The organism is Paenibacillus sp. Marseille-Q7038, assembly GCF_965111595.1.
The window spans coordinates 1,343,186-1,458,528 of record NZ_CBCOOM010000001.1; the positions used below are offsets into that span (position 1 = coordinate 1,343,186).

The following is a 115,343-nucleotide window of genomic DNA, read 5'->3' on the forward strand; positions in this document are numbered from 1 at the left end:
TTCAGACCGATTCGGCGAAAAAATTGTCCTTTTTATTTCAATTATTGGTTTTTCCATATTTACAGGTTTAACGGCCATAGCCTGGTCTTTCTCCTCACTACTTGTGATCCGTTTTCTTTTTGGTTTGGCAGAAGGGAGCTTCTTCCCGGCAGGTTCCAAGTTGATCTCTACTAGTATCGAAGAAAATAAACGTTCACGAGCCATGTCAGTGTTTTTGTCCGCGCTAACCGTAGCCGGTGTAATTGCGCCGATCCTTACGACGACGATGTTAGTGCAGTTTGGATGGCGAACTATGTTTTTCATTATCGGGATGATTGGTCTCTTTATTGCTTTATTGTATTGGGTTTTCTTGAAACCAAACATCTTGAAACAACGAGTTGAGAACAATGACGTTATCACCAAACAAGGGGAACTTCCTGCTAAGGGAAATATCAAGGTATTATTACGAACGCACATGATTTGGAGCCTAATGATTGCTTCTTTTGGTTATGGCTTTATCAGTTGGGGCATATCTTCGTGGATGCCAACTTATTTGGTTAATGAACGTGGTATCAGTTTGTCTTCACTAGGAATTTTGCAAATGATACCGGCAGTTACGGGAATCATTTTTTTCCTGATCGCGGGAGCTGTTATGGATAAAGTGAAAAGTGGACAGGAAAAGTGGTTCGGTGCGTTTAGCGGAATTGCTCTCGCCATTACGGTTTATTTGATGTTCCACGCTTCGTCCATTACAGGAGTTATCATTTTCCAATCTATTATTCCCGTATTTTCCGCCTTCTTGTCCGTCATTATCTATAGTCTTCCCATCAAACGTTTACCTGAAGAGACAAGTGGTTCGGCTGTGGGGCTGGTTAATCTTGGTGCACAAATCGCGGGCTTTGCAGCACCTGTAGGAATGGGCCTGATCATTGATTTCTTTAACGGATCATATAACGGCGTCGTCTGGTTATTAAGTGCATTTGGTATTCTTATTTTCTTGGCTTTCTTGAGTCTCCAATCTAGTAAAAAACGATTGGTAATTCCAGAATTAGCGAGAGGAGTGAGTGATAGTTGATCGATAACAAAAGTAAACTCCCTTATTATACGCAATTAAAAGAATGGATCTTACAGCAGGTGGAAAGTGAAATTTTAAAAAAAGGGGAGAAAATCCCCTCGGAAATGGATTTGGCGCAACAGCATGGTATAAGTCGGCCTACGGTGCGTCAAGCCATTGGAGAACTCGTACAGGAAGGTTATTTAATCAAAAAAAGAGGTTTGGGAACATTCGTTTCTTCGCCAATCATCACAGGGAATGCGAATGTGTTTACGACGTTTGCTGAAGGGATGAGAGCAAGTGGTTTAGCAGATCAAGCGAAATTAATACATGGGCAGATTATCCAGGCATCAGACAAGCTGGCTGAGGATCTTTCGATATCAACAGGAAGCGATGTTTTCAAAATCGTGCGCCTTCGACTGGCCAATGATGAACCACTTGCCATTCGAACCTCTTTCATTCCATGTAAGCTATATCCAGGATTGTTAGAAGAAGATCTAGAAGGTGTACCTTTATATGATTTATTGCAGCAAAAAGGCCATACGGCTATGGGTTCATCTCAATCTTTTCAGGCTGTTGGAGCTTTAACTGAGGAGGCTGAGCTTTTGCAGGTGGATCCAGGAACTCCAATGATTCTGTGGAATGGTGTAGCATATAACGAGAAAAATATCCCAATAGAGAAGTATAAAGCCCTGTATTTAGGCTCAAGATTCCGGTTTACGATTGAGCAAGTAAAGAAAAACCAGGTTGGATCGATGCATGAGGAATTGATGCCCATCGGACCTATCCATTTTTAGACAAAACAGTGAGGAGGGTCTCTACTCTTCACTGTTTTATTTCCATTAAAAAAAGTGTGTCAGATAATCTGACGTAAATAAACAAAAGTTAATCTACATGTCTTATGATTGCTTCATGAAGTAGTTGTAAATACATCCTTACAAGTAGGAGAGATGACATGACGAGTACATTCACTCAACAGGAAAAACTAGTTTCGATTAATCCATCAACCAAACAAGTGTTAGCTGAATTTCCAATGATGAGCAAGTTAGAAATTGAGGAATCGATTTCAGAGGCTTCAGTAGCACAAAAAAGTTGGAATAAAGTACCCGCACCCGTGCGAGGAGAGCTTTTACTAAAAATAGCTCAACTGATGGAAGAGCGGGCAGAAGAGTGGGGCCGATTGGTAACCACAGAAGTGGGCAAATGCTTGAGGGATGGCATAGCCGAGATTCATCGCAGTGTTTCGTTTCTCCGTTTCTTCGCTGGAGAAGGCTACCGCATGACAGGAGAAACCATCCCTTCCAGACAAGCCGGTGTATTCGCTTATACCAAACAACAACCTCTCGGGACCGTGGGCGTCATTACACCTTGGAATGTCCCGCTGGCCATTCCAATTTGGAAAATCGCTCCGGCATTGGTTGCAGGTAATAGTGTTGTATGGAAACCAGCCCCGCAATCTCTACTGATTTCACAAAAATTCATGTCCTTGTTAGAAGAAGCAGGTATGCCGAAAAATGTAGTCACCATGCTGATTGCAGATGGTCCCTTAGTCAGTGAAGTGTTTGCAGCTCATGAACAGATCAAAGCGGTTACGTTTACAGGCTCGACGAAGACGGGACAAACGATTCATCAGGTATTGGCGCCCCGAGGCATCCGTTTTCAGGCGGAGATGGGTGGTAAGAATCCGTTTATCATCATGCCCGATGCTGATCTTGTACAGGCTTGTCAGGATATTGTGTCCGGTGGTTTGTTGGATGCGGGACAGCGCTGTACTGCAACTAGTCGGATTTTTGTCCATGACTCCATTTATGAAACATTTCGGGATCACATGGTTGCTACGTTGAACAAGGTCACCCTGGGTCTGCCGACAGATGAAACTGCGATGATTGGACCTGTGGTGGATCAACGTCAATATGATACCATTTGCTCGTATATTGAACTAGCCAAATCAGAAGGAGCAACTTTGATATACGGTGATGATGAGCCTGAAGAAGAGTGGGCTCAAGGCGGTTATTTCATCAAACCCAAGGTGTTTGATCATGTGACACAACAGATGACGATTGCGAGTGAAGAAATCTTCGGGCCGGTATTAGCACTGATTCAATTCTCTAATTTTGAAGAATGCCTGAAGCAGTCTAATGCCACTCAATACGGTTTGTCGTCGACAATATACACAAAAGACATTGCTGCTGCCATGAAGTATGCAGAGGAGATTGAGTCTGGGCTTGTGCATATCAATATGCCCTCGACTTATAGTGAACCGCACATGCCTTTCGGCGGTATTAAAGCAACAGGCATTGGAGGATTTCGTGAACAAGGAAGTCATGCCATCAAGTTTTTTACAGAATGGAAAACCGTATATGTCCGTACTTGATTTGAAGGAACGATTAAGGAGCTGAGGAGGAATGGGCGTAGGATTAGCGGGAATTCTCATTCTCTTCGCGGTACTTAGCGGTCTTGCCAAAGTAGGCTTTGGGTTTGGAGCCGGCATGATTTTAAATCCGATTCTTACCCTATTCGTTTCTTCCGCCACAGCGACGACATTACTAGCCCCTATACTTTGGTTTAGCAATTTTGCGGGAGCTAGAGTACACCGTGCATCGATTCAGTGGGGCCTGATTGCCAGAATGCTGCCTATGGCATTAACAGGCACAATCTTCGGAAGTGTAATACTCGCCTACGTAGATGATCATATTCTGAAACCGGCCATTGGCATCAGTGCCATCGTCATGGGGATCATGCTCATTGCAACCCGTAAAAAGAAGGTTGCTGTAACAGACGGAGAGCCCGTCAACCAGAGCAGGAAAAAAGGTGTTCTTTATCAGCTGGGCGCATTTGCATCCGGATTTGTTGGGGCAGCGGCGAACTCAGGCGGTTTACCCTTAATCGTACTATTTTTGCATGATTCATCCTTCTCCAAAAAACAGTTTACAGCGAATATTGCCATGCTGCTGGCTGTTATGGACTCGATTAAAATTGTAACTTACTTAATTCTCGGAACGCTGTCGATTCAAAATCTGCTGGTTGTGCTGTTGTTCATTCCGTTTGTTTATGCAGGTGGTTTTGTAGGTAAACGGCTTAATGAAAATATATCTGAAAAGTCATTTTTGATCGTCGTTCATTCCATCATTTTTATTACAGGTATTCTATTGTTGAATTAAATACAAATCAGATCGGGAGTGTGTGAGGCATGATGATAGGTGTACCCAAAGAAATCAAAAACAACGAGAACCGTGTAGCGATAACTCCGGCAGGTGTTTTGTCATTTGTTAATGCTGGGCACGAGGTATTGATTGAAAATGGCGCTGGCCTGGGTAGCGGGATTAGCAATGACGCATATATTCAGGCGGGAGCAACGATTGTTTCTAGAGCAGAGGAAGCTTGGTCTGCAGAGATGGTCATGAAGGTGAAAGAACCTCAACAGGAGGAATTCATTTACTTTCGAGAAAATTTGATTTTATTCACGTATTTACATCTTGCTGCGGAACCGGAATTGACTCATGAGCTCATGAAGAAAAACGTAACGTCCATCGCTTATGAAACGATTCAGCTAGACAATGGATCTCTGCCACTCTTAACACCAATGAGTGAAGTCGCTGGAAGAATGTCGGTTCAAGTTGGCGTTCATTTTCTGGAGAAGTTCCAAGGGGGAAAAGGAGTGCTGATTAGCGGCGTTCCCGGAGTAAAACCAGCAAGTGTAGTCATCATTGGCGGCGGTGTTGTAGGAACGAATGCAGCGAAGATGGCGGTTGGGCTGGGCGCTAACGTAACGATTCTTGATGTCAATCCGGAGCGTCTCAGACAGCTCGACGATCTGTTCGAAGGGCGTGTGCAAACCGTCATTTCAGATCGATTCCACATTGCCGAGGAAGTAAAGAAAGCCGATCTGCTTATAGGTGCTGTATTGATTCCAGGCGCCAGAGCCCCTCAGCTCGTAACGGAAAGTATGATTAAGGAGATGGAACCCGGTTCTGTCGTCGTCGATGTAGCCATTGATCAGGGCGGTTCTATTGAAACCGTTGACCATACAACTACCCACGATCAACCAACCTATGTGAAACATGGAGTCATTCATTATTCGGTCGCCAACATGCCGGGAGCTGTCGCAAGAACGGCCACATACGCTTTAACGAATGCAACAAGCCAATATGGAATTTTTATTGCCAATCATGGATTTGAACAAGCAGTATTGAACAATCCCGCGGTAGCCAAAGGGGTTAACACGTTTAAAGGCGAGGTTACATTCAAAGCGGTAGCACAAGCCATGAATTTACCATTCACACCACTTGAAACGTTAATCACAAAGGAAGTCATTACAGTATCTTAATCTATCTAGCGGGAGGAAATGACTTGAGAAAAAAAGAAGAGACTCGTACACTGATCGAAAAAGATCAACAATATTTATGGCATGCGCTTTACAAAGACCTAGAAGGATCGAGTCCAATGATTGCAGCATCCGGCGAAGGTTCCTGGTTTAATGATATGGATGGCAATCGCTATTTCGATGGTGTCTCCGGATTATGGTGCTTAAATCTGGGACATGGACGTAAGGAAATTGCGGATGCTGCAGCAACGCAAATGATGAAATTATCGTATTCTCCTCTAACGATAAGTCACGAGCCCGCGATCGAGCTTGCATCTAAGATCAGTGAATTATTGGGTGGGGGAGATTATAAAACATTCTTCTCCAATAGTGGATCAGAAGCGAATGAGACTGCGTTCAAAATCGCACGCCAATACCATGCGCAAAACGGTAACCCTGGAAAATATAAATTCATTTCCAGATACCGGGCATATCATGGCAATACCTTAGGCGCGTTAAGTGCAACTGCTCAGGCCAATCGTCGTCATCGTTACGACCCTCCTGCACCTGGCTTCCTACATGTACAGCCACCTTATCGCTATCGGTCACCGTTCGGAGATACACCGGAAGCGGATATCATTGCTGCAAACATGCTGGAGGAAATGATTGTCTGGGAAGGAGCAGATAGCGTCGCAGGCGTCATCATGGAGCCATTCATTTCTGGCGGCGGGGTCATTATTCCGTCCGATGGTTATTTGCAACGCGTAGCCGAAATTTGTGAAAAATATGATGTACTGCTCATCATGGATGAGGTGGTCTCCGGGTATGGACGCACAGGCAAAATGTTTGGCTTCATGCATTACGACGGCGTGCAACCGGACATCGTTACGATGGCGAAAGGGCTAACGAGCGGTTATTTACCTCTCGGCGCCACGGCAGTGAAAGCGAAAATCTATGAGAGTTTCAAAGGTACGGGGCATAACAATCAGTTTCGTCACGTTTCCACTTATGGTGGACATCCGGCTTCCTGTGCAGTAGCGCTCAAAAATATAGAAATTATCGAACGGGAGAATATTGTAGCTAAGGTCGAATATCAGAGTAAGGAAATTTTGAGTGAATTGCATGAACTTATTGCTCATCCCCATGTGGGTGAAGTTCGCGGGGTAGGCTTCCTGTATGGTATCGAACTTGTAGAAGACAAGGAAACAAAAGATCCGGTCTCGGATGCTTTTATCGGTTCAATCATTACGGCTTGCAAACAAAAAGGAGTGATCATCGGTAGAAATGGAGACACCATTCCCGGCTTCAGTAATGTTCTGATTATTGCTCCACCACTCTCCTCAACAGAAACTGATCTGACATTTTTAGTAGATACGGTGAAAGAAGCGTTTGAGATTTATTGATTCATAGATTTGTTCAATGAGGTAGAATCCTGAGAGATAATCAAAAAACTGGAACTGGAGATATTAGGGGATCAAAGTCCGGGTATAACATATTTAAAAATCTTCAGCGAGAGCATCTATGTTCTTTTCCAATAGAGATAGGTGCTCTTGGTACTGAAGAATGAGCGAGACTCCAATTCTCTGACCATTGTCTTGAGAAAAGGAGTTCTTTAAATTTGAACTCAAGCATTTCTTCGTCCGATTGTAATATCAAATATGAAGCTTTAAACTCATTTGAAAATTGAAGTGAAAAGTGAGAGTAGATGTCCCCCAAAACACATTTATGTACGTTGGGAAAACTTGATCAAGAACAGCTTGTAACTGCAGTTTGATATGTACATACTTCTTTGAAAGAGACTCATATTGTCGTTGAACATGGATATACGTGTAATTTATTATTTCAATAATAGACAAGGAGGTACCCGTAAACGATATCGGCTATCTCTGTTTATGTATCAAACAGTTGATCGCAATCGCAATACCGCCATTAAACGTGTTTTTGTAATGTTATGGTATAATTGCACAGTATTATCTAACGAAATTGATAGTATCATAAAAGACTTTTTGAGCTAACAAGCAGGTTAGTTTACTGCTAATGCCTAGTTAGAAGACAGAGTGAATGGAGGAAGTATGAAAAAAACAGACTGGATTAAAATCATTTTAGTCGTATCGCTAATCGGGAATGTTACCTTTTTTATGAATCAAGAAGGTGATAACAGAAAACAAGAATTGAAGTATGAGTTGTTAAACTCAGCCATTTACCGAGATATAGGTCAACTTGAAGCAACAATACAGTACCAGCTAGATAATAATTGGGAAAATGAAGCTCTTGTTACACAGAAACTAGATGATGCCATCGATTCCATTATTCTAAATCACGCAATGGAAGGAGATAATAATAAGGAAATTCTCCTTTGGAGATTGTATGAATACTTAAATGAGTTTAAGTATGATGAAGAAAGTTTAGATGTTAGCCTGAACGATGAGCAGCGTGCAGATTACATCCATTTGGGTGAGAGGCTGCGTTCTAGTGGATGGATCTATAATGTAGGATATGATACAAGCTGGGACAATTTTGCATCAAAAATAAAGGATTTAGTGACGGAAACATAGATATACATATCATTCAATAATTCTCCTTCATTTAGATTATGATCGAGGTGAACTTTTGGAAGAGGGGGAACGTATTTTGAAAATCGTTAAAGAGGCTGCAATGTATGCTGTCGTCATTTTTGTCTTTAATTTAATTCTGGAACTGCTATTTGATCAGCGTGAGTTTTTTGAGCATTTTGAAAAAAAATTATATTGGAAGTGGGGTATTACTTGTTTCTTCTTATATCCTCATTTTTAATAGTATTGATCATAATGGTTATATCCAGGGTTATTATCAAACTAAAGAGTGGTACTAAATGATGAGTTATAAGTACGCTAGTCTACAGTCCGAAGCTCTAAAATAGCTACCTCTTTTTATTTTTCCAAATAACGGTACATAAAAATGTAATAAGAAATATACACGCCAAAACTAGATTTAAGAATGAAAATTCTCTGTTTATTAGGTAACGAAATAGAAAAATTCCTCCAAATATTACAATTCCGGTAATGCTAACATGCATTAAATTATCGGTTTTTTTCATTCCTCAACACTCTCCCAGAATTAATTGATTAAATCATCCATTTAGCACAGAAGACGCCTTATATTTTATAATAGTGTATATTTAAATCATGTATAGGAAGTTAATGTAACCATAAAATGATTCTCTTTTAAAGATATCTTAGTATGGAAAGTTAATCTTCCTTAGGATGAATAGGGACCGTGTATCGTTACAATCTAAGAAACAAAGATCAGTCGTCGGTAATTATATACAGGTTAAAAGGAGTTTTGTGATGAGAGCTTTTGTAATAGAAGCATACAAGAAAGAGCCTACTTTTATTGATCTCCCCGTACCCAAAATAGGAAATAATGAAGTATTAGTCAAAATACATGCAGCGAGTGTAAACCCACTGGATACAAAAATACGTAAGGGCGAATTGAAGATACTGCTGCATTACGATATGCCATTGACATTAGGAAACGATTTTGCAGGAACAATTATTAAAGTAGGAAAAGGTGTAACAAAATTCAGTGTAGGCGATGAAGTGTATGGTCGTCCACGCTCTAACAAAATCGGCACATTTGCAGAGTATCTTTCAGTTCACGAAAAAGACATTGCGTTAAAACCTAAAAATCTTAGCTTTGAAGAAGCAGCATCGATCCCTTTGGTTGGTCTAACTTCTTACCAGGCACTTCACGATATTTTGAAAGTCAAAAACGGCCAAAAAATCTTAATTCATGCGGGCTCTGGTGGTGTAGGAACATTTGCTATACAACTTGCAAAAGCAATGGGGGCCTATGTTGCAACTACAGCTAATGAGGGTAGCGATTTAGCAAAATCGCTGGGTGCAGATGAAGTCATTAATTATAAAACAGAAAACTTTGAAGACATGATAAAGAATTATGATGCAGTGATTGATAGTATTGGGGGAGCAACATTAGAGAAGTCATTTTAACTGTAAAAAAAGGCGGTAAGATTGTTTCTATCTCTGGTATCCCAAACAGCCGTTTTGCAAAGGAAATGGGACTGGGACTGTTTAAAAGAATGTTATTCTCACTAGCTAGTGCTAAGTTAACTAGTCTAGAAAAAAAGTATGATGTGGAATACACTTTTCTTTTTATGAAGCATAGCGGACAACAATTACGAGTATTAACGGAACTCTTGGAATCAAGGAAGATTAAACCAACGATTGATAAGATATTTACGTTTGAAGAAGCAACAAAAGCAATGGATTATGTGGAAACTGGAAAATCTAAAGGGAAAGTCATCTTATCTATCGTTGGTCAGCAGAGTAATGGTAAGGACGAAGATTTAAAGAAAAGTAAATAAGTTAATCATAGCCACGCCAAACAGGTCGAATACCTTAGTACTTAAGGAATTGGACCTGTTTTTGTTTGGAATTCTTTATACGCCCAAAACTCATAAAGAAGATTTATAAAAGGTACTGATTACTTTATTTCAACACATGAAAAATTCATAATAGATCTATCTATACCTAGTAACTTTCCCACATATTCAAAATTCATCGTTATATTGATGTGTATTAAAACAACTTCGAGGAAACCAAATATTGTAAAAAAACTAAACTGTAGTAAAATATTTATCAGTCCTAGTGACATAAATGTTCCCGTTCCCAAGATTCGAGTGATTCTGTCGTACAACCGGGTTACCATAATAAGTCATGAAAAGAGGAAAAGAAAATTATGAATACAGTACCTAAGATTATTGCTATAGAAGCAGTGTCTGGAGGTGGTAAAACTTCAGTTACCTCAAGGTTGAAACAAGAGTTAAACCATTCCAGAGCTATTTATTTCGATGATTATGATCTGGAAGGACCTGAAGATGTTATAGCTTGGGTTGAACGCGGAGCCGACTGTAACGAGTGGAATCTCGAACCCATAATAAATGATGTAAACAATCTACTAAACTCAAACCCCGTTGATGTGAAATACATATTATTAGACTATCCCTTTTCAAGACTGCACCATGATTTAAAAAACATTGATTTGACTGTTTTTATAGATACACCTCTAGATATAGCAATGGCAAGAAGGTTATTAAGAGATTTTAGGAATACAAATACAGAAGTAATAATAGATGAATTAAATATTTACTTATCCGGTGGGAGAATCGGGTATGAAAGTATGTTAAAGAAGACAAAACCTAATTCGGACTTGATTATTGATGGCTCGTTACACATAGACGATATTATCAGAATTATCCAGCAAAACACAAATTAAATATGAAATAGAAAACTCAAATTCATAGAGTGTTAGTAATTCAACACGGCTCTGCCTGAGAGCATATCATGCATGGAGTTATTTGGCCCTTCTCCGGCAGTGACTGATATTGATTTTATAGGGAAGACATTGTTAAATCGTTGGATAATTAAGAGGGAAAAAGGAGAAATAAATAATGTTTAAATACACAATTGATGATTCTTGTTTTTTGACCTTATTAGAGATTAAAGATGCAGAAAAATTATATGATTTAATTAATAGAAATAGGGATCATATTGGTGAGTGGTTGAAGTTTCCCAGTATTACTTTGAAAGCGGATGATTCAAAAACCTTTATTGAAAGAACACGTATAAGATATGCAAAGGATGAAGGTTACTGGTTAGGGATTTGGGTAGGAGACGAATTAGTAGGTTCTATTGGTTACTTATATTTAGATCAAGAAAACAAAAAAACGGAAATTGGATATTGGCTAGGTAAAGAGTATGAGGGTAAAGGAATCATTACTAAATCTATTAAAGTACTAATAAATTATGCTTTTGAGGAACTACAATTACATAAAATTGAAATAGGAGTGGCTAGAGAGAATACAAGAAGTCGTGCTATTCCTGAAAAATTAGGATTTATACGTGAAGGTGAACTAAGAGATTACGAATATATCAATGGGAAATTTCTCGATAGAGTAATGTATGGATTGAAAGCAGATGAATGGAGAAATGACTGAAACCTCTCGAGGAGACGCGTGCTTTTCTGAAGATGAGATAAGGCATCTCAACGATATGATTTTTACCTTACGCCTTTTATCCGCAGGGGTTGTTTTCGTAGGAACGAGAAGTAAAGTCAAATATATTTATATATTACCTTTGCACAGAATCATTGTCATAGTACCATATGTTTACTGATTCCTATAACAATGAATAAACGATTTTAACTGTCTTTATTGAAACTCTTTTCAAAACTTTGAGAAAGATGTGAAAAAATGAGCAGAGAAATATCGGCAAGCAGAGATTTGGTGATTATACTTCACGAGATTTATGGAGTTAACGATCATATTCATTTTTTTAGTGAGATGTTAATAAAAGAAGGTTTTGATGTATTGGTTCCTAATTTAAGTCACAGAGATTCATTTTCTTATGAACAAGAGGAATTTGCTTATCAATATTTTATGAACGAGGTTGGATTCGAAAAATCATTAAGAGAAGTTGAGGAAATAGTAAAAACAAATAAAGCGGAGTATGATCAGATATTTATCATTGGCTTTAGTATTGGGGCAACAATTGCTTGGATGTGTAGTGAATATGATATTAACGGGGTAATCGGATATTACGGATCGAGAATTAGAAATCATAAAGAGATAGAGCCTAGATGTCCTACCTTATTGTTCTTTGCCGATAGAGAAAAGTCATGTAATGTATTGGATTTAGAAACGGATCTTAAGCAAAAGAGGAATACGTTGATAAAGACTATTGAAGCCGAACATGGTTTTATGAATCCATTCTACAAAACTTATAACTTCAAAGAATTTAAGAATTGTGTTGAACTCAGTATAGAATTTCTTAAGCAAATATAAGTAGGAGAATTAAATATGGCAGAAATAATAAAATTATTCGCTGCTTGCATGATCGTGAATGATAATAAAATTTTATTTCAACCCAGATGAATAGATTTGAAAAAGGAATGAATCATGAATTCATTATCAAGATATAGTTGTCTGATTACACGCAATTATAAAGCAGACAGAAGGAAGGTAACATCATTATTAAATTATATGAACTCGAAAGAGCGATAAAGAAAGATAAAATAGAGAGTTGCATTGTATACAAAGAGAATTCAACTGTATTTGAATACTTCAGAAATCGAAAAACGAAAGAAAAACAACACAAAGTAAATTCAATTACAAAAAGTGTTATGTCTGCATTGTATGGAATTGCAATTCAACAGGGGTATATAGAGAATGAGGACGTTTCGATTTCTCATTATTTCAGCGAGATCGATGATATAAAAAAAGGAATTTCAATTAGACATCTGTTAACGATGTCCTCGGGTTTGAGTTGGCCAGGAAATGAAGCTATGATTCCAACAAAAAATTGGGTGAAGTTCATTCTTGAACAGCCTGTTGAATCAGAACCTGGTAAACAAATGAAATATAGTTGTGGTAATTCACATTTACTTAGCGCTATATTGCAGAAGGCTACCCAAATGAACACTGTCGATTTTGCAAAAAAGAACTTATTTTCACCCTTAGGTATTCATGATTTCAATTGGTATGAAGATGCTCAGGGAATTGCAAAAGGCGGATTTGGTTTGACGATGAAAATAGAAGATATGTTGAAATTTGGAGTCTTATATTTACAAAATGGCCAATGGAATTCGAAACAACTGATTCCTGCTGAATGGATAAAAAAATCAACAAATCATAATTTTGTTGCAGAATCCTTGTATGGATATCATTGGTGGATAATGAATAGTAAGGATGTAGATTGTGAAGAAGATAAGACATTCTATGCTATGGGAATGGGAGGGCAGTATATATTTGTTAATCAAAAAAGAAGAATAGTTACTGTATTTACAAGTAACTTATCTGATCATACCTCAAGTCCAATACAGTATTTTGAAAATTATGTTTTGAATAAATAGAGGTTAATAAGTTAGTTAAGGAAGGCATCTTCATTAGATAAACGTTATGATATTTTCATAGTTTTAGTTTATAACTTTTTTAATTAAGGAGTTGTTGTATTGTCATATATAGATAAATTAGTTTCTCAAGCTTTATTGGTTGTTAAAACTATTGGATTAGCGGAAATTACACCTACTATTCTGAGTAATGGCGGTAATCTGATTATTCATTTGGCTCCCCATCCCATTGTTATCCGATTAGCCAATGTCATTACACAGGAAGAAGCAGATACCGCATATAAGAGACTCAATCGGGAATTACAGATAGCAAGGCACCTTCAAATCAAGAATATTCCCGTGTTACTACCTACTGATCTTGTTGATGCAGGACCCCATAATATTAATGATACATGGATGACGCTTTGGAACTATGTACCTCCTGTAGAGTTACAACGACCATCACCGTGTGAAAGCGTTGAACTTGTAAGTAACCTCTCCATAGCAATGAAGGACTTTTCTGACGAACTTCCCGTACTTGGTGTTTGGGAACGGACTAGTCGATCCGCTGCAAGATTAATGAAAAACTCAGACCAGCGTATACAAGCCTTACTTGAAATGTTTCATGATATAGATAAACAGATGCGATTAGAAACAAGTGTTTTAATACCATCCCATGGAGATGCCCATGCTGGAAATTTAATTCCAAGTAAGGAAGGCTGGATTTGGACGGATTTTGAGGATGTATCATTGATGCCCGCTTACTGGGATTTAGCATCATATATTGGCAATCTTGCCTTGTTTAATGGACTTAAAGATCCGACTTTTCGTTACATGTTGAGCAATAAAGAGATCATCGTGGATCCAAAAGCGTTTAGTTTTGCCCTGACCGCCCGGATATTGATGTCTACACTTGGTAATTTAGATTACGCTATCGAAGGTTATGGTAATTTGGAATTTGCTACTAGGCAACTAGAGCTCGCGGGAGATTTCATTAGACAAATAGACCAAGTTACTTGAATAACCTTGTAAGTTAGTGGACTAATAAATGATTAACCTTTTTTATTAATATATGAGAAGTAATAGTTGCCAATATCCTATAACATTGTTTTTCATATGAGGAGGAACAACAATATGTATAGTTCGTACGGAGAACTTTGTACTGAAGTTTATGATCTTAGTAAACCATTGGGCTACTCTGTTGGAGATGTTGCGTTCTATTTAGAACGTTTATCTAATATGAAAGGAAAAGTCCTTGAAGTTGGTTGCGGATCTGGCAGAGTTTTAATCCCGTTACTCCAAGCAGGAATTGACATAGAGGGGTTGGATAATTCTGCTGCAATGCTCACTTCCTGTAGAAGAAGATGTGATGAATTAAACCTTACTGCTGCACTGTATAACAACGAAATGCGTAATTTTTCTTTGGCGAATAAATATGATGCTATTATCATCCCTGGCGGTTCTTTTCAATTAATTGAAGGCCGGGAACAAGCGATCTCCACTTTAAATCATCTATATTCCTATTTGACGCCTAGAGGCAGGTTGATAATGGATCTGTTCATACCCACCGATTTCAATGCAAATTTCACCTCAACAAAGACTTGGAATACCCCTCAGAATGAAGTGATTATCTTAGAAGAGAGACGAACTGAAGTTAATATTTTAGAACAAAGAATCGTGTCGTTATTGAAATATGAAAAATGGAAAGACGGTAATCTAATTCAAACCGAATTACAACGATTACCTTTAAGTTGGTATGGAAACTACGAATTTGACGATTTACTTAATAGACTCGGTTATGAAGAGATTATAAAGTCTGCTAACTATAAGTTTCTAAATAGACCTGTAATTGATGGACAGATGATAACGTATGAAGCTAGAAAAGCCTTAGTATAAATGATGGAAGTCTAAAACTTCATCTAACAATGAATTCGAAATTTCCGTATTCGTTCTTGATCGCTAAAAAGGATTTCTAAGGAGCCTATTCGAGCATCCATTCTATCGGTAAACTGACCACTCAGACCTAAAATCGATAATACGCCGGAAAATAGGAAATGTCAGAGGGAATTGCGTACTCATATTATTTGAGGATGAAGTATTGAATCTTAACGTCATATTTACGCGGCAGGCACCAGGCGAAAAACCCTAGTGAGGTGAGATGAATGAAAAGATGGACCATATTTATATTATTTGTATCATTGTGTATGTTGATGGGATGTAAGTCTTCTACCCTAGAATCGGATAACATTACCGAAAAAGAAGTGGACCAAATATCGATTGAATATATTAATTTTGACAATGAAGAGTACTCTATTATGAAGGCAGCAGGTACAGATCATGTAATGATATTTTCAATAGAGTATAGGAATGTAGACGTAGAGAATATCAATTATTGGATTGATCATTATAAAGATGGAGAGTTTTCCGGAACAATGTTAGATATGGGTTCTCAAATATCAACGGATACGAAAAGTAAGTTATATTTTTCAACTATAAACATGGATACAAAACAAGAATTATGGACCATGGCATTAAGACAAAATGGAAACATCAGTAGCGGAAAGCAGATGAATACCAATATGGATTTTGATAGCACGATAACGGAACCAACAACCCAGAATACTTCAGCGGATTTAAATCAAGTCATTGACTTAGGAATGATGATCAGAAATAAAGATAGGGATTCCTTTGGTTCATACGACGATATGGAGAAAACAATCGAACAGAACAAAGACGTTTACATACTAAGGTGTAAGATTAGCTAGAAAGAGAAGGTGATGATTTTACGTATGAAGAAATTAGTTGTTACTTTTTTATTAGTACCACTAATATTAAGTGGATGTTCATTAAATAAGGGATCCAGTAGTGAAAGCGGTTCAGGCTCAACCAATGAGGAGGCTACTAACCCTACAAATGATACTATTATAACAGGATATATTATTGACAAGGAAAAAGATCGTTTACTGATTGTTGAAGGATTAGATGAGTCAGAATTTAATATCACTCTACAGTCAGTTGATAAAATATTAAAAATCGCTGAACCAAATGCAACTTGGGTTTCCATCGGAGGTATTAAAAACAATGATTTTAACGTTGGTGAACAAGTCAAGGTCACAGTAGATGGAGGAGTAAACACATCGTTTCCTGCGCAAGCATCTGCTAAGAAAGTTGAATTAATTAAATGAACATTATATATGAGAGGTGATCATAATGGTTACCTCTCATATTTTTCAATAAAAAAGTTTTCCTGATGAGAACAGACTCTTGTTGCTAAGTGCAAAGTGTCCCGTAACCCATTAGGGAAGAAATCTATACATAAAGGTATGTTTGAGAGATTAATGAATCATCTAACATCGTATAAACGATAAACGCATTTGACTTTCTCTGCAAGAAGGATAGCGAATTACTTATATAGAAGAAAACCTACAATATCTAAAAAAAGCTCCATGTAATGTTTATATACCTCAGTAACTATTCCCGCGCTGACTTGGGCAATCTTTCCGTCGGACACATCCGTGGGACCAGTTTAACGAAACGATTAAGAACTGTACCACCGTTTTTACATGGAATGGCTACCGACGGCGGGCTATGAGCAAGTGGACGGGGTGGAGTTTCAAATATACGGCGAAAAAAATAGCCTTAACTATATCGAACTTTGGTTTGCGGTTCGCAAGGTGTAATTGAGGAGTAGATGGAATGAGAAGGATATTTTGCCGAGAGAGTTTCGAGCAGCTGTCTATTGGTAGTCACTAAATTCTCCGTTAATGGATTGGATCTGCAGAATGGACAACAAAGAGGGATTAAGGATATGCCTCTTCGGGGTCCTCAAATATTGAAATAATAGGTGAAATCAGCAGTGAACTTAAATGAATGAGGTGCATAATGGATCACAAGATTATTCAAAGTGCGAAAGAATTGTCAGAAAGAGTAATTCGCCAAGCGGGCCTGATTTCGAAAGAGAAATTCAATAATTTTGTAGAGCTAAGATCTAAAGGTGAATTTGGAGATGTGGTTACTGAAGTAGACTACATAACGGAAGAAATTATAATTAAACAAATTCTTGCTGAATTTCCAAAACATCAGATTCGCAGTGAAGAAGCAGGGATCATTGGTTTGGAAAGTGATTGGTTATGGTCAATTGATCCATTAGATGGAACTAATAATTTTGCAATAGGACTGCCAGTCTTTACAACATCAATTACGTTGATGTATAGAAGAGAGCCTGTTCTTGGAGTGGTTTATGAACCATTGACAGATCGATTGTTTGTATCCGTCATAGGTAAAGGAACATCTTGTAACAATCGACCGATACAAATGAGTCCTAGCTCAAATATATCTAAAGGAAATATAGGCTGGATTCAAGGTCATAAAGTGCAAAACGATCGTAGGGCAGTTCATTTAAGACAATTCATTGATGTCAGGTTTAAGAGAATGATGAGGTTGTGGGCACCCACACTTCAATGGTGCATGCTTGCAAAGGGAGACATAGATGGAATCGTTCTGTACAATTCAGAAGGAGACGATCTGTATTCCGGAATCTTAATGGTAAAGGAAGCTGGAGGAATCGTCATAGACTTTGAAGGCAATCCATTTAGCGGAATGAATGAAGAACCTTATATCATTGCTTGTCACCCGGACCATAAACAAGAACTATTAAGAATAGTAAGGGATGGGTTAAATTCATTCGAAAAAGGAACTGGTATCGTTATTGGATAATAGAGCTTAATCAAAAGGATTAAGAAAGAACATAAAAGTCATATTAATCTAAAAAGATGAGGCTTCATATAGTATGGGATATGTTGAATCGTTGAGAGAAATCGTTGGTAATACACCGTTAATTTTGGTTAGACCGAGTATACTGATTCTGAATAAGACGGGTGAGATTTTACTTGTCCGGTATCAAGATAACACATGGGGTGTGCCGGGAGGTTTAATGGAACTAGGGGAATCAGTGGAGGAGTGCGCAAAGAGAGAAGTGGAAGAAGAAATTGGATTACAAATAAAGAATCTTACATTATTCGGTGTATTTTCAGGGAAGGAATTATATACAAAACTAAGAAATGGACATGAATATTATAATATTATTATTGGATATATCTGAACGGACTATGAAGGAGAAATCAAACCCGACGGAGCTGAAGTATTAGAAGCGAAATTCTATAACCTAGCCGCATTGCCTGAAAGAATAGACCCATTTATAAAGAGCAAGATGAGTGAGTATGTAGGAGGAATTCAAAATATATTGAAAGCTTTAGACAATGTCCAATACTTTCGTATGAATAGATGGTGACTTTATACATTTGTTATTCTCGTATATAGCCTTGGTTACTGATACTTCAACGATAATAGCACTTATGCTTTCGATTCTTTTCGTGCAGTAAGACATCGCTTCTTTTAAATTCTCATCGTTTAATCTGTTTGCTATTGTACAGTGAGGAACCCAGTTATTAGGAAGATATGGAGACTCAGCATTCATTCGATATTTTTCAAAGAAACGGTGATGATTAGCATGGAACGTTAAAAGTTCTTCGGAAGGAACAGGGGCAAGGAATAAAATCCCTATATTCAAAAAGGTCCCTATTGAGTTCATAGTGATTGAAAGCTGTTTCTTAGATTCATAAAAGCAGTCAAAATCGCTTATGAACTGATCGATATCTACGTCAGAGTCATAACCTGCTATCGTAATATGAGGTCGTCTATTTTGTACTTCTTCTGCATATTTGGAAACGGCATGATACACAACTCTTTCCAACCTGCTTTATATAGAGCTCTGTATTCTGGTCAAAATGAGCAACTACTCCATACATCTCTATACCCCCCTCAATAACTATAACTCCTGCAATAAAGAAGTATTCAACGGCTCCAATTAGCAATCCTGCCCGTTTAACAACTATAAGCAGAAAATCGAAGTTTGGCGTTCATGTCGGTCTCATTACCGGGTGAATAAAATCAAACTAAATTGAAAAACCAACCGTTAATCCTAATAAGAACGAAAACTTTCCTTAAGCATCCAATATATTTGAAATACAGAAAGATATAGTGAAATTACAAGAGAACAATATAAATTGAAAATCCAGACGGGAGACATTAATCAATGACTGAAGAATTAAACCAGAACATCAATAAGAAATATCAAATCAAAATACTTAAAGCGGAGTACATACAAGTAACTTATTGTATTTATTTAACTATTATGGTCGTGTTCACTTTTGGAATAGATAGTCTGTTAAATGCTTTTTTTGTTATTTTCGTACCTTTATATACCTTACTAAATATAGTGATGCTGTTAATGAAGATTTCAAGGAAAAATAATGTGCTGCAAATCAAAGAAAATGGAATTCAGATCAATCATATTGAATTACCAAAACAGAAAATCGAAAAGATTATTATCCAAGGCTATTTTGTACAGAGTGTCGGCATTAAGTTGTATGGCAGAAAATTTGTTTCAATGAAGTTACATTTTAGATTCAAGGATAATGAAGAAGTTAGCATAGAAGAATTAAAACAGTGGGCGAATATGAACAAGATAAAAGTAACTAATGGAAAAATCTATAGATTGATATAAATATCACTGCTATCAGATAACACAGCATTTCTACATTGGGAATTCGCCCTTGATCGCTAACAGTAGAGTAGAATGACTTTCTAACCAATTTAAACGCCGAGAATACGGAAATGCAATAGGAAATCTTCGTAAGCAATTATGTAAAGGAGAAATTTGATGTTGAATCCAAAACCAGTAATTATTGAAGAATACAATGAAGAATGGCCAAAAGCATTTAAAGTTATAGAATCAGGTTTATCTAACGAGCTTAATCGTCTAGCAATACGAATCGAACATGTTGGAAGTACTTCAGTACCCGGTCTAGCAGCTAAGCCAATTATTGATATTGACGTAGTAATTAAATCTATGGATTACCTGCCAAAAGTAATCCAAAAGTTAGATGTACTAGGATATCTACATGAAGGTGATCTAGGTATTAAGAATAGAGAAGCATTTGCAAGAAGAGACATTTATGTACCCTACAGTAGTGAAGGTAATGAGAAGTATGAACATAATTTATATGTATGCGATGAAGAAAGTGAAGAACTAAATAGGCATATTATATTTCGAGATATATTAAAAAATAATTCTCTACTAGTATCTGAGTATGCAAATTTAAAGATCGAACTGTCCAATAAATTTACAAATAATCGCAAAGCTTATACCGAAGGTAAGACAGAGTTTGTTACGAAGGTAATGAATGAATATATTACGCCATATACCAAAGGATGACTAAATGATTAAAGGAATCTTATTTGATTTAGATGGAACTTTGCGATCGGGATACGTCTTTACTTATTTTTCTTGAAAACCAGTACGATCGTATACATGCTTTTCATAAAGTTGAAAACGCGTTTTTATAGTAGATTTGTTCAATTGGATCAAAAAGGGTTTATCAATAACTTATAGAAGTGATAGGAATAGATTTAAGCTGGCAAGAATTATTAGAGGATTACGTAGATTCATTTCAAAATCATTGCTTTGGTTTTCCAGGGCTATTTGAAATGCTCGGTTGGTATCCATACGCTTATCCTTATCTGGTTTAGTAGGAGTCACACGCAGAGCATGAATGTCCTTTCATGTTTAGGCATGTTAGAATAGGAAGGATAATGAGTACATAAGGCATGGAGAAAAGGCAGGGAGCAATCTATGAAACCTAAACTTAATGATGTTGCAAAATTAGCTGGAGTTTCACCGACAACGGTTTCTCGGGTGCTTAATAATCGGGGCTATATTAGTCAGGAAACGAAAGATCGAGTTCAGGAAGCGATGCAGCAACTGAATTATTTTCCTAATGACGTTGCCAGATCACTATTTAGTAAACGAACGAATTTAATTGGTTTAATCATACCAACAACAAGTAACCCTTTCTTTGGAGAGCTAACTTTTCATATTGAGAATATTTGTGCGTCCCTTGGCTATAAACTGCTGATCTGTAACAGCTTGAATCAGCTAGATAAAGAAGAAGCTTATGTAGATATGCTGATGCGCAATCAAGTGGATGGTATTATCGTAGGAACTCATAACCGAGGTATTGTAAATTATGATCAGAAAAATATAGCGGTCGTTGCGATTGATCGCTTCTTATCGGATACTATTCCTGTTGTTGGATCAGATAATTACATGGGTGGGAAAATGGCCTCAGAGCTGCTAATTGATAAGGGATGCAAGCATATCTTGCACATTAATGGACCTGTGGAGTTGGAAACACCGGCAAGCTTACGAAGAAAAGCTTATGAAGATGTGATGGAGCAGCATGGCCGAGAGGCAATTACCTATGAAGTGCATGACCCTTTCCATCAACAAAACCATTATGAACCCATTCAACGCCTACTGGGTGAGCACCCTGAAGTAGATGGACTGTTTGCGAGTAATGATTTGGTGGCAGCGTCATTTATTGCTCAAGCAAGAAAACGTGGCAAACGTGTTCCTGAGGATATTCGGGTAATTGGCTATGACGGTACGGAAACGACACGTAACTTACTCCCTGAACTAACAACGATTCAGCAGCCTATTCAGGAGATTGCAAGATCTGCAGTCGAGTTGCTGATCAAAGAAATTGAAGGGGAATTCAGTGATCTGCCGCGAGAAACCTATCTACCTGTGAAGCTTATTGAAGCTAGTACAGTATAGAACAAAGTCCATACCTAATAGTAAGGTGTTATAAGAAGACGATATCGTCAATAAAAAAGTGATAAAAGGAGTTCACTCCTTTTTCTTTTTAAATAGTATGTCAATCGGTTGACATATGAAAGCGGTTGACATATAATCATTTTGTAAGCGTTAACGTGTTTACATTCACATTAAATGTTCAACTTAGAGGAGCGTTCGATATGAGACATTCAAAGAGCATGTACTGGAAACTAAGCGCCTATTTCTTCTTTTTCTTCTTCACATGGTCAGCAAGTTATTCATTGTTTTCGATTTGGCTCGGGCAAGAAATCAATCTGAATGGTACTGAAACAGGTATTATCTTTACTGTAAACGCTATCTTTGCTTTATGCATGCAACCGCTTTATGGCTTTATCTCTGATAAAATTGGACTTAAAAAGCATATTCTATTTTTAATTAGTGGTTTGCTCTTAATCGTTGGTCCTTTCTATATTTTTGTTTATGGGCCATTACTACAGTACAATGTATTTCTTGGCGCCATTGTAGGCGGATTATACTTAGGTGTAGCTTTCTTGGCAGGGATCGGAGCTATCGAATCTTATGTTGAGAAAGTCAGTCGCAAATATGACTTTGAATATGGCAAATCTCGTATGTGGGGCTCACTAGGTTGGGCAGCAGCAACCTTCTTTGCTGGACAGTTCTTTAATATCAACCCAAACATTAACTTCTGGATTGCATCGGTATCAGCTGTCATTTTGTTTATCATCATGATGTCCATTAAAGTTGAGATGACAGAATCCGAGATGGAACAGGCTGAGTCTATAAACTTTAGGGAAGTCGGCAATTTGTTTACAGACAAGCATTTCTGGTTCTTCATTATATATGTCTTTGGTGTTACGTGTATCTACAGTGTGTATGATCAGCAGTTTCCGATTTTCTTTTCATCAGCATTCGCAAGCGTTGCATTAGGCAATCAGGTGTACGGTTATTTAAATTCCTTCCAAGTGTTCTTGGAAGCAGGGATGATGTTCTTAGCTCCGTTTGTTGTCAACAAAATTGGCGCGAAGAGAGGTCTGATATTGGCAGGGTTTTTAATGTCATTCCGTATCGTGGGCTCCGGCTTAGTTATTGGTCCTTACGGTATCTCCGCTATGAAATTGATTCACGCATTGGAACTGCCAATCATGCTGATCTCCGTGTTCAAGTATTTGGCCGCTAATTTTGATACGCGTCTGTCATCGATTTTGTATCTGGTAGGCTTTCAGTTTACGAGTCAGGTAGGAGCTTCGATCCTTTCCCCAATTGCGGGTGCGCTTTATGATAGTAGAGGGTTTGAGAACACTTACTTGATTATGGGTATAATGGTATTTGCCTTTACGACAATCTCAATCTTCACCTTAAAAAAAGATCCGAAAAAGCCGAATAATCTGGATCCACAGACTCAATCTAGTTCAAATATGGAAATAGCATAGGAGGAAGACATATGAACACATATCAGAACAATACGAAGCAAGCAGAGGAAGCCTTGAAACAGGCAGAAGCGAAAATGAACAAGCGTTATCGATTAGGTTATCATATTATGGCGCCAGCAAATTGGGTTAACGATCCGAATGGATTAGTTCAATATAAAGGAGAATATCACGCTTTTTATCAGCATCATCCGTACGACGAGAACTGGGGACCCATGCACTGGGGCCATGTTAAGAGTAAAGACCTTGTACATTGGGAGCATTGCCCAATTGCATTAGCGCCTGGAGATGCATGTGATCTTGATGGCTGCTTCTCCGGAAGTGCGGTAGATAATAACGGCGAACTGACACTCATCTATACCGGGCATCACTATATTGATCAACCAAACGACATCTTTTTTCAAAATCAAAATGTGGCCGTGAGCACAGATGGCATTCATTTTACAAAAATAGAACAGAATCCTGTTATCGCTGAGCCTCCGGCTGACAGCTCTCAACATTTCCGTGATCCAAAGGTATGGAAACATGAGGATACATGGTACATGATCTTAGGCAACAGTACAAAAGAAGGGGAGCCGCGTGTTATTTTGTATACTTCTTCTGATCTTAGAAAGTGGACCTATCATGGTGTGCTTCTGCAGGGAGACAAGGATATGGGCTTCATGTGGGAGTGCCCGGACTTCTTTGAACTGGGCGGCAAACATGTATTTATATTCTCCCCGCAAGGTATTGATGCTGACGGAGATAAGTACAATAACTTATTCCAAACGGGGTACTATGTCGGTGAATATGATTATGATACGAATGATTATAAACATGGCGAGTTTATAGAACTTGATAACGGTCATGACTTTTATGCAGTTCAAACCTTCCTAGATGAGCAAGGTCGGCGTATTGCGATCGGTTGGATGGATATGTGGGAATCGGATATGCCGACAAAAGCAGATGGTTGGTGCGGTGCGCTGACGATTCCACGTGTACTTACACTCGGTGAGAATAACAAAGTCCTCATGAACCCGGTTGATGAAATGAAGCTGCTTCGTCAAAGTGAACATGCCGCCCTTCAAGATCAAGTTGTTTCTGGAAGCTCACTGACGGAAGTTGAAGCCGATCTGCTAGAAGTGAAAGTTGTGTTCGACTTGATGAAGACAAGTGCGGATCTCGTAGGTTTGAAGCTTCGTGGTACGGATCATGAGGAAACAGTGATCACTTATTCAATCCCGGATCAGAAGCTTATGCTTGATTGTACTAACTCAGGCAAGAAGACAGATGGCGTTCGTCGTACAGCCTTAAGTGCTGATGGTCAGCTGACATTGCATGTATATGTGGATCGCTCATCGATTGAATTGTTTGCGAATGAAGGACAAGCTACGATGACAAGTCGTATTTATCCGAGTGACAAGCTATTAGGCATTGAACTTGTAACTGAAGGCGGAGAGGCCAAGGTGAATGGATTAACCTATTGGAAATTGAAAGATATTTGGCAAGCTGAATAACGTTAAAAAGACTGCTTTTGAGCCATTACAATGACTCGGAAGTGGTCTTTTTTCTATGCGAACATGCAGATTTCTGCCTATTATTTTATAGAGTTAAACCATATTTTATTCATTCTGAAGGCAAAATTCTAAAACATTTATCGAAGGGATACGTTTAAAGCTATGTAAGGATAAATAATAATAGAGGGATTGAAACAGACATGGACAGAAAGTAGTGATCAAATGAAATCTTACGCCATTATTACAGACATCCACGGAAACGCCTCTGCTTTAGCAGCATACAAATTCCATATGATAATACGGATTTTTTGAATTCATACGAAAAGCTTAAAGTTCCAGACAGGGAATTCATATTGAAGATATTTCATGGAGTTCAATCATTCTGAAACAAATTTCTCGAACATAGAATTGACGATGACCTTATAAGTAATTCAGACGTGAAAGTGAAGATATCATGGGGGGTGTTCCATATGAATTGGGTAAAACATCAAGATCCAAATAATAAATACGGTGCCAGGTTTACTTTTGGAGATAAAGATATACCCCTTCCAGAGACAGCCATTATATCCGTAACACGCGGAGAGAAATTTAACATTTTCAGAACCATTATTAATGGGATTGTGAATGAGTTTATAAAGAAACAGCTGATTAAGAATGACAATTTATTATATGCAGAACTTTCCGGACAACTTCAGGGGGGAATTGGTCAGACCGTTACGGTATGGAAAGATGGAAAATCAATGAATAGTTTTAGAACTAGAGGTTCTCACAAATTTGCGGAGAGATTTTTCTCATGGGTTTTTTATAGTGGAAAGGTGCAAGCTTATTTTCTAACCTGGAGAATCAATCATATTCCTGCTGATCATGAAATCGAAGAAAACATAAAGAAATATGGAAAATATTTTAACGGAGGGAAATTGGTTAGACAAGCTCAAAAACCGCCCAAAACACCTAATGAGTAATGAACATCCATTTTGTGTTTCAGTTAAGTACTGGCCCTATAAAAAGGGGGGAGAGATTTTGTATCACGTAAAACGACTCCTGTATGTTGTTATTGTATTAACTTTGACTTTATTAAATACAGGAGAAGCATTCGCCGAAAGCTATCCTCGTGCAATCGCTTTGAATAACTCCTTGTACTTAGTTTCTGATGTAGAGATAGATATAAACAACATTGGCAAGGAGATTCGGAAGATTGAACACCAAAGAGTTCCCATGCCAAAGAACAACGGTGAAGCAAATGATACACCTGTCGGAAGTCTGATTTTTGAAATTAAGGATACTAATACTCGAGATGCGGTAGCGGTTAGGCTGAATGATAAGTTTTACATCGCATCTCAAAAAAGTTCAATACAAGGTGCTATTATTAACGGAAAGACGTTACTAACGCTTTCTATTATCAGTTTTACGGTTCTTATAGTTGTTGTGATTAGGATGAGAAGTAGAAAGCATTAATTTGAGGTTGTAACAATAATACTGCTGATAAGAGAGGGATATTCTATGATAAGAAAAATACTCATTAGTATAACGACGTTTCTATACTTATCCATTCTCATAGCATGTCAATCAAGTCAAAGTGCCGAGCCAAATGATATAGGTAATCAAATAGAGAGCAACTTGGTAACGTTCATGGATAACAATAGTGATCTTCCATTAAGTAACCCAGCTACCTATATCCAGGACAATCAAGATTTATATGATGAGATACTAGCATCCGGAGATAAGGGTTTGGAATATTTGCTTAACGAGCTTAAGGATAGTAAGGAAAATGGATTGAAGGAATGGATCATGGCGAAAGCATGTGAAGATATATTAAAGGATGAAAGGCAGATAGAAGGCTGGAGTACAGGAAAAGAATGGCTTAACAAATACGAAAGTCAGGATGAGGGAGAAGAACATTGATTAGAAACAAAATTCAATTAATTCTAGATAGTCTACAGGATGAGGAATTAGAAAGAGTTTATTATTCTCTTCAATTTGTTCAAAAGAAATATCTATTCAGAAAACGTATGAATGAAAAAGGTGTGGAAATATCTGAATTGTTTCTAGAAGAAGCAGAATTAATTATTGATCTTTGGGATAAAACATTTACTCAAAACATCCCTGATGAATTAAAAGAAGTTATACATTATAGTCAATATAAGTGGCATATTTTCAGTTATGAACAACAAGATTGTATGAAAGATGTTGCCGCAAGAAGAGCTTTTAATCATGAAGTGAAAGATGAATTATACGTGATGTATCAAAATAAGCCTGATGTACTGGTTTACAGTAATGCAGGAAGTGTAATCGCAGAGGATTTTGACCAAGAGCAGGATATATATATTTTTGATAGAAGTTTGTCTTGGACATATGTAAATACCCACGAATCTATGTGTGGACCATACTTTTATAAATTGAAATGATCATATCATGTTGAAATCAGGATATGAATGCTACTTTTCGCTTGTGATAATAATGAAAAAGCGCACTTAATAAGTGTGTTTTTTTAATTTTAGAGAAGATGAAAAATAGTAAACTCTACATCGGCTACATGATATGCAGTTAAGAGTGAAGTTCTGTTTAACTTCGGTTATCGTCATGGTTCTCTCTGTTTCACTTCAAAAAAGGAAACTAATTACATTTGTTAGACGTCTATACTGATGCAACATAAATAAAAATCACCCAAGGGGGTTATCTATTGAAACGCAAATCATTTTTCCTCACTTTCTTCGCTTTATTTTTTGTAGTGTCATCGGTACAAGTATCAGCCGCACCTAATCAATCGTTGTAAATGATAAGACCGTTAAGACGGACGTTGCTCCTTATGTTCAAAATGGCACTACTTATGTTCCGCTTAGAAGTATTGAACAGATTGAAGGACTGTCCATAAAAAGCTGGAACAACAAAACAAAAACACTTGTAATCGCTGATCCTAGTCAACAAATAACGTTTCGTGTAAATAAGCAAAATCAATCAGATTCACCGCAAATTAGAAATAATCGCGTCATGGTTCCCATTCGATTTATAGCTGAAAATTTTAATAGTGATGTAGCTTGGAATCCAAATTCAAAAACGGTTCAAATAGCAAAGATAAATGACAAGATAAAAGCGAATTTGAAATCGGAGGACTTAACTAAAGCCCGTGTTGCAGCCATTCAAATTCCGAAACTCTCTACTCTTAAAGAACTTATTTCAGAAGAAAGTAGCGCAGGCTCTTTACAATTGTTTTTTCCTGAAGGAGAATCGAATTCATTTATTATGATCGAAAATGGTGTTATCGATCATTACCTGGTTAAAACAAATGCAGCTTGGCATACATGGAGTGGGAAAACGGGTGGAAAGCAAAATGAAATTTGGTTTCTAACAAATACCGGCATATCAAGTGAAGTAGGGCAACGGCCTAAAATCAAGGATCGCTTATTTTTTTATAACATCTCTACACATTCAGGGCAGTCTCAATATGGATACATCTCCCCCAATGGTGAAGAGACGATACTTGGCAGCAAAGATATGGCTAGCTTAAACGATTTATATCCAATTGAGGCTGAAGGCAAAGCAGACTAAATGAAAGAGGCAGTATGGAGCTTAATCGTTCTATACTGTCTCTTCATGTTGCGCTGAACTAAAATTTTAGAAGTGGGATGGTAGAATTGACCCGTAAAATTATCGTCCCCATTTGGAGCAAGGTACATCTATTTACAGTGTAAGCTCGTTGAAAGGCTATCGCCTTTTAGCAGAAAAATGTATAATATTGGAATGGGGATGCCGATTGAATGTCACCTTGTGAATCTCAAACATGTATCAGAAATATTCCATACAAAAGGTGGCCAGCGTGAAGAAACTGACTGTTATAGGTATCCTCATCGTTCTAACAACCATAGCAATTGTTCTTGTGCTCCATTTGTATCCTAAGGAAGTAAATATAAACATACAAGGTATAAAATACAGATTAGGAAAGGAACAGGCAGGATCTGAGAAACTGGTAGATGTAAAGATTGAAGGGAAGTTATACAAGCATATCTCTGGTGAAAGAAGATTTGAAGGAACGATAGACATTGAGGGTGAGGAAATTCCAGTTCCACCGGATCAGAGAAAGTTGGATATATTAATAGCAAACGATGGGTGGGGTGCAATTACTTATCCCTATTTTACATCCAGTAAGAAGAATGATGTGGTAGACAGTACAAATATTCATCCCTATGGGTCACTCTTTATAAATAGCGATTTCAGTAAGGTAACTATTTTATTATCAGATCAAAATGGAAATGAGTCAGATGGAAATATAGGCGAGTCATGGAATAATGAAAGTGGGTACATGATTACGGCCCCAGCAAGTAACCGGGTAGATGCTATTCGTCTATCAAATGAGCTAATGAAACCGTTTTTAAAAGGATTAATATTAAAGTGAGCTACATCGGTATGAGGTATAACATGAACACAAACATCAAATAACAACAGTTTGACTATCAAAACAATACTTGGAGGTCACATTATGAAAGAACTAGCTAAAGAAATTTATGAAGTATCGCATTTGACTGGAGAATTTCTATTAAGATCAGGGAAAGTCTCTAACGAATATTTCGATAAGTATTTATTTGAGGCAAAACCTGAGTTGTTATCCAAAATTGCATCAGAGCTTGAAAAATTGATTCCTCAAGGAACTGAAGTGCTTGCAGGACTTGAACTAGGTGGTGTACCGGTAGCAACGGCTCTCTCCTTGAAATCAGGTATTCCCGCAGCGTTTGTAAGAAAAAAGGCTAAAGCCTATGGTACCTGTAAATTAGCTGAAGGTGTCGATGTGAAGGGAAAGCGAATTTGTATTGTGGAAGATGTGGTAACCACAGGTGGCCAAGTGATATTAAGTGCTAAGGACTTAAGAGAAGCCGGGGCAATTGTCACTGATGTTGTGATTGTCATAGAAAGAGACATAGAAGGTAGAAAGAGATTAGAAGCAGAAGGACTTACATTACATTCCTTATTTAAGATGGAAGAGTTAATGGAGGCAGCTCAAGTTAGTAGTAACTCTAATTGAAAAGGAGAAGGAATGAATGTATGTATGTCTACAGAAGTCTTGAAGATAAAGACTTGAAAACAATTTCTGCATTTCCACAATCGGAAGAAGAATTGAAATATATTAGCCCACGGTTTAATTACCCTTTAACACCGAATCAAATCGTAGATTTATTGAAGGATAGGTTAGAAGCAACTGTCATCATAGAGCAAGCAACAGATGAGGTGATTGGTTACGCGAATATATATGGATATGACGTAGAAAAAAGGATCTGTTGGCTCGGTAATGTGATTGTGTCCCCTAAGTATAGGGGACAAGGTGCATCTGCATATCTACTTAATGTCATGCTTGAAAAAGCTAAACATGATTTAGGAGTGAGAACGATACGATTAGCTTGTCATCATACGAATTCAAGAGGGTTAGCATTTTATTCAAAGTATGGATTCAAACCCTATGATATGAAAATTACCAATATAGACGATAAGAGAATAATCTCAATCCATATGAGTAAGGAACTTATTTGAAAGCAAATCCTAGTAAAGGGTGATTCCAATAGAAGTAGTACAGATAAAACCTATAAATAAATACACAGTTGAAGAACAGAAGAAACTTGGGGAATTTGGATATGTTACAGACTCTAAATATAGAGTAAGTAAAATTGAAACGGAAGCAAAAACAGTGATCGAGATCGAATTAGTTGAACTTGAGAACAAACTTTATAAAACATATATAAATAGTGAAGAAGATTATGAGCGTTATAGTAAGCTCGCTTCAATGGGATATTCATTAGGGGCATACATAGGTAGTGGTTTGGTTGGGGTAGTAATAGCTGAGGAGATGCAATGGAATAATACATTATTGATTTGGCACTTCCAAGTCGCAGAAGACTATAGAAGGAAGTCTATTGGAAAGCAGCTAATAAATGAATTAACGAGTCTTGCTAAGGCGAACAGAATTAGAGCAATCAATTTGGAAACACAAAATACCAATGTGGATGCTATAAGCTTTTATAGAAAATGCGGATTTGAGATAGAAGGAGTTGATCTGTCTTATTATACAAACAATGACGCTCTAGATGGAGAAGTCGCCATATTCATGAAGTGTAAGATAGGGTGAACAGAAGAAAACATCTTTTGTATTCATACAATAATAGCATTTTAGATTATCGATTAAACAGTCTGCTTTCGAGGAGGATACAAGATGTTGAACCATAAAGGGACTCTGCCACTAGAAACGAAACATTTATTGTTACGGCGATTTGCAGCGGATGACTTGGAATCAGTATATAAGAACATGACCAGCGATCCTGACATGACAAAATATTTAGCATGGGATGTACATCATTCATCTGACGAAACAGAAATATTACTACAGAAATGGGTATCTGGATATACCAATCCTGAATTCTATCGATGGGCTATAGTGTTTGATAATGAAGTGATTGGATCCATCCATTTCCCTGAGTTATCTAATAAACATTCGAAGTGTGAGATTGGCTATTATATCGGCTCAAAGTGGTGGGGGAAAGGATTTACTACTGAAGCTGCTCAAGAGATCGCAAGGTATGCTTTCGAAGATATAAATGCTCATAAGTTAAAGGCATGGCATCATTCGGATAATATTGCGTCAGGTCTTGTGCTGCAGAAGCTTGGAATGGTTCTAGAGGGAGAATGTAAACAAGAGATGATACTAAAAGACGGTACGTATAGTGATATCAAAGAATATGGGTTGCTGAAAGATACTTGGAATGATCTTCATCGATAACAATCACTAGGGTATATTAAGCTCTTAAATGTTATGGGCGGGATTGGAATCTACTTATCTCTTCTAACAACCTGTATTCGTTATAAGATTGTTGTATGTTCTAGGGGTGACTATTGATGATAAGAACTGCTAATAAGGAAGATATTGATCAACTCATTCGGTTGAGATGGGATTTCACAATGGAATATGATGTTGACGGCAAACTTAAAAATGAAAAATATGATGATTTTTACAATGAATGCAGAGCATTTTTATTAGATGTATTTCAAAGTCGTCAATGGTACGTTTGGATTGCTGAAGAAGACGGAATTATTGTATCAAATATATACATAGCGCTTATACACAAAGTCCCAAGACCAGGAAGAATCACGTATCCCTTTGCTTATATGACGAATGTCTATACAAAACCAGATTATCGGGGGAAAGGCATCGGTAGTAACTTAATATCGCATATCAATGATTGGGCAAAAGAGAGCAAATATGAATTTATTATCGTATGGCCAAGTGATGAAGGTGTGGATTTTTATAAAAGGCATGGATACCAGCATTGTAAGGAACCAATGGAACACATGTTTTCTGAATAACGCTTGGAGGGGCATTAGAATAAAATCGAGCTCCAGCCCACATTGAATCTATACTAAATCTTTCCTACAAAGAAAGGAGTAAAGTATGATACGCTTTTGGATCACCTCCTTACTTTTATTGATAAATATCGGATGTTCAAATACTACACCTGCTGAGGAATTGACTTGAATTGAACCTGAGCAAGCTTCTGATATTTTATTTCACGATCATTCTGGCCGGGCCACAGTAATTTATATTCTACTATAGGCATTGATGTTGTTATATGGATGAATGATCTTGACCCAGATAAAGAATATGAAATTTCACTTGTTCATACCGATGAGCACGATGGAGTATTATTTGGTCCTAGAGAAAAACTAGATATGAAACTAGGAAGTATAGAAGAGGAAACTAAACTCAGACCGAACAGTAATGGTGAGCTTTATGTATCGATGTTAAACCCTAAGAGATTATTTGAAGGTGCGGAGACAATGCGAATTGAAGTCATGACTTTCGGCCAAAAAGAAGTACTGAAATCGTATCCTTTTCAATTATCAGACATGAATTAAGCAATAAGGGGGGAAGTTGCAGAGTGATCTATGATTTACAAGGGCAAGCCAATATGTCACCTGTTGTGGGCTTGTTATATTCCGCTGTAAAAGAGAACAGCCAACGACTTATGTCCATTACTGACGGCATGTCACAGATTACATAGGACCTGACCATAAAACAAATAGCACTTCTCAGCTTATCAAACATATTACCTATGTTGATCTAAATTGGATTTATAGAATAAAGAAACAAGCACTCCCTCCGTCATTATCAGAACAATATGGTCCCATGATCGATAAAAATAATAAGCTTCCTATGGTTAAGGGGGTGTCGTTGAACACACTAATGTATAACTATGAAAACGTACTACATATGTTGGAAGATGCATGTACACAATTAATCGATGCGGATCTAGACAAAGTTGTTAATTTTGGTCATGAAAAAGAGAAGCAAGCAACAATACGATGGGGTATATGGCATATAGCTGACCATAGCCGCTATCACAGGCTCATATTAATCAGCTTCGAAAATGGTTCATACCCAAATCATTTGAACTAGGAAGGAGAATGGTAAGAGAATGAAGCAGAATAGTGATAAAGAACGAAAAATTGCCATTGTAACGGGTGCTTCTCGTCTTCAGGGAATTGGTGCATCGGTATGCTTAGCCTTAGCGAGCAAAGGAATGGATGTGTTTTTCACCTATTGGTCCGATTATGATCGGGATATGCCATGGGGCATTAAATCAAATGAACCTCAATTACTACATAATCAGATTATAGAATACGGTGTGCGCTGTGAGAAACTAGAAATCAACCTAGCAGATCCATTAGCATCTGCTAAACTCTTAGATGCTGTTGAGGACAAATTAGGGAAGCCGCATATTCTAATTAACAATGCTACCTATTCCGTTGATGTTGGTCACGATGCTTTAACTGCTGAAATAATAGATAAGCATTATGAAGTGAATATACGTGGAACCATGTTACTAAGTGCGACATTTGCTAATCGTTTTAGCTATTCAAGTGGAGGGCGAATTATTAATTTAACTTCTGGTCAATCGCTGGGGCCGATGGTTGGGAATATAGCGTATGCTACCACAAAAGGAGCAATAGATACATTTACTTTAACTTTATCAGCGGAAGTGGCTTCGAAAGGGATTACAGTAAACGCGGTAAATCCGGGTCCGACAGATACAGGATGGATGACGGATGAGGTAAAAGAAATGATTTTGTTAAAATCTCCAACGGGCAGAATCGGCATGCCGTTATATACGGCAAGATTAATCACTTTTCTCGCAAGTGACGAAGCGGAATGGATTACCGGACAAATCATTCACTCCGAAGGTGGATTCCAACGAGGTTGAAGAGGAAAGACATAGCTTTTAATTTCACACAAAACTTTTTTCGGAAATCGAGGGTTAATGATACGGGAGGGTTTAGATGAAGGACATTCAAGCTGTGTTTATCGACCGTGATGGGACAATAGGTGGTACAGGTCATTTTGTACATCCAAGTAACTTTAAACAGTATGAAGGTGCTCAGGAAGCGATCAACCGGTTGAAGCAAGCAGGGTACAAGGTGTTTGCTTTTACTAATCAGCATAGAATCTCACGCAGTGAAGCAACAATAGAAGAATTCAGACTTGAATTCGAAAATTACGGATTTGATGATTCTTATATCTGTCCTCATAGTGAACAGGATCAGTGTAATTGTAGGAAACCTAAACCTGGTATGTTGCAAGATGCGGCCTTAAAGCATCAATTAGACTTATCTAGGTGTGTAGTGATTGGTGATGTAGGGGAAACAGATATGCTAGCAGCTCATGCAGTGGGGGCAACTAAAATTCTGGTGAAAACGGGTTGGGGTGAATCATCTCTGTCAGATTACAGACATAAATGGCAAGAAGCCGAACCAGATTATATAGCGGAGCATATGAATGATGCAGTGGAATGGATACTAAATATGCGTAACTAATAAACTCTTGAAGGAGTTATATCTTTGAAGAAATATACCGAAATCGGAATCGGGAATACTTGGTTTGTTAGAACAGAGATTGAACACGACGATGGATCGGAGAGTGAAGTGAAAGGATTCATAAAACCGTTCAAAATGAAATCGGTATATCTTCGGGTTTGGATGGGTACGAACGTCTTGATCCTAGATACCAAGGAAGGCATGAAGTTAGCTAAGAAGGATAGAAGAAAATTCAAATTAATGATTGGATTCTCTGGATTATAGGAATGCTCCATCACACAAAAATCGTAATATATAGAAACCGATAAAACTAGGAGCCGAAATGGATGAGGAAAATTTTTATCGTAGGAATTGTTGCTAGCGGTAAAACAACGCTAGCAAAGCAATTATCAAAGGACATGAATATATCTTGGTATGAACTGGATTCTATCGTTTATCACCAGACAGCAGATCTTAGGGTTAAACGAACACCCGATGAGCAGCTTGAGGTAATTATGGATATTGACCGAAGAGGACCCTGGATATTAGAAGGTATAGATAGAGAATCATATCGTAGTGTATTTGACATGGCTGATACTATTATTTTTCTTGATCCTCCATTATGGAAGCGTAAGATCAGGATTTTTACTAGGTTCCTAAAACAGAAACTACATATTGAACAGTGCCATTACAAAGCAGATCTAGCCATGTTAAAGATGATGTATAAATGGACAAGAGATTTCGAGAAAAATAGAGATGTTTTTGAAGCAAATGTAAGCTTATATAATCATAAACTTATCAGATTAACGGATACTAAAGATTATAAACAGCTTATAACAATGGATTTGTGCTAGGCAATCTTGCTATATGGGAGTTGGCTTATGAATATCGTTCTGATAGGTATGTCTGGAGCTGGTAAAAGTACCTTAGGAGTATTACTCGCAAAAGCGTTAGGAATGAATTATATAGACACGGATATTGTCATACAAAATCAGGATGGCAGGTTATTACAAGATATCCTTGCTGAGGATGGTATCTCTACCTTTATGGAGATCGAAGAGTTGGTTGTGTCTGAGTTAGAACTAGAAAATTGCATCATATCTACCGGTGGAAGTGTTATATATTCCGAAAAAGCCATGAATGTCCTTAAACAAGGTGGACAGATTATTTATTTACAACTTCCCTATGAAGAAGTGGAAAGAAGACTAAGTGATATAACAAATAGAGGAATTGTGATAAAGGAAGGGAAATGTCTGAAGGATGTTTTTGAAGAAAGGGTTCCTTTGTATATCAGGTATAGTGATACAATTCTGGATTGCTCAAATAAAAGTATAGAAGATTGTGTAAGTGAATTAATTGGGATCATTCATGAATAACGCTGTGACCTAAATAAGGGTTTAACTTTGAATCAATTGACCGGGGGAATAACGAATGAAGCATTTTTTAACATTAAGGGATTTAAATCAAGAAGAAATATTAGAACTATTTAATATGACAGACCAAATAAAAAACGGGGATTCCAAAAGGGTTTTAGAAGGGAAGACGTTCGCTTTATTCTTTCCGAATACGAGTATAAGGACCAGGATAACATTTGAAAAAGGAATCAAAGAGCTTGGCGGGGAATGTATTCTTTTCCCTCCAGAGTCACTGGACAAAAAGGAGAAACTCTCGGATGTAATAAGATATCTGAATCAGTGGATCGATGGAGTGATCATCCGTCACCCTAGTTTTGTGGTTATGAATGATTTAGCGGAACATGCAAGAATCCCTATTATTAATGCAATGTCATCAGAAAATCATCCATGTGAAATTGTTGCTGATCTATATTCCATCCGAAATATGAAGCCTAACTTTCAAGAGCTTACCTTCACCTTTGTCGGTCCGCAGGGGAATATTCTAAATTCATGGATCGAGATAGCAAGCGTATTTGATCTTACGTTACAGCACGTTTGCAGCCCAGAAAATAGGGTCCGTATGGACGAACAGAATTATCAGTTTTCAGTGGAGCTTGAAGATAAACTCGTGGGTAGTGATGTTGTTCTTACTGATTCGCTTCCTCCCGAATTCCAAACCGATGATTATATTGAAAAATATCAAATAAATCTAGAAAGAATGCTACTTACGAATCAAGGTGCGCTTCTCAATCCTTGTCCCCCCTTCGATCGAAATCAAGAAGTGAGTGAAGATGTAATGCAGTCTGATTACTTTGTCGGGCATTCTTTTAAGAAAAATTTGTTATATGTTCAACAAGCCATTATCATTCGTTCTTTGGGTTTACCCGTAGAAAACAATAAATGATTGTTATAAGGAAGGACAACGCCAATTTAAGAAAGAAGTGAGATCATATGAATATTTTATTTTTATGTACTGACAACTATACTCGCAGCGTTATTGCAGAGTTTTTCGCAAAGAATTATCTGAATACGAATCACATTACTGATATCACCGTTGCTTCGGCTGGGGTTAGGGCCAGTAGTGATATCAGCAGCTATTCAGACCTTCATTTTCAGGTGATGAGAGATATGGACATTGATGTTTCGCAGTGTAAGAGAACACAATTCGGAGAAAAGTCATTCGAGGATTATGATTTTATTATTGGGATGAGTGAATTACATAGAGACTTTGTAAGAAATGAGTACAATCGAGACATTTATCTGTTTAATGAAGTTTATAAAAGTCAAAATACTCCTGTAAACATAGGGGCTCCTGATGAGGAAGGTTTTGAAGAGAAGATGAGGGAATTAATCCAATATTTCAATAACGCTGTACCTGTTGTGATAAAAAATTTAAAGAATTATCAGAATTAGGGGCAAAAGCAAAGGAAGTCAGATAAGCAATTGTTAGCTTGCACGTCATTGAACCTCTAACTCAGGAGAAAAAGAAAGGTGGTTGCTGCTTGAGTAAACGCTCAGAAAGTATTGTTTTATCCATTCTCGCGTTTCTCATCCTTAGTGGACTTATCATATCAGAGATAAATTCACGCACATCATTTAAAGAACTAGTTATAGATCAGATTGGTGACTCACATGGTTCACAAGAAATCTTTTCGATATATATTACAGAGGGGGAAGGTATTTTACATAATACATCAATTGAGATAACGGACCTGGAAACCATAAATAAGGTAATGAATGTTTTTGCGGAGCTCAAATTGAAGAGAACCAACAGCGAAAATCCTATTTTTCAGGATAAATATTACAGAGTAAGGATTCAACCAGATAACGGCCCAACGCTTAGTGTGATATTTGCGGATGATAAAATAATGAATATAAGTAGTAGTTTCAATTCTAAAAAGAAACACCATTGGACTTATGAAGCGGTGGGTGGTTTTGACATATCGACCATACAAGCAATGTTAAAATAAATAACAATACCTCAGAAATTTGATAAAAATGTTTACCCATGAAATGGTTTTATATATAATGATCATAATCATAATAAATGCGATGAAGAGAAGAGTAGATAAATGAATTCTTGTACAGAGAACTCCGGCAGCTGAAAAGGAGAGAAGAATTCCTTATTGAACAAAGACTCAGAGCAGCTCATCGGAAACTTTACTTTGTAGTGGATGGTGTGCCAGGAGCTCCTGTTATAGAGCTAGAGTATACGTATTTTTAATACCGTACTCGATGAGGCTAATATGGCGACATATTAGCAAATTTGGGGTGGTACCGCGAGTATAATAATCTCGTCCCTAAGACTTGCCGTCTTGGGGGTGGGATTTTTTTATTGTTATACACTGTTATATAGAGATAAAATGTGAGAAACACACACCAAATCGTATGGTTTGAATAGTTAACTAGAAGACCATTTGAAAGGATTGAATAACGTATGTCAGAGAAACTTAAAGTAGGTATTGTTGGTGGAACAGGTATGGTGGGTCAGCGTTTTGTTCAATTGCTGGACGGTCATCCTTGGTTTGAAGTAACTTCGATTGCAGCAAGCAGCAACTCTGCAGGGAAAACCTATGAGGAATCTGTAAACGGAAGATGGAAGCTTGCAACACCCATTCCGGAGAACGTAAAACAAATTGTCGTTCAAGATGCATCGAAAGTGGAGCAGGTTGCTCAGGATGTAGACTTTATTTTCTGCGCAGTAGACATGAAGAAAGACGAAATTAAGGCATTAGAAGAAGCTTACGCAAAAACAGGTACGCCTGTCATTTCGAATAATTCAGCTCATCGCTGGACGCCTGACATTCCTATGGTTATTCCTGAGCTCAATCCAGAGCATATTGAAGTAATCGAAGCACAAAGAAAACGCCTAGGAACTTCGACAGGATTTATTGCTGTGAAACCAAACTGCTCTATTCAAAGTTATGTTCCTGCACTCCATGCTTTGCTTGATTTCAAACCAACGAATGTGGTTGCTTCTACTTATCAAGCGATTTCGGGAGCAGGCAAAAACTTTACGGATTGGCCGGATATGCTGGATAACGTAATCCCGTATATCGGTGGTGAAGAAGAAAAAAGTGAACAAGAACCGCTTCGGATATGGGGCAGTGTTCAAAATGGAGAGATTGTAAAAGCAAGCTCGCCATTGATTACAACACAGTGTATCCGCGTTCCTGTAACAGACGGTCATTTAGCTACTGTATTTGCTTCGTTCGAGAATAAGCCATCAAAAGAGGAAATTCTGAACCGCTGGAAACAGTTTAAAGGTCGTCCGCAAGAGCTGGGTCTTCCAAGCGCGCCAAAACAGTTCATTACTTATTTTGAAGAAGAAAATAGACCGCAGACGAAGCTCGATCGTGATATTGAACGTGGTATGGGTGTCTCCGTGGGAAGATTACGCGAAGACTCGATTTATGACTTTAAATTTGTCGGACTATCACATAACACATTACGCGGTGCTGCCGGTGGCGCTGTTCTGATCGCGGAACTGTTGAAAGCAGAAGGATACATTCAAGCAAAATAGGAATCATCTTAAGCTATGCTTTTAATCCATGTATAAAGTAATAGAGAAAAGAAGCCCGAGGTCATTGGGCTTCTTTTTTTTGTAACATTTTTATGATGCTTACTTCAATTTTAATTTAATGCTTTTAGCGGTGTAGACTACTTGCACTTTGCTCTTACTAGGCAAGCCTTTGATTTCTACGGAAGAGAATGAACCCTTTCGTTTGTCAAAAGTAATAATAGCGTCCCCATTTTTAGGAACATAATTGTTTGTGAAGGTAAGGCTCAATTTCCCGCCAAGCACAGCTTCTTTCTTTATTTTGAGTAAATCTTTCTTACTGCCAATCGTTAGTTTCGTGGTACTTTTGTCAGATTGTCTATAATTACCACCAATCTTCCATTGTCCATCTACATTTTCGCTAAGGATACCGCCGTTATTGGTTACACTTGCTGTACCAAATGCGGTCTTGGATGCACCTTCAAGCGTGCCCTGTTCAATAAGAGTCCCGCCGGAATATGTATTGTTGCCTTTGAGTTGTAATGTTCCAGTCCCTTTTTTAGTGAGTTTCCCTTTGCCGGAAATATTGTTGCTCCAGCTGTCTTCTGCATAAAACCCACCTTTTTTTGCATCCATCGTAACGGTTACATCTGTATCAAATGCACCATATCCGTCCGCAGCAGCAAAGAGGTTAAGTCGTCCCCAACCCTCTGGATCGTCCAGTACGGGGTATCCAGAAGCAAGTCCTGTTGTTGCTAGTACCCAGCGGCGCTGCGTATCATTTAGATAGGGAAGTCTCGTTTCGAGCAGTACTTCAGCACCTTTTGGAACTACGACTGGTGAAGTAGTCTTATTCGCTTTTTTAAATCCATAGGTTAGACGTTCTGTGTATTCTTTCTTATTTGTAGCAGGATTGCTATCATTTTCTGTTCCTATTGCTTCTTTTGTTAACAACAGATCATGTGATTCCTTATACGCTGCTTTTTTGAGCTCACGGTTGGCTGGATCTGATAAGATTGCCGCCGCGGTTGCTGTGGCCATAACACGCCCTCCCATTACATCCAGTGGTGAATGCATTCCTGCAACGATACGGTTATTCCCAAGCTCTGATGCACGGGTAAGCAGCTCCTGATAACGTTCTGGTACCGCATAGGCTAGAGCAAAGGCACTAAGATAGGCAGCGTTGGTATGACCACTAGGGAAACCGCCGTCTTTCGTGGGATCTGCATTTTGCACAGGGATCAGTGTTGGAAGGACGACTGAATTATTAACCCAGCGGAAGGGACGAGGATAACTAAAATAGCTTTTCGCCGGATTGGTCGATGAATATTGGCCCCGAAGCGTATTCACCAAGTTCACCATATTACCGAGTTCGGACTCAGGATCTCCTGCATTATTTCCTTCATCACTATACTTTTTAGTCGTGGCATCTGCGGCTACATCTTGAATGGTTGTCGTTGCCTTTGCCTTAGAACGGTAGATATCAGCTAGTGACCCAAGACCATCGATTACACTGTAGCTCTGATTCCTGCGATCATCTAAATAGGCCTCTTTTTCCTCATTTGCGGTGCGTCGAAGCGACGTATTGACCACCTTTTGAATATTCAGACCCAGCACGCTATGATCCAGTATGGTCCCTGTGTTCCAAGAATCACCGGGAGTCCAAAGTTTATTGAATTCTGAAAGGAGACCTATCGTTGGATTGGTAGTCACGGTATTGTTATCCGCCACGTTATTTTTATATTGATCCACAAAATGGCCCCAAGCAGGAGCTGCCGGGGGATTAACATTTGTAATCGCTGCACTAGCGCTGGCGTAACTACCACCAAGAGAACTTAAAAGTATGCTCATAGATAATACTGCGACAGATACAGGTGTCTTTTTCTTGTTCATTTTATAAACCGATCCTCTCTTCATTCCATTTTATTGTAATATCATCCTTTTATCATGGTATCTTTGGTTTGTTAACTAAAGTAAGCATGTATGTAATTTTATTGTTAGGAAAAGAAACCATGTTTTTAAGTAGAAAAAGAAACTATCTCTTTAAATAGAAAAAAGTGCTGAAGTAGGCAGAGTTGTTTTGCTTACATTCAGCACTTATGGTTTTTAAGATATCACTTCGATATGAGTGATAATTATATTAAAAAATAGACATGAACTTATCTAGTATTCCTGTAATATCAAGAAAGACGATGATGATTACGATAGGAATGATATACCTCATAATAAAGAACCAAATTTGAAATGCTTTTCCGCCTAAGCGTGAATGCTGTAATAATTCTTCGCGCAGCGTGCTTTTCTTAATCTTTTGGGTCACAAAAATGGAGATTAAAAATACACCAAGTGGCATTAAGATATTACTAACTAGATAGTCCGCAGAATCAAATATCGTTTTTGAGAAGATCAAGAGATCTGACAGTACACTGTAAGATAAAGCCGAAGGAACCCCTACGATTAAGATGAGAGCACCGACAAGATACGCATACTTTGTTCTGTTTTCTTCCTTCCCTTTCACAACGGAGGCGACGATAATTTCTAACATGGAAAAGGCCGAAGTTAGGGTAGCGAATAGAAATAATGCTAAGAAACCAATTAAGAAAGCTTCTCCAAAAATAATCTGATCAAAAACTGCCGGTAAGACGACAAATAGCAGCCCTGGTCCCTCAGCCGGTTCTAATCCTAGAGAAAATACCACTGGGAAAATAGCTAACCCTGCCAATAGCGCTATCAGTAAATTCATCGATACAATGGAAATGGCAGGCTGAATTAAGCTTTCTTTTTTAGACAGATATGAACTGTAGGTAACCATTACCGATACACCGACACTTAAAGAGAAGAAGGCCTGTCCCATCGCGAATAGAATACTTTCAGAAGTGATATTCGAGAAGTCGGGTGCTAGAAAGAATTTCACACCTTCAACCGCGTTAGGCAGGGTAAGCGAGCGAATGATCAGGATCAAGAATAATACAAATAAAGCAGGCATCAATATTTTGCTGACTTTTTCGATTCCATTTTGAATTCCTTTTGCGACGACGAGAACAGTAAACGCGAGGAATATGAATTGAGCAGCAATCACGAGAGTAGAGTTTCCAATCGTTTGATTAAAAACAGAAGTATAATCTGCACCCTCACTTATAATTCCGCCAAACAACCCTTTAACAAAATAGATCACGATCCAGCCGCCAATCACACTATAAAAAGATAGTAATAAGAAACAAGTGAATACCCCTAATTTCCCAATCCAATGCCATTTCGTGTGGGGAGCGATACTACGGTAGGCACTGATAGCTTCTTTTTGTGTGCTGCGTCCAATCACAAACTCTGCTAACAATAAGGGGAAACCCATGAATAACGAAAATAGAATGAATAGTAGAAAAAATGCGCCTCCTCCGCTTATGCCCGTGACATAAGGAAGTTTCCATATCGCGCCTACGCCAATGGCTGACCCTGCTGCTGATAAAATAAATCCGATCTTCGATGACCACTGCTCCGATGTTTGCATGTTAATCAATCCAATCTATTATTATTAGGTCTTCTACAGATGAAAGTAGAAAACAAAAAAGCCACGTCTCTATCTATAATAGATAGGGACGTGGCTAATCACGCGGTACCACCCTAATTGGAAGCAAATAATTGCTTCCCACTTGAGAAAATAACGGTTTCCTCCGTCTTTATACTGCGATTTAAAATGCAGCATAAAAAAGCTCCAAGAATGAAATTCACCAAATCTATGTATCAGTTTCCACCAACCACTGATTCTCTGTAAACAGGGAGACCGGCTTAATAAAGTTCTCTTCGTTGCTTATGTCGTATTTATAATAATAGTCGAAATTATATTATGGGAATTCCCAGCGGTCAAGTATTTTTTGGTCCGCCTTGTGAGATGAACGTTTGTTTACTGTTTTAACTTAATGGGTAAATTGATGGTACAAGCAAGAAAATACAAAAGAATGAGGTATCAAAACAATGAAAAAACAACTAGCATTATTGAGTGCAGCAGCAATTATTGTCTTAGGTGGATGTGGAAGTGAGTCAGCTGAATCATCTGATCCAAACACAAATCAGACCCCAACGGAGCAAAATCAAACGGGTCAAACGGGGACGGAACAAAATGATACGCATCAAGGGGATATGAATCACTCAAGTTCGGGAGAAGTTCCTAATGGTTTAGAAGAAGCCGAAAACCCAACCTATCCGGTTGGTAGTGAAGTGATCTTGAAAACCGACCACATGGAAGGTATGAATGGAGCAGAAGCAACCATTGTAGGTGCTTATGAAACAACTGCTTACGAAGTTTCTTATACCCCAACCACAGGTGGAGAATCTGTGAATAATCATAAATGGGTCATTCATGAAGAAATTAAAGACCTGACAAACGAAACGTTGAAAGATGGAACAGAAGTTACTTTAGAAGCAGATCACATGCCTGGAATGAAAGACGCACCTGCAGTCATTGATTCTTCAGAGATGACTACCGTGTATATGGTGGATTATACTCCAACAACGGGTGGAGAACCGGTAAAAAACCATAAATGGGTAACAGAAGAGGAACTTTCCGCAAAATAAATATGAATAATTCATTATATGATATTAAAATAAGCAACCTCTTATTGGTTTCCAAATGCCAAATAGGAGGTTGCTTTTTGTATAGTTCTATAAACGAATAGAAAAATGAAAAACATTACTAATACAAATGCGTATATACTAGAGATTGATATTAATGACATTTATTAACTAGTCATCGAAATGAAGAGTTATTTTTAGGAAAGAGGGGAATTACGAATGGGTTATAAGAATATTTTATTCGATCTAGATGGAACGCTTACCGATCCGAAGATTGGAATTACAAAATCAGTTAGCTATGCTCTAGACAAAATGGGAATAACAGTAGAAAGTTTGGATGAACTTGAGATATTTATTGGTCCCCCGTTAGCTGTTTCTTTTCAAGACTTTTACGGGTTTGATGAAGCGAAGACGAATACCGCGATTGAATACTATCGGGAATATTTTAAAGTAACGGGTCTTTACGAAAACGAAGTGTATACAGGAATAAAAGAGCTATTGGAGCTGCTGACTAAGGATACGAGCAATCGTCTTTTTGTAGCTACTTCGAAGCCGCAGGTTTTTGCCCAGCAGATCATAGATCACTTTGAACTCAGCTCGTATTTTGAATATGTTTGCGGCAGTGAGCTTAATGGAACGAGATCAGCCAAGGCGGAAATTATCGGTTATCTTCTAGAAAATTTTAATCTGAATCCTGGAGAAACCGTCATGATGGGAGACCGTAAACATGACATCATAGGAGCACAGCATCATGGTATTGCCTCCATAGCGGTTGGCTATGGGTTTGGTAGCAGAGAGGAACTTATCGATATTCAGCCTACGTATCTAGTACAAAGCATTCAAGAATTAGCTAAACTTCTTAATGCAGATCAGATCGTACACAGCTAAAAGGAAGTTCGAGCATACCTATATTAAGGAGGATACCTTTATGATTACCTATCAAAGATTGAAGGCAGAACAGGTCCAGAAATTAAAAGAGATTGATCGTTCTGAACATATTGACCTGATATACGAGATGGACCGTAATCATTTAATTGAGATTTCTGCGAATCATGAGTGTCCAAACTGGGATAAAGTACTTCTTCAAGAGATTGAACAACGGTACTTATTCGAGCTACATAACGGGGGAGCAGCAATCGGAGCTTTTGATGGGGATCGGTTAATTGGATTCGGAGTTCTTGCACACACGTTTAGAGGAAAGAACCTGGATCAACTTCAGGTGGACTTAATGTATGTTTCTAGGAAATACCGCAGACAGGGTGTTGGTACACGAATATTACAGGATTTAGCGGATGAAGCTAGAGCTAGAGGAGCCAAGACGTTATATATTTCCTCAACGGAAACAAGATCTGCGGTTTCTTTTTATAAAAGCAATGGCAGTATCCTAACTGACAAGTTGGATCAGGAGCTTTTTGATAAAGAACCTAAAGATATACATATGGTGATACAGCTGTAGTTTAAGAATTATAACTTACCTAATGACAAAAAAACCTCGAAATTTGAGGTTTTTTGTTGTAAAAAGATTCAAAATCTTGAGAAAACATCCTAGAAAATAAGTTAGAAAACGCTTACAATTACTTTTGAAACCAAGTGTGGATGATACAAGGTCCACCGAATAGGAGGATGAAAGATGTTGAAAGAGAAGAGATTAGGGAGGAAATTAATGACCGTATTACTCAGTGTATCTATGCTGCTATTGACGTTAGGTTCCGTAGGCAACTCGCCTGTTGAAGCTGCGCCTAGTTTTGCCAAGGGAGCAGATATAAGCTGGGTGGCAGGGATGGAAGCACAAGGGTATAAATGGAAAGACAAGAACGGAGTCACTAGAGATGTACTGGAAATTTTGAAAAATGATTATCAAATGAACTCTGTTCGTTTGCGTGTGTGGGTGAATCCCAATATGAGTGATTACGCAAGCGGTTACATGAATGCAGAGAAAGCATCTGAACTAGCCTTACGTGCAAAAAAACTAGGTATGAGTGTTATGCTTACCCTGCATTACAGTGATTCTTGGGCAGACCCAGGACAACAGAACAAACCTTATGCATGGCGTAATTATACATTTGAACAGTTAATGGATGCGGTGTGGTCCCATACGGTATATGTGATGAATACGATGAAGAGCAAAGGTGTTACACCGGATTGGGTGCAGATTGGTAACGAGACGAATGATGGGATGCTGTGGGATGACGGAAAAGCATCGGTGAACATGAAAAATTACGCATGGCTCGTAAATTCAGGGCATAATGCGGTTAAATCGGTTAGTAGCAGTACGAAGACCATCGTACATATAGCGAATGGCGATAACGGAACTGTACTGGATTGGAATATTGGAGGACTTGTTGCGAACGGAGCGAATTTCGATGCGGTTGGTTTATCCTTGTACCCGTCATCCACAGACTGGTCTAGCGCAGTAACAAAGACAGTAACAAATGCGAAACTGATGGTATCGAAATATGGGAAAGAGGTTCTCATGTCCGAAATTGGTATGGACTACAATCAACCTACGGAGGCCAAAAATTTCATTAGCAAAATAAAAACCGAGTTCCGTAATATCTCTGGAGGCAAAGGTTTAGGCGTATTTTATTGGGAGCCGCAAGCTACACCGGGATATAATGGGGGATACAATAAAGGAGCTTGGCAAGCGGATGGTAAACCAACCATTGCTTTAGATGGATTCTTGAATTAATAGTACACTTTATGTTTCTCAAACCGTTAGAACAGAGAGAAAGAGCCGCGATGAAACGCGGTTCTTTTTTGTTATCAAGCAATGAAACTGGCTATCACCCGATAGATCGTATAAAGTATAAGAATTACATAGATATGGCGATAAATCATAGGCTATAATTAGCTATAGGGATTATTCCTCTTACTACATATCAATAATAGGCCGAATCGCTTAAGAGAAAGGCTGATCGAACAAGAGAAGAGAGGGGGAATAATCGTTGGTTGAGATTGTAAGAGGCGATATTGCTTATGCTGCGGAGGATATCATTGGTCATCTAGTAAATTGTAAGGGAATTATGGGAGGCAGTATTGCAAAACAAATTAAAATAGAATATCCAGAAGCTTATTCTTCCTATATTACACTGACCAATAGTGAGATTTCACTATTAGGACAAGTCCAATTATTCAGACCAAAGGAAAGTTCATCGCAAATCTCTTTGGACAGAAATATTATAAAAGAGGTATATTACGCAAGAAGCAATCTTGTAATAAGAAAGCACTAGAAAAAGCATTAGTGGAACTTCGCCACTTTGCTGAGTCACATGAGTATTCTATTGCGTTACCTTATCGTATGAGCTTTAATCGAACGGGTACGGAGTACCGAGATATCCTCAAAATAATTCACCGGGTGTTCGCTGATTATCCGGTCACTCTATATTCTATTATTGATCTAGAAAATCACAGTGAAGAAGAGTGAATTACATACGCTCTCAGCAAGCTGCCATACATACATATAGCTTATTTCATCGTATGTTCCTTCATGAAGCCGTCATTTTGACGGCTTTTTGTTATTTTATATCGATGAGATGAAAGCAGAGGTTTGAATAGTTGATGGTACGATTTCGATATATCGATTTGTTACATCTTTTGCACAGGGGATTAATGGTAAAATAGATCCATCTAATATATTGGTTAGGATAGAGAGCAAATCATGAGCTTTTCCCTTAAACCAGCTAACTTGGAGACATATTACATAGTGATAGACAAGAAGACATCTTACAAGCTTGTCAGCAGCTGACAAAAGGAACATTTGAAATCTTTCTAGTAAAAAAAGAAGTACGTACTTCGCTGAAAAGGGTCACTGGCCAACGAACCTGACCTTACACTCGGACTATATGGATGCATATATAAGAGCGCGTCTTCCAGAACTGATTCCACTATTAGATGTTAACCGCCTATCTGTATTACAATCAGCCGTAGAACGTCTGAGTACCCTACTAGAACGTCACCTTCAAGCGAATGGTGTTGTAATCAATCGATTTCATGATGTTGAACACTTTGCCGCGTTTCTTAGAGAGTCATAAGTATAGAGGAATATTTTAGTCCTTTTCTTGCTGAAGAAGTGCATTAAGATACATAAAATAAGACCCTACTGGCTGAGTGTTAGTAGGGTCTTTTCTTTGCTTCTAAGATATCTCGTTTTTATTGTTACCTTTAACCAATAATGCCGTGAATATAAATGTTAATAAGACGATGATACCCGAACTTGCTATTTGTAAAAAGGCGTTAAGTGGTTCAGGGAATGTGATATATCGAAATATGATATCTTTAAAAATAAAAAATAAAACTTTGAAGATTCCCCAAAATACCAAAACACTAATTGTCCATTTTCTTATGTTGTTGATAATATCACCTATCTTTATTAACTTATTAAGTATTTAGCTATACTTTCTGCGACTTCTCCATTATCTTGGAAGTTTTTAATTAAATCAATATTTTCGGTCATCTTTTCCCTCTTTGATAGCTCACCTTGAGCAGGCGCTATGACGCTTGCTTTTGTTTTTTGACTGTATATGCAAACATCTATAATATAAAAACATGAATTACATAGGAGAGGAATTATACCATGACAAAAAAGATGTACTACGATTCTGCTTATCAGACGGAGTGGAAGACAAATATAGTTGAAACCATCGAGAGAGAAGATGGCTATGATGTTGTATTAGAAGAGACTGCTTTCTATCCGCACGGTGGTGGTCAACCATGTGACACAGGCTACATTCAGGGCATTCCGGTTCTTGATGTCGTAACTGATGGGGATCGTGTCTTACATAAGCTTGAACGTGTTCCGGAGGATCGTGCGGTATCATGTAAGATTGATTGGGACCGGCGATTTGATCATATGCAGCAGCATAGTGGACAGCATTTACTCTCTGCAGTATGTCTGGACTTGTATGAAATAAAGACCCTAAGCTTCCATTTAGGTGTTGATTATTGCACGATTGACGTGGAGATACCTGAACTGAAGGCTGATCAGCTTGAGACTATTGAGCACGAGGTGAACCGTCACATCTATCTAAATCATCCGATTCTCTCTTATTGGGTGGATGAGACAGAAGTGAAATCAATCAATCTAGTGAAACAACCTACCGTGAAGGATGATATTCGAATTGTAGAAATCAAAGATGTGGAATACAATGCATGCGGTGGAACACATGTCTCGTCAACAGGCGAAATCGGTATCATTAAGCTGATCAAAATGGAAAAACAGAAGGGTAACACTCGTATCTATTTTAAATGTGGATATAGGGCGCTAGAAGAGTTTAATGAATCACAGCGGATCCTAGGAGCCTTGTCCTCCCGATTCAAAACAGCGAAGGATGAGATTCTTCACCGTATAGAAAAATGGGAACAAGAGCAAAAACAACTACAAACGGAGCTTGCTCTGCTTAAAGAACAAAATAACGCGTATCTTGCAGCGCAATTGCTAAATAATGAAGACGGAAACCTTATTGCCGAAGTTTTTGAAGATAAAACAGTTAAGGACCTGCAAAGCTTGGCAAGCACACTGTCCACGCGCAGTCATGCTGCGATATTGCTGGCAACCAAGGCAGAGAATAAAGTGGTCTTATCACAGAGTAAGGAAGCAGGTCATTCCTGCGGTGCATTTTTCAAAGCTCACTTAGGAGCTTATAACGGAAAAGGCGGAGGCAGCGACATACTGGCTCAGGCAGGATTTTCAACTTGGGAGGATGCTCAAGCATTTTATGAATATTCCTCACAGGCCCTTAAAGGACAATAGAAAAAGAGTAAAGCAGGACAAGCCTAGAAGGGCTTGTCCTTTTTTGTGAGAGGATACTGCCACATGTTATCGAATTAGGAGAATAACACACTTTTGGAGGAGATAACTTGATTTCTGAACTGGCCTTACAAATTCGACTAGCGGAGGTGAGTCATGTTTGGGTATATGAAAGAATTCGCCGAGCACTACACTATGTTACTACAAAACACTAACTTTACCTCAGCCGATCAGTCCGTATCTCCATCCTATGAATTTACATATCAACATTCAAATGATCCTCATCTTAGTAGGCTACGCGAGCAATACCATTTGAACGAAGTTGCAGGTACAGGCGATGAAATATCACAGATTATCAATTTAATGAAATGGGTGAATCAACGTCTGATGCATGGAAATGAACCTCCATCTAAACTTGTTCATGCCCTTTCTGTGTTAGAGCTGACGGAACACACAGATATGAAAGTAAATTGTTACGTAATAGCAACGGTATTGACTGAGGTATATCTCAGTTTAGGTTATCCTGCGCGCCGTATTCACTGCGGTTCGTATGATGCGTACGATCTGGACAGTTATGTGGTTACTGCCGTGTACTCGTATCAGCTTGGGAAGTGGTTATATATGGACGCTTCATGGGGCGTATATGTTACTGATCTCGAAGGAATCTTGCTGAGTCCAGAGGAATTCCGTAATCATATGGCGTCGAATGTCCCCCTCATCATTTATAGCAGAGAGAAGAACGAGGGATGGAGTGATTTCTATAAAGGGTATATGGCCAAAGAGAAGAAAGAGTTCTGTGCCTTAGTCCCGGAACACTATGATCCCTTTGAACTTACGACCGAATCTCCATATCGATTCAGTGTTAATGTTACATCAGAGAACGCCATATTCTGGCGAGCGCCCAGAGTTTAACATCATTAATAGAATAAGAAAAAGCCGTAGTCATATGACTTCGGCTTGTCTCCTTATGTTCTTTACAAGTTATGTTGTTAATAAATGAGTTCAATCTCATGTTCTTGAAACAGTTGTTTCCATGTGTCAGAAGGTTCTTGGTCTGTAATAATAACATGAATGTTTTCAAAATGAGACAAATGAACAAAAGCGGTTCGATCAAACTTAGTATGATCAGCTAAAAGAATAACTTGTTCAGCTTGTTGAATCATTTTCCGTTTAAGCTCACATTCTGCTTCATTAGAATCCATAATACCATGATCAAGAGATAAGGCTTTACAGCTCATAATAAACTTGTCTACATGATATTTGCGGGCTGTCTCATGCGCCACGGTTCCCACTAACGACATAGAAGGAGCTCTTAGCGTACCTCCCGTAGAGATAATCTGGTGACCTGAAGCAGCAAATTCTTGGAGTATAATTGAACTTGTAATTACGGTAAGACCTTGGCGCATATTTAGTATTTTCAGTAATTCGATAGAACTTGTACTTGGATCCATCATTAGAGTGTCACCATTATGAATATAGGAAAGCGCTTTCTGTGCAATATCTTGTTTAATGTGCAAATTGGTAGCATGACGCGTGTAGAAGGGGAGATCTTCATTGGAATGTCGGTTCATAATAGCTCCGCCATAGGTCCGGGTTAACACCCCTTCCTTCTCCAGTTTCTCTAAATCTCGCCGTATAGTCTCTTCGGTGACTTGGAATTTTTGGCTAAGTTCGGATACGAGTACTCGTTTATCCTTGTTGGCAATATCGATGATCATCTGGCGTCTTTCGGCTGCGAGCATACGAACTCCTTTCTGAAACGAGGCAATATTTGTATGATTATTATAATTTGAAATCAAGAAAAAGTATAGAAATCACCTGATATTAGACTGATAAGTGTTGATTTCATAAATAAATCTGGTTGTTTTACTCTATATCAGATATATCGGTAATAAGATTCAGAAGGTTTGAAATGGTTTATAAGCTCTATATGCTTTTCAAATCAGAAATTTTCATGTACATTAAAGAGGAATACTTGAAAATAAGGAAATAAGAGGAAAATAAAATGAATGATAATGTAGATATCTTAACGAAGGAACATGTGACGATGGCTAACTTAGAAGAGTACGATCATCCTGCTCTATATGACGCGGAGAATGAAGGATTTGATAGTGATTTTTCTTTTGTTGAGAAATGGGCATCACTCATGGGAGGCACGGTCATAGACTTGGCTTGCGGGACCGGAAGAACAACAATCCCTTTAGCAGAGCGCGGATACCCTATGATAGGGATCGATCTTCACGAAGGTATGCTTGAGCGTGCAAGACATAAGTCTGCACAAGAGCATTCTGATATTCGTTGGGAATTACAGAATTGTGAAGAACTGAACCTTGATGTGAAAAGTTCACTTATATTTATGGTAGGTAATGCTTTTCAACATTTTCTAACGAACGAAGCGCAAGATAAACTGCTTCACTCCGTGTGTAAGCACTTAAAGGAAAGCGGTATCTTTATATTTAACACACGCTTCCCTAACAAAGAGGAGTTGTTTGCACCCGCTGAAGAGAATTACTGGAAGACTTATAAGGACGAGCAAGGTAAAGAAATAGATGTGTATACGAAAAGTGATTACGATGCGTTGACGCAAGTGCAAGAGTATGAAATATCCCGCAGAACAAAACTAGAAGATGGAACGGTTCAGTCTGTCCATCAAAGCAGAATTAAACTCCGCTACACGTATCCGATGGAAATGGAGAGAACGCTCGCGAAACATGGTCTAAAAGTTATTGAATTGTATGGAGACTGGGAAGAGAATCCTCCTGCGGATTTAAAACCGGAACTCATCTATGTCTGTCAGAAAGAAAAAGAATGTATCTAATCTAATATGGAGCGGACCGAGAACCTTCTCAAAAGAGATATTTCTCGGTCTTTTTTATAAAAACCTTCTATAAGAAAGGATGAATGGTTTGAAACAGAGGACTTTCTTCGTGATTTTTCTCTTTATTATCGTAAGCCTTATTGGAGTGACAATGGGGGTGGAATATGCTCGTACCTTTACCTCTTTCCAGAATCTTGTCACAAAAAGTATAAATGATACAGACGAATTGACATCGCTCCGAATCAGTTATTCATCACAGGAAGAAGAACGGATTGAAGTTACGGATCAGAAACAAATTCAAAAAATAATGGATGATTTAGCTGACGTTCGGCTGGTGAGAACAAAGGATTTCATAGCATTCGATTCATTGATTTACAATATGGACATTGTAGTGAACAAATATGACTATAGATTTACTATTGTCTATGGAGCAGATAATTATCTATATATCCATACTAGTGGTAAGTTAAAAAATCACAAATCATATGCTCAGGGATATAGAATCATAAGCGATTATAATCCAACAGCAGTTTTATCTCTTCAGGAATAAACACTAAGATTACATATTAAATATTATGTAAACTAATAAAGAGAAACGAGGGAGAGATTTTGGATAATGAGTTAATAGAAATAAAGAAGATTAGAAAAAAGACACTTCGCGTAATCATAATGGTTGGTTTAGCCTGTATCAGTATCCTAGGTTATGTCGTCTATTGGGCCTTGTTCGATACAAATAGATTACCGAGAGGAGAGTATCTTACAGAAGTAGACTCACCAGACGGAACATATACATTAAAAGCTTACCGTATCAATGGAGGAGCCATCACGTCCAATGCGATACGAGGGGAGCTAGTATTGAACGAGCGAAAAGGTAAGTCTAAAACGATCTATTGGAATTACCGCGAAGAGAACGCAGCTGTGAAATGGATTGACAGCGACACGGTACATATTAATGGGCATACTCTAAACGTGCCTAATGAGAAATTTGATTTCAGAACCCAATAATTAGATACAAAAAAGGCACTGTTCTAAATGAACAATGCCTTTTTAAATTAAATAAATAGATCCATAACAAGGACACCAGCAAGGCCTACCAACGAGATAATGGTTACCATTACAGACCAGGTTTTAATGGTTTTACCGATACTTAGGTTAAAATACTCTTTGTAAATCCAGAAACCCGCATCATTTACATGAGAGAAGGTAACGCTTCCCGCACCAGCAGCAAGTACCATAAGCTCTGGACTCACACCGGTTGCAGCAACAAGAGGGGCAGCAATACCAGCGGCTGTCATTCCTGCTACGGTAGCAGAACCTACCGCAATTCTTAGAATGGCTGCGATGAGCCATGTAAGAAGCAACGGGGAGAGGCTTGAACCCGACATAAGTTCGGATATATACTGATCAATGTGGCTGTCAACCAGCACTTGTTTGAACGCACCGCCACCTGCAATAATGAGAAGAATCATTCCGATACCGCTTACAGATTCACTAAGAGATTGCATAACTTCCGGCATTTTTTTACCCAAATTCAAACCGAAGGTGAAGATCGCAACAAGAACGGAAATTAATAGAGCCACATTCGCGTTACCAATAAAGTTAGTGATGGGTGCAATCACTGAATCGGGTGCAACAAGTTCAACCACAGTTTGCAGTGCAATTAAAATTACAGGTAATAGAGCAGTGAATAGGCTGATTCCGAACTTAGGAAGTTCTTCTTCTTTAAATTCTTTTGGATTAAAAAGACCTTTTGGAATATCAATTTCTAAAAATTCTTTTTTGAAGAACTTAGTATACACAGGACCTGCAAGAACAAAGGCAGGAATAGCAATAATAATTCCAAGGATCATGGTGAGCCCGATATTAGCTTCAAATACATTGGCAACTGCTGTTGGGCCAGGGTGCGGAGGTACAAAACCATGCATCGTAATTAGAGCCGCGATTACAGGCATACCTAGATAAAGCACCGGAACTCTAGCTGCAATAGCAATCGTAAATACTAATGGAATCAAGACAACAACGCCAGTTTCAAAGAATAAAGCGATTCCAACAATAGCAGCTGTAAAGACAGCCGCAAGCTGCGTTCTCTTTTCTCCGAAGGCACTAATCATCGTTGTCGCAATACGCTGCGCACCGCCTGAGTCGGTCATTAACTTCCCAAGGATCCCCCCAAAGATAATAATCATGGTGAGATGCCCAAGTGTTCCTCCCAGACCAGATTCAATAGATCCTATGGCCTCGGTGGGTGTCATTCCTTCCAGCATAGCAACCGCTAGAGAAACAATAATCAAAGATAAGAAAGCGTTTAACTTACAAACCATCATTAATACTAATAATAGAATAACCCCAATAGTAACAGATATAATCGGCATTCGTTTTTCCTCTTTTCCTTTATCACTTCAATAAAGAAGCCCGCTTCCGTAAGGAGTGTACTCACATATTAACTTTTTAGATGAATAAAGATTCACGAAAGAGTAATTTTCTAAGTACACTCCTTACTTCCAGGCTCAATCCAAAATAAAATAGATTACTTTTTGCTTAACATTTCAACAACATCTCTTAAATCCGTTTTCGTCCCTACATTACCAGGGAAGATAACATAGGAGATTCCAGGGAATTTGCTCTCAGGGTCTGTGGTCCATACAGGAATTCCTGGGCGAATCTGACCTGCTACTGTTGCTCTTTTTACTTCAAGACCGTTTGTACCAATGTCACTTGAGGTTATGCCACCTTTAGCAATAATGTAGGAAGGTCTTACTTCTAAACGTTTTACGATACTAGTAACTGCATCTGAAATTTTTACGGAAAGTTTTAATTCTTCTTCTTGTTTACCTTCACCAAGATCTAACCGTTCTCTTCTTGTGTATACGGCAACATTTGATCCATTTAAAATAAGCTTATTAGTTTCTTCAACGACTCGATCCAGTTCTTTTTCGAATTTCTCAGGTTCTAACACAAGATGAACGTTAAACTCAATGAATTCAATGTCATTTGATTTTTTTAGTTCCTCAAATTGTTCTGTTGTTTTTTTTACATGGGATCCAATAATGACGAGTCCGCCGTGGTTCGTAGATTCACTCATGATCTCATCACGAGAGAGCAGGTCTTTATCGCTCACGCCTCCGATTACCTTCGTAAGTGCCGCAGCACTTCTGAACAGGAAGTTCTTTCCTTTATTCATCGCTCGAATTAGCGCAATGGTAAAGACTTTCACATCAGCATAGTCAACCGCATTCACAATGACTTTATTAAAATCTTCAACTTTCAGCAGCTGCTGTTCAATCGTTTCAATATCCAACGCGCGCAGGCTTTCTAGTGAAATATAAGTCATATCTTCAGCTTTATATTCACCGTTAGATTTTTCTTCCGCCCATTCGCCTAAATGTGATTTGGTATAACCAAAGGTGCGGTCTTTCGCAAATTCAGTCTCACCGGCTGGAACGAGCTCCGGATCATATTGAACATAATGAATATTATCAATGGTGAAGCGGCCGCCTTCTTTAAAGAAAGGAAGTATGATCTCACCATCAAATTTCATATCCGAATTCGCTTCAACGGTTTCTTTTAACACTTGTGTTTCCAGTGGATAATGTCCGCGTAATGTAGAATCACCACGGCTGATAATGGTGAACTCGCGATGGTTTCTCTTCGCAGCTTCCACGATATTCGCAGCAATTTCTTGATGCGCTTTTGTTGATTCTGCAGCTGTAAATCCACGTGAATTCGTTAAGATAAAGAACATTGAACTCTCTTCCTGAAAACCTTTTTCGATACTGTCCAAAGACCAATCTGTATAAACAGAAATACCATGAACGGTTTGAACGCCGGTTGGATCATCATCGAGAACAATGATTTTTTTATTGAAAGTGGATAGTTCTTTTTCGATCGTTTCATTCACAAGTGTTGTATCAATAGAAGGGATGTTGCTGAAGACTTCCTCCACAGATCTTTTATTTGTGCTCATTGCTAGAACCCCCAACTTCGACATTTGCTAGTTTTTCGTAATACTGTACGATACCGCCGTGGTCATCCATTAATTTGCCGTCAACTTTCAAGGCATGGAAGATTTCTAAGAGGTGACTCGATAGAGGGAGAGGTACGCCAATCTCATGAGCCGTATCCATTACGTTTGTAATATCTTTCATATTAATAGCGATCGTTCCACCTGGAGCAAAGTTTCTGTCCAAGATTAAAGGAACTTTAGCATCTAGTACGGCACTTCCTGCTAGTCCGCCTCTGATGGCTTGATACATCTTTTCAATATCAATTCCTGCTTTTGCAGCGAGGACAAGAGCTTCTGACATAGCAGCAATGTTAAGGTTTACAATAATTTGATTTGCTAATTTTGCAGTAACGCCGCAGCCACTATCTCCGACTAGTGTCACTGCACTACCCATATCGAATAGAACCGATTTTGCAGCTTCGTATACGCTTTCTTTTCCACCAACCATAATAGCTAATGTGCCGTCAATTGCTTTAGGTTCACCGCCGCTAACGGGTGCATCCAGGAAACCGACGCCTTTTTTAGCTGCTTCTTCAGCAAGTGCGATGGAAACGGCAGGGGTAATCGAACTCATATCAATAATAATGGAACCTTCTTTTGCTCCAGCTAAAATCCCGTTTTCACCGAGCACAACCGATTGTACATGCTTGGATGCGGGAAGCATAGTGATGATGATTTCGCTGTTTTCCGCAACTTCTTTTGGTGTAAGAGCTGTGATTGCACCCGCTTCCAATAATGTTTGAACTGCTTCTTGATTCAGGTCATTAACGGTTAGTGTGTGTCCGGCTTTTCTGAGGTTTAAAGCCATGGGTTTCCCCATAATACCTAGTCCGATGAATCCTACTTTTTTCGCCATGATTTCTTCCTCCTAATAGTATCTTTTTATGTAAGGCCTGGTTCGACCTTCAGTTGATTTTTGCCCATGTACTTCACTATAATCAGTCATTCGCTTATTATCTTCAGATCCGTGATTTTGTGGAAAGTAAATAGGCAACCGCTTACATTCGTGTTTTCGTCCTTATTGTATACTATGACAATGATTTTGTATACATTTTAATTGAAAATTGTATACAAAAAGTTTGATTGTTGTACACAATTAAAGAATTATCGTATGCTGTTATTTCTCTTACCATTTATATTCAAAAGATTTTTTCGTGATATTTTGGTAATATGAGTAATAACTAGTAATGAAAACGGAGGTGAAGTTAGTGCTTGAAGGTAACAACTCACGACCGGCGTATCATCAATGTTACGAAATTCTCCGTGATAAAATATTAACCGGTGAGCTTCCTAGCGGGACGAAGATCGTCGAAGAAAAACTTGCTTCAGAACTTGGCGTCAGCAGAACACCCATAAGGGACTCCATACGCAAATTAGAAAATGAAGGACTAATTGTACAAAAGAAAGTAGTAAAACCAACGGAGAAGGACTTGCGAAATATATTTAGTGTCAGAATCTTGCTAGAGGGATACTCAGCTCGGTGTGCGGCAAACTTTTTAAAAGAAAATGAAATTGAAAAACTGTACGAATATGTGGAGATTGGGAGAAAGGGAACGCAAGAAGAGGTAATGTCTGCCAATGAAGATTTCCATAATGATATTGTGAGAGCAAGCAATAATCCGATGATGATTGATATCATTGATCGAATGCAAGCTATCATTTATTTACTTAGAAAAACCGTTGTCATCTATAATCGGCCTCATCTAATTGATGAACATGAAGAAATCTATGAAGCGATTAAAACAAGAGATGGTGAAAAAGCGGAATCTTTGATGAAAAAACACTTAGAAAATGACTTAAACTTTTATCTGCATGTAATGAGTAATGACTAGTGTGTTTCGTGTTTTTAAGATTATTTCGTAACGGATTCATATCACATGTCGTTATTACCTACATATGATTTCAGATAACTGATTACGAATAGGTGGTGACGGTATGGTAAGTGAACCAGCTGGTTTTTGGTCACGGTTTTTGGCGGGGCTGCTTGATGGAATCATCGTGGGTCTCCCTTTGTACATTTTGTCTAATATCTTGACCGGATCTACTGAGGACAATTGGGTAATGGAACTGATTCTTTTCCTATATTCGCTGCTTCTCCCGGTCTTCTGGGGTGGATGTACCATCGGGAAACGGATATGCGGTATCAAAATACAAAAGGTATCAGATGAAGGACCTCCAGGGATCGGAACGATGCTGCTGCGCAATCTGGTAGCGGGTTTTGTATATGCAATAACGCTCGGCATAGGCTATATTATCAGCTTGTTTATGGTCGTGTTCAGAGAAGATAAACGTTCTATTCACGATTTTATTGCTGGGACCGAAGTAGTTCAATTTAAATGATGACCACGGAATCAGGACGATGAGGATTTCTCAATGTCCTGATTTTTGCTCTATTCAATCCATAGCATTTATGGTGAGAAAGATAATCAGAAGGAAAACAAATATAGTTTACATAATAATTATTATGTAAACTATATTTACTGATACACTAAAGTAGATTATTACGTACAGAAAAATATCACGGTATATTGTTAGAAAAAACTTATTTTTAGAAAAGTATAAAAGAAAGAGATGACACATAATGACTACATATAAGACGTTATTTTTTGATGTAGATGACACGCTTGATTTTGGTGCGGCAGAGAACAATGCCCTTCAGCTGTTATGTAAAGATATGGAGCTTCCTTTCACATCTGAAATCGAAGCCAGCTACAGAACGATCAACAAACAATTATGGAGAGCTTTTGAAGAAGGAGCACTCAGTAGAGATGAAGTGTTAAGCACTCGATTTTCTCTCTTCTTCAAAGAATGGGGACTTGAAGCGGACGGTATACAATTAGAACAAATCTATCGAAGCTACCTTGAACAAGGGCATATGCTCATTGATGGAGCTATGGAATTAGTAACGGAGCCGCAACAGCGTTATGATATTTATATCGTAACCAATGGAGTTTCAAGGACTCAAGATATCCGATTGCGCGATTCAGGTCTTTATCCGCATATGAAGCAAATTTCGTATCTGAAGATACCGGTTATCAGAAGCCGATGAAAGAGTTTTTTGATTATGTATTTGCCCGAATTCCTGATTTTCATCCTTCCTCAGCACTGATCATTGGCGATTCGCTAAGTGCAGATATTAAAGGGGGAGAGCTTGCCGGTCTTGATACCTGCTGGTTTAATCCAAAGGGACTCGTTAATTCTACAGATATCATCCCAACGTATGAAATTTCAGATTTACATCAGTTACACACTATATTATAGAAACATACGAGCTTAACTAGAAACCGCATTGTTTATATACAATGCGGTTTCTTCTTGTTTTATGAAGTCGCTTAACCCCATCCTCAGGTTAAAAACTCACCATTTGATGTTTATTAGAATACTAACTATTATCAATTATATTAACAAAATGTTCGGAAATAAAACAAAAATCGACATAAAAATCCCTAAATTATTGACAATGTTCTGCATTTTACTTATGATGAGGATGTTCTTTTGATATGTATATGTAATGAATTGACTATAAATCATCCTAACTGGGGGCCACATCATGAGTACTTTCACAAAACAGTATGAAGAGATCAGACAGATCGCAAATCGTATTTTTGATAATCCTGAATTAGGTTACAAGGAACAAAAAACACACCAAACCGTTCTTGAATTTTTACTCGAAGTGAATCCTGAGCTTACTTATGAGGTTTTCTGCGGCACAGGAATTAAAACGACACTCGGTTCAGGTAAATCACTCAACCTCGGATTTATTGCTGAACTCGATGCAGTTTATGCACCGTCCCATTTCCACGCAGATCAGGAAACCGGGGCAGCACATAACTGTGGACATTACACGCAAGTAGCGATTGCCCTCGCATTATATAAGCACTATTTTACAACGAAGGCCTTCGAATCCTTAGATTTTGCAATTACTTTTATTTTTGTCCCTGCGGAAGAATATCTTGATTTACCTTATCGTGATGCGCTGAAAGCTAAGGGAGAAATAACCTACTATGGCGGTAAACCTGAGGCAATGAAACGTGGCATATTTGACGATATTGACCTAGCAGTATGTGTTCATTCCATGGGTGGAGAGTATCCGAAACGGACCATTGAAATCAACTGTGATCTAGCAGGATTTTTGTATAAAAAGTATACATTTAAAGGCCGTGCGTCTCATGCCGGTTTTGATCCATCCTCAGGTACTAATGCATATAGCATGTCGACTTTATTCAATGTAGCACTGGGTATGCAGAGACAGCATTTCAAAGATGCAGAAAAGGTGAGAATGAACCCCATTGTGATGCAGTCGGATATGTCTACGAATGTAATCCCTAATCAAATCACAGTAGGAACGGACCTACGTACACAGTCTGTCGAATATATGAAGGAAGTGGCTAAGCAGATGGATCAGGCTGCAAAAGGCAGTGCTATGGCCATGGGCGGAGAGGTCGAAGCTTCCACACAGATGGGCTATCTGCCATTTGTACAAGATCGTTATCTTTCTGAATTTGCACTTGCTGCATATAAAGAGAACGAAGCGATTGAAGAAATACTGGAAAATAACGCAATCAGTGCAGCAGGGGATATTGGAGATTTATCTTTCATGATGCCTTGCATTCAAATTGGTTACAGTGGCTTTACAGGTACGATTCATGGTGATGATTTCAAAGATATTGATCCTGAATTCATTTATGAAATTTTCCCTAGGTATCTGACAGAAGTTTTTAACAAAATGAGCGGTCAGCTCGACAAATCTAGAATCTATCGCCGTTCATTCGCTGAGTATGAAGCACTTCTATCATCCATTACGGAGTAATGATATCTAATAAATAGATTAATGAGACAACAAAGAAAATACAGAAATGAGGATTCTGGTTCATGAAATCAAAAGGACATCTTGTGTATCTTATCTTATTTGCTTTATTTCTCATTACGGCGGCAGAATGGATTGGAACCCAGTCCATACCGATCGGCAGCATTACCATTAACTTGCTTCCACTAGTGTTTGCTATTCTGATTGCCATGATTCTAGGGACTGCTATTTTCAGACGCGGCATTATGAGAAAGGTATACAGTAAAGAAAATGTAAACTTCGCAAGTAAATATCTGATCTACATCATGCTGCCTCTTATGGCACGTTACGGAGCGGATGTTGCTCCTAAATTAAGAGAAATTCTTGATGTTGGCTGGGTCTTCTTGCTGCAAGAGATCGGTAACCTCGGAACCGTACTTCTTGGTCTTCCTATAGCGATTCTACTGGGTCTTCGCAGAGAAGCGATTGGAGCCACTCTGGGGCTTGGACGTGAAGGTGAACTTGCTTACATCTCTGAGAAATATACACTCGATTCTAGTGAAGGACGCGGAGTATTATCACTGTATATTATAGGTACGCTGTTTGGAACCTTGTTCTTTAGTATTATTGCTCCTGTTCTTCACGCTTTGGGTTTCTCTATAGAAGCACTAGCTATGTCTTCCGGAGTGGGTTCCTCTAGTATGATGGTTGGAGCTTCTTCATCCCTGATCGCCTTAGCTCCAGATCAAGCGGAAGTCATCAACAGTTATGCTGCAGCGAGTCAATTGCTTACAAGCTTCCTTGGAACATATACCATGGTATTTTTGGCTGTTCCGCTGCAACGTTTTATGTATAATCTGTTTACTGGAGGCGTGAGATAATGGTACTGGATAAAAAACATTGGATGAAAGCTGGACTTGTACTTTTGCTAAGTGTCTCGCTTATTCTATTTACGGATATTATGAAACAACTTCGGATCGGTGAGGGTGTTACCGTATCATGGCATACGATTGGTGGACTGGCTGTATTATGGTTGTTCTCGATGATTGGCATTTTGATTTCTTCTTTAATGAAGAAAGTACCTGTTAAAGTACTGCAAGAGTTTCCTGTCCTTGGCTGGGTTTCCATTACGTCTCTCGTATTCTGCCTTAGTTCTGATGTGTTTGTAGAAGCTATTCAAGCTGTTAATTTCTTATCGATTACTACACCCATTTTGGCTTTCGCTGGGATCTCCGTAGTAGACCGCCTGTCAGATCTTCGTAAAACATCTTGGCGCGTTGCTATTGTTGCATTATTCGTATTTACCGGCACATACCTAGGCAGTGCCATTTTATCTGAAATTGGTCTTTCGTTAACTCGCTAGTAAATATATTTTCACTTATGCAAGAAATATACAGAATATTGAGAAACCATCTGTTCATAGGAACATATGGTTTCTTTTATTTCGGGTAAAAAGACAATCTGAATCTGTTATACTAATATTTTCAGGTATAAAAAAACAGCAGAATGCATATACTTGCAAGATGCTCTGTTTGTAATATATCTTGACATGAAAAAATCGTTTTTATACTATAAAATTAATATAGCGTAAATTAATAAAAATAAGTATAATACAAAAATGCGTTATTAAATTTCAATGTTAATAATACTAACAAGAGATCGTTAAGGACATCGTTCCCTTAAACGAATATACAACAAGATGGAGGTTTGAGATGCAAGACTTTTTACAAAAAGGAATCAGCTTGATTAACGATGTGCTTTGGTCTTACGTTCTAATCGTCTTATTGGTTGCGGTCGGACTTTACTTCACATGGAAATCTGGTTTTATGCAGTTCACTTACATAAAAGATATGTTCCGTGAACTTAAAGGATCGAATAAGAAACAAAAAGGTGAAATTACCGCTTTCCAAGCATTTTGTATCAGTATGGCTGCTCGTGTAGGAACAGGAAATATTACGGGTATTGCTCTTGCGATCGGGATCGGGGGTCCGGGTGCTGTATTCTGGATGTGGATTATCGCGATTATCGGATCTGCATCTAGCTTTGTGGAGAGTACACTGGCGCAAATTTACAAGATCAAGGACAAACAAGGTTTCCGCGGGGGACCTGCCTATTATATGGAACAAGGGCTTAACAAGCGTTGGATGGGAATACTGTTTGCTGTCTTGATTACAATATCCTTCGGACTCGTATTTAATGCAGTTCAAGCGAATACAGTAGCTACCGCTTTCCAAAACTCTTTCGGAATTGACCCATTATGGCTTGGTATTGCCTTGGTTATAGCGTTTGGGATTATTATTTTTGGTGGTATTAAACGGATTGCTAAAATCTCTGAATACATTGTCGTTGTTATGGCTGTTATTTATATCTGTATTGCTCTAATTGCAGTATTAATGAATATCACTGAAGTTCCTGCAATGATTGCTACCATCGTTAAGCATGCATTTGGTTTTGAACAATTTGCGGGTGGTACACTTGGCGGAGCTCTTATGCAAGGGGTTAAAAGAGGACTTTTCTCCAATGAAGCAGGTATGGGTAGTGCGCCGAATGCGGCTGCTACAGCAACAACAAGTCATCCAGCTAAACAAGGTCTAATTCAAGCTTTAGCCGTTTTGATTGATACGCTGATTATTTGTACAAGTACTGCTTTCTTGGTACTGCTCTCAGGAGCATACACAGATCCATCTGTTAATACAGAAGGGATTGTACTTACACAAACTGCACTCAGTATCCATTTTGGTGATTGGGCATCAGGTATGCTTGCCTTAATGATTTTCCTATTTGCATTTAGTACACTGATTGGTAACTACTACTATGGTGAAACAAATATTGAATTCATTAAATCAAGCAAGACAACGCTTGTGGTTTACCGTATTGCGGTTCTCGCGATGATCATGTTTGGTTCTATTGCTAGCGTGAAGCTGGTCTGGGATATGGCCGACCTGTTTATGGGCTTCATGGTTATTGTTAACTTAATAGCCATTACGCTCTTATCAAAGACAGCATTCGCTGCGTTAAGGGACTATTCAAAACAAAGAAAAGAAGGCAAAGATCCTGTATTCTACAAAGATTCCATTCCAGGAATCGAGAATGTAACAGGCTGGGAAGAATCACCTAAAGTGAAATCCTAATGTAAATTATTAAAAACTGCAGACAGACTAGTTTAAGCTAGTTTGTCTGCAGTCTGGCTCCTACCATTCGGTAGGAGCTTTTTTTATATGACGGATTGTAACATGAAGTGCGACACCTAGTTCAAAATAAAAAATGGCCCATGGCCGGATTCGTGTAAAATGAAGGTTCCTACACCACATTCACACAAGGAGAATCCGCCCATGAGCTACACACATCTTAGCATAATTGAACGCAGTAAACTAGAAGCATTACATCAACTGGGGCTGTCTGCCCGAGTCATTGCTCTCAAATTGAAACGACATCACTCCACGATCAGTCGGGAGCTCAAGAAAAATCAGAGCCCGGATGGTTACCTGGCGGCAGCATCAGAGAAACGGTACCGACGTCTTCGTCAGGATCAAACCTCTGGAGGAAAGTGGACAGAGGCGCTTGGGAAAGAAATTGAGCAGCGCCTTCATGAAACCTGGTCTCCCGAGCAAATCTCTATGCGTTATTATCTGAAAGGCCAGCCCATGATTTCGTTCAAAACGATATATCGCTGGCTTTATGAAGGTCGTTTGATTCGCATGACAGTTCAGCAGTTAAGGCACAAAGGAAAGAGACAGAAGCCACAAGAAAAGCGTGGTCGCTTCCTCGTTGGCACCTCTATTAAACAACGACCTAAAGAGATTCGTTTCCGAGAAACCTTTGGGCACTGGGAGCTAGACACAGTCGTCTCCAGCCGAGGAAAAAGCAAGGCTTGTGTCGCTACATGTATCGAGCGAAAAACAAGGCTGTACACTGCTATTAAAATGCCAGATCGCACTTCATTATCTATGGAAATCGCTATTGGTGTAGTTGCTGCACAGTACCCTGCCCAAACCTTCCAAACAGCTACCGTTGACCGTGGTAAGGAGTTCGCATGCTTTCGTGAACTGGAAGAGTCACACGGGATGAAGGTGTATTTTGCAGATCCTTATTCTTCATGGCAACGAGGCTCCAATGAGAATGGAAACGGGCTCCTTCGAGAGTTCTTCCCAAAAGGGAAGGACTTTGCAGAGGTGACCGAGGAAGAATTAGAACATGCCCTCCAACTCATTAACAACAGACCAAGGAAATGTTTAGGTTGGAAGACAGCTCACGAATCATTTGAAGAAGAAGTGTCGCACTTGGATTGACAATCCGTCATATCATTAATTGAATGACGTAGTTAAATTCATTATAATAAACAAATACCCATAATTTACTATTAATTATTCTAATTAGGGAATTTGTCGTTTGATAAAAAAAGGGGGGAGTAGGGCTGAGGCAGCTGAAAGATATCATTCATGAGATGGAAGACCAAGATGTCAGGCAGGCTCTTCTAGCATATCTATATACAGTCAAGCAGTATAAGGAGGAGTCTGATCAAAAGGATGTTTTCATATCAGACATGGTCCATATATACAATGAACTAGTCGTTACCGCAAAAGAAGCAGCAAAACAAAGACTGGTTCCTAATCGAAAGAAGAAAACAGTCCATATCGTATTTGGTTACTCTACGGCAGGAAGTGTAAGACAGGTCATCAAACACCTGGGTTTACAGGAGTCCGATGGGTTAATCTGTTTCCCCGATTTATTTTCGGTGGGCCCCATATGGAAACTTCATGATCCAGAGGGAAGAATATATCGTGAAGAATGGATTGTAACTCACCTTGATCCAGAATATACAGATAATAATTTAGCTTATTATGGTGAATTGAATCCTATCCAAATCCTTCAGCAGATACCCGAACAAGCTCGAATTATAATCTGGGGTGGAGATTCAGCTCATGAAAGAATAGGATCAAGATACGTTCAATACTTATTAAAAGAGTATATAAATGAAATGATTGAAATCAATGCTGTTCAAATATGTGAAAGAAAGTACAATATACCGAAGGATCAACGATATTATCGTCATACAGATGAGATTGTGGTGGAAAAACTTACTGAGGTATTTTATGAAATGGACCGAATCCATCCTTTAACTACAGAACAAAGATGGGAGTATGAACAAGAATGGATGGGATATGCCGAGACGAAGCAGGTGCTTAGGCTTTGGAATGATGGGGAAGTAAATATGGTAGAAGAAAATGATTTAGATGAATACTTATTTCATACTGTCTACAAGTTACAGAGTCACTCTAATCCAAGTGGATTTATAAAAGCGGCGCGGGTCATAGGAGAAGCGATGGGGTATTTGGAGCAGTATATCGGCGATTCGTTCTTTGAGTACCGTTTACGAAATTTAGTCTATGAGGGTAAACTTGAGATTCGAGGAGTACCCAGTGCGATGAGATATTATTCGGTTCGTATAAAATCTTAGCGAATGAGGTGAGCTTTATGGGGAAGGTTGTGCTAGCCGGCGGTACGGGGTTTATCGGGCAATTTTTTGAGAAGAAATTCAAGGAAAAAGGCGACAACGTATATATTATATCAAGACAAGAGGGCCATATCTCTTGGGATGATAGACAGTCCATCGTTCAAGTTCTAGAAGGAGCAGAGCTACTCATTAATCTTGCCGGAAAATCGGTCAATTGCCGCTATAATGAGCGCAATAAGCGTGAAATCATGGAATCTAGGAAACGCACTACTCGGATCTTAGGAGAAGCGATAGAAGCCTGTACTGAACCGCCCAAGCTATGGATCAACTCAAGCACGGCCACGATCTACAGACATGCAGAAGATCGGCCTATGACAGAAGAAGAGGGTGAGATTGGTACTGGGTTTTCAGTAGATGTAGCAAAAGCGTGGGAAAAAGTCTTTTTCTCATTCCCATTAGATCGAACCCGGCAGGTTGCGCTTCGAATTGCCATTGTGCTGGGTAAAGACGGGGGAGTGATGACTCCTTATCTCTACCTAACTCGATTTGGGCTCGGGGGTAAGCAAGGACCCGGAACACAAAAATTCAGTTTTATTCATGTGGAAGATTTATACCGGATTGTACAGTTTATTCGGCAGCGCGAAGATCTTAGCGGTGTGTTTAATGCGGTATCCCCTTATCCTGTATCTAATGAAAAGTTAATGGCTGAAATGCGTAAGAAGATGCATGTTCCAATAGGCATCCCTACTCCAGGTTGGATGTTAGAAATGGGAGCTGTATTCATACGGACGGAAACGGAACTGATCTTAAAAAGCAGATGGGTAGTACCTGAAAGGTTATTACGGGATGGTTTTGAATTTCGTTATCCAACAATAGAAGATACATTAGAAGCTGTACTGAAATAGATCACTTCTTTATTTTAAAGCTCGATGTTCATACGGTTAACGATAAGATGTCGAATTGCAATATTTTCATCAAAATCGCATTGTAAAGAAAGGTGTCTGATTCCTAGGAATCAGACACCTTTTTTATGCTTATAGAGGGAATAGAAGAGAAGAAACGCAGTTAGCGTATTTCGGCATTTATTTTGTTATGTCTAATTATGTAGCGGTTTTAGCGTGTTTAGTGGCTATTTTAAGGCATGGTATTACATAAAACGTCGTTATTTTGCTAGCAAATAAGGAACATTTCGAAACTTCGTATAACAACGATATATCATGAAAAAATACAGCTTTCATTACATCAAAAAACTGCGTATAATATAAATTATACGCAGTTTCTGTTTATATACGATTTATTTAAGAGAGTCGACCACTTACCTCAGTTCGTAGACGAAGATCGACACGTTTTTTACGTATAAACTCTAATCTTGAAGAATAGCAGGTGATGATGTTGAATGATGAAATAATAGAAACTTATGCTGAAGAACTAGAAGCATTTGATATTTGGTTAAAAGATGCAGGGTACACCAGTCACACAATTAAATCGTATAAAAGTGATGTATTCGAGTTTTTATTTTCACTAAGTGGGAAGTCACTAGATAAAGTGAAGAAGCTACATCTCTCTTTTCTATCCAGGGCTCGTGATCGGGGGATCAGTGATTCGACTCGGAATCGTAAACATGCTTCGGTACATTGTTTCTTTAAAGCGCTGATTGAACTCGAACTTCTCGAAGTGAATCCGGCAACCGGAATTAAGAAATCGAGAACAGAGAAAAATAAAGCACCCGTATTTTTAGATGAAGTAGATCTGCCGAAATTCATGAAATCGGTGGAGGGGAAATATCGGAATCGGAATCTAGCGATTTTTCTGCTCATGGCATATATGGGTCTGCGGGAGGAGAAGTTCATTCCTTAAACATTGGGGATTATAATTCGCGCCGAAGTACAATTGATGTATTTGGTAAAGGAAGAAAGTGGCGGACCTTACCTGTTCCTACTGCAGTAAGAGATGTACTTGATGAAGTGCTAGCCGAGAGAATTGAACCTCGTAAATCAAAAGAAGAAGCTTTCTTCATCTCCCAACAAGGAAGAAGACTGTCTATTCGAACAATTCAGCTGATCGCAAAGAGAGACATTTGATCGTTTTCAGGAGAATGAAGGAGTCACCCGTAAAAAAGCGTACTCCAGTCATAAGTGCGACATTCTTTTGCAACGATGATGCTTCGTAAAGGTGCTGACCTCAGAACCGTGCAAGAGTTGTTGGGTCATTCATCGATTGAGACTACAACGGTTTATACCCATGTTACCAATCGGGAGAAGGAACAAGCCATGGCCATGCTTGAGATCGACCTATCTTAATCGGCGATTTTGCTACATCTTTTGATGGCTTAATACCTTATCAGTCTTGAGTGAATGCCGATGGAACACAGATTGTATTCATTGCATCAAGCATTGGTTAACATAATAAATATTATGTTAACCAATGCTTAAACCAACGATTCATTAGATTTTTTGATTAGCAATTTTAAAAAGACAGTTCAAGAACATATCAAATAAACATGGTGCAATAATACAAATCAAATAACATAGATAAATAGAAAAAGGGACTGCTTTATAGGCGACCCTTTCTTCATTATCAAAAGTGTTTTCACATTCATGTCTATAAGAGTATTTTAAGCTATAGATAGATAATAGTTTGAGTGTCACACTGGAGATAACTATCCTTAACGAGCAGGCGGAATACTTTGGGGATTATTAAATACATTTTTAGGATCATACTTCGCTTTTACTTTACGTAATCTAGCATAGTTTGTTCCATAGTATACCGGTCCTGAATTTTTGATGCCTTGGTCTGGTACGTTAATATAAGACCCTACGATATAAGGTTGTAACTTACGGCGTGTATTACGAGTTAAGGCGATATTTTTAGCAGCATCGGCTGGATTAATCCAGGAGGTATTCCATTCTACATAAAATTTGGCATTACGCCAGAAGAAAGCAGTCGCTTTTGGTGAAACGCGGCTTACCGCACCGCCCCAGTTGAGGAAAAAGAAACCGGCTGTTGAATCTGCCTCTGCATTCTCTAGAAATTCTCGCATTACTTTTATGGCTTTGTCAGGAAAAATAGATTTTCCGAACCCTGAGGAGAACTGGTTGCTGTATTTTTGGGTAAGTACCGGATCTGGTGCTAATAAGAAGTTCACTACTTCTGTGTAAGGTAATAACCGGATAATACTCCCCGTTGGAGTTCCGACGGATGTAATAGGCTTAAGTAGGCGGAGTGCCTCTGTTTTTGATCCGAGGAACAAGCCTTCCATGGTGACGTTGCCGCCTTTTTTAGGGCCAATATTCAGTTCACTTCCAAGTCTTGTATCGACAGAAGGAGCCCACCGTTGCCATACTTTCAATACCTTTTCGAATTGATTCCATGGCCACGTAATCTTAAATACGGTAGCCTTCGCAGGAGCTTTGCGCACTTTGAATTTGTATTTTGTGCATATTCCAAAGTTACCGCCGCCGCCCCCACGGGAGGCCCATAGAAGATCAGCATTTTTCTTATGATTAGCTATAATTACTTTTCCATTTGCATCGACCATTTCTAGTCCAATCAGATTATCGCTGATAAGCCCAATTGTTCGCTGTAACGGTCCGATTCCTCCACCGAGTGTGATTCCGCCGATTCCCACGGTTGGACTGTCACCAAATGGTGCTATAAATCCTTGCGCAGCAAGGGTTTTCGCAATTCTTCCGACTTGATTCCCTGTCTCAACAATGACCGTTCCGTTCTTTTTATCCAGCTTAATGTTTTGCATCTTGCTCACATCTATTACGATGCCACCGTTAACTTGCGAGAGGTTGTTCTCGAGCGCATGTCGTCCACTTCTGGCCCGAATGGGGATCTGATGATGACGAGCCCATTTTATAGCATTAGCCACATCTTGCGTTTTTAGAGCAAAAACAAATACTTTCGGATATCTGTCTGTATGAGGATCCCAATTTCTACGTGCTGCCTCATATCCCGGATCTCCTCGGAAAATCACTTTACCAGTCAGTTTCACTTTTGAATTCACCATAACAACTCCCTAGTGCAAAGATGATTACACCGTTATCCTTACAAACACGGTATCGTCCATTATATGGAGGACAGCAGACTATGGTGTAGGCGAATACTCATAATGTAACCCTGATAGAAGGAAACTTCGGAGAGTAAGATCGTATCTAATTGACGTATTAAAAAATCGAACATCGTACATTCCAAGAAATGAATTATTAGTTTACATAATAAATATTAAGTTAACCAAACGATTCATCTACAAAATAAAAATCCGTAAAGATAAAAGTCACCATCAACTTTTTTCTTTACGGAGATCCTAAATATTAATTAAGCCATTTAAAAATATCTTCTTGAGCTATAGTCGCTACGCTATACAACAGAAGCATATCATCAAAATGATGTTCCTCCAGATACTCGTCTACATCCATCCGGAAGTAACGCATGTCAATCATATGAATGGTGGAGTAATGCTGGGCTAGAAACGGCACCATTGCATTAGCATAGGAGTCTTTAAACACGATAATACTGCGATCTTTATTAGCTTCCTCATGAGGAATGTTGATCGTGACAAGCGGGAAGTTCCCGCCAAAGAACACCTTATATTTATCCCGCTCATTCTGTGCATCCATATCGTAAAAAGAATTCTCACATGTGTTCTGTCCCTCAATGCATACTTCGTATTCAGGAAGAGAAGACTCCAGCAATTCCAGACGATCAGGAGTAATATCACGCTGGTTTGCTTTTGTATAAAACGTACCGTAGAACGAATCGCTGAACTGCTTTGCCTCAAGTTCGGCTTCAGGAGTAGGAGAGAGGCCAATCGTATCCGCAAAGGCTTGATATCCATAGTACGCGCCGCGTGTCGTCCAGTGATGATCGGTACGATAATAGATTTGTGCGGTACTTTTCTTCTGCTGTAGTACTTCTCTGATATCAACGGGCGCAACCCGTCCACTCAGTTCGCTAAAGATTTGATCCATCAGTGGTGACTGGGGAGCGTCCGTTGCTTCCGCATATTTGGGTAAATACTCGCCATTCAGCGTTTGGGAGTTGGGAACAAGCAGAAGAGATAACGAATCTACATCCTTCTGATGACGCTCAGCAAAACGAGCAATCTGTTTTATATTCTGGCCCAACTGTTCCTCTTCGTAAATAAACCGTTCAAACAGATATCCTGAACTACCGAAGAATACTTGATTATTCTCCGTCTTACCTGACATTCGCTCCATATCTGATTTAAGTCCGACCCAGTTGTCACGACCTACAAACTGATCCACTAGATAATCGTCCAATTGATCTGTATATCGTCCACTCCAGAGTTTATCCCAGGAGAAGGAGGGGAACTTAGCTAAGACGCGATTTTCAAATTCGGATAAGGTCCGGTCCGGTTCCCATAAGCTCCACATACCAAAACAGCTGATAAATAGAAGAAAGCCGCTGGTTACGATAACTGCTCTTTTGTGATCCAACGATCATCACCTCCTAAAAACGGAAATACAGAAATGGATTATACGAGTCATCAATAATGTACGCTGTGGATGCAAGGAGAAGGATGGTTAAGACAATCACTTCCAAGATCGCCATGACTGTACGATTCATTCTGTTATTTAGTATTGATGTGAAACGAGCAGCAATAGGTGTTGAAGCGAACGTTAATACCACGAGCAGTGCTCCATACGATTGTAGATAATAAAGATTCGTTCCACTTATCCGTGCCGCTTGGCTAAATCCAAGCATCACATGAAGATAGTGAGGAAGTAGAGTAAGATCCTCAATAGCGAATAAGGTCCAGCCGATCAGGATGACAGCTATAAAATACAGGTGCCGGAAAGGACGCCAAATCTTTTCGAGCCATTTTCCAAGCCATAACTTCTCGGACGCAATAAGGAAACCAAAATACAAGCCCCACAGCACAAAGTTCCAGCTGGCTCCATGCCATAATCCAGTTAAAAACCACACTATAAATAGGTTTACGAGGAGCCGCCATTTACGAACCCTGCTTCCCCCGAGCGGGAAATATACATAATCTCGAAACCACGAGCCGAGCGTAATATGCCATCTTCGCCAGAACTCGGATGCATTTTCAGATATATAGGGATAACGAAAGTTTTCAGGAAATTCAAAGCCGAGCATTCTACCCAGTCCAATGGCCATATCTGAATACCCGCTAAAGTCAAAATAAATTTGAAAAGCAAATGCTATAATCCCAATCCACGCACCTGTGAAGGTTAGTTCACTGCTTCCAGATAACGTGGTGTCCCACAGCATACCAATGTTATTGGCAAGCAGTACTTTCTTGGCTAGACCGATGATAAAGCGCCGCACACCACTTGCAAAAAGCTCTATGGATACGTGACGTTTAGCAAGCTGTTTATTAATATCCTCATACCTGACAATAGGTCCTGCTACTAATTGCGGGAACATGGATACAAATGCTGCAAAGTTGATAAAACTCCGCTGAGCAGGGACATTACGGCGGTAAACATCAATGATATAAGACATCGTTTGGAATGTATAAAAAGAGATTCCGATCGGAAGCGGTAGATCCAGAGCCGCAAAGTTAGTACCCAGCAGGTCGTTCGCCGAATGAATAAGAAAATCAGCATATTTGAAAAAACACAATACACCAATGTTTACGATTAGGGAAAATACAAGGATAAGTCGGCGTATTTTCTCACGCTGTTCATATCGATCCATTAGGAGACCATTCATGTAATCTATGACGGAGGAAAACAGGAGAAGAAGAATATATACCGGTTCTCCCCAAGCGTAGAAGAGCAAACTAATAAGAAGAAGCGCCGCATTCTTCCATCGCTGCGGCGCTACATAATAGACAAGTAAAGCTATGGGTAAAAAGTAAAACAAAAAGGCTACAGAGCTAAAAACCAAGGATATTCCCTCCAGTCATCCTTCAAAGGGTTCGCGATTTATTTACTCTCGGAAGTCAAAGCATTAGTAAAGGCTTGTTCCATTTTTTCAGCATCGTTTGAAATAAGGAGGATTAAATAGTTGCCTTGTTGCTTAATAATGTGGTTTTTCACCTTTTCATATTGTTCTGGTAAATAAGTGCTCCAAAGTTGTTCTTGATTTGCGACTTCTTTCTCCAATGCGGATTTTAGTTCTTCTATTTTAGAAGAATCAGAGGCTTTTAAAATAATGAATTCATCGGCATGTACACTCATCATCGCTTTCATGTACTGTCCTTCTTCAATTGTAGCCGGATCGATACCTAGGTTTTTTGCCGTCTCCGTATCCTCTTTAAGATTTATGTTATAGAACTGAGCAGTGTTCATCTCCGTTTGCTCCGAAACAACCTGCATTAATTCACTTACGGGTACGTTAACTTCATTAACTTCCTCCGCTTTTTGTGTTCCACAACCAGCGATCACCATCGTAAACGTCATCAACATTAAAATCATTTTCTTCATTTTCTTAGCAACTCCTTCTAAATTCTCATGATGTGAAATATTTTTTCCAAAGATATAGACAAACTTATCATTTAAAAAGTTCCCTTTTTCAAAAAAAACTTTTCTTTTTCTCATAAAAAAACAATTGAGCGAGATATAGAAAGCTACGAAGAGGTTTTTAAGCTGAGGTACATAATTCCTGTATGAATTCGGCTTCGTTTGATTTCTTTCGACCTTCGTGCTCCTTTACCATCTAAAGGCAATGGGAGTATGATTCATCTGCTGAGAAGATATATACATAAACAATAAAAACTCAGCACTAGATACGGGGTAAAGAGGGAGATCATTATGGTTAGAAAAATGAAGCGATTATTGATTGGACGCCCTATGAAAAATAGCGAATTAGAAGGAGAGAAACTAAGTAAATTAAAAGCACTCGCCGTACTTTCTTCGGATGCGTTATCGTCAGTAGCTTATGGTACAGAACAAATTCTCATTGTTTTGATGGTAGTGGGTGCTGCAGCTGCCTGGTATTCCATACCAATTTCACTTGCAGTACTCGGACTACTCGTTATTCTAATATTCTCATATAGACAAACGATTTATTCATATCCCTCAGGCGGAGGCGCCTATATCGTAGCAAAAGATAATATCGGGTTATCAAGCGGTCTGCTCGCAGGAGGTTCCTTGCTTGTCGATTACATCTTGACTGTTGCCGTAAGTTCTTCCGCAGGAACGGACGCGATTACATCAGCTTTTCCAGTGCTTCATGATCATCGGGTTCTTATTGCACTCACCATGATTCTACTGCTTACGATTCTAAATCTGCGGGGGATTACGGAATCTGCCTCGGTCCTTGCATTACCGGTTTACTTATTTGTCTTTGCCATTGTTGTTCTGATTATTACCGGATTTATTAAATACGCTATGGGTGGAGCAGAACCGGCCATTCCGGTGGAATGGGGAAGCGCCGCAAACAATGTAAGTCTCTTTCTCTTGCTAAAAGCTTTCAGTTCCGGCTGTTCTGCGCTGACGGGTGTAGAAGCGGTATCCAATGCCATTCCTAACTTCCGGGCTCCAGCAGAGAAGAACGCTGCAAAAACATTAGTTATGATGGGCTCTATACTTGGATTTATGTTTTTAGGTATCAGTTTACTCGCCTACTGGTATGGGATTGTACCCAGTGAAAAAGAAACGGTTGTATCGCAAATTGCGAATTCCGTTTTTGGCAGAGGAACGATTTATTACATTATCCAAGGGGTTACGGCACTGATTTTATTTTTAGCAGCGAATACTGCTTATTCTGCTTTTCCATTACTTGCATTTATGTTAGCAAAAGATAAATTTATGCCACATATGTTTCTCGTTCGTGGTGATCGGCTCGGTTATTCCAACGGTATCATTTTCCTTGGCGTCTTATCTGCTGTACTCGTAATTGCTTTCCATGGAAATACAGAAGGGTTGATCCCGCTGTATGCGGTGGGGGTATTTATCCCATTTACCTTGTCCCAACTTGGTATGATGATCCGCTGGATTAAGCTAAAACCATCTGGCTGGTATGTTAAGCTACTTATTAATACGATTGGGATGCTGACTACTCTAAGTATCACACTGATCTTTATCTTCACCAAATTCAGTCAAGTATGGGCCGTCTTTATTTTCTTACCGCTGGTTATTTGGATCTTTATGCGGATTCACCGTCACTACATCCAAGTAGCAAATCAGCTTCGAATTAATATTCAGGAAGACAAACTACAAATTAAAGGAAGTACGATCGTCGTTCCCATTGGGGGAATTACAAGTGTTGTTCGCAATTCACTCAGTTATGCCAAGTCTTTAACCGATAATGTGGTTGCCGTATATGTAGGCTTTGATGATGACAGCATTCATAAGATGGAAGAGAAGTGGGAGGGATGGAATCCAGGCGTTAGACTCATTACCCTGAGATCCAGTTACCGAAGTATTGTAAAGCCGCTCATTAAATTCATAGATACGGTGGAATGGAAGAAAAATGAGACGGACCATATCACGATTTTGATTCCACAGTTTATTACAAAACACTGGTGGCAATATGTTCTTCATAATCAAACCAGTCTGCTGCTTCGAGCTTATCTTTTCCGTCATAAGGACGTCGTCATTTCTACAGTAACTTATCATCTTGATAAATAACACGAAAGAAAGAAACCGTCTCCTTAGTGAACTGCACCCCAAATGTTAGACATTAACTAACATTGGAGGTGCAGTTTTTATATGGCTAAGTTTAGTTCAGATAAAAAATTACAAGCAGTTATGCGTTATCAAAATGGATCGGAAGGAATAAAATCGATTGCGAAATCGATAGGAATCCATCATTCTGTCTTATTAAATTGGATTAAGCAATATGAGCACCATGGTGAAGAAGTTTTTAAAAAGCGCTATACACCGTATTCCATACAGGATAAACTAGACGTACTTAATTATATGAACGAATTCGGGACGTCTGCTAGAGAAACGGCCGCAATATTTAATATTGCAAGTCATAGCACCATTTTAAGCTGGCAAGAGAGCTTAAAATCACATGGAATGGACGCCCTAAGACCAAAGAAAAAGGGGCGTCCATCCGTGAAAAAAGAATCGATCAAACGAAAGAATCAAACGTTAGTAGAAGGGTCCGTAGAGGCCTTACAGGCAGAAGTGGAACGTTTACGAATGGAAAATGAGTATTTAAAAAAGTTAAATGCCTTAGTTCAAAACAAGAAAAAATCACCAAGGAAGACAAAGTAAAGGTCATCTATGAATTAAGGCATAAATACTCGGTGAAGGCGCTTGTGGCATTTTCGCTATTCCACGAAGCACATATTACGATGTAGTGAAGAAGCTAGATCGTCCAGATCCAGATGCTGACTTGAAGGCTGAAATCAAAGCGATTTACGAGGAACATGAAGGTCGATATGGCTATCGTCGCATTCGAGATGAACTAGCCAATCGTGAGCAAAAGGTGAACCATAAGAAAGTGCGCGTATCATGAAAGAATTAGGCTTAAAAAGCGTAGTTCGCATGAAAAAATATAAATCGTACAAAGGAACGGTGGGCAAAATTGCGCCAAATATTCTAAACCGTAACTTTACGGCAGAAGCTCCGAATGAAAAGTGGGTTACGGATATTACAGAATTTAAATTATTTGGTGAGAAGCTCTATTTATCAACTGTGTTAGACTTGTTTAACGGAGAAGTTATTACCTATACAATCGGCTCTAGACCAACGTATTCACTTGTTTCAGAGATGTTAGAAAAGGCTTTAGAACGTCTCCCGAAAAAACATAAACTATTGATACATTCAGATCAGGGATGGCACTATCAAATGAAGCAATATCGTCATGCCCTTGAATCAAGAAGAATTATTCAAAGTATGTCACGTAAAGGAAACTGTTACGACAACTCTGTAATGGAGAACTTCTTTGGCATTATGAAGTCAGAGTTCCTCTATTTAAAGGAATTTGAAAGTAAGAACATTTTAAATCAGAATTAGAAAAATATATCAATTACTATAATATGAAACGGATCAAGGCAAAATTCAAAATGAGTCCAGTGCAATACCGAACTCATTTTGAAAAAGTTGCCTAATGAAATAACCGTGTCTAACTTTAAGGGGTCACTTCATAGGAGGCGGTTTTCTAATTGATCCTGGTAAACATCTTTGAGCATATATTAATGAAGTAAAAATAAAACTCGCTTATCTTTAATAAGGGGGATTCGATAATCACAGCTAAATATGTTACTCTTGAAGTAGCGTTTGATTACTAAGTAACTAAAGGTGGATTAGCACTTGAAACGAGAGAAAAACAAAAAAAATATACTCACTTTTGGAAAAGAAAATAAGGAACTTGAAGTACCGATCAAAGCATCAGGCTCTTTGAACTGGGTTGGCTCTTTTCGCCTATTTAACGTATACCGAAAAGTAAAACCAACGCGTATGATTTTGCCTGCGCTCATTATATTGTATTTTATTTTAGCTCAGATGATCATCATGTTCTTCTCCATCCTGGTGTCCACGTCATTTCTTCCCGCCTTTCTGGTAGGTTTTGCGGTATGGGCGCTCTTGAACAAATATTTAATCTGGGTACTAAAAGAAACTACGGTCAGAACATTGATCAAAGAAGGATATACACCTCTTGAAAATGCAGACAAACAGTATGTAGATTCTTTGTATCTATAACTCTGATGTGTCACATAGCCGTTACTCAAAAAACCGTCATGTACGGTTTTTTTCTGTTTTTATAAACCAAGATAAGCAAAATAACCCATTTTACTGTAGATTTATAGTAGAATAGTAGTGGTAGTTGCTAGATTAATAGTTAATTACCACTATTACAGAAGAATGGGGAAAACATATGAAACCATGGGGAAAATTAATATTAAGCTGTGCGATACTACTAGGAGGTACGGTTGGTAGTACCGGTATTCCTTCCACTTATGCAGCAACGAATCAAGTGAAAATAGTGCTGGACGGTTACTCGCTACCGTTTCCCGTAGCACCTGTCGTAATTAGCGGAACAACTATGGTTCCTTTCCGGGCGATTTCTGAAGCACTTGGCATTGAAGTGCAGTGGAATCAGAAACTTAAAAAAATAACGGCTACCAAGCGGACAGATGAAGGAAGTAAAGTGGTGGAACTTACGATGGGAAGTAAGACAGCTAAGGTAAATGGACAAAATGTACCTCTTACTCTCGCACCAAGGACCATCAGTAATACGACAATGATCCCGCTAAGCTTCTTCAGTCAGCAGTTTGGAGCAGCCGTTGGTTGGAATCAAGCCGCAAAAACGGTATCGATCACTTCTCCAAGAGAAGAAATGTATACACTGGGATTCTACGCTCTTCGTTCTTATGATGAAATTAAGTATCTGCCAAGCCTAGATGCTGCAGCTTTCGGTTGGGGACGAATTGACCGGGACGGAAACTTTACAACCACAGGTGATGAATACAAATGGCCTTCTTCACTAGGGGACATCACAGGAGAGACGATAGTACAAGAAGCACAGAGTGTGGGTACAGCACCTTCTTTCATGGTATATGCGTTAGATGGACAACTTGAGCTTACGAAGAATCTAGAAGATAAGCAGCTTCAAGCTAAGACAATTGAGGGTATAGTGACTACTGCTGTAGAAAAAGGTTTTAAAGGAATTACACTTGATTTTGAAGGACTTGGACTCACTGGTGATTCTGCCAAGGTGAAGAGTGATTACAATGCTTTTGTCAAAGCGATGGCTACGCGCGCTCACTCGGAAGGACTTACCTTAACTCTTGCTCTCCATCCGATCAACAGTTCCTACAAAGGCTACGACTATAAAACGCTAGGAAATCTTGCGGATGAACTCATCATCATGGCATATGCTTTCGAAAATGAAAAAGGACCAGAACCTCTTGCCAAGGTAGACGAAGCGATTCGCCTTGCACTGAAAGAGACAAGTAAAGAAAAATTGCTCCTGGGTATATCCAGAGGTAGTGAAGATGCAGCGAGCATTAACAGTAAGATTGGTCTTGCCAAACGGTACGATCTCAAAGGAATAGCTCTGTGGAGACTAGGCATTATTGGTCCTGCGGCTTGGGCTGAGATGAATAAATCCATTGTACTTGACTAATTAAATTCATCCTTCATATAAGTAAGCTAAAGAACACAACCTCACTAAAAGGAGGCTGTGTTCTTTTTATTGTTATGAAGTGAATTAATTCATAATATCTTTTAATAAGTTATAAAATTGTTTGGTTGAGTAAATATTGGGGTTTGTTTTTCCTGAATTTCACTGCTCATTTCTATAAATATCCTATATAATATGGGAACAAACGATTTTTAGAAAGAGGGATTAGACATGGGTTTTTTTGATGGATTGTTAGGAAATGCTTCTCAAGTCAATTTAAATGAAATACAGAAGGAGTTTGCTCCTTTGCTTGCACCAAGCGAACAGATTGAGCGTGCGTACAAATTAATAAGGGATATGTTTATTTTTACGAATAAGCGTCTGATTATTGTCGATAAACAAGGGTTAACTGGGAGAAAAGTGGAGTATCATTCGGTTCCATATAAAAGTATCTCACATTATTCCATTGAGACGGCAGGACATTTCGATATGGAAGCTGAGCTGAAAATCTTTATCTCCAGCAGTACGGTACCGATTCAGAAAAACTTTAATAAAAGTACAAATATTTATGAAGTACAAAGTGTATTATCTCATTACATCTTGAACTAATGAAACGAGCAGGTTTTGATCACCTAGTACAGTCATCAGAGGAGCTTTAATTGTGATCGAAACTTGGAATGTTATTGCCTTGGCAGCGGTAGCCGTAGTACTTAGCTGTGGTGTCATTTTAATCTGTATCTGGATGATTAGAGCCGTGAGTAGAATAACAAGAAGGGGTAGAAACCGCTTAGTTCATCATGAGAAGATCAAACGAGTGGACTGGATCGTCCTTTTCTTGATAGGAACAGCTCTATTATCATTTTTATTGCTAACGACTTACCGGATTATAATATTGTTTATAAGTCCTGAAGATGTGGAAATATATACTATCCCCGAGAGTCTAACATATAAAGAAATCCTATCAAATATATTTAATGGACGTAGAAATGAACTTATGTGGAACCATTATCTCGGGGGGTTATTCTATTCTTTAGGTTTTATCTCTTTAGTGACCGGCGTGATGATCTTACTAGTGGTTATGTTGCGTAGATGGAAAGTCGAGCGAACCTTTAATAATGGAAAAGGGATGACTTTGTTAGGTAAAAACAATAATAAATTCAAAGACATGCGATTCACAGGTTATTTTCTTGCTATATTTTTATCTAAATTGTTTCATATTCTATGGGAATTATTTCGCGATTGGTATTTGTAGGTGATACAGCGGACCCTATAAGCTTTTTAGTCAGTCATCAAAGGAAGATGGAATGGGAATGGTTATGGATAATGACGTAGAGAATGGGTTTATAGTAACGATGCGCCGTATCATAAGCGGAGATTTGAGCGAAGTCATGTGGAATGATTATATAGCACTAGTCTTATACTTGGTGGGCGCGATCTGGCTTATTTCTTCTCTATATGTAGATATCAAACGGTACATCAAGCGGAGAATGAAAAAGCGTCAAGGGATGAGTGAAAGGGACATCTCCTCAAGTAGATGGGAACAACATGCACGGGGGCGTAAGTCACGTGAATACATAGATCCTGGGATACTCATCGCAGTTGCCTTTTTGTTTAGAGATTGGTATACCTTTTTCTAAAAAGGATTGATAGAGACGTTCTATAATTTGTGTGAAATCTTTTTGTTATGGGGCTTACATATTGGCTATAGCATTTATAGTAGTTAGATATTATACTGTAAAAAATATACATACATATGTGATGATGGGTCTCGTTTTTCGGAAGCGAATCTACAGAGAACTGCTGGTATGCTGAGAGGCAGGATGATGGCCGAAGAACTGCTCACCCCGGAGCAAGAGTGGATCATGATGATTGATACTCCGTCTAACCAGCGTTAACAGGTCTTTAAGATGTGGTGAGAATATAAGATGTAGGATTGTCTATATTTCATCACAAAGAAGAGTGGTACCGCGTCAGACGTCAGCCTGTCGCCTCTTTTGAGGCGGCGGGCTTTTTATTTTCTATAAGGGAGGCAGTTACCATGAATCATATTATTGATTACTATTCCCGTTTTGACGAATGGGGAAGGCTTGACCGCGAACCATTGGAGTTTATCGTGAACATGCATTTTATAAATAAGTATTTACCGCAGCAGGGACATCTGCTGGATAACGGGGCCGGACCCGGAAAATATGCCATGAAGCTCGCACAAGAAGGATACCAAATCAGTTTATCTGATGTAACGCCTGCCCTTGTTGATATTGCGAAAGAGCAAGCAAAAAAGCAGCAATTAGAGTCTGCGTTTAGTGGTTTTTATGTTCAGAATGCGACAGATTTACATGAGCTAACAGATAACTCATTTGATGCAAGTCTGATGCTTGGGCCTATGTACCATCTTCAAAGAGAAGATGAAAGAATGACAGCAGTCCAGGAACTATATAGAGTGACGAGAGAGGAAGGAATCGTCTTTGTCGCATTCCAATCCCGCACGAGAATGCTGTTCAATTCACTTCAGAATCCTAATCATTGGAAGCCGAATCATACGATGGAAGGGATCGAAGCATTTTTATCCAGTAGCAGCTTTACACATGATGAACCAGGCAGATTTACGGGTGCTTATTACTATGGAGTGGAAGAAATTCAGCCTTTTATGGAAAGTAACGGATTCAGTATGATCGAGCTGATTGGTTCAACGAGTATCGGAGGATTGCTGGACACAAAAGCACAAGAATACTGGAAAGAGCAGGGGGAAGAAGCTTATCAGAAGTTTATTTCTCTTATGATTCAAACGGCAACTGACCCTTCGATCCTCGGCGTATCTTCTCACTTGTTGTATATAGGACGTAAAAGCAAAAGAAAATAGGAGTTCTCCTGATTCATATTTATTCGTGTGCAGCACGCTGAGCAGGAGAAACACACATCATAAAAAAGACAATAAGAAGAAGACCGCTTGCAACCCATACCGCTTGATCTTCTAGATGATACGTGGCAAATGTTCCGATAAAAGCCCCACCTAGAAATGAACTGATGATCGTGGCAAACTTTTTAAATTGAACGGATGCAGATTGATCTTTACGAAACAAAGAAATATAGAGGGCTCTAGATGCTGTATATAAATTCCCTGTTGTCACGGTCGTATTATAAGTCCAACCCTCTAGAGAACGAAAGGTCGAGATTTGCAGGGAGCCGACAAATACAATTAAAATCGTTACAATCATGTTAGGAACGGCAGCAGGAAGAAACCCAACGCCGAAAAGAACAAGAATCTCTAGCAAAAGTACAGCTCTCGAAGGATCTAATAATTTTCGTATGATCCAGGGATGATTGAGCATTTGCGCGACGAATACTCCGGTTATGAAGGCTGCAATAGGTGGGATGCGTACAAGAGCTTCATGCACGTTCCCCTTGGCAGCCTCAATACCGAGAAGAACCATATTCCCTGTTTGGGCGGTAGAGAACACTCCATCCCTGCCAATGTAAGTATAAGCATCGAGGTAACCTGCAACGAGTGATAGTAGGGCGCCTATATAAACCGATTCTGGAGTTAAATTCTTTGGGATTCGTTTACGGAACATATCAGACTTCCTTTGTTATTTACTTCTCTTCAAGATGCCTAATCTGTCCTTATTTTATTCACTTTAGAAGGGCTCAAATTTGATATCTCGTAAGGTCAATTTGCTTCGAAAGATCGAGCTCAATCCCTTCGCTTTCAAGCAAACTTTGCTGCAATGAACGGTCCCATTCATCACTCATCGAGATTTCCCCTTGCTTATTTACTACCCGGTGCCAAGGTAGATTATATTTTTCGCTCATTGAATGCAGGATTCGTACGACTTGCCTTGCTGCCCGAGGACTGCCTGCCAAGGCAGCTACTTGGCCATAGGTCATCACTTTTCCTTCTGGAATCGATTGTATGATATCTATAACTCTTGCTGTAAAAGGCTGCATAAATACAAACTCTCCTCTTCTTAATCACATGTATTTTAGTATAACAGAAGATATAGAAGTTGAATAAAGTACGAGTTCCCTACCATTAATTATTTTCAAAATCCTGATTTAAAGGAACACACGAAAACTCTCCGCTTCGTTGAAGCAGGGAGTTTTTTGAGTCGAATACAAAATTACAAATTTATGGGTTGACTGGATGTAAAAACAAACGGTAATATATTAGTGCAAACGGTTTCATTGTGGAGTGAGGCAGAAATATAGATATAGAAGTGATAACCAATACTATTCTTAGTAAAAGTAGAGAAACGAGGTGGTATCCTTCTTTCTGAGGCGTTAGATCATTCTGAAACTCGACAAAAAAGAGCAAAGATCGCTGTTTTGTGCAAACGTTTCCACAAAAGAGATATGCTTTTTGATAACTGAATAAATCAAACGAAGGAGGACTTTTTATGATGTATTCTGTCAGGCTAATGGCTATGTTATTGTTCGTTTTTATGCTCGTGATTACAGGATCAGGCTGGCATGCACTCACTGCTTCGGCCGCGGACAATGGGGTTCCTGAACATCATCTACGCATTCATTACGAAGGAGACGGTGAGGGATACGGGGTATGGATATGGGAAGATGTGGTTTCTCCACCCCAAACCTGGCCTACAGATGCAATTCCCTTTTCTGCAGAACAACAGGATACATATGGAGCCTACATCGATATACAGCTAAAAGAAGCTGCACAAAAAGTAGGGTTTCTAATCGTAAACCGGGAGACTGGACAAAAAGACGGAGGAGACAAAATGGTCTACGTAGACAACTTGTCTGTGAATGAAGTATGGGTGAAGAAAGGATCTGATAAAGTATATCCTCAGGAACCAGAGATTACTACCGAATTATTATCGGCAAAAGTAACTTCCGAAAGTCAGATTCGGCTCCACTTTTCAGGAACAAAAGGACTGTCAGATGAACAGCTCTTAAACGAAATCATCGTCAAAGACCGTAATGATGAATTGGTTCAAGTGAATAAGGCGGAGATCGTGAGTGACAGGATCGTTAATCTCGCAGCAGAAGTGACAATGGACAAATTGCCCGTAACCATCACTTATGCAGAGATCGCAGTCACGTCTGTAACCGACTATAAAATGATCGATGCTGAGTATTCGTATGATGGTAACGATCTTGGGGCTAGCTATGCACCCGAAAAAGTGACGTTTAAAATCTGGTCTCCAACGGCTTCGAGCGTAACCTTGAACGTCTACGACAAGGATGACTCAACGAATAGGATTGGAAGCAAGCCGCTTACGTTGGGTGAGAAAGGCGTATGGGAAGCAGAAGTTCAGCCATCTGAGATGAATACAACTGATTTGAAAGGTTACTTTTATCAGTATGAGGTAGTGAATAACGGAGAAAGCCGTAAAGTATTAGATCCTTACGCGAAATCAATGGCTGTGTTTCAAGTCGGTACGAACGGAAACGCAGGTCCAGATGGTGATACCGTTGGGAAAGCAGCCATAGTAAATCTAGAGGGTACGAACCCGCAAGGATACGATTATGCAACGATTGATGGATATAAGAAGAGGGAAGATGCGGTAATCTACGAACTGCATGTGAGAGATTTTACATCGGATCCTTCTATAGAAGGTGAGTTAGGTGATACGCGATGGGGATCGTATGCAGCAGTTAAACAAAAACTTAACTACATTAAATCGTTAGGAGTAACTCACGTACAGCTTCTTCCTATTATGGCTTGGTATTATGGCGATGAGACGAAGATGGACGAACGGGAACTAACGTATTCTGCTAAAAATAATGAGTACAACTGGGGTTATGATCCGCATCATTACTTCTCCCCCGATGGTGCATATTCCGAAGACCCAACTAATCCGGAGCTGCGGATCCGTGAAACGAAAGAAATGATCGATGCGATTCATGATGCCGGTATGGGAGTCGTTCTAGATGTTGTATATACCCATATGGCAAAAGCAGAATTTTTGAATGATATTGTGCCTAATTATTACGCATGGCAGGAAGAAACAGGGAGTTTCGTCGGGGGATTCGGTAACAACCTCGCTACGAATCATGCAATGGCTGAAAAATTAATGATCGATTCCGTAAAATACTGGTTTGAAGAATACAAAATTGATGGTATGCGCTTTGATATGATGGGCGATGCCACGTACCGCTCCATTCAAAAAGCGTACGATGCAGCAGCAGCGCTTAATCCAAATGCTCTATTCATCGGAGAAGGATGGAGAACTTTTAGCGGTGCATTAGCAGAACCTTCTCTTGCCGGACAGGGTGCAGATCAAGACTGGATGGACCAGACGGATGATGTGGGTGTGTTCTCTGATGAGATCCGAAATGAACTCAAATCTGGATTTGGTTCCGAAGGAGAGCCGCGTTTTCTTACCGGAGGAGCTCGTGATATAGAGCTCATTCTGAGCAATATTAAAGGACAGCCAAGCAATACACCAGCAGACGACCCCGGAGATATGGTTCAGTATATCGAAGCCCACGACAATCTGCCTTTATATGATGTCATTGCGCAGTCCATTAAGAAGAACCCTGCCATTCCGGAAAATGATGTGGAAATTCATCAGCGTATCCGGCTAGGGAATCTCATGATTCTTACATCACAAGGTACGGCATTCCTTCATGCTGGTCAAGAATATGGACGAACGAAACAGTGGTTCGGAACAGGAGTTCCGGAGCAGAAGTATCATGCTTTTGAAGATGAGGAAGGTGAAGTCTTTGGATATTTTATTCATGATTCCTACGATTCTTCTGATGCAATTAATAAATTTGATTGGTCCAAGGCTACGGATAGCAATCAATATCCCGTAAATAACGTAACACGAAAGTATACAGAGGGACTTATTCAACTACGTAAATCAACCAATGCATTTCGTCTGGGAGATAAAGAACTGGTTGACCGTAATATCAGTTTAATTGCGGCCCCAGAGATAAATAAGAACGATTTAATCATTGCCTACAAAAATCAATCAACGGATCAAACAGGTGATTTCTATGTCTTCTTAAACGCAGACCTTTCAGAGAGAACATTAACACTTCCTGTTGATTTAACAAAAGGAAAAGTTGTCGTGGATCAAGATGAAGCCGGGATATCACAGATCCAGAACCCTACCGGTTATGTTCTGAAGAAAGATTCCATCACTTTGGAGCCACTTACCGCTGTCATTATCCAAATGAATTCATCTGCTGAAAACCCAGCGGTGCCAGAGCCTTCAGAACCTTCTGTACCGTCAAAACCAACACACCCTACAACTCCTGCCGTGCCTTCCGTTTCAGGTCAAGAAGAGAAGTGGGAGCAAGAGTTAACTGCTTTGCTTACTAATATTCCTACGGATTCGAAGACAGCTGCAAAAGAAATCATGAATATAGTCAAACCGCTGCTCATTGTGACCAAATTCAGTACCACCATAGATCAGACCGGAACTACAATCGTAACACCTGACTCCTCCGCATTGAATCAATCCTATAAACGTCTTCATAGGGCATGGGATCAGATTTCAAAACTAGATAAAACACAGCATAAAGATCTCCTGCTTACATTGCAGCAAGAGCTTCAGGTAGTAATCGATACGAAATCAGTTCAAGGGGAGAAGATATCCGTCTACCTGCCGACTTCTTTTGTAGAACAAGTCCATCTATTATCATCAGGCGTTCAGTTTATATCAAACTCAGGAAGTGTCACAATCCCAGCAGGGGCGATAGAGGCGAAACAATTGATTCCTAATGGATCTTTTGTAATCACCTTATCTAAAGCATCGGATGCCTCAACTATTCATGCTGCTTCTATGAAAGCAGTGGGAGATGGACTGAATTTCTCAATGAAGGTCATCCAAAATGGAAATGGTGGTGCCACGAGTGAAATTCATCATTTCATAAAACCTATATTGCTAGAGGGATTGTACTCATCAGAACAAGTGCTAAACCTGAACAAAATAGGATGGTATAAGAAATCTAGTGATCAAAAGCTTCATTACGTAAGTGATGTATATGAGGAACAGGTCAATCTATTAGAAACAAAACAAACGGGAACCTACTTCTTGCTTGAATCTACTCATACCTTCAGTGATATTCATCTAAGCTATGCGAAAAATGATATCGAATATCTAAGTACAAGACAGATCGTAAACGGAATAACAGACGATAAATTTGCGCCTAAGCTGAAGGTGACTAGGGGACAAATTGCAGTCATTCTTGGCCGGATGTTAGATCTATCTGAGGAGACAACAGTAAATCGTAAATTCACAGATGTTGAGCCTCGGAAGTTTTACAGCGGTTATATAAATGCCCTGACATCCGCTGGAATTGTAGAAGGAGATCCTAATCATACGTTCCGCCCAGAACAAAACATCACCCGTGAAGAAATGATAACTGCGCTGATGAAAGCGTATGAATACAAAACAGGTCAGAAATTAACCGATATTCCAGGGTATAAGGAAGCTGAATTCCGTGATATTTCCAAGGTAAGTGCTTATGCAAAATCAGCTGTGAATGCAGCTAAAGCGCTTGGTATTATGGAAGGGAATGGGGGCCAATTTCAGCCAAAAGATATAGCTACTAGGGAACAACTCGCAAAAATGGCAGTACAGTTCCTAAAATCTACGGATGCAGTAACAGAAGAATAAAACAAAAGAATAACAAGGTCTTCTTAGGGAAATCTTCTTATATTAGAATGAAAGAAGGGACAGCGAGCATGCTGTCCCTTCTTTTTATTTTGCTAAAAATGTTCGAGTACTAATTTCCCAATCATATCCCCTTGTTCGACGATCGAATGGGCTTTTCGAAGATTGGCCGCATGAATAGGTTCAAGTCTCTCCGTAAGGGTTGTATGGATCTTCTTCTGATCCGCAAGTGTACTTAGTTTATTAAGGATGTCGTGCTGTCTAATCATATCTTCAGTCGCATACATGGCCCGAGTAAACATATACTCCCATACAAATCCTGCACTTTTACTTTTTAGCGGAGAAAGGTCGAGAGGATAATCGGATTCAACGATGGTACCTATTGTCCCTTGGGGGGCAACCAGTTCACACATCGCTTCATAATGCTCTCCCGTACTATTTAGACAGAAGATATAGTTAATATAAGTGTAACCTAGTTCTCTAACTTGGGAGACCAGATCTTCTCTATGATTCACCACATGATCTGCTCCTTGTTTCTTAACCCAGTTGATAGATTCTGGGCGAGAAGCCGTTGCAATGACCGTAAGACCAGCATGTTTAGCAAGCTGCGTTGCTACCGAGCCAACACCACCGGCTCCGCTAATAATGAGAATTGTTTTATTATGATTATCCGCTGCATTCTCAGAAATACCAATTCGATCAAACATCCCTTCCCATGCAGTTAAGCCTGTTAAAGGCAGGGCTGCCGCTTCAGCAAAGGTTAATGTAGCAGGTTTATGGCCGACAATTCGCTCATCCACGAGATGAAACTCACTATTTCCCCCTTGGCGAGTGATCGTTCCTGCGTAGAATACTTCATCTCCTGGTTTAAATATGGTACAGGACTCGCCTACTTCTTCCACAATACCCGCCACATCATAACCAAGTATTTTGGGCTGTTCTTCTTTTTTATCCTTAGGTGCTCGGACCTTTGTATCTACAGGATTTACAGATACCGCTTTTACTTTTACTAGCAAATCTCGACCGGACGGAGTTGGTTTTTCTATGGAAAGGTCTATGAGACTTTCTGGATCTTCGATGGGTAAATATCGATATAACCCTACCGCTTTCATTAGATTATCTGTCATGATAAATCCTCTCCTTTTTTACATATGTTCTTTCATTCTCTCATCATACACTCCCTATATTACTAACCATGTTTTTGAAGAGCTATGCAGTGATGAGGTTCACGCAGAATCAATTAAGAACGTATTTTTTGATTAATGATCCTTATAAAAAGGGTATGAAGAGGAAGGAGGGATGTACAGATGATCGCCATTACACATATTGGATTATCCGTTCCAGATTTAGATCAAGCGATACGTTGGTATGAAGAAGTGCTCGGTTTTGAAAAAATAGCAGGTCCATACTCTTTCGATCAAGATAAAGAGAAACAACACAATATGACGAACGATCTGCAGGGACAAGAAGTACGAAAGATGCGAAATGCTCATTTAACTTGTGGAAATCAAGTGGGACTTGAATTATTTGAATTCGAGGAGCCGAGAAGAACACAGGTGCCAAAGGGAAAATATGATGGATTCTTTCATCTATGTTTGCTGGTAGACGATATTGAAGCGGTGGCTAACCGGATTGAAGCTACAGGCGGTAAAAAAACAAGTGAAATGTGGAATACGAGGAATGGTAAACCTTATTACCTGCAGTATTGCGAAGATCCGTTCGGAAATATTCTAGAATTGTATAATAAAAGTACGGAACTAATGTATGGAAATAAAGAAAACTAACGTTTTAATAAGTTATGAAATTAATTCATCTATAGAAATAAGGAGAACTTCCACTTGGGTCATGGACCTGATCTTGTGGAAGTTTTTTCATTTTGGATGCAAATAGGGGTTCCTAATAAGGTTTATCAGCTTAACTAATAAGTACTATAAGATGATTCTAATTGACCAGGTATTAACAGCTGTGGTAGTTTCAGTATAGATAAATAATTCTGATGAACTTACTGAGAATTAAATTCAATCATCCGAGGTGGATCTTATTGGAACTTCAGGCGAATAACAGCCCATTTACTCAGGAACAGACGGAACTACTTAATCGTTTATTACCTACTCTATCACAAACACAGCTCATTTGGCTAAGTGGATATTTTACTGCCAAACAATCTGCGGGAACTCAAGTTGTCTCTAGTGAGGGAACAAGTAGTCTAGCTTCCACAATCCATGAGACTTCAGCTCCTGTAGCTGTAGTTAGTAAGGACATTACCGTACTGTTTGGTTCTCAAACAGGTAACAGCAGCAGTCTAGCTAAAAAAATGACAAAAAAATTGGAGGAGCAAGGATTCCAGGTGAATCTGAGCTCGATGAGTGACTTTAAGACAAATCAACTTAAAAAGCTTCAAAACCTCCTCATTGTAGTCAGTACTCATGGAGAAGGAGAACCGCCGGATAGTGCGATTGCATTTCATGAGTTTTTGAATAGTAAACGTGCACCGAAGCTTGAACAGCTGAAATATTCCGTTCTTGCGCTCGGGGATACATCATATGAGTTCTTCTGTCAAACAGGTAAAGACTTTGATACACGCCTTGAAGAATTGGGGGCAAATCGTCTGACACCCCGTATGGATTGTGATGTTGATTTTGACGAATCTGCTACGGATTGGATGAGTCAGGTACTAGAATCTCTTGGTGAGAAGTCAGCAGCGAATCTAGTAAGTGTAAGCAGTGTAGGGGCAGCAGCCTCGGTAGCAGCAGAGTCAGTATATAGCCGCTCCAATCCATTCCAAGCTGAAGTACTTGAGAATCTGAATTTGAACGGACGAGGTTCAGACCGGGAAACAAGGCATTTGGAATTATCTCTGGAAGGTTCGGGGCTCACTTATCAAGCAGGAGACAGTCTCGGAATTTATCCGCAGAATCACCCGCAACTGGTTGAAGATATCATCTCAGCTTCAGGATGGAATGCAGAAGAGCTCGTACCGTTATCCAAAAATAAAGGCGAAGTTTCATTAAGAGAAGCTCTTCGATCCCATTATGAAATCACTGTTCTCACTAAACCGCTGCTTGAGCAAATTGTGAAGATTACAGCAAATGCAGAACTGAGAAAACTGCTTGAACCAGGTAATGAACAACAGCTCCGCAGTTATATTTCAGAACACGATTTACTTGATCTTATACTGGATTACAAGCTTGAAGGGGTATCTGCTAAGGACTTTGTATCTGTGCTTCGTAAAGTTCCAGCTAGACTCTATTCTATAGCAAGCAGTCCAAGTGCTTATCCAGATGAAGTGCATCTGACTGTGCGTACAGTTCGCTACGAACACAAAGGGCGTAATCGGTATGGAGTATGCTCCACACAGCTGGCAGAACGCATTCAGCCTGGAGAGACACTGCCTGTTTTTATCCAAGAAAATGATGGATTTAAACTTCCTGATAACCCTGACGCACCGATCATCATGGTTGGCCCAGGCACAGGGGTTGCACCTTTCAGAGCATTTCTCGGTGAAAGAGAAGAGAACGGCAGCGAGGGTAAGAACTGGCTCATCTACGGAGATCAGCATTTTGCAACCGACTTTCTCTATCAAGTGGAATGGCAGCGCTGGCTTGCGGACGGAATCCTTACTAATATGGACGTTGCCTTCTCACGTGACACGGATCAGAAAGTTTATGTTCAGCACCGGATGCAGGAAAGAAGCCGTGAGATTTACGAGTGGCTGCAAGAAGGAGCATACATATATGTGTGTGGGGATGAGAAAAAAATGGCACACGACGTTCATTCCACGCTTGCTGCAATCCTTGTACAAGAAGGCGGCATGACGATGGAACAAGCAACCGATTATTTGATAGATCTTCAACAGCAAAAACGATACCAGCGTGATGTCTATTAAGCCGGCGGCTTTATATAGATACGAGAGGAGATACCAGCATGGCTATAAATGAACTTTATCCACCTCAAAATGCGCCTCACAGTGATGTCGAGGAGATTAAACGACGCAGTGATTTTTTAAGAGGGAGTCTTGTTCAAACTTTAAAGGATCCGATCACAGGATCGATTCCGGAAGATGATAACCGGTTGATGAAGCACCACGGAAGTTATATGCAGGATGATCGTGACTTGCGTAATGAGCGTGCCAAACAAAAGCTTGAGCCGGCATATCAGTTCATGCTTCGTGTTCGCGCCTCAGGTGGAGTGGTCACGCCAGAACAATGGCTTATGATGGACCGTATCTCACATAAGTATGGTAATGACACGATCCGATTAACCACTCGCCAATCTTTTCAGCTGCATGGAGTACTAAAGTGGAATCTTAAAAATACGATTCGTGAAGTAAACGATGCACTGCTTAGCACCCTAGCTGCATGTGGAGATGTAAACCGGAATGTCATGTGTAATCCGAACCCTTATCAGTCTGAAGTGCATGAAGAAGTCTATGAGTGGGCTCGTAAAGTAAGTGATCATCTCGATCCGAGAACGCGTGCTTACCACGAGATCTGGCTTGATGAAGAGAAGATTATTGATAGCCGTGACAACGAATGGGAACAAGAACCTATCTATGGAGCGGTATACTTACCACGTAAGTTTAAGATCGGGATTGCGGTACCTCCATCGAATGATGTCGATGTATTTTCACAGGATTTAGGACTTATTGCCATCGTTGAAGACGGGAAACTGAAGGGCTTTAACATTTCTGCCGGCGGCGGGATGGGAATGTCTCACGGGGATACCAAAACGTATCCGCAAGTCGGAAAAGTCATTGGCTTCTGTAAGCCTGAACAAATGGTGGATATTGCTGAGAAGATTGTAACCATTCAGCGGGACTATGGAGATCGTGCTGTTCGGAAGCATGCTCGTTTTAAATATACGGTTGATGATCGTGGGATAGACTGGCTTAAAAATGAATTAACTGCTCGTCTTGGATATCCATTGGAAGAAGCAAGACCATACGCATTTGATCACAACGGAGATCGTTACGGCTGGATTCAAGGAAGTAATGGGAAGTGGCATTTTACACTGTTTATTCAGAATGGCCGTATCGTAGATCTTGAGGATTACCCGCTCATGACAGGACTTCGCGAGATTGCCAAGATTCACAAAGGTGATTTCCGCTTAACGGCGAATCAGAACCTGATCATTGGAAATGTAGGGAACAAGAGCAAGAAGAAGATTGAAAAATTGATTCAGGAATACAAACTCACAGATGGTCTTCATTATTCTGCTCTTCGCAGAAGTTCAATGGCTTGTGTCGCGCTTCCTACCTGCGGACTCGCTATGGCGGAATCAGAACGTTATTTACCTTCCTTAATGGATAAACTTGAACCCATGCTTGAACGTAATGGCCTTCGTGATAAAGAGATTGTGATTCGGATGACCGGTTGTCCTAACGGATGTGCTCGTCCTATGCTCGCCGAACTTTCGTTTATTGGAAAAGGTCCTGGCAAATACAATATGTATTTAGGCGGAGCCCATAACGGTTCTCGTCTAAACAAGCTTTATAAGGAAAACATCGGGGAAACAGAGATTTTGGAATCTCTTGAACCTATCATTTCAAGATATGCTGTAGAACGTAATGACGGTGAACATTTTGGTGATTTTGTGATCCGTGCGGAGTACGTTGATGCGGTACATGATGGTCAGCAATTCCATGCATAGCATTTCATTTAGCACGAATTAGCTAAAAAGCAGTTTCTCGGTATTTATCCGGGGGGCTGCTTTTTTTATGTGGAACTTCTCAATGTAGGGTCAGAACCGTCCGATCTTCTTCTCATCGGATTAGGACTTTGGCAAGAAGCATTCTTCACGTATAATGGGATAGCATGGGTCTGAAAAGGTCTACCGTATGATTCAGCATGATTAATCTTATAAGGACGTGTTACCGTGGCAGAGCCGCTTAAAAATGTATATAATGAAGCTTTTTTGTTACAGTTAGGTCGAAAAATATCGGCTGCCTATTCTCCTTTTCAAGTAGATTCATTCATTCAGCAAGTAATGGATGAGAGCTTTGAAGCGAAAGCTTTAAAAGAACGGATACGTACCATCACGATTGCGATGGGAACCTTTTTACCTGAGCGTTATGAGGATGCGATCCAGATCTTATTTACCGTGGGCGAATCTTGTTCCGGTTTTCCATACCTGATCATGCCGGATTTTGTGGAGGTCTTTGGTCAAGAGGAGCAGCACTGGGACCTCTCCATGCAGGCGTTAGAGAAATTCACCCAGCACTCCTCTGCGGAGTTTGCTGTAAGACCGTTCATTATTCATCACCCCGAGAAAATGATGGTTCAAATGAGGAAATGGTCTTTACATCCTGTAGACCATGTAAGACGTTTAGCCAGTGAAGGGTGTAGACCCAGACTACCTTGGGGACAGGCCCTCACCCTGTTTAAACAAGATCCTGCTCCGATTCTCCCCATACTGGAACAATTAAAGGCAGATCCTTCTTTATATGTACGTAAGAGTGTTGCCAATAACTTAAATGATATAGCCAAGGATCATCCGAATATCGTAATAGAAACGGCGCGTAGATGGATTGGGCACGACCCCTATACGGACTGGATTGTAAGACATGGCTGCAGAACACTGATACGTAAAGCTGAACCTGAGGTGATGGCTCTCTTCGGATATGCGGAATCAGCGGAAGGGACAGAATTAGTATCTGAGGCAGAGATTACGGCGAGTCCAATCGCCTTACACATCGGAGAAAGCTGTGATCTTAGTTATAATTTAGTTGTGAGGGAAGGCGATCCTGCGCGGCTGCGTATTGAGTATGGAATTGATTTTGTGAAGTCCAGCGGACAAGTTTCACGTAAGAAGTTTCTATTGTCCGATAAAACGGTAGCGGGAGGGACACGTATCAGCGGATCTAGAAAACATCGCTGGGCTGATCTGACGACCCGCAAGCATTATGTCGGTGTACACCGAATCGCACTCCTCATTAATGGGCAGGAATCCGCTTTTACGGAAATTGATTTGAAGCCTGCTATCTTCATAGATTAATTACTTTGAATTTATAAACTTACGGCCGAGACTGCTCAACTTTATTGAGCAGTCTTTTTTTACGTCAATTGAGTAAGGTTCCTTTGTATTCTCCATGCATAGGGGAAGTAGCTAGAGACAATCGTAGACCGATTGTTTAGAATATCACTAAATAATGTAAAACAACGAACATCTGCTTTTATTAGCTAACAAGCTGTCTTCACAAAGCACAAAAGAACAGGATCTAACTACATAAGGATCGTAAGATGGATCTAAGGGAGTGATTAATCAGTGAACTACGTAGAATCGCTTCAAAAAGCGATCTCCTATATGGAGAGTCATTTGAATGAAGTGATTCGAATTCAGGACATCGCCAAAGAAGCGAATATGTCAGCTTATCATTTTCAGCGACTGTTCATGCTTTTAACAGACACTTCAGTGGCAGAGTATATCCGGCGCAGACGTCTGACCTTAGCTGCACAAGAATTAAGTACTTCGTCTGTAAAGATCATTGATGTAGCTCTTCGTTACGGTTATGAAACTCCTGAATCATTCACGAAAGCATTTCGAAAACAGCATGGAATGACACCAAGTGTAGCAAGAAAAGAAAACAGCAACATTACATCTTATAACCGCCTGGTCATCCAGGTGAGTCTGAAAGGAGCAGATCCTATGAAATATCGAATCGTCGAAAAAGAAGCCTTTGAGGTAATTGGTGTGCATCGCACTTTTTCAATGGTGACTGCCGAGAAGTTTAAAGAGATTCCTAAAATGTGGCATGAGGTTCATCAGAATGGAATTAATGAGCGACTGTTTACTCTAAACAATGGAGACATCAAAGGGGTTCTCGGTGTATGCACACCATCAGAAGCTGGAGAAAAATCGATGGAATACTGGATAGCGGCTGATTATAAAGGTGAAGAACAAGAGGGTTTAGAAAAATTAGAAATCCCTTCCGCGACGTGGGCTGAATTTGAAGTCATCGGTCCGATGCCACATGCGATACAAAACGCTTGGACACGCATCTATTCAGAGTGGTTTCCTTCGAGCGGATATAAGCAATCATTAAATATTGAATTTGAATATTATACGGATGAAGATCCATCAATAGAAGATCTTTATACCGAAATCGAGAGCGTAAAATATCTTGTGTAAATAGATAAATACAAAAAGGAAGACCTTTTATTGTAGAATTGAGCTACCAGACTACAATCCATAGAAAAGAGGTCTTCCCTATGAATCATTTTACATCAGATTTGGTCCAAGCTCTAGTCACAAAACAGGATATAACCGAAGTTTTTCGTTGTCACTTAGAAATAGCTATGAATCGCTTGTTAGAAACCGAATTAACGGCATTCCTAGACTATGAAAAGTACGACCGGCTGGGAGTGAATTCTGGGAATTCTCGTAATGGAGTTTACACGCGTACACTTCGCACCGAGTATGGTGAGCTGCAGCTTAATATCCCACGAGATCGCAACGGAGAGTTTAAGCAGCAGACGGTAGCTCCGTACAAGCGTTCCAATGATACGCTTGAATCCTTCGTCATTCACATGTTCCAAAAGGGTGTGACAATGACGGAAATTGCTGAGCTTATCGAGAAAATGTACGGTCATCATTACACTCCTCAAACGATATCTAACATGACTAAGGTTATGGTGGAGCATGTAGAAGCCTTCATGAAGCGTACGCTAACAAAACGTTATGTTTGCGTCTATTTAGATGCGACTTACATTGCGGTTAAACGCGAAACGGTGTCTAAGGAAGCTGTATATCTTGCGGTGGGGATTCGTGAAGATGGCTCAAAAGAAGTCTTAACGTACGCCATTGCACCCACCGAATCGGCCTATGTATGGAAAGAACTCCTGCAAGACATTCGCGAACGTGGTGTGCAAGAAGTACTCCTCTTTATCTCGGATGGATTGAAGGGTATTGTAGATGCCACTCAGCAAGTCTATCCACAGGCCAAGTACCAAACGTGTTGTGTTCATTTGGCACGTAATATCGCTCATAAAGTACGTGTGTCTGACCGTGCAGAGATCTGTGGAGACTTTAAATCGGTGTACAGAGCTGACCATGAACAAGCTGGCAAAGCCGCTTTAGAATCGTTCTGTGACAAATGGAAACCCATCTATCCCAAGGTCGTTACATCGCTACGAGAAAATCCATATATCTTCACATTCTACCGTTTTCCAAAGTCCATATGGAGAAGCATTTATTCGACCAATTTAATTGAATCTTTCAATAAACAAATTAAGAGATATACTAAGCGCAAAGAGCAATTTCCACATGAAGAGGCTCTTGAGAAGTTCCTGGTTTCACAGTTTGAAATCTATAACCAACGCTTCGCTACACGTTGCCATATTGGCTTTGATCAAGCTCGATCTGAACTACTGGCGATGTTCTCCACCAAAGACTAGTACTACTTTCTATAAGAAGAGGATATTTTCATTTACACAAAATTCTTGACGCTACCCCGAAATCTGGATTCCTATTAAACGTTAAAACATATTTATTAGATGGATGGATAAATGTGAAAGCAAAAGCACATGGATGTGATTACACCCGTGTTGCTTTTGCTTTTGATGTTCTAACTTTTCTTCTTAAGGTGAAGATGAGCAAAAGGACACTTGGACTCTGTTGTCGAAGTATTATCATCGTTTAGGAAATACTGTTTCCATTCATAATTATCCTGACTTCCGTAAGATTGAAGATCGGGATGAATACCAACCTCATCATAAGCTTCAATTCGTTCTCTGATTTTCGATTTGATCTGTACAGATGTTTGAGCATTAGTATTAAAATCATTAAGTACCCAGCGCGGTGTTATTGCATATATAAAATACGGGAAATATCGGCTTTGTCTGCGATCATGTGCCGGGGTAGCGCAGTACATAAAATACTGTTCACCCGCATAACAATATTCCCATACATGATGGTGCGGATCGGTTGGGATATGAGAGGGCCATTCATTTGGATCCCTGCTGCTAACTTTACTTAGGACGTCCCAGAACAATTGACGATAATCAGATACCTGGTAGTTCTTCTGTAAGTCTACTGGAGTATCGAAAAAAGCAATTAATGAAGTGTATTTACCAAATGCCTGAGACTGCTCTCCATACATACTCAGCAGTTCAGCAAGTTCATCAGCTGCCTGATCTGATCTTGGGTCACTAAGAAAACCATATCTGAAGTGATTTAGTTTAAATCCAATCGTAGCAGGTATACAAGGAAACTTATGTGCCTTATCTGTCATTTTAGATTCAAAAAGTTGAAAGGCATCTTGTTGCCATTTCCCTAGTGACAAAGTGCTTAGTTTTTCTTTCTCAAACAAGAGCATGTATGACTTCCTCCTTTGTTGTTAACGTATTAATGGAGGTCATTATGTGTGTTTGTCCCATCTATTTAGTTTTAGAATAAAAGGAGCAAATGGATGATTATATCTTTTATCATAGCTTGTGAAATTGGATTTTGGATATTCGTAATGGGCGGTCTCTACAGCAGGTATGTATTACATAAGAAAAGACTGGGAAATATACTTCTCCTCTGTACTCCATTCATTGATCTTGCTCTGCTTGTTGCTACTGTAATTAGTCTGCAAAATGGAGCACCAGCAACAGTTGCTCACGCACTAGCTGCTGTATATATTGGTGTGTCGATTGGGCTTGGACATCGGATGATTAGATGGATGGACCAGAGGTTTGCTTATTGGTTCGCCAATGGGCCAAAACCGCAGAAAAGGTACGGAAAAGAACATGCTAGAGAAGAAATCCGGGGCTTTGCCGGCCACTTGGTATCATGGATGATTGGCTGCTCGCTGCTATACGGTATGACCATCTGGATAAATAACGAGGTGAATTCGGAGCCTTTCCGAGAAACGATAAGGATCTGGTCTATTATCCTGGTTATCGATCTATTCATCAGTGCTAGCTATACGCTGTGGCCCCGCCTTGAAAAGCAGAGTAAAACAAATAATTAGAATAAAGTAGTGATGAAAATTTAGAAGGATGCCAAGAGGCATTCTTTTTTTATTGTAAAACGTAAGTGGGGTATGATCTATCCTTATGAATGAAATTACATATATAAATTAATGGGCTTTTAGAAATAAGCGTTACTGTTCTTGTCTGGGAGGGTAAAGATAATCAGATGCAAGATCGGGTTCAGATTCCTATTTGCCTCAAGATTATACTAGAAAAGGATGAGGATACATGAAAAAGACAATTGCAGATGCGGTAGTAGATTCTCTTATTAACGCAGGAGTGAAGCGGATTTACGGAATCGTTGGCGATTCATTGAATGCGGTACTCGACTCCGTTCGAAGATCAGGAAAAATTGAATGGATCCATGTAAGACATGAAGAAGTAGCTGCATTTGCAGCTGGAGCGGATGCAGAACTAGAAGGAAGTATTGCTGTATGTGCAGGGAGCAGCGGACCAGGGAATCTCCATTTAATTAATGGACTCTATGATTGTTACCGAAATCGTGTACCGGTACTTGCTTTGGCAGCCCAAATTCCAAGTGATGAGATCGGCAGCGGGTATTTTCAGGAGACTCATCCAGAGCAGATATTCCAGGAATGTAGTGATTTCTGTGAAGTGATTATGACAAAAAAACAAATGCCTCGGACCTTATCTATGGCTATTCAGACAGCAGTTGCGAACTCCACGGTATCTGTTGTAATTCTGCCGGGAGATATCGCGGCTCTAGAAGCGGGAGAGGATGAGGTTCCTGACCAAATTTCGTATCATACGAAACCGGTAATTCATCCTTCTGAAGAGGAACTAGTGACTCTAGCTGGGTATTTGAATGCAGGTAAAAAAGTAACTTTGCTCTGCGGGGCAGGGACAAAAGATGCTCGAAAAGAGCTCATGGAGCTCTGTAGTATTTTGAAATCTCCGATGGTTACTGCTCTGCGCGGTAAAGAGTATCTGGAACACGATAATCCGTATTTTGTCGGTCTGACGGGACTCCTTGGATACTCTTCTGGATACAAAGCAGTTATGGACTGCGATGTTCTGTTCATGCTCGGTACCGATTTCCCTTATCGGCAGTTTTATCCGGAGAAAGCAACTATACTACAGGTGGATATCGAGGCATCCCATTTGGGTAGACGCACTCCCCTTACGTACGGACTATGTGGAACGGTAAAGGATACGCTGCAGAAACTTCAGCCTTATCTCACGATTAAAGACGATACAAAACATCTGGAGACGTCCGTAGAAAATTACGTAATGGATCGGAAAGAACTTGATGGATACGCAGAGTTTAAACCAGGGCATACACCTATTCACCCTCAATATTTGACGCGGCTAGTCAATGAAATGGCATCAGAGGATGCTATATTTACTTGTGACGTCGGAACGCCTACCGTTTGGGCAGCACGTTATTTAGAGCTACACGGCGAGCGCCGTCTGCTCGGTTCGTTAATTCATGGTACCATGGCGAATGCCCTGCCTCAAGCAATTGGTGCACAAGTAGCTGCCCCAGATCGTCAAGTGATTTCACTCTCCGGGGATGGCGGACTTTCGATGCTTCTTGGTGATCTGCTTACGCTTAAACAGCATCAGCTCCCTATCAAAGTGATTGTATATAACAATGATGCACTTGGTTTTGTTGAACTAGAGATGAAAGCTGCCGGATATTTAGAAACAGGGACAGATCTTGCCAATCCCAACTTTGCAGCCGTAGCGAATGGTCTTGGGATTGAAGGGATCAGAGTAGATAAGCCAGAAGATCTTCCAGCAGCCTTAGAACGAGCTTTTATGCATAATGGACCTGTTATTGTAGATGTGGCAGTGAATCGCCAAGAGCTGTCTATGCCGCCGAAGATTAGTCTAGAGCAAGCGCAAGGCTTCACGATATGGGCTGCCAAAGCGTTACTGAATGGAGAAGGCAATAAAATCATTGATCTCGCAAAAAGTAACCTATTAAGATAACTATTTAAGAACACTATTTAAAGGAAATGGTAAGTTTCTTAATACTTACTTGACTACTGGGAATAATTGGTTTAATCTATTCTCCATAGCGAAGCCGATTGGACAGCCAAAGGCTCAGAGCTCCTCTTTTCTTATGATTAGAGACGCTCTGAGCCTTTTTGTATATCTGCAGAGCTCAAATACGCTGTTACATAGGATCGAGAGGAGATACATAATATGGGACACCCTACGATTTATCCGACAGGAACCACCGTTTATTTACCTAATAAAGCATGGAGTGGTTATACTATCTTTCAAGCTGCAGATACGGGAGCGCTGCTCATTGATATGAATGGGAGAGAAGTGCGCTTATGGAAAGGGCTTAGAGGTTTTCCGAATAAACTATTCCCAGGCGGGTATGTTCTTGGTAGCACTGCTGAACGTGATCCGAAGTATGGATTTCAAGATGAAGCGAATTTGGTACAAGTCGACTGGGATGGTAATGTAGTCTGGAAATTCGACCATTATGAATGGATTGAAGATCCTGGACACAGCGGTGAATGGATGGCCCGTCAGCACCATGATTATCAGCGGGAAGGGAGCTCTGTTGGATACTACGCTCCTAATCAAGAGCCGAAGACTCACTCGGGTAATACTCTTATTTTGGCTCATAAAAATGTGAACCGTCCTGAAATATCTAATATCGAACTGCTTGATGATACGATTATTGAAGTGGATTATGAAGGCAATATCGTGTGGGAATGGTCTGTAAGTGATCATTTTGATGAACTTGGATTTGATGAGGAAGCAAAACAAGCGATTTTCAATGACCCGAATACTCGCGGATTTGGTGAACATGCGGGGGACTGGATGCATATTAATTCTGTTTCAGTTCTGGGACCTAATCAACATTATGATGCGGGTGACCAGCGTTTCCATCCAGATAACATCATATGGGATGCAAGAGAATCGAATATAATCGCCATTATTGATAAAACATCCGGAAAAATCGTGTGGCAGCTGGGACCAAACTATGATACGGAAGAAACGAAGCACATTGGCTGGATTATCGGTCAACATCATGCTCACCTCGTACCTAAAGGACTTCCTGGGGAAGGAAATATCCTTATTTTTGATAATGGGGGTTGGGGTGGTTATGGCCGGCCTGGTAACGTATCCGCTGATGGGCTAAAAGTGGCACGCCGTGACTACTCACGCGTACTTGAGATTAATCCCGTTACTCTTGAGATTGAATGGCAATACACGCCTACAGAAGCAGGCTTTGTTGCTCCGCTGGATTCGTATCGATTCTATAGTCCGTATATCAGCTCTGCGCAGCGTTTACCGAATGGAAATACGCTTATCACAGAGGGAGCAGATGGACGAATATTTGAGGTAACAAGAGATCATGAACTAGTATGGGAATATATTTCTCCTTATAAAAACAAACGAAATGCGAACATGGTATACCGAGCTTACCGGGTCCCTTACGAATGGGTACCACAGCTGGAACTTCCGGTTCAGACGGAAATTGCACCGATTAGCGTTGCTGATTTTCGTCTGCCTGGGGCTGCGCCAAGAGGGGCTGCCGTTACCGTAGTGATTGAAGGAGCTGTCTCTTATGATGATGGAGCTTTTTGTGTAGCTACTACAGATGAGTCGCTGCTAAATGATTCCGATGTACCGGGGTGATCGAACAAAAAAACCTCTTTCTCTAATCAATGAGAAAGAGGTTTTTGCTATGGCTATTTACTCTAAACTTATAAAGCTCATCAACGTCAAACCAATTTCAGAACAATTTCAAAGCAATGTCAAAATAACGTTAGTTCTTTACTGACAACAGTTTAGCAATAAAGACGGCAGCTTCTGCGCGGGTGGTTAGCTGCTCAGGAGCAAACCTATTATGACTCACACCGCTCACAAGGTCTGCTTTAACGCCTGCTGCAACATAAGGAACAGCCCATGCTGGAATAGATTCTTTATCCGTAAAGGAGAGGGAGGCATCGTTACTTACCGTAAGCCCTGCTGCACGTACCATCCATGTCGTTATTTCTGTACGATTCAGCTCGTTGCCTGGTTTAAATGTACCATCTGCATAGCCGCTGACTATCTCTGCTTCTACCGCTTGAGAGATATATGAGGACGCATACGATGGTATTTGCTTTGAATCCGTAAAGGTAAGTGAACTTGTTGTTTCTTTCATTTGTAGAGCACGGCCCAGCATCGTAATGAATTCTGCACGGCTGATGTACGCATTTGGTTTAAATGTCTGATCAGTGTATCCCGTGATATATCCTGCTGTGATACCAGAATGAATGGCACTTTCTGCCCAGTGACCTGAAACATCTTGTAAAGATACGACTGGATCCGTGTTCGTTGCTGTGTCTTTCTTGATGATTCCGAATTGATCTACAATAAAGGGTTTCGCTTCATTTTTATTTTGGTCGATTTCATAGGTCACCGCAGTGAATTTGTCACCATCGATGGTGATGCCGACAAAATTCTGTACTTGGCTTCGCTTCGGTCGATCATTTTTATCTGGATCGGGTCCATATATGGCAGCATGATGCTCTTCAGCCTTTTCGAAAAGATGGTAGTAGTTATCTCCAAGTTCTTCGCTCTTATTTTTGTAATAAACCTTCGGTCCCGCTGTCGCCGGAATAACGTAGATACTTCCATCTGGATTCACACTATATTCAATCGATTCTCCATTTAATGTTTCCGTAATTTTCTCTGGAGAGGTTGCTTTTCCTTCAGAGGTAATCGGTTTAGTACGGGCATAGATATGATCATGTCCTTGCATAACAAAATCAATATCAAGCTGTGCCATGAGCGGTGCGATTTGGTTACGGACACCATTAGCACCTATGATATCATCATCTGTTGCATGGTTAGAGGTTGTGTAAGGACCTTTATGAATATTTACAATAATCCATTTAGCCCCCGCTTCTTTCGCAGCTGCAGCATCTTTCTTCAACCATTCGACTTGAGCTTCGGAAAAGTTAGCGTATTTTTCTGAGTCCTCATTTGAGTTAAGGACGATAAAATGTGCATTACTGTAATCAAAAGAGTAATAAGCTCCTGTTTCTGTAGCAGATCCCGCAGGTTCATTAATATGAAAGTGTTCGTAAAAAGCAAAGTTCTCATCTTCATGATTCCCCGCAGATGGAACAATGGTCGTATGTAGCAGACTTTCTTGAGAATGACCAAGAAGCCAGTTCCATTGATCTTCTGTCGTTCCTGTATCCACAATATCCCCGTTATGAACGACAAACTGAGCATCAGTAACGGTTTGAAGTGCTTTATCTAGCGTTTCTGAAGATAAAATCGCTTCTTCTTCCGTTTTGGCTTGTGTATCGGCGATATCAATAAAAGTAAATGCACCACTATCCGGAGCCGTCTGGAATGTACCTGCTTTACCCCATACTCCCCTTACTTTGTCACCTACACGGTAATGATAAACTGTATTTGCTTCAAGACCCGTAGCCTCTGTTTTATGTAAAAGCTCTTCTGGAGAATTAGTGGATAGGGAAGAAGTGCCTGTAAACGTGAGGGCATTGTTAAAATCGGGTACTGTGTTTGTTTTCTTCGTTACTTGAACTGTACTGTCCGTAAGCTGCTTAGATGTATACCATGTAAACCCCTTTGAACTTGTTGTATCCCCATAAAAAGTCGTTGTTATTTTACTGATACCCTGATTCTGTCGTAGATCTGCTTGTTCTGCTGATTCCGCGTTAACCGGCACGGCGAAAGGAATAATGACCAGACCAAGCACCAGAATAAATGATAAGATCGATGCCATTCCTTTTTTAAACATGTTAATCATAAGTACACTCCTCATTGTGATATATATGTAATATTCGACATGCCAAGCATAGCAATCGTTTGTTAACTTCATGGTTTGAATCCTAGTGTATTATGTAAAATATAAAACAAATGTAAAAATACATATATGGATGTGTTACTCCTTTATAAGCTGTGTACTTCGATAAACTTCAATGAACTATGTAATGAATCATTTTTTTTATCATCTATTGTTAGAGGGAGAAATATGGATCATGCATCATATCATTATGTTATAGGCTTTCATAACGTAAACAGGAGAGGGTGGACCAGAATGGGAGAACCTACTTTTCTTGAGACAGGTCATATGGTGGCAGGAATTCCTATACGCGTGATTCATACGAGTGAACAATTCAATTACGCTTCACACTGGCACGAAGAAGTTGAAATGGTTTTTGTTAGGGGAAAGAATGCAAGGATTAGAGTGTATAACCGTCATTATGAACTTGAGCAAGGAGAGATACTGATCATTAAGCCGGGGGATGTACATAGTTTCTTACCAGGTACAGATCAGCTCACTATTCTTTTATTTCGTCTCGAACTGATCACGGGGAGTTTCGTAGTTACAGAAGATATAAAAGAAATGATAGATCTTTTCAATCAAACGACCTTAATCCCTTCAAACATCTCTCGCGAACATAATCTAAGCTCCTACCTAGATACCTTATCCGATGAAAGCACCAAACAGCAGGCGGGATACCGCTGGTCTATGATTGCAAGGTTGTATGATCTCATCGTTCATTTATTACGTATAAAAACACCCACATCCCAAAAACCGAACTCTGGGCGAGTATGTTCATCATCTAAGAAGTTTGAATTCATCCAGTCAATCTGTGAGTACTTAGAAGAGCATTATGCAGAAAATATTACGCTCGATCAGGTAGCGGAGCATATTAAATTCAGTAAGTTTTACGTGTGTACTCTGTTTAAAGAGAGCAAGGGAGTCACACTAATGGAGTATTTAAATCATTTTCGCATTATCAAATCGGAATGGGCATTATTATTCAGTAAAGACTCTATATTGGATATCTCCATAAGGCACGGATTTAACAATATCAACTCCTACAATCGGCTATTTAAGAAATATAACAATTGCACTCCCTCCGAGTTCCGAAAGAAGCATCAAACAAAGATCACAAATTATGAAGGATAATTCGCAATATCTGAAGAGAAAGCCCTCCGCAGAATCACTATACTCTAATAAATTGTAAGCGTTTACTTTTTTTGGAGGAGGGGGAAAATGAAGAAGAAGTTTAATCGAAAATATGTCTCGTTCATTGCTATTCTTACGGCGGCAATGATGTTATCTGGATGTAGAGCGACAGGAACGACCCATTCCAAACAAGAGGAGATCACCATCTGGAGCTTTACCGATGAAGCCGGTTATGCAATTGAGAAATTCGAAGAAAAATATCCGGACATTAAAGTGAACTTCGTCAATATCCCTGGGAGTTTCTATATCACAAAATTGAAATCGGCATTACAGACGGCATCCAAAGCGCCCGATGTCTTTATGATCGAGAATGCCAACATAAGAGAGCTGATCGATGTTCCCTATTTAGAGAATTTATCTACACCGCCATATGATGCCAATGAGCTTATTAAGGAACAATACCCTTTTGTTCAGTCTAATGAAAAGGATAGCGAAGGAAACGTCAGGGCTATTGGCTATCAAGGTACACCCGGGGGAATTTATTATCGCAGGGATTTGGCAAAACAATATTTGGGGACGGATGATCCTGAGAAAGTTAGCCAGATGATTAGCACCTGGGAGGATATTTTCAAGATAGGGGAGCGGGTACAGCAGGAAAGCGGCAATAAGGTTCATGCGCTTGCGAACTGGAATGCGATATCGAATTCATATGACGGTATTCCTTGGGTGAAAGACGGAAAATTCATCATTGATGATACTTACATGAAGGTTCTGGATCTTGTGCGTGAAGCTCGTCAGCGCCGTGTACTAGGGGAGTATGATGACGGAAGTGCCGGGTATGCTGCATCGATGCAAAAAGGGCAGGTGATGTTCTATCCGGGAGCAACCTGGGCGCTGCAATATACGTTTAAGGCAAACGCCCCGGATACAAAGGGACTGTGGGGACTCGCTCAGGGACCGTCTGCTTTTAGTTCAGGAGGTACGTACATTGCGATGTACAGCAAAAGTGATAAAAAGGATCTTGCCTGGAAGTTTATTGAGTTCTATAACTTTGATCATGATTTCTTATCCGAACTTGCAAAGGAACAAGATTATTTTACTAGCAATATGGTTGTAAACGATGAGCTTGCAAAAACGGTTACTTCTGATTATTTAGGTGGACAGAAACATTTTGAGTTCTTCTCAGAGGCAGCAAAGCAGGTACCTGTGTATGAGCGAACTAAATTTGATACGACTATAAATGCGGATATTTTCAAAATTGTACTCCAGTTGTATCTCAATAACGACATTCAGACCAAAGAAGAAGTAGTGCAGAGAATGAAAAGGGATGTGAAATTGAGATTTCCGGAGCTAGAAGTCGAATAGCTTTAGATTTGTGCTATAGGTAACGGCTATAAATTTCTGATGACGGGGGGTACAATTCATGTTTGCTAAGTCGATCCGCAAAGACCACTATGGTTACTATTTCATTGCGCCATTCTTTCTTATTTTCCTCATATTCGGACTCTATCCTATTCTCTACTCTCTATATCTTAGTTTTACGAATTGGGACGGAATCACTTCCCCCGAGTTCGTCGGACTCGGTAACTATATCGCGGTTCTACAAGATCCTTTGTTCTATAAAACACTCTTCAACACGCTTTTTATCTGGGGAGTCTCCGTTGTTCCGCAGCTTACTGTTTCTCTTGTGCTCGCCTTTATTCTCAACGACAAACTACTCAAGGGGCGAGATATCTTCCGGGCTGTCTATTTCTTCCCGAACATCGTTACCGCTGCATCGCTGGGTCTGCTCGTGAGTCTAATCTTTGACTGGCAGTCAGGGGGGCTGAATCACTTTCTAGTTCAAGTTGGACTCATTGATGATCCTATCAATTGGAAGAATGATCCTTGGTTTATGCGCCTTATCGTTTCTTCGATTCTTTTCTTTCAATACTTTGGGTACTCGATGGTGATCTATCTTGCCGGACTGCAAGGAATAGATCCCTCGCTACAAGAAGCTGCGCAAATAGATGGTGCTGAGAAGAAGCATATCTTCTTTTATATTATTGTGCCGATGCTTCGTCCGATCATTCTCTTTCAGATTATTACGTCCATTATTGGAGGTATTCAGATTTTTGATCAGCCATTCACACTGACGAACGGCACAGGTGGTCCGGATCGTGCAGCGATGACTAGTATTATGTATTTATATAATGTGGCATTCCAGAGTACTCGTTTTGGTTACGGAGCTGCCATCGCTTTTTGTTTATTCGTAATCATCATGCTATTCTCAGCCATATCCTTTATGATGACCAAGCGGAAGAGCAGTTCATAGGGAGGAGGGAGACATATGCAACCGGCAAAAATGGTAGATCAACCGATCACAGTACAGAAGCAAGCCAACATGAAGAGTACGACCATAGGGAAAATACTAATGTATTTCATTCTAGTGAGCCTGGCGATCATCTGTATCATCCCCTTTTATTTAATGCTCATCTATTCCACGCATAACAATGCAACGATTGCATCAACGTTTACTTTCCTTCCAGGATCGTTTCTTATTGATAATTATATCAACATGGCTTCTAAAATTAATATCTGGAGAGGTTTCGCTAACAGCTTTTTTATTGCGGGATCTTCTACCGTGCTCTCTTTATATATAGGTGCGCTTACCGCATATGGTTTTGCTAAGTATAAGTTTAAAGGCCGTACCGGGCTGTTTTTGTTTCTGCTCGCTACAATGATGGTTCCAGGGCAGCTTGCTTTGATCGGAATGTATCGCCTGTTTAGTACACTTGGGCTTTTAGACAGCTATGCAGCAATTATTTTACCCGCAGCGGCTAATGCGTTTAATGTGTTTTTTATCAAACAGTTTATTGAAGGCAGTATCCCAGATGAAATTATTGAGTCTGCTCGTGTAGATAGCGCAGGGGAGTTTCGAACATTTAATCAGATTGTGTTACCGATTCTTGGACCTGCTATTGCTGCACTCGGAATCTTTACGTTCATTGGATCATGGAACAACTTTCTCACACCGCTCGTTCTTCTTTTCTCATTAGATAAATATCCGCTCCCTGTACTCGTTGCTATGGTGCAAGGATACTATGGAATGGATTACGGATTACTGTATCTAGGTGTGGCCATCTCGATCGTACCTATTATCATTGTATTTTCAATCTTCTCCAAACAAATTATAGGAAGCGTGGCGCTTGGGGCTGTGAAAGGATAGCTAAAATACAAAAAAACAAAGCTACTCTGCCTAATTCGCAGGTGGCTTTATTTTTATGTAATGTGAACGAGCTTACGCATTCAGGGGATATGTTGAAGGAATGTAGGATGAGCTGGTTATTAAACAGGAACATACGTTCTCGTGTGCGTTAAAATCAAACCATTTGAGTCTAAATAGACGTAATCAGGTGATCGTTTTATGCGTGGCGATACAGAATTGCTGCTTACAACTGGCACCCTGGGGAGTCTTCACATCCATGAAGCTGTATTTATGAGAAAAAGGATGCCTGAAATACCTTATATCAACTAAAAAAGGGGATTAAAGTGAAATATATACGGATATATAGCTAAAAATGATCAAAAAATGCGGTTTTTACGAGGTACGAACATATGTTCTAAAATGAGAATGAAGTCAAAAAACTATAGATGAAAGAGCATAAAATCAGAAGATTTCTTCTTTTCATACCTAAATAAGAGTGTGTTATAACAAAAAAGTAGATATCCAAGGAAGAAAAAGTGCAGTTTTATACGGTGAGGAACATACGTTCCCAAATGAATGGTTTCAGCTTATATACATAAGGACTAAACATAGAGCCATGTGTAGTCTCATAGGAATGGAGATTGATACGATAATTCCTGTTCAAGTCTAAAAAGAAGTTTACCTTGACACGTACTGGATACATCGTATACATTTGTATACAAATACCACGTGTATACAAATGTATACGATGAGAAGAGGGAGGAAACGATTCATGCCTGAAAGAGAAGGACGTCAAGGTAGACATGGACGTAGAGATCATGAAGAACATCGAGGTCAGCGAGGTCGGAGGTCATTTGATAAGGAGGGAAAGAGAGATATTACTGGTGGTGCTCCTCACAAAAAGGTCCAAACGTTTCGACGTGGAAGAGCAATTGCTTTTTTAGAGAAACTTCAAGTCAATCGTTCGACTTTACAGCGTCAGTTAGAAGATCCGCAATTTGAATCCATTAAACAGGTCATTAGTGGTGAACTGAAGGCAACCGAAATGGTGATTGATGATTTTATTCATATGTTTCAGCTTCATGTGTCGGAGGGCAGTATCGATGATACATCAGTAGAAGATGCCAATGAAGAAGGAAAAGATCAGACTTGATGCCAAAAGGTATATTAAAGCCCTATATTAAAGAAACAGAGAAAATCAAGCATGCACTGAAAGTCGTATTCGAAGGACCAACAACCTTGTCCTATCACTTGTTTGGAAAGGGTGGGAGTTAATATAAAGTACCGGGAATGTCTATATGACTTTTCGGTGCTTTTTATTCTTAGTAGAGAAATAAGTAGATATTCTCATTCAGAAGTGAACTTAATATTTATTATGTTAACCTACGACAGGATGCTACATAGATTCCCCATATCATATTGCATGATATATTTTTAACCTACACATAACAAACTGTTTAAAATCTGTTGTTGTATTACAAATATAATAAGAGTGGAATTATAAGAATAGATGACGTTGATCTCAATCAGAGAAGAACATATCATGCAACTTATTAGGGGGACATCTTGAAATGGGAGTGAATTCAGGTAGTGAGGTTGTCATCACACTGCTAGAAACAAGCGATGTGCATGGACACATTTATCCAACAGATTATCGGGGGGCAGGTGACAAGCCACTCGGCCTAGCGAAACTGTCTACGATCATTCATAAGGAACGGGAAAAAGACCCGGGTCTTTTGCTTATTGATAATGGTGACCTTATACAGGGAACACCTTTCATGTATTACTATACTAAATATGATAGAACAGGGATGCATCCAGCAACGAAACTGTTGAATCGCCTTAAATACGATGTAGCTGTACTTGGTAATCATGAATTCAATTATGGTCTAGAGCTGCTAGATAGCCATATTGATGGCGCTAAGTGTCCTTATTTGACTGCTAATATTGTCGATCAATCGAATGGTGAACCGGCATTCGGCTTGCCTTATCGAATATTTACGATGCAGGAAGGGATCCGTGTGGCCGTGCTCGGTGTAATAACGCATTATGTTCCTAACTGGGAAGACTCGGAAAACATTCGTGGGCTAGAATTCAAAGATGCGTTAGCGTCTGCACAAGAGTGGATTACTCATATTCGTAGAACGGATCAGCCGGATGCTGTCGTCGTCTGCTATCATGGAGGATTTGAATGCGATCCAAGTACCGGAGAGACTACGGAGCCTCTTACAGGGGAAAATCAGGGCTATGAGATGTGTATGCATCTCGAAGGGATGGATGTTTTGCTAACGGGGCATCAGCATCGTCTTCTTGCCGGTGAATTAAATGGCGTTGTGTATGCGCAGCCTGGTTCAGCAGGACAAGCGATTGCTAAAGTGGAACTTAGATTTGAGCGGGATGAGGAAGGCAGATGGGAGATATGTGGCAAGAAGGCACTGCTGCTCCATGCAAGCGAAGTAGAGGCAGATCAGGAAGTGCTTGCGCTTTTTGACGATGCGGAACGAAACACCCAGGCATGGCTGGATCAGCCTATTGGCAGTGCAGAAGGCGATTTATCGATTACGGATCCATTTACAGCGAGACAAAAGGATCATGCTTTCACGGAATTTATTAATCGGGTACAGATGGAGGTTACGGGTGCGCCTATCTCCTGTGCTGCTATTTTTACGAATAAGGCAAAAGGGTTCACTGAACACATCACGATGCGAGACGTTGTATCTAACTATATCTATCCAAATACCCTGAAGGTACTCCTACTAACAGGCCGCGATATTAAGGATGCCCTGGAGCAGAACGCTCTTTACTTTACGATCGAGCAGAATACCGGGAGATTGCAAGTATCTGAGGGATATCTGCAACCCAAACCGCAGCACTTTAATTATGACATGTGGGAAGGCATCGAATATGAACTAGATATCTCAAGACCCGAAGGAAGCCGTGTTAGTAAGCTGCTGTTTAACGGTGCCCCTATGAACCTAGACGATTCCTTTGAAGTGGTGATGAATAGCTACCGAGCAGGTGGAGGGGGCAACTTCGGAATGCTGATGAATAAACCTGTAATCCGAGAAATCCCTACAGACATGACCGAGATTTTGGCTGATTATATCATGAAGCGAAAGGTTATCTATGCATCATGTGATCACAACTGGAAGGTCGTTTATTGAAAAAAAGTCAGTTATCTATTGTTTGTGTACACAGCAAAAACCACCAATACCATTGGTCACATGGATTTGGTGGTTTTATTTCTATTTTGATGAAAACTAATCATTACTTCACAATACTTACCCATGAATGAGCTTGGAACGAAGTCGATTAGACACCCATTCGATTAAGAGAATTAAAATAACCAGACCGATCAAGATCGAGCCGACCTGATTCCATCGATAGCTGTTCATGGCAAAGATCAGCGGTGCTCCAATTCCCCCGGCACCAACCAACCCAAGGATGGACGCTTCACGCATATTCATGTCGAACCGATAGATCGTAACCGATAGGAATAATGAGAACAGCTGCGGTAAAATGCCGAAGCGGATTTTTTCAAAGGTTGTACAGCCTAGGGACGTCATCGACTCTAGTACTTTCTTATCCAACTCTTCAATGGTATCGACATAGAGTTTTGATAACATTCCAATCGAAGTCAGCCCTATAGTAAGCACACCTGTGAAAGGTCCTGGTCCGGATACACGGATAAACATTAAACCGTAGACAAGTGCTGGAATAGTTCGAATCATAATAAGGAGGAACCTCGTGATCCAAGCGATCGGTTTCGGTACAATATTGGAGGCCGCTAGAAAAGCAAGCGGAACAGACAACACTGCGCCTACGAATGTCCCTAAAAAAGCGATAGCTGTCGTTTGAATAAGTAAATAGATGACGCCCTGCTTAGATAAGTTGAACAGCAGATCAAGATCTGGATTACCGATTCCTTTTATGATGTTCAGCGCGATCACGAATCCATTCTGATTCATATCTTTGAAGTTTACCGTACCTAAAGACCAGATGAACAGAATAAGAACGATAACCGTAACGGTCAGCACATACCTGCGATTTCGAGGGGAAGCCAGCATTTGCTTCTCTATTGTTGTCATCGAATTAATCTCCTCAAGTTAACTTTTTTCTGAAATGCTCACTGATCGTTTCAATTACATATACGGTGACGATGAGTGACAAAATAATCATTCCCACCCTGGAATAATCTCGCCAGCCGATGTTTTCATGGATCAGCAGTCCAATTCCTCCGGCACCTACGTATCCTAGAATAGCTGCATAGCGAACGTTTCCTTCAAAACAAAACAGAGAGGTGGATAGATAACGAGAGAGCACTTCCGGATAGATCGAATATCGAAAGGCTTCCACACGGGTCATTCCAATCGATTCCATCGCCTCAAAAGATCCCATATCGACGTTTTCGATCTGTTCATATACTAATTTACCGACATAGGAGAGGGTAAAGAGCATAATGGCCACCAGTCCTGCCATCGGACCTAAACCGAACACATAGGTAGCGATCAGCGCCGTTACTAGCGTAGGCAGTGTTCTGAGCAGGCTAAGCATGATTTTAAATATGGCTACGACCGCTTTATTACGAATAACGTTGGAAGAAGCCATCATGGCGAACGGAAGAGCTAGAGCAGCGCCAATAATGGATCCTAAAAACGACATCTGCAGGGTTACGAGCAAGGCATTCCATAGGTGAGGAAAGTAACTCCATTTTGGAGGAATCATCTCGCCTATAATAATAAAAAAGTGATTTATCCGGTCGAACAGCATTTGGATGTCGAAATCAGTCAGTTCAATGGATGTCGCAGTTAAGGCAGCAAGAATCAGTAATATGAAGGGAAGCCGTGATCTTTTCTCCATGATGATTTTACCGTTTGATAAAACCATCTTTTTGGGTGGGAAGAGTTTATCATACATGGCCTGAAACCACCTCTAACGTAGATGCAACCTCTTCGTTCTTCTCATCAGAGACGTTTCCATAAATTTCGTTCAAAATGCTCTTTGATACCTCAGTGGGCGCACCATCAAATACAATTTCTCCTTCACGAACTCCGATAATGCGGTTAGCATACTCCAAAGCGATCTCTACATGATGGATGTTCATGATCACGGAGATATTCATCGTTTGATTGATTCTTTTGAAATCTTCCATCACAATTTTAGAAGTGACAGGGTCAAGGGAAGCGATCGGTTCGTCCGCAAGTATGATATCTGGATTTTGAGCGAGTGTACGGGCAAGCGCAACCCGCTGTTGTTGTCCGCCGGATAGCTGATCTACACGAATATAAGCTTTATCCAAAATCCCAACTTTATCTAAAGCCTCTAATGCCAGTAATTTTTGTTCTTTCGTAAAAATGCCGGTCAGCTTACGCCATATGGATAGATCCGGTACGAAAGAAACGAGTACGTTTTTTATTACACTTATTCGATTGACGAGATTAAAAGATTGAAAAATCATTCCGATTCTTCTTCGAAAGCGGCGAATCTGTTTCCCACGCAACTTCGATACATCCACACGATCCACTAATAACTGTCCAGCTGTTATGTCGTGCATTCGATTAATACACCTGATCAATGTCGACTTGCCAGCGCCGGATAAACCAATGACAGCTACAAACTCTCCTTGTTCAATCTTTAGATTTATGTTGTTCAAAGCAGTTGTGCCGTTCGGGTACGTTTTTTGTACATTTATAAATTCGATCATGGAAAAACTCCAATCTTATAGTCTTTAGCTG

At 39.7% G+C, this 115,343-nt stretch carries 106 protein-coding genes, 6 pseudogenes and 2 other annotated features (1 of these 114 cut by a window edge); of the genes and pseudogenes, 92 read left to right on the forward strand and 20 right to left on the reverse strand.

Going from position 1 to position 115,343, the window contains the following annotated elements; all coding sequences use genetic code 11:
* From ACWPWY_RS06480 to ACWPWY_RS06570, 19 genes and pseudogenes are all read left to right on the forward strand, one after another.
* Nucleotides 1–1,054, forward strand: partial view of an MFS transporter gene (locus ACWPWY_RS06480; protein ID WP_454190918.1) — the 3' portion only. Its footprint begins 209 nt before the window's first position; 1,054 of the gene's 1,263 nt are visible here — the last part of the coding sequence; its start codon lies beyond the left edge, outside the window; it ends in the stop codon at nt 1,052–1,054.
* A complete protein-coding gene (locus tag ACWPWY_RS06485; protein WP_454190919.1) occupies nt 1,051–1,830 on the forward strand; it encodes a GntR family transcriptional regulator in 780 nt (259 codons plus the stop codon). Before ACWPWY_RS06480 ends, ACWPWY_RS06485 begins: the two co-directional genes overlap by 4 nt.
* Nucleotides 1,831–1,988: 158 nt before the next feature.
* On the forward strand, nt 1,989–3,407 hold the full coding sequence (locus ACWPWY_RS06490) for an aldehyde dehydrogenase family protein (protein ID WP_454190920.1): 1,419 nt from the start codon (nt 1,989–1,991) through the stop codon (nt 3,405–3,407).
* 31 nt (nt 3,408–3,438) lie between these two features.
* Nucleotides 3,439–4,194, forward strand: a complete 756-nt coding sequence (locus ACWPWY_RS06495) for a sulfite exporter TauE/SafE family protein (protein ID WP_454190921.1) — start codon at nt 3,439–3,441, stop codon at nt 4,192–4,194.
* 29 nt (nt 4,195–4,223) lie between these two features.
* Nucleotides 4,224–5,360 carry an alanine dehydrogenase gene (gene ald / locus ACWPWY_RS06500; protein ID WP_454190922.1) on the forward strand — a complete coding sequence of 379 codons (1,137 nt, stop codon included), beginning with the start codon at nt 4,224–4,226 and terminating at the stop codon, nt 5,358–5,360.
* Nucleotides 5,361–5,383: 23 nt separating this feature from the next.
* A complete protein-coding gene (locus tag ACWPWY_RS06505) occupies nt 5,384–6,739 on the forward strand; it encodes an aminotransferase (protein WP_454190923.1) in 1,356 nt (451 codons plus the stop codon).
* Between the two features lie 669 nt (nt 6,740–7,408).
* On the forward strand, nt 7,409–7,891 hold the full coding sequence (locus ACWPWY_RS06510) for a hypothetical protein (protein ID WP_454190924.1): 483 nt from the start codon (nt 7,409–7,411) through the stop codon (nt 7,889–7,891).
* A gap of 76 nt (nt 7,892–7,967) precedes the next feature.
* On the forward strand, nt 7,968–8,129 hold the full coding sequence (locus ACWPWY_RS06515; RefSeq protein ID WP_454190925.1) for a hypothetical protein: 162 nt from the start codon (nt 7,968–7,970) through the stop codon (nt 8,127–8,129).
* A 533-nt stretch (nt 8,130–8,662) separates the two neighbouring features.
* Nucleotides 8,663–9,699, forward strand: a pseudogene (locus tag ACWPWY_RS06520) (NADP-dependent oxidoreductase).
* 374 nt (nt 9,700–10,073) lie between these two features.
* Nucleotides 10,074–10,610, forward strand: a complete 537-nt coding sequence (locus ACWPWY_RS06525) for a hypothetical protein (RefSeq protein WP_454190926.1) — start codon at nt 10,074–10,076, stop codon at nt 10,608–10,610.
* Between the two features lie 175 nt (nt 10,611–10,785).
* A complete protein-coding gene (locus ACWPWY_RS06530) occupies nt 10,786–11,331 on the forward strand; it encodes a GNAT family N-acetyltransferase (RefSeq protein WP_454190927.1) in 546 nt (181 codons plus the stop codon).
* 255 nt (nt 11,332–11,586) lie between these two features.
* Entirely contained in the window at nt 11,587–12,177 is a 591-nt protein-coding gene (locus ACWPWY_RS06535) for a dienelactone hydrolase family protein (RefSeq protein WP_454190928.1), read from the forward strand.
* 242 nt (nt 12,178–12,419) lie between these two features.
* Complete coding sequence (locus ACWPWY_RS06540; RefSeq protein ID WP_454192822.1) at nt 12,420–13,244, forward strand: serine hydrolase domain-containing protein; 825 nt, start codon at nt 12,420–12,422, stop codon at nt 13,242–13,244.
* Nucleotides 13,245–13,343: 99 nt separating this feature from the next.
* A complete protein-coding gene (locus ACWPWY_RS06545) occupies nt 13,344–14,240 on the forward strand; it encodes a phosphotransferase family protein (RefSeq protein ID WP_454190929.1) in 897 nt (298 codons plus the stop codon).
* A 114-nt stretch (nt 14,241–14,354) separates the two neighbouring features.
* Nucleotides 14,355–15,116, forward strand: coding sequence for a class I SAM-dependent methyltransferase (locus ACWPWY_RS06550; protein ID WP_454190930.1), 762 nt, complete (start codon nt 14,355–14,357; stop codon nt 15,114–15,116).
* Nucleotides 15,117–15,382: 266 nt separating this feature from the next.
* Nucleotides 15,383–15,985, forward strand: coding sequence for a hypothetical protein (locus ACWPWY_RS06555; RefSeq protein WP_454190931.1), 603 nt, complete (start codon nt 15,383–15,385; stop codon nt 15,983–15,985).
* Nucleotides 15,986–16,009: 24 nt separating this feature from the next.
* Nucleotides 16,010–16,405 carry a YobA family protein gene (locus tag ACWPWY_RS06560; RefSeq protein ID WP_454190932.1) on the forward strand — a complete coding sequence of 132 codons (396 nt, stop codon included), beginning with the start codon at nt 16,010–16,012 and terminating at the stop codon, nt 16,403–16,405.
* Nucleotides 16,406–17,102: 697 nt separating this feature from the next.
* On the forward strand, nt 17,103–17,936 hold the full coding sequence (locus ACWPWY_RS06565) for an inositol monophosphatase family protein (protein ID WP_454190933.1): 834 nt from the start codon (nt 17,103–17,105) through the stop codon (nt 17,934–17,936).
* A gap of 73 nt (nt 17,937–18,009) precedes the next feature.
* Nucleotides 18,010–18,321 carry an NUDIX domain-containing protein gene (locus ACWPWY_RS06570; RefSeq protein ID WP_454190934.1) on the forward strand — a complete coding sequence of 104 codons (312 nt, stop codon included), beginning with the start codon at nt 18,010–18,012 and terminating at the stop codon, nt 18,319–18,321.
* 150 nt (nt 18,322–18,471) lie between these two features.
* On the opposite strand, the gene ACWPWY_RS06575 is transcribed toward ACWPWY_RS06570, so the two are convergent.
* Nucleotides 18,472–18,972: a 2'-5' RNA ligase family protein gene (locus tag ACWPWY_RS06575; protein WP_454190935.1), complete on the reverse strand. Its 501-nt coding sequence runs from the start codon at nt 18,970–18,972 to the stop codon at nt 18,472–18,474.
* Between the two features lie 342 nt (nt 18,973–19,314).
* On the opposite strand from ACWPWY_RS06575, the gene ACWPWY_RS06580 reads away from it, so the two are divergent.
* The 27 genes and pseudogenes from ACWPWY_RS06580 to asd all read left to right on the forward strand — a co-directional run bounded on the left by ACWPWY_RS06580 (nt 19,315) and on the right by asd (nt 39,583).
* Nucleotides 19,315–19,785 carry a hypothetical protein gene (locus ACWPWY_RS06580; RefSeq protein WP_454190936.1) on the forward strand — a complete coding sequence of 157 codons (471 nt, stop codon included), beginning with the start codon at nt 19,315–19,317 and terminating at the stop codon, nt 19,783–19,785.
* A 156-nt stretch (nt 19,786–19,941) separates the two neighbouring features.
* Nucleotides 19,942–20,496: a GrpB family protein gene (locus ACWPWY_RS06585; RefSeq protein WP_454190937.1), complete on the forward strand. Its 555-nt coding sequence runs from the start codon at nt 19,942–19,944 to the stop codon at nt 20,494–20,496.
* Nucleotides 20,497–20,913: 417 nt separating this feature from the next.
* Nucleotides 20,914–21,897 (forward strand): LacI family DNA-binding transcriptional regulator, encoded by a 984-nt coding sequence (locus ACWPWY_RS06590; protein ID WP_454190938.1) that lies wholly within the window; start codon nt 20,914–20,916, stop codon nt 21,895–21,897.
* A gap of 200 nt (nt 21,898–22,097) precedes the next feature.
* The gene (locus ACWPWY_RS06595) at nt 22,098–23,348 is read left to right on the forward strand and encodes an oligosaccharide MFS transporter (RefSeq protein ID WP_454190939.1); all 1,251 of its coding nucleotides are present in this window, start codon (nt 22,098–22,100) and stop codon (nt 23,346–23,348) included.
* An 11-nt stretch (nt 23,349–23,359) separates the two neighbouring features.
* Nucleotides 23,360–24,841, forward strand: coding sequence for a glycoside hydrolase family 32 protein (locus tag ACWPWY_RS06600; protein WP_454190940.1), 1,482 nt, complete (start codon nt 23,360–23,362; stop codon nt 24,839–24,841).
* A 470-nt stretch (nt 24,842–25,311) separates the two neighbouring features.
* Entirely contained in the window at nt 25,312–25,803 is a 492-nt protein-coding gene (locus ACWPWY_RS06605) for a hypothetical protein (RefSeq protein ID WP_454190941.1), read from the forward strand.
* A 58-nt stretch (nt 25,804–25,861) separates the two neighbouring features.
* Nucleotides 25,862–26,296 (forward strand): hypothetical protein, encoded by a 435-nt coding sequence (locus ACWPWY_RS06610; RefSeq protein WP_454190942.1) that lies wholly within the window; start codon nt 25,862–25,864, stop codon nt 26,294–26,296.
* A 45-nt stretch (nt 26,297–26,341) separates the two neighbouring features.
* Nucleotides 26,342–26,743: a hypothetical protein gene (locus tag ACWPWY_RS06615; RefSeq protein ID WP_454190943.1), complete on the forward strand. Its 402-nt coding sequence runs from the start codon at nt 26,342–26,344 to the stop codon at nt 26,741–26,743.
* The gene (locus tag ACWPWY_RS06620; RefSeq protein ID WP_454190944.1) at nt 26,740–27,246 is read left to right on the forward strand and encodes a DUF4275 family protein; all 507 of its coding nucleotides are present in this window, start codon (nt 26,740–26,742) and stop codon (nt 27,244–27,246) included. The genes ACWPWY_RS06615 and ACWPWY_RS06620 overlap by 4 nt, the downstream gene beginning before the upstream one ends.
* 358 nt (nt 27,247–27,604) lie before the next feature.
* Complete coding sequence (locus tag ACWPWY_RS06625; protein WP_454192823.1) at nt 27,605–28,387, forward strand: copper amine oxidase N-terminal domain-containing protein; 783 nt, start codon at nt 27,605–27,607, stop codon at nt 28,385–28,387.
* Nucleotides 28,388–28,655: 268 nt separating this feature from the next.
* Nucleotides 28,656–29,231 (forward strand): hypothetical protein, encoded by a 576-nt coding sequence (locus ACWPWY_RS06630; RefSeq protein WP_454190945.1) that lies wholly within the window; start codon nt 28,656–28,658, stop codon nt 29,229–29,231.
* Nucleotides 29,232–29,315: 84 nt separating this feature from the next.
* The gene (pyrE, locus tag ACWPWY_RS06635) at nt 29,316–29,855 is read left to right on the forward strand and encodes an orotate phosphoribosyltransferase (protein WP_454190946.1); all 540 of its coding nucleotides are present in this window, start codon (nt 29,316–29,318) and stop codon (nt 29,853–29,855) included.
* A 20-nt stretch (nt 29,856–29,875) separates the two neighbouring features.
* Nucleotides 29,876–30,358, forward strand: a complete 483-nt coding sequence (locus ACWPWY_RS06640; protein WP_454190947.1) for a GNAT family N-acetyltransferase — start codon at nt 29,876–29,878, stop codon at nt 30,356–30,358.
* Nucleotides 30,359–30,377: 19 nt separating this feature from the next.
* Complete coding sequence (locus ACWPWY_RS06645; RefSeq protein ID WP_454190949.1) at nt 30,378–30,950, forward strand: GNAT family N-acetyltransferase; 573 nt, start codon at nt 30,378–30,380, stop codon at nt 30,948–30,950.
* Nucleotides 30,951–31,034: 84 nt separating this feature from the next.
* Nucleotides 31,035–31,598: a GNAT family N-acetyltransferase gene (locus tag ACWPWY_RS06650; RefSeq protein WP_454190950.1), complete on the forward strand. Its 564-nt coding sequence runs from the start codon at nt 31,035–31,037 to the stop codon at nt 31,596–31,598.
* A gap of 116 nt (nt 31,599–31,714) precedes the next feature.
* Nucleotides 31,715–32,182 (forward strand): GNAT family N-acetyltransferase, encoded by a 468-nt coding sequence (locus ACWPWY_RS06655; RefSeq protein ID WP_454190951.1) that lies wholly within the window; start codon nt 31,715–31,717, stop codon nt 32,180–32,182.
* Between the two features lie 267 nt (nt 32,183–32,449).
* Entirely contained in the window at nt 32,450–32,731 is a 282-nt protein-coding gene (locus tag ACWPWY_RS06660; RefSeq protein ID WP_454190952.1) for a hypothetical protein, read from the forward strand.
* A 23-nt stretch (nt 32,732–32,754) separates the two neighbouring features.
* Nucleotides 32,755–33,295: pseudogene (locus ACWPWY_RS06665) on the forward strand (DinB family protein).
* Nucleotides 33,292–34,077, forward strand: a complete 786-nt coding sequence (locus ACWPWY_RS06670; RefSeq protein WP_454190953.1) for an SDR family oxidoreductase — start codon at nt 33,292–33,294, stop codon at nt 34,075–34,077. Before ACWPWY_RS06665 ends, ACWPWY_RS06670 begins: the two are co-directional and overlap by 4 nt.
* A gap of 76 nt (nt 34,078–34,153) precedes the next feature.
* A complete protein-coding gene (locus ACWPWY_RS06675) occupies nt 34,154–34,687 on the forward strand; it encodes an HAD-IIIA family hydrolase (protein ID WP_454190954.1) in 534 nt (177 codons plus the stop codon).
* A gap of 24 nt (nt 34,688–34,711) precedes the next feature.
* Nucleotides 34,712–34,951, forward strand: a complete 240-nt coding sequence (locus ACWPWY_RS06680) for a DUF3977 family protein (RefSeq protein WP_454190955.1) — start codon at nt 34,712–34,714, stop codon at nt 34,949–34,951.
* Nucleotides 34,952–35,013: 62 nt separating this feature from the next.
* On the forward strand, nt 35,014–35,520 hold the full coding sequence (locus ACWPWY_RS06685; protein ID WP_454190956.1) for a hypothetical protein: 507 nt from the start codon (nt 35,014–35,016) through the stop codon (nt 35,518–35,520).
* Nucleotides 35,521–35,547: 27 nt separating this feature from the next.
* Complete coding sequence (locus ACWPWY_RS06690) at nt 35,548–36,042, forward strand: shikimate kinase (protein WP_454190957.1); 495 nt, start codon at nt 35,548–35,550, stop codon at nt 36,040–36,042.
* 55 nt (nt 36,043–36,097) lie between these two features.
* On the forward strand, nt 36,098–36,964 hold the full coding sequence (locus ACWPWY_RS06695) for an ornithine carbamoyltransferase (RefSeq protein ID WP_454190958.1): 867 nt from the start codon (nt 36,098–36,100) through the stop codon (nt 36,962–36,964).
* Nucleotides 36,965–37,011: 47 nt separating this feature from the next.
* Nucleotides 37,012–37,473, forward strand: coding sequence for an arsenate reductase/protein-tyrosine-phosphatase family protein (locus ACWPWY_RS06700; RefSeq protein WP_454190959.1), 462 nt, complete (start codon nt 37,012–37,014; stop codon nt 37,471–37,473).
* A gap of 89 nt (nt 37,474–37,562) precedes the next feature.
* Nucleotides 37,563–38,030: a hypothetical protein gene (locus tag ACWPWY_RS06705; protein ID WP_454190960.1), complete on the forward strand. Its 468-nt coding sequence runs from the start codon at nt 37,563–37,565 to the stop codon at nt 38,028–38,030.
* Nucleotides 38,031–38,103: 73 nt separating this feature from the next.
* Nucleotides 38,104–38,365, forward strand: a binding site (T-box leader).
* 132 nt (nt 38,366–38,497) lie between these two features.
* Entirely contained in the window at nt 38,498–39,583 is a 1,086-nt protein-coding gene (gene asd / locus ACWPWY_RS06710; protein ID WP_454190961.1) for an aspartate-semialdehyde dehydrogenase, read from the forward strand.
* Between the two features lie 99 nt (nt 39,584–39,682).
* On the opposite strand, the gene ACWPWY_RS06715 is transcribed toward asd, so the two are convergent.
* Both ACWPWY_RS06715 and ACWPWY_RS06720 read right to left on the reverse strand, forming a co-directional pair.
* Nucleotides 39,683–41,452, reverse strand: a complete 1,770-nt coding sequence (locus ACWPWY_RS06715) for a phosphatase PAP2 family protein (protein ID WP_454190962.1) — start codon at nt 41,450–41,452, stop codon at nt 39,683–39,685.
* Nucleotides 41,453–41,699: 247 nt separating this feature from the next.
* Nucleotides 41,700–43,061 (reverse strand): sodium-dependent transporter, encoded by a 1,362-nt coding sequence (locus tag ACWPWY_RS06720; protein WP_454190963.1) that lies wholly within the window; start codon nt 43,059–43,061, stop codon nt 41,700–41,702.
* An 81-nt stretch (nt 43,062–43,142) separates the two neighbouring features.
* Nucleotides 43,143–43,367: a binding site (T-box leader), on the reverse strand.
* 158 nt (nt 43,368–43,525) lie between these two features.
* On the opposite strand from ACWPWY_RS06720, the gene ACWPWY_RS06725 reads away from it, so the two are divergent.
* The 7 genes from ACWPWY_RS06725 (at nt 43,526) to ACWPWY_RS06755 (ending at nt 50,780) form a co-directional block, all read left to right on the forward strand.
* Nucleotides 43,526–44,125 carry a DUF1541 domain-containing protein gene (locus ACWPWY_RS06725; protein ID WP_454190964.1) on the forward strand — a complete coding sequence of 200 codons (600 nt, stop codon included), beginning with the start codon at nt 43,526–43,528 and terminating at the stop codon, nt 44,123–44,125.
* Between the two features lie 216 nt (nt 44,126–44,341).
* A complete protein-coding gene (locus ACWPWY_RS06730) occupies nt 44,342–45,010 on the forward strand; it encodes an HAD family hydrolase (protein WP_454190965.1) in 669 nt (222 codons plus the stop codon).
* A 40-nt stretch (nt 45,011–45,050) separates the two neighbouring features.
* Entirely contained in the window at nt 45,051–45,578 is a 528-nt protein-coding gene (locus ACWPWY_RS06735) for a GNAT family N-acetyltransferase (protein WP_454190966.1), read from the forward strand.
* A 207-nt stretch (nt 45,579–45,785) separates the two neighbouring features.
* Complete coding sequence (locus tag ACWPWY_RS06740; RefSeq protein WP_454192824.1) at nt 45,786–46,811, forward strand: glycoside hydrolase family 53 protein; 1,026 nt, start codon at nt 45,786–45,788, stop codon at nt 46,809–46,811.
* Nucleotides 46,812–47,067: 256 nt separating this feature from the next.
* A complete protein-coding gene (locus ACWPWY_RS06745) occupies nt 47,068–47,352 on the forward strand; it encodes a hypothetical protein (protein WP_454190967.1) in 285 nt (94 codons plus the stop codon).
* A 1,343-nt stretch (nt 47,353–48,695) separates the two neighbouring features.
* Nucleotides 48,696–49,871, forward strand: a complete 1,176-nt coding sequence (locus ACWPWY_RS06750; RefSeq protein ID WP_454190968.1) for an alanyl-tRNA editing protein — start codon at nt 48,696–48,698, stop codon at nt 49,869–49,871.
* 153 nt (nt 49,872–50,024) lie between these two features.
* Nucleotides 50,025–50,780 (forward strand): hypothetical protein, encoded by a 756-nt coding sequence (locus ACWPWY_RS06755; RefSeq protein ID WP_454190969.1) that lies wholly within the window; start codon nt 50,025–50,027, stop codon nt 50,778–50,780.
* A gap of 77 nt (nt 50,781–50,857) precedes the next feature.
* Here ACWPWY_RS06755 and ACWPWY_RS06760 read toward each other — a convergent pair whose 3' ends face one another.
* Nucleotides 50,858–51,610, reverse strand: coding sequence for a DeoR/GlpR family DNA-binding transcription regulator (locus ACWPWY_RS06760; protein WP_454190970.1), 753 nt, complete (start codon nt 51,608–51,610; stop codon nt 50,858–50,860).
* 263 nt (nt 51,611–51,873) lie between these two features.
* Here ACWPWY_RS06760 and ACWPWY_RS06765 point away from each other — a divergent pair, with 263 nt between their 5' ends.
* From ACWPWY_RS06765 to ACWPWY_RS06775, 3 genes are all read left to right on the forward strand, one after another.
* Nucleotides 51,874–52,686, forward strand: a complete 813-nt coding sequence (locus tag ACWPWY_RS06765; protein ID WP_454190971.1) for a class I SAM-dependent methyltransferase — start codon at nt 51,874–51,876, stop codon at nt 52,684–52,686.
* Between the two features lie 88 nt (nt 52,687–52,774).
* Nucleotides 52,775–53,236, forward strand: coding sequence for a hypothetical protein (locus ACWPWY_RS06770; RefSeq protein WP_454190972.1), 462 nt, complete (start codon nt 52,775–52,777; stop codon nt 53,234–53,236).
* Between the two features lie 59 nt (nt 53,237–53,295).
* Nucleotides 53,296–53,691, forward strand: coding sequence for a DUF5412 domain-containing protein (locus ACWPWY_RS06775; RefSeq protein WP_454190973.1), 396 nt, complete (start codon nt 53,296–53,298; stop codon nt 53,689–53,691).
* 47 nt (nt 53,692–53,738) lie between these two features.
* Here ACWPWY_RS06775 and ACWPWY_RS06780 read toward each other — a convergent pair whose 3' ends face one another.
* The 3 genes from ACWPWY_RS06780 to garR form a co-directional block, all read right to left on the reverse strand.
* A complete protein-coding gene (locus ACWPWY_RS06780; RefSeq protein ID WP_454190974.1) occupies nt 53,739–55,058 on the reverse strand; it encodes a gluconate:H+ symporter in 1,320 nt (439 codons plus the stop codon).
* Nucleotides 55,059–55,213: 155 nt separating this feature from the next.
* Entirely contained in the window at nt 55,214–56,650 is a 1,437-nt protein-coding gene (locus ACWPWY_RS06785; protein WP_454190975.1) for a four-carbon acid sugar kinase family protein, read from the reverse strand.
* Complete coding sequence (gene garR, locus ACWPWY_RS06790; protein ID WP_454190976.1) at nt 56,637–57,545, reverse strand: 2-hydroxy-3-oxopropionate reductase; 909 nt, start codon at nt 57,543–57,545, stop codon at nt 56,637–56,639. The genes ACWPWY_RS06785 and garR overlap by 14 nt, the downstream gene beginning before the upstream one ends.
* Before the next feature lie 331 nt (nt 57,546–57,876).
* On the opposite strand from garR, the gene ACWPWY_RS06795 reads away from it, so the two are divergent.
* From ACWPWY_RS06795 to ACWPWY_RS06850, 12 genes and pseudogenes are all read left to right on the forward strand, one after another.
* Entirely contained in the window at nt 57,877–58,521 is a 645-nt protein-coding gene (locus ACWPWY_RS06795; RefSeq protein WP_454190977.1) for a GntR family transcriptional regulator, read from the forward strand.
* 103 nt (nt 58,522–58,624) lie between these two features.
* Nucleotides 58,625–59,029, forward strand: a complete 405-nt coding sequence (locus ACWPWY_RS06800) for an RDD family protein (protein WP_454190978.1) — start codon at nt 58,625–58,627, stop codon at nt 59,027–59,029.
* Between the two features lie 241 nt (nt 59,030–59,270).
* Nucleotides 59,271–59,950, forward strand: a pseudogene (locus ACWPWY_RS06805) (YjjG family noncanonical pyrimidine nucleotidase).
* Nucleotides 59,951–60,239: 289 nt separating this feature from the next.
* Nucleotides 60,240–61,499, forward strand: coding sequence for a M20/M25/M40 family metallo-hydrolase (locus ACWPWY_RS06810; protein ID WP_454190979.1), 1,260 nt, complete (start codon nt 60,240–60,242; stop codon nt 61,497–61,499).
* Nucleotides 61,500–61,561: 62 nt separating this feature from the next.
* Nucleotides 61,562–62,356, forward strand: coding sequence for a DUF3100 domain-containing protein (locus ACWPWY_RS06815; RefSeq protein ID WP_454190980.1), 795 nt, complete (start codon nt 61,562–61,564; stop codon nt 62,354–62,356).
* On the forward strand, nt 62,356–62,838 hold the full coding sequence (locus ACWPWY_RS06820) for a hypothetical protein (RefSeq protein WP_191801271.1): 483 nt from the start codon (nt 62,356–62,358) through the stop codon (nt 62,836–62,838). The genes ACWPWY_RS06815 and ACWPWY_RS06820 overlap by 1 nt, the downstream gene beginning before the upstream one ends.
* A gap of 349 nt (nt 62,839–63,187) precedes the next feature.
* Entirely contained in the window at nt 63,188–64,606 is a 1,419-nt protein-coding gene (locus ACWPWY_RS06825; protein WP_454190981.1) for an alanine/glycine:cation symporter family protein, read from the forward strand.
* Between the two features lie 201 nt (nt 64,607–64,807).
* Nucleotides 64,808–65,764, forward strand: coding sequence for an IS30 family transposase (locus ACWPWY_RS06830; protein WP_454190982.1), 957 nt, complete (start codon nt 64,808–64,810; stop codon nt 65,762–65,764).
* A 254-nt stretch (nt 65,765–66,018) separates the two neighbouring features.
* Nucleotides 66,019–66,933 carry a DUF1835 domain-containing protein gene (locus ACWPWY_RS06835; protein ID WP_454190983.1) on the forward strand — a complete coding sequence of 305 codons (915 nt, stop codon included), beginning with the start codon at nt 66,019–66,021 and terminating at the stop codon, nt 66,931–66,933.
* Between the two features lie 17 nt (nt 66,934–66,950).
* A complete protein-coding gene (locus tag ACWPWY_RS06840) occupies nt 66,951–67,835 on the forward strand; it encodes a TIGR01777 family oxidoreductase (protein ID WP_454190984.1) in 885 nt (294 codons plus the stop codon).
* Nucleotides 67,836–68,316: 481 nt separating this feature from the next.
* Entirely contained in the window at nt 68,317–68,787 is a 471-nt protein-coding gene (locus ACWPWY_RS06845; protein ID WP_454192825.1) for a tyrosine-type recombinase/integrase, read from the forward strand.
* 32 nt (nt 68,788–68,819) lie between these two features.
* Nucleotides 68,820–69,230 (forward strand): annotated as a pseudogene (locus ACWPWY_RS06850) (tyrosine-type recombinase/integrase).
* Between the two features lie 365 nt (nt 69,231–69,595).
* Here the strand turns inward: ACWPWY_RS06850 and ACWPWY_RS06855 are convergent.
* The 4 genes from ACWPWY_RS06855 to ACWPWY_RS06870 form a co-directional block, all read right to left on the reverse strand.
* Entirely contained in the window at nt 69,596–70,945 is a 1,350-nt protein-coding gene (locus ACWPWY_RS06855; RefSeq protein ID WP_454190985.1) for an FAD-binding oxidoreductase, read from the reverse strand.
* 304 nt (nt 70,946–71,249) lie between these two features.
* The gene (locus ACWPWY_RS06860; RefSeq protein WP_454190986.1) at nt 71,250–72,395 is read right to left on the reverse strand and encodes a DHHW family protein; all 1,146 of its coding nucleotides are present in this window, start codon (nt 72,393–72,395) and stop codon (nt 71,250–71,252) included.
* A 13-nt stretch (nt 72,396–72,408) separates the two neighbouring features.
* Entirely contained in the window at nt 72,409–73,815 is a 1,407-nt protein-coding gene (locus tag ACWPWY_RS06865; protein WP_454190987.1) for an MBOAT family O-acyltransferase, read from the reverse strand.
* 38 nt (nt 73,816–73,853) lie between these two features.
* On the reverse strand, nt 73,854–74,354 hold the full coding sequence (locus ACWPWY_RS06870) for a DUF4358 domain-containing protein (RefSeq protein WP_454190988.1): 501 nt from the start codon (nt 74,352–74,354) through the stop codon (nt 73,854–73,856).
* Between the two features lie 327 nt (nt 74,355–74,681).
* Between ACWPWY_RS06870 and ACWPWY_RS06875 the strand changes: the two genes are divergently transcribed.
* The 8 genes and pseudogenes from ACWPWY_RS06875 (at nt 74,682) to ACWPWY_RS06910 (ending at nt 82,810) form a co-directional block, all read left to right on the forward strand.
* The gene (locus ACWPWY_RS06875) at nt 74,682–76,502 is read left to right on the forward strand and encodes an APC family permease (RefSeq protein WP_454190989.1); all 1,821 of its coding nucleotides are present in this window, start codon (nt 74,682–74,684) and stop codon (nt 76,500–76,502) included.
* An 81-nt stretch (nt 76,503–76,583) separates the two neighbouring features.
* Nucleotides 76,584–77,935 (forward strand): annotated as a pseudogene (locus ACWPWY_RS06880) (IS3 family transposase).
* A gap of 202 nt (nt 77,936–78,137) precedes the next feature.
* On the forward strand, nt 78,138–78,527 hold the full coding sequence (locus tag ACWPWY_RS06885) for a hypothetical protein (RefSeq protein ID WP_454190990.1): 390 nt from the start codon (nt 78,138–78,140) through the stop codon (nt 78,525–78,527).
* Nucleotides 78,528–78,702: 175 nt separating this feature from the next.
* On the forward strand, nt 78,703–79,953 hold the full coding sequence (locus tag ACWPWY_RS06890; protein ID WP_454190991.1) for a stalk domain-containing protein: 1,251 nt from the start codon (nt 78,703–78,705) through the stop codon (nt 79,951–79,953).
* A gap of 228 nt (nt 79,954–80,181) precedes the next feature.
* Nucleotides 80,182–80,559 (forward strand): PH domain-containing protein, encoded by a 378-nt coding sequence (locus ACWPWY_RS06895; RefSeq protein ID WP_454190992.1) that lies wholly within the window; start codon nt 80,182–80,184, stop codon nt 80,557–80,559.
* Nucleotides 80,560–80,611: 52 nt separating this feature from the next.
* On the forward strand, nt 80,612–81,202 hold the full coding sequence (locus tag ACWPWY_RS06900) for a hypothetical protein (RefSeq protein ID WP_454190993.1): 591 nt from the start codon (nt 80,612–80,614) through the stop codon (nt 81,200–81,202).
* Nucleotides 81,203–81,254: 52 nt separating this feature from the next.
* Nucleotides 81,255–81,587, forward strand: a complete 333-nt coding sequence (locus ACWPWY_RS06905) for a hypothetical protein (RefSeq protein ID WP_454190994.1) — start codon at nt 81,255–81,257, stop codon at nt 81,585–81,587.
* A 401-nt stretch (nt 81,588–81,988) separates the two neighbouring features.
* The gene (locus ACWPWY_RS06910) at nt 81,989–82,810 is read left to right on the forward strand and encodes a class I SAM-dependent methyltransferase (protein WP_454190996.1); all 822 of its coding nucleotides are present in this window, start codon (nt 81,989–81,991) and stop codon (nt 82,808–82,810) included.
* Between the two features lie 19 nt (nt 82,811–82,829).
* Here ACWPWY_RS06910 and ACWPWY_RS06915 read toward each other — a convergent pair whose 3' ends face one another.
* Both ACWPWY_RS06915 and ACWPWY_RS06920 read right to left on the reverse strand, forming a co-directional pair.
* Entirely contained in the window at nt 82,830–83,522 is a 693-nt protein-coding gene (locus ACWPWY_RS06915) for a YoaK family protein (protein ID WP_454190997.1), read from the reverse strand.
* A 73-nt stretch (nt 83,523–83,595) separates the two neighbouring features.
* Complete coding sequence (locus tag ACWPWY_RS06920) at nt 83,596–83,895, reverse strand: MGMT family protein (protein ID WP_454190998.1); 300 nt, start codon at nt 83,893–83,895, stop codon at nt 83,596–83,598.
* 449 nt (nt 83,896–84,344) lie between these two features.
* Here ACWPWY_RS06920 and ACWPWY_RS06925 point away from each other — a divergent pair, with 449 nt between their 5' ends.
* Nucleotides 84,345–88,541: an S-layer homology domain-containing protein gene (locus ACWPWY_RS06925; RefSeq protein ID WP_454190999.1), complete on the forward strand. Its 4,197-nt coding sequence runs from the start codon at nt 84,345–84,347 to the stop codon at nt 88,539–88,541.
* A gap of 92 nt (nt 88,542–88,633) precedes the next feature.
* Here the strand turns inward: ACWPWY_RS06925 and ACWPWY_RS06930 are convergent, their stop codons facing one another.
* Complete coding sequence (locus ACWPWY_RS06930) at nt 88,634–89,665, reverse strand: zinc-binding alcohol dehydrogenase family protein (protein WP_454191000.1); 1,032 nt, start codon at nt 89,663–89,665, stop codon at nt 88,634–88,636.
* Nucleotides 89,666–89,845: 180 nt separating this feature from the next.
* Here ACWPWY_RS06930 and ACWPWY_RS06935 point away from each other — a divergent pair, with 180 nt between their 5' ends.
* The 6 genes from ACWPWY_RS06935 (at nt 89,846) to ACWPWY_RS06960 (ending at nt 97,930) form a co-directional block, all read left to right on the forward strand.
* A complete protein-coding gene (locus ACWPWY_RS06935; protein ID WP_454191001.1) occupies nt 89,846–90,322 on the forward strand; it encodes a VOC family protein in 477 nt (158 codons plus the stop codon).
* A gap of 257 nt (nt 90,323–90,579) precedes the next feature.
* Nucleotides 90,580–92,424 carry an assimilatory sulfite reductase (NADPH) flavoprotein subunit gene (locus ACWPWY_RS06940; RefSeq protein ID WP_454191002.1) on the forward strand — a complete coding sequence of 615 codons (1,845 nt, stop codon included), beginning with the start codon at nt 90,580–90,582 and terminating at the stop codon, nt 92,422–92,424.
* A 38-nt stretch (nt 92,425–92,462) separates the two neighbouring features.
* On the forward strand, nt 92,463–94,187 hold the full coding sequence (cysI, locus tag ACWPWY_RS06945; protein WP_454191003.1) for an assimilatory sulfite reductase (NADPH) hemoprotein subunit: 1,725 nt from the start codon (nt 92,463–92,465) through the stop codon (nt 94,185–94,187).
* A 225-nt stretch (nt 94,188–94,412) separates the two neighbouring features.
* Nucleotides 94,413–95,531: a hypothetical protein gene (locus ACWPWY_RS06950; RefSeq protein ID WP_454191004.1), complete on the forward strand. Its 1,119-nt coding sequence runs from the start codon at nt 94,413–94,415 to the stop codon at nt 95,529–95,531.
* 270 nt (nt 95,532–95,801) lie between these two features.
* Nucleotides 95,802–96,665: an AraC family transcriptional regulator gene (locus tag ACWPWY_RS06955; protein ID WP_454191005.1), complete on the forward strand. Its 864-nt coding sequence runs from the start codon at nt 95,802–95,804 to the stop codon at nt 96,663–96,665.
* An 80-nt stretch (nt 96,666–96,745) separates the two neighbouring features.
* Nucleotides 96,746–97,930: an IS256 family transposase gene (locus ACWPWY_RS06960; RefSeq protein WP_454191006.1), complete on the forward strand. Its 1,185-nt coding sequence runs from the start codon at nt 96,746–96,748 to the stop codon at nt 97,928–97,930.
* 170 nt (nt 97,931–98,100) lie between these two features.
* Here the strand turns inward: ACWPWY_RS06960 and ACWPWY_RS06965 are convergent, their stop codons facing one another.
* Complete coding sequence (locus ACWPWY_RS06965) at nt 98,101–98,850, reverse strand: YqcI/YcgG family protein (RefSeq protein WP_454191007.1); 750 nt, start codon at nt 98,848–98,850, stop codon at nt 98,101–98,103.
* 93 nt (nt 98,851–98,943) lie between these two features.
* Between ACWPWY_RS06965 and ACWPWY_RS06970 the strand changes: the two genes are divergently transcribed.
* The 3 genes from ACWPWY_RS06970 (at nt 98,944) to ACWPWY_RS06980 (ending at nt 103,117) form a co-directional block, all read left to right on the forward strand.
* Complete coding sequence (locus tag ACWPWY_RS06970; RefSeq protein ID WP_454191008.1) at nt 98,944–99,489, forward strand: hypothetical protein; 546 nt, start codon at nt 98,944–98,946, stop codon at nt 99,487–99,489.
* A gap of 229 nt (nt 99,490–99,718) precedes the next feature.
* Complete coding sequence (poxB, locus tag ACWPWY_RS06975) at nt 99,719–101,446, forward strand: ubiquinone-dependent pyruvate dehydrogenase (protein WP_454191009.1); 1,728 nt, start codon at nt 99,719–99,721, stop codon at nt 101,444–101,446.
* Nucleotides 101,447–101,662: 216 nt separating this feature from the next.
* Nucleotides 101,663–103,117: an aryl-sulfate sulfotransferase gene (locus ACWPWY_RS06980; protein ID WP_454191010.1), complete on the forward strand. Its 1,455-nt coding sequence runs from the start codon at nt 101,663–101,665 to the stop codon at nt 103,115–103,117.
* A 130-nt stretch (nt 103,118–103,247) separates the two neighbouring features.
* Here ACWPWY_RS06980 and ACWPWY_RS06985 read toward each other — a convergent pair whose 3' ends face one another.
* Complete coding sequence (locus tag ACWPWY_RS06985) at nt 103,248–103,823, reverse strand: S-layer homology domain-containing protein (RefSeq protein ID WP_454192826.1); 576 nt, start codon at nt 103,821–103,823, stop codon at nt 103,248–103,250.
* Nucleotides 103,812–105,251, reverse strand: a pseudogene (locus ACWPWY_RS06990) (metallophosphoesterase); the annotation flags it as partial. The pseudogene ACWPWY_RS06990 and the gene ACWPWY_RS06985, both read right to left, overlap by 12 nt.
* 291 nt (nt 105,252–105,542) lie before the next feature.
* Between ACWPWY_RS06990 and ACWPWY_RS06995 the strand changes: the two are divergent.
* From ACWPWY_RS06995 to ACWPWY_RS07020, 6 genes are all read left to right on the forward strand, one after another.
* A complete protein-coding gene (locus tag ACWPWY_RS06995) occupies nt 105,543–106,421 on the forward strand; it encodes an AraC family transcriptional regulator (RefSeq protein WP_454191011.1) in 879 nt (292 codons plus the stop codon).
* An 87-nt stretch (nt 106,422–106,508) separates the two neighbouring features.
* On the forward strand, nt 106,509–107,786 hold the full coding sequence (locus ACWPWY_RS07000) for an ABC transporter substrate-binding protein (RefSeq protein WP_454191012.1): 1,278 nt from the start codon (nt 106,509–106,511) through the stop codon (nt 107,784–107,786).
* 58 nt (nt 107,787–107,844) lie between these two features.
* A complete protein-coding gene (locus ACWPWY_RS07005; protein ID WP_454191013.1) occupies nt 107,845–108,735 on the forward strand; it encodes a carbohydrate ABC transporter permease in 891 nt (296 codons plus the stop codon).
* A gap of 15 nt (nt 108,736–108,750) precedes the next feature.
* A complete protein-coding gene (locus tag ACWPWY_RS07010) occupies nt 108,751–109,629 on the forward strand; it encodes a carbohydrate ABC transporter permease (protein ID WP_454191014.1) in 879 nt (292 codons plus the stop codon).
* 751 nt (nt 109,630–110,380) lie between these two features.
* Nucleotides 110,381–110,761, forward strand: a complete 381-nt coding sequence (locus tag ACWPWY_RS07015; protein ID WP_454191015.1) for a hypothetical protein — start codon at nt 110,381–110,383, stop codon at nt 110,759–110,761.
* Nucleotides 110,762–111,179: 418 nt separating this feature from the next.
* Nucleotides 111,180–112,772: a bifunctional metallophosphatase/5'-nucleotidase gene (locus ACWPWY_RS07020; RefSeq protein ID WP_454191016.1), complete on the forward strand. Its 1,593-nt coding sequence runs from the start codon at nt 111,180–111,182 to the stop codon at nt 112,770–112,772.
* Nucleotides 112,773–112,889: 117 nt separating this feature from the next.
* On the opposite strand, the gene phnE (ACWPWY_RS07025) is transcribed toward ACWPWY_RS07020, so the two are convergent.
* From phnE (ACWPWY_RS07025) to phnC, 3 genes are read right to left on the reverse strand one after another with little or no spacing between them, the layout of a single operon-like run.
* Nucleotides 112,890–113,696, reverse strand: coding sequence for a phosphonate ABC transporter, permease protein PhnE (phnE, locus tag ACWPWY_RS07025; protein ID WP_454191017.1), 807 nt, complete (start codon nt 113,694–113,696; stop codon nt 112,890–112,892).
* 13 nt (nt 113,697–113,709) lie between these two features.
* Nucleotides 113,710–114,525, reverse strand: a complete 816-nt coding sequence (phnE, locus tag ACWPWY_RS07030) for a phosphonate ABC transporter, permease protein PhnE (RefSeq protein ID WP_454191018.1) — start codon at nt 114,523–114,525, stop codon at nt 113,710–113,712.
* Nucleotides 114,518–115,312 carry a phosphonate ABC transporter ATP-binding protein gene (gene phnC / locus ACWPWY_RS07035; protein ID WP_454191019.1) on the reverse strand — a complete coding sequence of 265 codons (795 nt, stop codon included), beginning with the start codon at nt 115,310–115,312 and terminating at the stop codon, nt 114,518–114,520. The genes phnE (ACWPWY_RS07030) and phnC overlap by 8 nt, the downstream gene beginning before the upstream one ends.
* Nucleotides 115,313–115,343: the final 31 nt, after the last annotated feature.

Excerpts from the sequence above, each read along its gene's own strand:
- ACWPWY_RS06490 (WP_454190920.1), top strand. The coding sequence starts at position 1,989 with ATGACGAGTACATTCACTCAACAGGAAAAACTAGTTTCGATTAATCCA.
- ACWPWY_RS06495 (WP_454190921.1), top strand. The coding sequence starts at position 3,439 with ATGGGCGTAGGATTAGCGGGAATTCTCATTCTCTTCGCGGTACTTAGC.
- ald (WP_454190922.1), top strand. The coding sequence starts at position 4,224 with ATGATGATAGGTGTACCCAAAGAAATCAAAAACAACGAGAACCGTGTA.
- ACWPWY_RS06510 (WP_454190924.1), top strand. The coding sequence starts at position 7,409 with ATGAAAAAAACAGACTGGATTAAAATCATTTTAGTCGTATCGCTAATC.
- ACWPWY_RS06525 (WP_454190926.1), top strand. The coding sequence starts at position 10,074 with ATGAATACAGTACCTAAGATTATTGCTATAGAAGCAGTGTCTGGAGGT.
- ACWPWY_RS06530 (WP_454190927.1), top strand. The coding sequence starts at position 10,786 with ATGTTTAAATACACAATTGATGATTCTTGTTTTTTGACCTTATTAGAG.
- ACWPWY_RS06535 (WP_454190928.1), top strand. The coding sequence starts at position 11,587 with ATGAGCAGAGAAATATCGGCAAGCAGAGATTTGGTGATTATACTTCAC.
- ACWPWY_RS06550 (WP_454190930.1), top strand. The coding sequence starts at position 14,355 with ATGTATAGTTCGTACGGAGAACTTTGTACTGAAGTTTATGATCTTAGT.
- ACWPWY_RS06555 (WP_454190931.1), top strand. The coding sequence starts at position 15,383 with ATGAAAAGATGGACCATATTTATATTATTTGTATCATTGTGTATGTTG.
- ACWPWY_RS06560 (WP_454190932.1), top strand. The coding sequence starts at position 16,010 with ATGAAGAAATTAGTTGTTACTTTTTTATTAGTACCACTAATATTAAGT.
- ACWPWY_RS06565 (WP_454190933.1), top strand. The coding sequence starts at position 17,103 with ATGGATCACAAGATTATTCAAAGTGCGAAAGAATTGTCAGAAAGAGTA.
- ACWPWY_RS06570 (WP_454190934.1), top strand. The coding sequence starts at position 18,010 with ATGGGATATGTTGAATCGTTGAGAGAAATCGTTGGTAATACACCGTTA.
- ACWPWY_RS06580 (WP_454190936.1), top strand. The coding sequence starts at position 19,315 with ATGACTGAAGAATTAAACCAGAACATCAATAAGAAATATCAAATCAAA.
- ACWPWY_RS06585 (WP_454190937.1), top strand. The coding sequence starts at position 19,942 with ATGTTGAATCCAAAACCAGTAATTATTGAAGAATACAATGAAGAATGG.
- ACWPWY_RS06590 (WP_454190938.1), top strand. The coding sequence starts at position 20,914 with ATGAAACCTAAACTTAATGATGTTGCAAAATTAGCTGGAGTTTCACCG.
- ACWPWY_RS06595 (WP_454190939.1), top strand. The coding sequence starts at position 22,098 with ATGAGACATTCAAAGAGCATGTACTGGAAACTAAGCGCCTATTTCTTC.
- ACWPWY_RS06600 (WP_454190940.1), top strand. The coding sequence starts at position 23,360 with ATGAACACATATCAGAACAATACGAAGCAAGCAGAGGAAGCCTTGAAA.
- ACWPWY_RS06605 (WP_454190941.1), top strand. The coding sequence starts at position 25,312 with ATGAATTGGGTAAAACATCAAGATCCAAATAATAAATACGGTGCCAGG.
- ACWPWY_RS06615 (WP_454190943.1), top strand. The coding sequence starts at position 26,342 with ATGATAAGAAAAATACTCATTAGTATAACGACGTTTCTATACTTATCC.
- pyrE (WP_454190946.1), top strand. The coding sequence starts at position 29,316 with ATGAAAGAACTAGCTAAAGAAATTTATGAAGTATCGCATTTGACTGGA.
- ACWPWY_RS06640 (WP_454190947.1), top strand. The coding sequence starts at position 29,876 with ATGTATGTCTACAGAAGTCTTGAAGATAAAGACTTGAAAACAATTTCT.
- ACWPWY_RS06650 (WP_454190950.1), top strand. The coding sequence starts at position 31,035 with ATGTTGAACCATAAAGGGACTCTGCCACTAGAAACGAAACATTTATTG.
- ACWPWY_RS06655 (WP_454190951.1), top strand. The coding sequence starts at position 31,715 with ATGATAAGAACTGCTAATAAGGAAGATATTGATCAACTCATTCGGTTG.
- ACWPWY_RS06660 (WP_454190952.1), top strand. The coding sequence starts at position 32,450 with ATGAATGATCTTGACCCAGATAAAGAATATGAAATTTCACTTGTTCAT.
- ACWPWY_RS06670 (WP_454190953.1), top strand. The coding sequence starts at position 33,292 with ATGAAGCAGAATAGTGATAAAGAACGAAAAATTGCCATTGTAACGGGT.
- ACWPWY_RS06675 (WP_454190954.1), top strand. The coding sequence starts at position 34,154 with ATGAAGGACATTCAAGCTGTGTTTATCGACCGTGATGGGACAATAGGT.
- ACWPWY_RS06685 (WP_454190956.1), top strand. The coding sequence starts at position 35,014 with ATGAGGAAAATTTTTATCGTAGGAATTGTTGCTAGCGGTAAAACAACG.
- ACWPWY_RS06690 (WP_454190957.1), top strand. The coding sequence starts at position 35,548 with ATGAATATCGTTCTGATAGGTATGTCTGGAGCTGGTAAAAGTACCTTA.
- ACWPWY_RS06695 (WP_454190958.1), top strand. The coding sequence starts at position 36,098 with ATGAAGCATTTTTTAACATTAAGGGATTTAAATCAAGAAGAAATATTA.
- ACWPWY_RS06700 (WP_454190959.1), top strand. The coding sequence starts at position 37,012 with ATGAATATTTTATTTTTATGTACTGACAACTATACTCGCAGCGTTATT.
- asd (WP_454190961.1), top strand. The coding sequence starts at position 38,498 with ATGTCAGAGAAACTTAAAGTAGGTATTGTTGGTGGAACAGGTATGGTG.
- ACWPWY_RS06715 (WP_454190962.1), bottom strand. The coding sequence starts at position 41,452 with ATGAACAAGAAAAAGACACCTGTATCTGTCGCAGTATTATCTATGAGC.
- ACWPWY_RS06720 (WP_454190963.1), bottom strand. The coding sequence starts at position 43,061 with ATGCAAACATCGGAGCAGTGGTCATCGAAGATCGGATTTATTTTATCA.
- ACWPWY_RS06725 (WP_454190964.1), top strand. The coding sequence starts at position 43,526 with ATGAAAAAACAACTAGCATTATTGAGTGCAGCAGCAATTATTGTCTTA.
- ACWPWY_RS06730 (WP_454190965.1), top strand. The coding sequence starts at position 44,342 with ATGGGTTATAAGAATATTTTATTCGATCTAGATGGAACGCTTACCGAT.
- ACWPWY_RS06735 (WP_454190966.1), top strand. The coding sequence starts at position 45,051 with ATGATTACCTATCAAAGATTGAAGGCAGAACAGGTCCAGAAATTAAAA.
- ACWPWY_RS06740 (WP_454192824.1), top strand. The coding sequence starts at position 45,786 with ATGACCGTATTACTCAGTGTATCTATGCTGCTATTGACGTTAGGTTCC.
- ACWPWY_RS06750 (WP_454190968.1), top strand. The coding sequence starts at position 48,696 with ATGACAAAAAAGATGTACTACGATTCTGCTTATCAGACGGAGTGGAAG.
- ACWPWY_RS06755 (WP_454190969.1), top strand. The coding sequence starts at position 50,025 with ATGTTTGGGTATATGAAAGAATTCGCCGAGCACTACACTATGTTACTA.
- ACWPWY_RS06760 (WP_454190970.1), bottom strand. The coding sequence starts at position 51,610 with ATGCTCGCAGCCGAAAGACGCCAGATGATCATCGATATTGCCAACAAG.
- ACWPWY_RS06765 (WP_454190971.1), top strand. The coding sequence starts at position 51,874 with ATGAATGATAATGTAGATATCTTAACGAAGGAACATGTGACGATGGCT.
- ACWPWY_RS06780 (WP_454190974.1), bottom strand. The coding sequence starts at position 55,058 with ATGCCGATTATATCTGTTACTATTGGGGTTATTCTATTATTAGTATTA.
- ACWPWY_RS06785 (WP_454190975.1), bottom strand. The coding sequence starts at position 56,650 with ATGAGCACAAATAAAAGATCTGTGGAGGAAGTCTTCAGCAACATCCCT.
- garR (WP_454190976.1), bottom strand. The coding sequence starts at position 57,545 with ATGGCGAAAAAAGTAGGATTCATCGGACTAGGTATTATGGGGAAACCC.
- ACWPWY_RS06795 (WP_454190977.1), top strand. The coding sequence starts at position 57,877 with ATGAAAACGGAGGTGAAGTTAGTGCTTGAAGGTAACAACTCACGACCG.
- ACWPWY_RS06800 (WP_454190978.1), top strand. The coding sequence starts at position 58,625 with ATGGTAAGTGAACCAGCTGGTTTTTGGTCACGGTTTTTGGCGGGGCTG.
- ACWPWY_RS06810 (WP_454190979.1), top strand. The coding sequence starts at position 60,240 with ATGAGTACTTTCACAAAACAGTATGAAGAGATCAGACAGATCGCAAAT.
- ACWPWY_RS06815 (WP_454190980.1), top strand. The coding sequence starts at position 61,562 with ATGAAATCAAAAGGACATCTTGTGTATCTTATCTTATTTGCTTTATTT.
- ACWPWY_RS06820 (WP_191801271.1), top strand. The coding sequence starts at position 62,356 with ATGGTACTGGATAAAAAACATTGGATGAAAGCTGGACTTGTACTTTTG.
- ACWPWY_RS06825 (WP_454190981.1), top strand. The coding sequence starts at position 63,188 with ATGCAAGACTTTTTACAAAAAGGAATCAGCTTGATTAACGATGTGCTT.
- ACWPWY_RS06830 (WP_454190982.1), top strand. The coding sequence starts at position 64,808 with ATGAGCTACACACATCTTAGCATAATTGAACGCAGTAAACTAGAAGCA.
- ACWPWY_RS06835 (WP_454190983.1), top strand. The coding sequence starts at position 66,019 with ATGGTCCATATATACAATGAACTAGTCGTTACCGCAAAAGAAGCAGCA.
- ACWPWY_RS06840 (WP_454190984.1), top strand. The coding sequence starts at position 66,951 with ATGGGGAAGGTTGTGCTAGCCGGCGGTACGGGGTTTATCGGGCAATTT.
- ACWPWY_RS06845 (WP_454192825.1), top strand. The coding sequence starts at position 68,317 with ATGATGTTGAATGATGAAATAATAGAAACTTATGCTGAAGAACTAGAA.
- ACWPWY_RS06855 (WP_454190985.1), bottom strand. The coding sequence starts at position 70,945 with ATGGTGAATTCAAAAGTGAAACTGACTGGTAAAGTGATTTTCCGAGGA.
- ACWPWY_RS06870 (WP_454190988.1), bottom strand. The coding sequence starts at position 74,354 with ATGAAGAAAATGATTTTAATGTTGATGACGTTTACGATGGTGATCGCT.
- ACWPWY_RS06875 (WP_454190989.1), top strand. The coding sequence starts at position 74,682 with ATGGTTAGAAAAATGAAGCGATTATTGATTGGACGCCCTATGAAAAAT.
- ACWPWY_RS06890 (WP_454190991.1), top strand. The coding sequence starts at position 78,703 with ATGAAACCATGGGGAAAATTAATATTAAGCTGTGCGATACTACTAGGA.
- ACWPWY_RS06895 (WP_454190992.1), top strand. The coding sequence starts at position 80,182 with ATGGGTTTTTTTGATGGATTGTTAGGAAATGCTTCTCAAGTCAATTTA.
- ACWPWY_RS06905 (WP_454190994.1), top strand. The coding sequence starts at position 81,255 with ATGGGAATGGTTATGGATAATGACGTAGAGAATGGGTTTATAGTAACG.
- ACWPWY_RS06910 (WP_454190996.1), top strand. The coding sequence starts at position 81,989 with ATGAATCATATTATTGATTACTATTCCCGTTTTGACGAATGGGGAAGG.
- ACWPWY_RS06915 (WP_454190997.1), bottom strand. The coding sequence starts at position 83,522 with ATGTTCCGTAAACGAATCCCAAAGAATTTAACTCCAGAATCGGTTTAT.
- ACWPWY_RS06920 (WP_454190998.1), bottom strand. The coding sequence starts at position 83,895 with ATGCAGCCTTTTACAGCAAGAGTTATAGATATCATACAATCGATTCCA.
- ACWPWY_RS06925 (WP_454190999.1), top strand. The coding sequence starts at position 84,345 with ATGATGTATTCTGTCAGGCTAATGGCTATGTTATTGTTCGTTTTTATG.
- ACWPWY_RS06930 (WP_454191000.1), bottom strand. The coding sequence starts at position 89,665 with ATGACAGATAATCTAATGAAAGCGGTAGGGTTATATCGATATTTACCC.
- ACWPWY_RS06935 (WP_454191001.1), top strand. The coding sequence starts at position 89,846 with ATGATCGCCATTACACATATTGGATTATCCGTTCCAGATTTAGATCAA.
- cysI (WP_454191003.1), top strand. The coding sequence starts at position 92,463 with ATGGCTATAAATGAACTTTATCCACCTCAAAATGCGCCTCACAGTGAT.
- ACWPWY_RS06960 (WP_454191006.1), top strand. The coding sequence starts at position 96,746 with ATGAATCATTTTACATCAGATTTGGTCCAAGCTCTAGTCACAAAACAG.
- ACWPWY_RS06965 (WP_454191007.1), bottom strand. The coding sequence starts at position 98,850 with ATGCTCTTGTTTGAGAAAGAAAAACTAAGCACTTTGTCACTAGGGAAA.
- ACWPWY_RS06970 (WP_454191008.1), top strand. The coding sequence starts at position 98,944 with ATGATTATATCTTTTATCATAGCTTGTGAAATTGGATTTTGGATATTC.
- poxB (WP_454191009.1), top strand. The coding sequence starts at position 99,719 with ATGAAAAAGACAATTGCAGATGCGGTAGTAGATTCTCTTATTAACGCA.
- ACWPWY_RS06980 (WP_454191010.1), top strand. The coding sequence starts at position 101,663 with ATGGGACACCCTACGATTTATCCGACAGGAACCACCGTTTATTTACCT.
- ACWPWY_RS06995 (WP_454191011.1), top strand. The coding sequence starts at position 105,543 with ATGGGAGAACCTACTTTTCTTGAGACAGGTCATATGGTGGCAGGAATT.
- ACWPWY_RS07000 (WP_454191012.1), top strand. The coding sequence starts at position 106,509 with ATGAAGAAGAAGTTTAATCGAAAATATGTCTCGTTCATTGCTATTCTT.
- ACWPWY_RS07005 (WP_454191013.1), top strand. The coding sequence starts at position 107,845 with ATGTTTGCTAAGTCGATCCGCAAAGACCACTATGGTTACTATTTCATT.
- ACWPWY_RS07010 (WP_454191014.1), top strand. The coding sequence starts at position 108,751 with ATGCAACCGGCAAAAATGGTAGATCAACCGATCACAGTACAGAAGCAA.
- ACWPWY_RS07015 (WP_454191015.1), top strand. The coding sequence starts at position 110,381 with ATGCCTGAAAGAGAAGGACGTCAAGGTAGACATGGACGTAGAGATCAT.
- ACWPWY_RS07020 (WP_454191016.1), top strand. The coding sequence starts at position 111,180 with ATGGGAGTGAATTCAGGTAGTGAGGTTGTCATCACACTGCTAGAAACA.
- phnE (WP_454191017.1), bottom strand. The coding sequence starts at position 113,696 with ATGACAACAATAGAGAAGCAAATGCTGGCTTCCCCTCGAAATCGCAGG.
- phnE (WP_454191018.1), bottom strand. The coding sequence starts at position 114,525 with ATGTATGATAAACTCTTCCCACCCAAAAAGATGGTTTTATCAAACGGT.
- phnC (WP_454191019.1), bottom strand. The coding sequence starts at position 115,312 with ATGATCGAATTTATAAATGTACAAAAAACGTACCCGAACGGCACAACT.